The 89181-nt window shown below is 62.8% G+C and carries 79 protein-coding genes, 1 tRNA gene, 2 rRNA genes and 1 pseudogene (2 of these 83 running past the window's edge); 59 read left to right on the top strand and 24 right to left on the bottom strand.

Annotated elements, in window-relative coordinates; all coding sequences use genetic code 11:
• The 3 genes from OC537_RS17190 to OC537_RS17180 all read left to right on the top strand — a co-directional run.
• Positions 1-1513: ribosomal RNA gene (locus OC537_RS17190) — 23S ribosomal RNA — on the top strand; it begins 1377 nt to the left of the window's first position.
• A 124-nt stretch (positions 1514-1637) separates the two neighbouring features.
• Positions 1638-1752: ribosomal RNA gene (gene rrf / locus OC537_RS17185) — 5S ribosomal RNA — on the top strand.
• A 96-nt stretch (positions 1753-1848) separates the two neighbouring features.
• Positions 1849-1925, top strand: a tRNA-Asp gene (locus OC537_RS17180).
• 1269 nt (positions 1926-3194) lie between these two features.
• On the opposite strand, the gene OC537_RS17175 is transcribed toward OC537_RS17180, so the two are convergent.
• The 5 genes from OC537_RS17175 to OC537_RS17155 all read right to left on the bottom strand — a co-directional run bounded on the left by OC537_RS17175 (position 3195) and on the right by OC537_RS17155 (position 8299).
• Positions 3195-4181, bottom strand: a complete 987-nt coding sequence (locus OC537_RS17175) for a helix-turn-helix transcriptional regulator (RefSeq protein WP_025325391.1) — start codon at positions 4179-4181, stop codon at positions 3195-3197.
• Positions 4182-4485: 304 nt separating this feature from the next.
• On the bottom strand, positions 4486-4872 hold the full coding sequence (locus OC537_RS17170; protein ID WP_262113056.1) for a SirB2 family protein: 387 nt from the start codon (positions 4870-4872) through the stop codon (positions 4486-4488).
• The gene (kefC, locus tag OC537_RS17165; RefSeq protein WP_111910800.1) at positions 4869-6725 is read right to left on the bottom strand and encodes a glutathione-regulated potassium-efflux system protein KefC; all 1857 of its coding nucleotides are present in this window, start codon (positions 6723-6725) and stop codon (positions 4869-4871) included. The genes OC537_RS17170 and kefC overlap by 4 nt, the downstream gene beginning before the upstream one ends.
• 70 nt (positions 6726-6795) lie before the next feature.
• Complete coding sequence (locus OC537_RS17160) at positions 6796-7395, bottom strand: NAD(P)H-dependent oxidoreductase (protein ID WP_262113052.1); 600 nt, start codon at positions 7393-7395, stop codon at positions 6796-6798.
• 58 nt (positions 7396-7453) lie between these two features.
• Positions 7454-8299 carry a LysR family transcriptional regulator gene (locus tag OC537_RS17155; RefSeq protein WP_163155517.1) on the bottom strand — a complete coding sequence of 282 codons (846 nt, stop codon included), beginning with the start codon at positions 8297-8299 and terminating at the stop codon, positions 7454-7456.
• 142 nt (positions 8300-8441) lie between these two features.
• On the opposite strand from OC537_RS17155, the gene OC537_RS17150 reads away from it, so the two are divergent.
• From OC537_RS17150 to OC537_RS17125, 6 genes are all read left to right on the top strand, one after another.
• Positions 8442-9164, top strand: coding sequence for an SDR family oxidoreductase (locus OC537_RS17150; RefSeq protein WP_262113048.1), 723 nt, complete (start codon positions 8442-8444; stop codon positions 9162-9164).
• 81 nt (positions 9165-9245) lie between these two features.
• A complete protein-coding gene (locus tag OC537_RS17145; protein ID WP_139745802.1) occupies positions 9246-9569 on the top strand; it encodes a hypothetical protein in 324 nt (107 codons plus the stop codon).
• A 47-nt stretch (positions 9570-9616) separates the two neighbouring features.
• Positions 9617-10048, top strand: coding sequence for a DUF411 domain-containing protein (locus OC537_RS17140; RefSeq protein ID WP_262113046.1), 432 nt, complete (start codon positions 9617-9619; stop codon positions 10046-10048).
• A gap of 318 nt (positions 10049-10366) precedes the next feature.
• Positions 10367-12508, top strand: a complete 2142-nt coding sequence (locus tag OC537_RS17135; protein ID WP_262113044.1) for a S9 family peptidase — start codon at positions 10367-10369, stop codon at positions 12506-12508.
• A 779-nt stretch (positions 12509-13287) separates the two neighbouring features.
• A complete protein-coding gene (locus tag OC537_RS17130) occupies positions 13288-14259 on the top strand; it encodes a TAXI family TRAP transporter solute-binding subunit (RefSeq protein ID WP_106887813.1) in 972 nt (323 codons plus the stop codon).
• 98 nt (positions 14260-14357) lie between these two features.
• Positions 14358-16910 (top strand): TRAP transporter permease, encoded by a 2553-nt coding sequence (locus tag OC537_RS17125; protein WP_262113041.1) that lies wholly within the window; start codon positions 14358-14360, stop codon positions 16908-16910.
• Positions 16911-16963: 53 nt separating this feature from the next.
• On the opposite strand, the gene OC537_RS17120 is transcribed toward OC537_RS17125, so the two are convergent.
• Complete coding sequence (locus OC537_RS17120) at positions 16964-17122, bottom strand: hypothetical protein (protein WP_005332188.1); 159 nt, start codon at positions 17120-17122, stop codon at positions 16964-16966.
• Between the two features lie 173 nt (positions 17123-17295).
• Between OC537_RS17120 and OC537_RS17115 the strand changes: the two genes are divergently transcribed.
• The gene (locus OC537_RS17115; RefSeq protein ID WP_025325402.1) at positions 17296-17922 is read left to right on the top strand and encodes a lysoplasmalogenase; all 627 of its coding nucleotides are present in this window, start codon (positions 17296-17298) and stop codon (positions 17920-17922) included.
• Between the two features lie 57 nt (positions 17923-17979).
• Here OC537_RS17115 and OC537_RS17110 read toward each other — a convergent pair whose 3' ends face one another.
• Both OC537_RS17110 and OC537_RS17105 read right to left on the bottom strand, forming a co-directional pair.
• Positions 17980-19533, bottom strand: a complete 1554-nt coding sequence (locus OC537_RS17110) for a DHA2 family efflux MFS transporter permease subunit (protein ID WP_262113038.1) — start codon at positions 19531-19533, stop codon at positions 17980-17982.
• 98 nt (positions 19534-19631) lie between these two features.
• A pseudogene (locus tag OC537_RS17105) lies at positions 19632-20666 on the bottom strand (HlyD family secretion protein); the annotation flags it as partial.
• A 98-nt stretch (positions 20667-20764) separates the two neighbouring features.
• On the opposite strand from OC537_RS17105, the gene OC537_RS17100 reads away from it, so the two are divergent.
• Positions 20765-21667 (top strand): LysR family transcriptional regulator, encoded by a 903-nt coding sequence (locus OC537_RS17100; RefSeq protein ID WP_163137363.1) that lies wholly within the window; start codon positions 20765-20767, stop codon positions 21665-21667.
• A gap of 85 nt (positions 21668-21752) precedes the next feature.
• Complete coding sequence (locus OC537_RS17095; RefSeq protein WP_025325406.1) at positions 21753-22067, top strand: DUF2007 domain-containing protein; 315 nt, start codon at positions 21753-21755, stop codon at positions 22065-22067.
• Positions 22068-22088: 21 nt separating this feature from the next.
• Here OC537_RS17095 and OC537_RS17090 read toward each other — a convergent pair whose 3' ends face one another.
• Complete coding sequence (locus OC537_RS17090) at positions 22089-23372, bottom strand: dicarboxylate/amino acid:cation symporter (protein WP_167402186.1); 1284 nt, start codon at positions 23370-23372, stop codon at positions 22089-22091.
• A gap of 207 nt (positions 23373-23579) precedes the next feature.
• Between OC537_RS17090 and OC537_RS17085 the strand changes: the two genes are divergently transcribed.
• Together OC537_RS17085 and OC537_RS17080 are read left to right on the top strand one after the other, a co-directional pair.
• Positions 23580-23825, top strand: coding sequence for a YecH family metal-binding protein (locus tag OC537_RS17085; protein WP_262113031.1), 246 nt, complete (start codon positions 23580-23582; stop codon positions 23823-23825).
• A 109-nt stretch (positions 23826-23934) separates the two neighbouring features.
• Positions 23935-24534 (top strand): YhgN family NAAT transporter, encoded by a 600-nt coding sequence (locus OC537_RS17080; protein WP_042650554.1) that lies wholly within the window; start codon positions 23935-23937, stop codon positions 24532-24534.
• A gap of 30 nt (positions 24535-24564) precedes the next feature.
• Here the strand turns inward: OC537_RS17080 and OC537_RS17075 are convergent, their stop codons facing one another.
• Positions 24565-25557 carry a LysR substrate-binding domain-containing protein gene (locus OC537_RS17075; RefSeq protein ID WP_262113022.1) on the bottom strand — a complete coding sequence of 331 codons (993 nt, stop codon included), beginning with the start codon at positions 25555-25557 and terminating at the stop codon, positions 24565-24567.
• 281 nt (positions 25558-25838) lie between these two features.
• On the opposite strand from OC537_RS17075, the gene tatA reads away from it, so the two are divergent.
• The 3 genes from tatA to OC537_RS17060 all read left to right on the top strand — a co-directional run bounded on the left by tatA (position 25839) and on the right by OC537_RS17060 (position 28009).
• Positions 25839-26000: a twin-arginine translocase TatA/TatE family subunit gene (gene tatA, locus OC537_RS17070; RefSeq protein ID WP_005323446.1), complete on the top strand. Its 162-nt coding sequence runs from the start codon at positions 25839-25841 to the stop codon at positions 25998-26000.
• 14 nt (positions 26001-26014) lie between these two features.
• Complete coding sequence (locus tag OC537_RS17065) at positions 26015-26317, top strand: YfcZ/YiiS family protein (protein ID WP_113069474.1); 303 nt, start codon at positions 26015-26017, stop codon at positions 26315-26317.
• A 231-nt stretch (positions 26318-26548) separates the two neighbouring features.
• A complete protein-coding gene (locus tag OC537_RS17060) occupies positions 26549-28009 on the top strand; it encodes a lytic transglycosylase F (protein ID WP_163137361.1) in 1461 nt (486 codons plus the stop codon).
• Positions 28010-28013: 4 nt separating this feature from the next.
• On the opposite strand, the gene OC537_RS17055 is transcribed toward OC537_RS17060, so the two are convergent.
• Positions 28014-28175 (bottom strand): hypothetical protein, encoded by a 162-nt coding sequence (locus OC537_RS17055; RefSeq protein WP_162852243.1) that lies wholly within the window; start codon positions 28173-28175, stop codon positions 28014-28016.
• 75 nt (positions 28176-28250) lie between these two features.
• Between OC537_RS17055 and OC537_RS17050 the strand changes: the two genes are divergently transcribed.
• Complete coding sequence (locus tag OC537_RS17050) at positions 28251-29504, top strand: phospholipase D family protein (RefSeq protein WP_262113017.1); 1254 nt, start codon at positions 28251-28253, stop codon at positions 29502-29504.
• A gap of 476 nt (positions 29505-29980) precedes the next feature.
• Here OC537_RS17050 and OC537_RS17045 read toward each other — a convergent pair whose 3' ends face one another.
• Positions 29981-31099: a fatty acid desaturase gene (locus OC537_RS17045; protein WP_106885215.1), complete on the bottom strand. Its 1119-nt coding sequence runs from the start codon at positions 31097-31099 to the stop codon at positions 29981-29983.
• A gap of 149 nt (positions 31100-31248) precedes the next feature.
• On the opposite strand from OC537_RS17045, the gene fabR reads away from it, so the two are divergent.
• Both fabR and OC537_RS17035 read left to right on the top strand, forming a co-directional pair.
• Positions 31249-31869 carry an HTH-type transcriptional repressor FabR gene (gene fabR / locus OC537_RS17040; RefSeq protein WP_025325415.1) on the top strand — a complete coding sequence of 207 codons (621 nt, stop codon included), beginning with the start codon at positions 31249-31251 and terminating at the stop codon, positions 31867-31869.
• Positions 31870-31888: 19 nt separating this feature from the next.
• Positions 31889-32254 (top strand): YijD family membrane protein, encoded by a 366-nt coding sequence (locus OC537_RS17035; RefSeq protein WP_111910783.1) that lies wholly within the window; start codon positions 31889-31891, stop codon positions 32252-32254.
• Positions 32255-32291: 37 nt separating this feature from the next.
• Here the strand turns inward: OC537_RS17035 and OC537_RS17030 are convergent, their stop codons facing one another.
• Both OC537_RS17030 and rsmD read right to left on the bottom strand, forming a co-directional pair.
• Positions 32292-32606 carry a DUF1145 domain-containing protein gene (locus OC537_RS17030; protein ID WP_106885213.1) on the bottom strand — a complete coding sequence of 105 codons (315 nt, stop codon included), beginning with the start codon at positions 32604-32606 and terminating at the stop codon, positions 32292-32294.
• 120 nt (positions 32607-32726) lie between these two features.
• A complete protein-coding gene (rsmD, locus tag OC537_RS17025; protein WP_262113010.1) occupies positions 32727-33356 on the bottom strand; it encodes a 16S rRNA (guanine(966)-N(2))-methyltransferase RsmD in 630 nt (209 codons plus the stop codon).
• A 111-nt stretch (positions 33357-33467) separates the two neighbouring features.
• On the opposite strand from rsmD, the gene ftsY reads away from it, so the two are divergent.
• The 10 genes from ftsY to hutH all read left to right on the top strand — a co-directional run bounded on the left by ftsY (position 33468) and on the right by hutH (position 45820).
• Positions 33468-35246, top strand: coding sequence for a signal recognition particle-docking protein FtsY (gene ftsY / locus OC537_RS17020; RefSeq protein ID WP_262113006.1), 1779 nt, complete (start codon positions 33468-33470; stop codon positions 35244-35246).
• Positions 35247-35591: 345 nt separating this feature from the next.
• Positions 35592-36263 (top strand): cell division ATP-binding protein FtsE, encoded by a 672-nt coding sequence (gene ftsE, locus OC537_RS17015; protein WP_106885210.1) that lies wholly within the window; start codon positions 35592-35594, stop codon positions 36261-36263.
• Positions 36264-36360: 97 nt separating this feature from the next.
• On the top strand, positions 36361-37314 hold the full coding sequence (ftsX, locus tag OC537_RS17010; RefSeq protein WP_005323432.1) for a permease-like cell division protein FtsX: 954 nt from the start codon (positions 36361-36363) through the stop codon (positions 37312-37314).
• Between the two features lie 464 nt (positions 37315-37778).
• On the top strand, positions 37779-38633 hold the full coding sequence (gene rpoH / locus OC537_RS17005; RefSeq protein WP_025325421.1) for an RNA polymerase sigma factor RpoH: 855 nt from the start codon (positions 37779-37781) through the stop codon (positions 38631-38633).
• A 186-nt stretch (positions 38634-38819) separates the two neighbouring features.
• Entirely contained in the window at positions 38820-39479 is a 660-nt protein-coding gene (gene can, locus OC537_RS17000) for a carbonate dehydratase (RefSeq protein WP_025325422.1), read from the top strand.
• An 11-nt stretch (positions 39480-39490) separates the two neighbouring features.
• Complete coding sequence (hutC, locus tag OC537_RS16995; protein WP_106887812.1) at positions 39491-40195, top strand: histidine utilization repressor; 705 nt, start codon at positions 39491-39493, stop codon at positions 40193-40195.
• A gap of 155 nt (positions 40196-40350) precedes the next feature.
• The gene (hutI, locus tag OC537_RS16990) at positions 40351-41586 is read left to right on the top strand and encodes an imidazolonepropionase (RefSeq protein ID WP_262112994.1); all 1236 of its coding nucleotides are present in this window, start codon (positions 40351-40353) and stop codon (positions 41584-41586) included.
• Complete coding sequence (hutG, locus tag OC537_RS16985) at positions 41579-42517, top strand: formimidoylglutamase (protein ID WP_262112992.1); 939 nt, start codon at positions 41579-41581, stop codon at positions 42515-42517. Before hutI ends, hutG begins: the two co-directional genes overlap by 8 nt.
• A gap of 65 nt (positions 42518-42582) precedes the next feature.
• Positions 42583-44286 carry a urocanate hydratase gene (hutU, locus tag OC537_RS16980; protein ID WP_262112990.1) on the top strand — a complete coding sequence of 568 codons (1704 nt, stop codon included), beginning with the start codon at positions 42583-42585 and terminating at the stop codon, positions 44284-44286.
• Between the two features lies 1 nt (position 44287).
• Positions 44288-45820, top strand: a complete 1533-nt coding sequence (hutH, locus tag OC537_RS16975; protein WP_111910776.1) for a histidine ammonia-lyase — start codon at positions 44288-44290, stop codon at positions 45818-45820.
• Between the two features lie 69 nt (positions 45821-45889).
• On the opposite strand, the gene OC537_RS16970 is transcribed toward hutH, so the two are convergent.
• Positions 45890-46987, bottom strand: a complete 1098-nt coding sequence (locus tag OC537_RS16970; protein ID WP_163137290.1) for a calcium:proton antiporter — start codon at positions 46985-46987, stop codon at positions 45890-45892.
• A gap of 169 nt (positions 46988-47156) precedes the next feature.
• Positions 47157-48686, bottom strand: coding sequence for an EAL domain-containing protein (locus OC537_RS16965; protein ID WP_262112987.1), 1530 nt, complete (start codon positions 48684-48686; stop codon positions 47157-47159).
• Between the two features lie 509 nt (positions 48687-49195).
• Between OC537_RS16965 and OC537_RS16960 the strand changes: the two genes are divergently transcribed.
• On the top strand, positions 49196-51115 hold the full coding sequence (locus OC537_RS16960; RefSeq protein ID WP_262112985.1) for an EAL domain-containing protein: 1920 nt from the start codon (positions 49196-49198) through the stop codon (positions 51113-51115).
• An 80-nt stretch (positions 51116-51195) separates the two neighbouring features.
• Here the strand turns inward: OC537_RS16960 and OC537_RS16955 are convergent, their stop codons facing one another.
• On the bottom strand, positions 51196-52143 hold the full coding sequence (locus OC537_RS16955) for a 1-aminocyclopropane-1-carboxylate deaminase/D-cysteine desulfhydrase (protein WP_262112982.1): 948 nt from the start codon (positions 52141-52143) through the stop codon (positions 51196-51198).
• A gap of 69 nt (positions 52144-52212) precedes the next feature.
• Here OC537_RS16955 and OC537_RS16950 point away from each other — a divergent pair, with 69 nt between their 5' ends.
• From OC537_RS16950 to tldD, 25 genes are all read left to right on the top strand, one after another.
• Positions 52213-53079, top strand: a complete 867-nt coding sequence (locus tag OC537_RS16950; RefSeq protein ID WP_262112980.1) for an MSHA biogenesis protein MshI — start codon at positions 52213-52215, stop codon at positions 53077-53079.
• Entirely contained in the window at positions 53076-53669 is a 594-nt protein-coding gene (locus OC537_RS16945) for a PilN domain-containing protein (protein WP_106885200.1), read from the top strand. Before OC537_RS16950 ends, OC537_RS16945 begins: the two co-directional genes overlap by 4 nt.
• Positions 53669-54316: an MSHA biogenesis protein MshJ gene (locus OC537_RS16940; RefSeq protein ID WP_106887810.1), complete on the top strand. Its 648-nt coding sequence runs from the start codon at positions 53669-53671 to the stop codon at positions 54314-54316. The genes OC537_RS16945 and OC537_RS16940 overlap by 1 nt, the downstream gene beginning before the upstream one ends.
• Positions 54309-54623 carry an MSHA biogenesis protein MshK gene (locus OC537_RS16935; protein ID WP_043129479.1) on the top strand — a complete coding sequence of 105 codons (315 nt, stop codon included), beginning with the start codon at positions 54309-54311 and terminating at the stop codon, positions 54621-54623. Before OC537_RS16940 ends, OC537_RS16935 begins: the two co-directional genes overlap by 8 nt.
• Before the next feature lie 70 nt (positions 54624-54693).
• Positions 54694-56373, top strand: a complete 1680-nt coding sequence (mshL, locus tag OC537_RS16930) for a pilus (MSHA type) biogenesis protein MshL (RefSeq protein ID WP_106885199.1) — start codon at positions 54694-54696, stop codon at positions 56371-56373.
• A gap of 157 nt (positions 56374-56530) precedes the next feature.
• Positions 56531-57421, top strand: a complete 891-nt coding sequence (locus tag OC537_RS16925) for an ExeA family protein (RefSeq protein WP_106885198.1) — start codon at positions 56531-56533, stop codon at positions 57419-57421.
• Positions 57418-58584, top strand: coding sequence for a tetratricopeptide repeat protein (locus tag OC537_RS16920; protein ID WP_262112975.1), 1167 nt, complete (start codon positions 57418-57420; stop codon positions 58582-58584). Before OC537_RS16925 ends, OC537_RS16920 begins: the two co-directional genes overlap by 4 nt.
• Positions 58585-58715: 131 nt before the next feature.
• Positions 58716-60425 carry an MSHA fimbrial ATPase MshE gene (mshE, locus tag OC537_RS16915; protein WP_163148094.1) on the top strand — a complete coding sequence of 570 codons (1710 nt, stop codon included), beginning with the start codon at positions 58716-58718 and terminating at the stop codon, positions 60423-60425.
• A 3-nt stretch (positions 60426-60428) separates the two neighbouring features.
• A complete protein-coding gene (locus tag OC537_RS16910; protein WP_262112974.1) occupies positions 60429-61649 on the top strand; it encodes a type II secretion system F family protein in 1221 nt (406 codons plus the stop codon).
• Positions 61650-61850: 201 nt separating this feature from the next.
• Positions 61851-62312 (top strand): hypothetical protein, encoded by a 462-nt coding sequence (locus tag OC537_RS16905; protein ID WP_163148092.1) that lies wholly within the window; start codon positions 61851-61853, stop codon positions 62310-62312.
• Positions 62313-62388: 76 nt separating this feature from the next.
• Positions 62389-63048: a type II secretion system protein gene (locus OC537_RS16900; protein ID WP_262112973.1), complete on the top strand. Its 660-nt coding sequence runs from the start codon at positions 62389-62391 to the stop codon at positions 63046-63048.
• Positions 63049-63066: 18 nt separating this feature from the next.
• Positions 63067-63534 carry a prepilin-type N-terminal cleavage/methylation domain-containing protein gene (locus OC537_RS16895; protein ID WP_262112972.1) on the top strand — a complete coding sequence of 156 codons (468 nt, stop codon included), beginning with the start codon at positions 63067-63069 and terminating at the stop codon, positions 63532-63534.
• A 66-nt stretch (positions 63535-63600) separates the two neighbouring features.
• A complete protein-coding gene (locus OC537_RS16890) occupies positions 63601-64095 on the top strand; it encodes a Tfp pilus assembly protein FimT/FimU (RefSeq protein WP_262112971.1) in 495 nt (164 codons plus the stop codon).
• The gene (locus OC537_RS16885; protein WP_262112970.1) at positions 64082-64657 is read left to right on the top strand and encodes a prepilin-type N-terminal cleavage/methylation domain-containing protein; all 576 of its coding nucleotides are present in this window, start codon (positions 64082-64084) and stop codon (positions 64655-64657) included. The genes OC537_RS16890 and OC537_RS16885 overlap by 14 nt, the downstream gene beginning before the upstream one ends.
• Entirely contained in the window at positions 64657-65427 is a 771-nt protein-coding gene (locus tag OC537_RS16880; protein WP_262112969.1) for a PilW family protein, read from the top strand. Before OC537_RS16885 ends, OC537_RS16880 begins: the two co-directional genes overlap by 1 nt.
• A complete protein-coding gene (locus OC537_RS16875; protein WP_262112968.1) occupies positions 65417-65887 on the top strand; it encodes an MSHA biogenesis protein MshP in 471 nt (156 codons plus the stop codon). The genes OC537_RS16880 and OC537_RS16875 overlap by 11 nt, the downstream gene beginning before the upstream one ends.
• Positions 65884-68835, top strand: a complete 2952-nt coding sequence (locus OC537_RS16870; protein WP_262112967.1) for a DUF6701 domain-containing protein — start codon at positions 65884-65886, stop codon at positions 68833-68835. The genes OC537_RS16875 and OC537_RS16870 overlap by 4 nt, the downstream gene beginning before the upstream one ends.
• A gap of 216 nt (positions 68836-69051) precedes the next feature.
• Positions 69052-70092, top strand: a complete 1041-nt coding sequence (locus OC537_RS16865) for a rod shape-determining protein (RefSeq protein ID WP_005308111.1) — start codon at positions 69052-69054, stop codon at positions 70090-70092.
• A gap of 41 nt (positions 70093-70133) precedes the next feature.
• The gene (mreC, locus tag OC537_RS16860; protein ID WP_234569464.1) at positions 70134-71042 is read left to right on the top strand and encodes a rod shape-determining protein MreC; all 909 of its coding nucleotides are present in this window, start codon (positions 70134-70136) and stop codon (positions 71040-71042) included.
• Positions 71042-71527: a rod shape-determining protein MreD gene (mreD, locus tag OC537_RS16855; RefSeq protein WP_025325450.1), complete on the top strand. Its 486-nt coding sequence runs from the start codon at positions 71042-71044 to the stop codon at positions 71525-71527. Before mreC ends, mreD begins: the two co-directional genes overlap by 1 nt.
• A gap of 51 nt (positions 71528-71578) precedes the next feature.
• Positions 71579-72166, top strand: a complete 588-nt coding sequence (locus OC537_RS16850; RefSeq protein WP_106885186.1) for a Maf family protein — start codon at positions 71579-71581, stop codon at positions 72164-72166.
• 79 nt (positions 72167-72245) lie between these two features.
• A complete protein-coding gene (gene rng / locus OC537_RS16845) occupies positions 72246-73715 on the top strand; it encodes a ribonuclease G (RefSeq protein ID WP_025325452.1) in 1470 nt (489 codons plus the stop codon).
• A complete protein-coding gene (locus OC537_RS16840) occupies positions 73716-77618 on the top strand; it encodes a YhdP family protein (RefSeq protein WP_262112966.1) in 3903 nt (1300 codons plus the stop codon).
• Between the two features lie 120 nt (positions 77619-77738).
• Entirely contained in the window at positions 77739-78545 is an 807-nt protein-coding gene (locus OC537_RS16835; RefSeq protein ID WP_262112965.1) for a carbon-nitrogen hydrolase family protein, read from the top strand.
• 178 nt (positions 78546-78723) lie between these two features.
• Entirely contained in the window at positions 78724-80172 is a 1449-nt protein-coding gene (gene tldD, locus OC537_RS16830) for a metalloprotease TldD (RefSeq protein ID WP_168236258.1), read from the top strand.
• Between the two features lie 133 nt (positions 80173-80305).
• On the opposite strand, the gene OC537_RS16825 is transcribed toward tldD, so the two are convergent.
• From OC537_RS16825 to OC537_RS16815, 3 genes are all read right to left on the bottom strand, one after another.
• The gene (locus tag OC537_RS16825) at positions 80306-80509 is read right to left on the bottom strand and encodes a hypothetical protein (protein WP_025325456.1); all 204 of its coding nucleotides are present in this window, start codon (positions 80507-80509) and stop codon (positions 80306-80308) included.
• Between the two features lie 160 nt (positions 80510-80669).
• A complete protein-coding gene (locus OC537_RS16820; protein ID WP_262112960.1) occupies positions 80670-81386 on the bottom strand; it encodes a MarC family NAAT transporter in 717 nt (238 codons plus the stop codon).
• A 131-nt stretch (positions 81387-81517) separates the two neighbouring features.
• Positions 81518-82834: an MFS transporter gene (locus OC537_RS16815; RefSeq protein WP_106885180.1), complete on the bottom strand. Its 1317-nt coding sequence runs from the start codon at positions 82832-82834 to the stop codon at positions 81518-81520.
• 154 nt (positions 82835-82988) lie between these two features.
• On the opposite strand from OC537_RS16815, the gene OC537_RS16810 reads away from it, so the two are divergent.
• Entirely contained in the window at positions 82989-83672 is a 684-nt protein-coding gene (locus tag OC537_RS16810; protein WP_262112957.1) for an adenine nucleotide alpha hydrolase, read from the top strand.
• Positions 83673-83761: 89 nt separating this feature from the next.
• Here OC537_RS16810 and OC537_RS16805 read toward each other — a convergent pair whose 3' ends face one another.
• Positions 83762-84616 carry a neutral zinc metallopeptidase gene (locus OC537_RS16805; protein WP_262112955.1) on the bottom strand — a complete coding sequence of 285 codons (855 nt, stop codon included), beginning with the start codon at positions 84614-84616 and terminating at the stop codon, positions 83762-83764.
• 73 nt (positions 84617-84689) lie between these two features.
• Positions 84690-84953 (bottom strand): hypothetical protein, encoded by a 264-nt coding sequence (locus OC537_RS16800; RefSeq protein WP_106885177.1) that lies wholly within the window; start codon positions 84951-84953, stop codon positions 84690-84692.
• A 205-nt stretch (positions 84954-85158) separates the two neighbouring features.
• Between OC537_RS16800 and OC537_RS16795 the strand changes: the two genes are divergently transcribed.
• The gene (locus OC537_RS16795) at positions 85159-85680 is read left to right on the top strand and encodes a GNAT family N-acetyltransferase (RefSeq protein ID WP_106885176.1); all 522 of its coding nucleotides are present in this window, start codon (positions 85159-85161) and stop codon (positions 85678-85680) included.
• 113 nt (positions 85681-85793) lie between these two features.
• Here the strand turns inward: OC537_RS16795 and OC537_RS16790 are convergent, their stop codons facing one another.
• Positions 85794-85970: a hypothetical protein gene (locus tag OC537_RS16790; protein ID WP_005326732.1), complete on the bottom strand. Its 177-nt coding sequence runs from the start codon at positions 85968-85970 to the stop codon at positions 85794-85796.
• Positions 85971-86422: 452 nt separating this feature from the next.
• Entirely contained in the window at positions 86423-87700 is a 1278-nt protein-coding gene (locus tag OC537_RS16785) for a cation:proton antiporter (protein ID WP_106885175.1), read from the bottom strand.
• A gap of 202 nt (positions 87701-87902) precedes the next feature.
• Between OC537_RS16785 and metH the strand changes: the two genes are divergently transcribed.
• On the top strand, positions 87903-89181 hold the beginning of the coding sequence (gene metH / locus OC537_RS16780; protein ID WP_262112949.1) for a methionine synthase. Its footprint extends 2417 nt past the window's final position; 1279 of the gene's 3696 nt are visible here — the first part of the coding sequence; it begins with the start codon at positions 87903-87905; the stop codon falls past the right edge of the window.

Raw genomic sequence — 89181 nt, 5'->3', positions numbered from 1 at the left:
TAATATTCCTGCACGACTTGTAATTGCGATGGGGGGACGGAGAAGGCTAGGTGGGCCAGGCGACGGTTGTCCTGGTGAAAGTGCGTAGGTGGTGTTTCTAGGCAAATCCGGAGACACAACACTGAGACACGAGACGAAGCCACTACGGTGGTGAAGCCATTGATGCCCTGCTTCCAGGAAAAGCCTCTAAGCTTCAGATTACAAGTCATCGTACCCCAAACCGACACAGGTGGTCGGGTAGAGAATACCAAGGCGCTTGAGAGAACTCGGGTGAAGGAACTAGGCAAAATAGAACCGTAACTTCGGGAGAAGGTTCGCTCTTGACAGTGAAGTCCCTTGCGGATGGAGCAGTTGGGAGTCGCAGTGACCAGATGGCTGGGACTGTTTATCAAAAACACAGCACTCTGCAAACACGAAAGTGGACGTATAGGGTGTGACACCTGCCCGGTGCCGGAAGGTTAATTGATGGGGTTAGCGCAAGCGAAGCTCTTGATCGAAGCCCCGGTAAACGGCGGCCGTAACTATAACGGTCCTAAGGTAGCGAAATTCCTTGTCGGGTAAGTTCCGACCTGCACGAATGGTGTAACCATGGCCATGCTGTCTCCACCCGAGACTCAGTGAAATCGAATTCGCCGTGAAGATGCGGTGTACCCGCGGCTAGACGGAAAGACCCCGTGAACCTTTACTACAGCTTGGCACTGAACATTGAACCTACATGTGTAGGATAGGTGGGAGGCTTTGAAGGCGTGACGCCAGTTGCGCTGGAGCCGTCCTTGAAATACCACCCTTGTATGTTTGATGTTCTAACGCAGGGCCCTGAATCGGGCTCGCGGACAGTGCCTGGTGGGTAGTTTGACTGGGGCGGTCTCCTCCCAAAGAGTAACGGAGGAGCACGAAGGTTGGCTAATCCTGGTCGGACATCAGGAGGTTAGTGCAATGGCATAAGCCAGCTTAACTGCGAGACGGACAGGTCGAGCAGGTACGAAAGTAGGTCATAGTGATCCGGTGGTTCTGAATGGAAGGGCCATCGCTCAACGGATAAAAGGTACTCCGGGGATAACAGGCTGATACCGCCCAAGAGTTCATATCGACGGCGGTGTTTGGCACCTCGATGTCGGCTCATCACATCCTGGGGCTGAAGTCGGTCCCAAGGGTATGGCTGTTCGCCATTTAAAGTGGTACGCGAGCTGGGTTCAGAACGTCGTGAGACAGTTCGGTCCCTATCTGCCGTGGGCGTTGGATGATTGAAGGGAGTTGCTCCTAGTACGAGAGGACCGGAGTGAACGAACCTCTGGTGTTCGGGTTGTCACGCCAGTGGCACTGCCCGGTAGCTAAGTTCGGAATCGATAACCGCTGAAAGCATCTAAGCGGGAAGCGAGCCCTGAGATGAGTCATCCCTGACCCCTTGAGGGTCCTAAAGGGCCGTTGGAGACCACAACGTTGATAGGTGGGGTGTGTAAGCGCGGCGACGTGTTGAGCTAACCCATACTAATTACCCGTGAGGCTTAACCATACAACACCCAAGAAGTGTTTCTGGCCTTGTAGCAAGTGCGTGAACTACTAACTAATTCAGTGATAGCGACGAGCCATTAAGGCCAAGTCGTTATTCACGTCAGCTTTCCGGATGAAGTTTTTTGCCTGGCGGCCATAGCGCCGTGGAACCACCTGATCCCATGCCGAACTCAGAAGTGAAACGCGGTAGCGCCGATGGTAGTGTGGCATTCGCCATGCGAGAGTAGGACACTGCCAGGCACCCAATTAAACAGTTGTGCACACATTGCATGATTGGCCGAGAGGATGACACCTCGTTGAAACGGCAGACAATTTAGCAAAATGCTAACCGAATGCGGAGCGGTAGTTCAGTCGGTTAGAATACCGGCCTGTCACGCCGGGGGTCGCGGGTTCGAGTCCCGTCCGCTCCGCCACTATTTAGAAAGCCCAGTCGAAAGACTGGGCTTTTTTTCGTTTCAAGCCCCCCGAAACACCACCGTCACCACTAAAGGTGTGACTGCATCACCGACTTGCCACATGGCCTCTATTTGTCACCACGGCTCACACGGCTTCCCTGGACACTCCTCCACGTGCATACGAAGTAGAGGGAGGGGCAACTGTTCACTCAACAGACTTGGCTGCTCGATGAATGAAGAAGTGATGAAGTTGTGTCACTCTGGGGGGTTGAGGTGCTCTGCTTTCTGCCTGAGGCAATGGATGTTGGTTTCGGTCCTGGTGGCCAGGAGTCGCCCACGGGTGCATGCGAGGCTTCTTGTACCTGAGGGGGAGGCGATTCAGGCAGCAACTCAGGGGCATGGGGTAAGTGCGCGCCTGGGGTGAGCTGATTCGCTGGAGTACATATAAAGAAAAGGGGACGGCGTTTGCCGTCCCCTCAAGTCATCTCGTCCAGTCCCTGAACTGCCATGCTCCCTGCAATCCTTGACTCTATCCTTTCCTTTGGAATTTCCCCTTCCCATTCCATTGGGGTGTCCTGTGGCCATCCTAGCCTGGCAATCACTCCTGATTGCTTCACCGTCTCCATCCTGGAGGTGTCCATTACCACATCCCGTGGTGTTCCTTTCGTCATCCTGACAGATAACCATCCCGGTTATCTCGCTTCATCCTGAAGCTGTTCCTGCCGCTCCTGCGGGGTTCCTGTCATCCTTAAGAGTGACTATCCGTGCCACTCAGCCTCATCCCGAGGTGTCCTGCGACCGCATCCTACGGTTGTCCTGTCATTCCTTGTGATAACCATCCGGGTTATCAACCTCATCCTGAGGTGTCCTGCCACGTCCTGCGGCTTTTCCTATTCATGCGCTGTTCCTGCATCCTGCCGAACCAGCCGTCCTTGTGAGACCCATACTAAGGCAATCGTGGGCAGGAACAAGGCATGAGAGGCCATCAGATAGCGTCGGATGATGGATAGGCATCCACCTTCAATCTGAATTTATGTTATTTATCAGTATGTTATTTAGTTTCTCAGGAAAGCATGAGGCTCTCGGGATGGCTTCACGTACGGCTCGACACTGAGGGGTCTTACAGGAGGAATGGCGGATCTCTCACAACCAAAAACAGGGAGGAAAACGATGGTACAGAAGGTTCAATCCAGGATGTAAGAGTTAAAAATTAATTGAATAATTATGTGTTAAAAACAGACAGAAGCCGAGCTCATGCTCGGCTTCTTATCATTTATCCGATTGTGCTCAGCTGACCCGGGTACCCGGTGTCGGATATGCCTTGCGCAGGGACTCCGGGGCCAATACTTCCAGGTTGCCACTCATGTTGTTCAACCAGGAGCGGAACTCGGGCGTATCCTGGACCTCGGTCTCCACCACCACGCTGCGCTTGTCGTAGCGAGTCATGCGCGGGTTGTGGCCCGGGATCTGCCCATCGATCAGGGTGGGGCAGTTTGCATCGATGCGTCCGACGAAGCGGATCGGGCCGCTGACGTCCTGATAGCCCTGGTCGCGGATCAGCTTCTGGACGTTGAAATCCTTCGGCTGGGTGGCGCTGAAGTTGGTCAGTTCCACGTTCTTGATGTGATCGAACGGGATGCCATAGACCTTGGGATCCAGCTCGGACAGGGTGCAGAGCAGGATGGGGCCATCGGGCTGGTTCAGGATCCCGAGCGGATTGATGCGGTCATAGCAGAGCCACACTGTGCGCTCCTTGATGACACGCTGGATCTCGGCGCTGAACTTGCGACCACGCCAGAGGGCGTCGCGGATCAGGGTGCTGCGGCGGATCTCCGGGTTGCCGGCAAACGGACGCGGCGACTGATGCACGCTCTCGAGCCAGCGTTCCGCCAGTTCGCTTTGGCTGTCGCGGATCACCTGGCTGGCCTTGTCGACCAGGGGGTTCAATTCGGTCAATACACTCGCCGGTAGCAGTTGGCTCGCCTGATCACTCCAGGTTTTCAGGGCCACCGCCAGCGAGAGCGGCATGATGTTGGCAAAGTCGTTGAGACCGTGGCGCTCGAAGCACCAGCCATGTGGTTTGCTGCGCTCATCCGAGGTGAGGTCGAACAGTCCCATGCCGGACATCTCTTCCAGGTCCCGTTGCACGGTACGCAGACTGACGTGAATACCTTCCTCTTCCAGTTTTACCTGGAGTTGGCTGGCGGTCAGCTTGTAAGGGCGGTGCGGGATGCAACGCGCCAAGGTCAGTTGTCGTAACAGCTTCTTACTCATGGTGCATGCCTTCACTGGTTTAGCGTTGAGTGTATCCTAGCTATGGTGTGCGACAGTCTATGTCGCAAGTTTTGCTGCGACAACTGTCGCCATTTTCATACATGACAAGATAAGTAATTGATAAATATCGTTAAACAAAATATGAATGGAGCTTTTTGGAGCCTTATTTTGCCAAAATAAAGTGCTCTTCATATTTCCCGGTTGTCACGACAGGGGAGAAATGTGTAGGGAGCCAAGGGAGAGGGGGGGCGTTCGGCAGGGGGAAAGAGGTGAGGGGCTGGCCCCTCACCGGCAAAGAGGTCGTTCAGGCCAGCCAGGACCAGGCTGACTTGGTGATGGCGGCGCCAATCATGTAACCAAATACCGCGAGGGCGGCAACCCCGGCGACCAGCTTCTGGCCTTGGGCAGGGCGCTTGAGCGCCATGACGCCGAGGCCTATGTAAACCACCAGTGCGATCAGCTTGGCCATCAGCCAGGGTTGCTGGCCCGGGCTCATCTGCAACGTGACCGCCAGCAGCACGCCAAACAGCAGCAGCAAGGTGTCGTTGATATGGGGCAACACCTTGAGCCACTTCTGTTGCAAGCGCCCGCTGCAAGCTAGTGCCAGGCTCCAGCGGTAGATGAAGAGCAGCAGGCTGACCATGGCCAGGGTCATGTGCAGGTGTTTGAGCATGGGGTAATAGGCAATCATATTGCTTCCTTGTCGTTGTCGGGCAGACCGCTGTTCCAGTTGTGAGCGTGGGTACGCTCCTGTCCTTCCTCGTCGTCTTGCAGCAGATCGGAGAGGATCTCGCGGTATTGCAGGCTCTTGTTGATATAGGTGTGCTCGTCATCCAGGTAGTTGACCTGTTCCCGCAGCAGCCGGTTGTCATACTGCTTGAACACCTGACCCGCACGCCAGGCCTGGTTGGCCCGAAATCCGAGCTGGGTCAGAGCCTCTACCCCCAGATCCACGGCCGATCCCAGGGTTTCACGGTGCACGCTGTCGACTCCGTGCCGGAGGATTTCGTGGGCATGGGGCCTGTCCTGGGCGCGGGCCAGTATCTTGAGGTGCGGGAAGTGTTTCTTCACCATCTCGATCACCTCGAGGGAGGTCGCCGGATCGTTGATGGAGAGCACCAGCAGCTTGGCCTTGTGGGCCCCGGCGGCATGGAGCAGGTCGAGCCGGCTGGCATCGCCGTAGAATACCTGATAGCCGTACTTGCGCAGCATTTCTATCTGGCTGGCGTCCTGCTCGAGTATGGTGGTGCCTATGCCGTGGCCGTGCAGCAGGCGCCCCACTATCTGACCGAAGCGGCCGAAGCCGGCGATGATGACGGGGTGCTCGACCAGTTCGGGTTGCTCGTGTTCGGGCTGGTCGGCCTGGTTGCGGTAGTCGAACCAGGGCTGGATCACCCGATCGTTGAGGATCAGCAGGAGCGGCGTCAGCGCCATGGAGAGCGCCACCACCAGGGTCAACAGCGAGATGGTGTCACCGGGCAGCACCTTGTTCTGGGCGGCAAACGAGAACAGCACGAAGGCGAACTCCCCCCCTTGTGCCAGCGCCAGGGCGAAGGTCCAACGCTGGCTCGGCGAGATGCGAATGATCAGGCCGAGCACCATCAGCACCCCCCATTTCAGGAGCATCAGCCCTATCACCAGGGATGGAATGAGCAGGGGATGGGCGGCAAAGAGGCCAAAATCGATGCCAGCCCCCACCGACATGAAGAAGAGGCCGAGCAGCAGCCCCTTGAACGGCTCTATGTCCGCCTCCAGCTCGTGGCGATACTCGCTGTCGGCCAGCACCACGCCGGCGAGGAAGGAGCCAAGGGCGGGGGAGAGCCCCACCGACTCCATCAACACGGCGATGGCGATCACCAGCAACAGGGCGGCGGCGACGAAGATCTCCCGCATGTGGGACTGGGCTATGGCACGGAACACCGGCCGCATCAGGTAGTGGCCGCCCAGCACTATGCCGGCGATGGCGGCGACCACCAGCAGGCCGTGCTGCCAGCCCGCCAGATCCGGATTGCCGTTACTGGCGACCGGCGCTATGGCGAGCAGCGGCAGTATGGCCAGTATGGGAATGACGGCGATGTCCTGGAACAGCAGCACCGCGAAGGCGGAGCGCCCGCTCTCGCTCTGCATCAGTTTGCGCTCCTGCAGGCTCTGCAGCACTATGGCGGTGGAGGAGAGCGCGAGAATAAGGCCGATGGCGAGCCCCTGCTGCCAGGGCAGGCCAAGGAGATAGCCCACTCCGGTCAGGGCGGCGCTGGTGAGCAGCACCTGCAGGCCACCGGTGCCGAGGATGGGGCCCTTCAGCTGCCACAAGAGGGCCGGACGCAGCTCGAGGCCGACCAGGAACAGCATCAGCACCACCCCGAACTCGGCGAAGTGCATCACATCCTTCTGCTCCCCCACCAGCCCCAGCAGGAAGGGGCCTATGATGATGCCCGCCAGCAGGTAACCGAGCACTGAACCCAGCCCCCAGCGTTTGGCCAGCGGCACCGCTATCACCGCCGCCGAGAGATAGATCAAGGCGTCAAACAACAATCCGTGCCCCATCAGCCGGCCCTCCGTTCGTCTCTGTTCGTCAGGGCCGGCTGCGCAAGCCCGATGAAAATCCAGCCCGTCGTCATGACAACTCCCCCAGCAGATCCCGCAGATAGGTGCTGCCCGCGAGCTGGGCCGGGGTCAGCCGCTCATCGCGCAGGGCGCAGATCAGCTGGCGGTAATCCTGGCCACAGCGGCGCAGCGCCTCCGGATCCTTGAGCTTGTGGAAGGAGTGCAGCACGAAGGGGGGCAGCCACTGCATGCCGCACAGCTGCGCCGTCTGCTGGAACGGCAGCAGGAAGTCGAGCAGCGGGCGCTGGTTGTAGCCCTCGCTGCAATATGATTCGGGAGCGCCCCCCGTGGTGATGGCAGAGAGCCACTGCTTGCCGCTGAGGGCGTGGGCCTCTGGACCGTAGGCGTAGCCATACTCCAGCACCAGGTCCATCCACTCCTTCATGATGGCCGGGCAGGAGTACCAGTAGAAGGGGTGCTGGAAGACGATGATGTCGTGCTCCGACAGCAGGGCCTGCTCCCTCTTCACGTCGATGAACATGTCCGGGTAGTGGTGGTAGAGGTCGTGCAGGGTGATGCCATCCAGGCCGTCGAGTGCCTGCAGCAGCTGCCTGTTGGCCCTGGAACTCTGCAGGGCCGGGTGTGAAAAGATGATCAGAATGCGTTTCATGGGGTCCTAGCCTGAAGAGGGGCCTGGTGCCGATAAAAAAGGGCGGTGAGCTGCGACGTTACCAAGAAGCACCTCGGCTCGCCAGTTCCGGGATCAGGTCGCGCAGCGCCGGATTCAGGGTCTGGTGGGCGGGATAACAGAGCCCGATGCGGCGAAACATCCGGGGTCCGCTCACCGCCACTGTGCGCAGACCTGGCTCATCTTCCACCAGACCGTCGGGCAGGAAGCTGATGCCCACCCCCGCCAGCACCAGTGCCATCACCAGCCCCTTGCTCTCGGCCTTGGCCACCAGATTGAGAGTGAGCCGGTCACAGGCCAGCAGGCCTATGGTCTGCTGATGAGCCTCGCAGGGAGGGCATTCAATAAAATCATAATGTTGCAGTTCTGCCAGCGGGAGCCTCTCGCGACCGGCAAGGGGATGGCCGACCGGGACGCAGAGCACATAGTCCTCCTCCCAGAGCGGCAGGAAGATCTCGTCCTCCCGGCGCAGGGCATCCAGGGTCAGCCGGCAGTCGGCAGGGGTGCCGTAGTCGGAGAGGGTGAGATCCAGCTCCGGCAGCACGCCTTGCACCCGTTGCAGCAGCCCGGCCACCCGGCGGCGGCTCAAGTCCGGCATGATGGCGATGTTGAGCCTGGCGCGCGTCGCTTTCTGGCGAAACAGGGTCGGCAGGCGGCGCGCCTCCTCCACCAGCTTGACCGCGTGGGGATAGAGATAGTGGGCCGGGTCCTTGGCCTCCACCCCCTTCTTGCCTCTGATGAAGAGGCTGTCACCTAGGGCCTCCTCCAGCTGGCGCAGGCCCGCCGAGAGGGAGGGTTGACTGACGTGGCAGCGTGCCGCCGCCGCCGTGATGTTCTTCTCTTCATAGATGGCGATGAAGAAGCGCAGCAATCTCAGGTCCAGCATAAAACCAACCATAGTTTTTTCAGATGATAACCAGCGGAAAACAATATTTATCACCGATAGATGTGGCGACTATAGTGATTGAGTCCCGTGCTGGCCAGCCCTTGTTTGACTCAGTTCCTCAATGAATCAGAAGGAAATACCCATGTCCAAGTCCCTCGTCGTGATCACCGGTGCCTCCGCCGGTATAGGTGCCGCCATCGCCCGCGCCTTCTCTGCCGCCGGCCACCCTCTGTTGCTGCTGGCCCGTCGGGTCGAGCCCATGCAGGCGTTGAACCTGCCCGATGCGCTCTGTGTCGGGGTCGACGTCACCGACACCGCCGCCATGAAGGCCGCCGTCCAGCTGGCGGAAGCCAGATTCGGCCCTGTGGGCTGCCTGGTCAACAACGCGGGCGTCATGCTGCTGGGTCAGGCCGATGTGCAGGATCCCGCCGAGTGGCAGCAGATGCTCAACATCAATGTGATGGGGGTGCTGAACGGCGTGCATGCCGTGCTGGCCGGGATGAAGGCGCGCCGCAGCGGCACCATCATCAACATCAGCTCCATCGCCGGTCGCAAGACCTTCCCGAACCATGCCGCCTACTGCGCCACCAAGTTCGCTGTGCACGCCCTGACCGAGAACATCCGGGAAGAGGTGGCAGACATCGGCGTGCGCATGGTGACCATAGCCCCGGGGGCGGTGGAAACCGAGTTGCTCAGTCACACCACGGACGAGAGTATCAAGGCCGGCTACCACGGCTGGAAAGAGGAGATGGGTGGCGTCATCGCCCCCGAGGTGATCGCCGAGGCGGTGCTCTATGCCTGGAGCCAACCCGCCAACGTCTGCGTGCGCGAGATAGTGCTGGCAGCCACCCGCCAGCAACCCTGATGACCATGACGGCGGGGAGGGCTTGACCCTCCCCCTGGGCCAAGGGTTACCATAGGCCCTCTTCGATCACAGAGTCATCCCATGGTCCTGACCCGTCGCCAACTCGCTCGCGCCCGCCGCTGGCTCCCCCTGTGGAGCCTGCTGATGGTGCTGATGTCGTTTGGCAGCCGGGCGGCGACCGATCTCTGTACCCTGACTCCCCATTGCAGCCAGAGCGAACGCACCCTGGAAAAAGCCATGCCTTGCGGCAGCTTCACCTCGGCGCTCGCCATGACGGTGCTCACCGGCGACAGCCTGACGGTGGCCTGGCTTGAGCCCGACATGCCAGCGTTCATTTCCCCCTCCCTCTTCATGCCGGAGGCGCCGCTGGAGCGGCTCGAACGGCCCCCTCGCCAGACAGCTTGAGTCGAGTTACCCGTTTTTTGGGCATTTCTTCTTATCCGAGGTGAGTCATGTACAAGTCTCTGTTACTGGCCGTGCTGGCCGGTACCGTCAGTCTTTCTGCTCTGGCAACCGAGCAGATGACAGTCTACAAGTCCCAGTATTGCGGCTGCTGCAAGACCTGGATCAAGCACATGGAAGAGAACGGCTTTGCGGTCAAGGTCGTCGAAACCGAGCAGCTTGAACCCGTCAAGCAACAGTACGGCATCACCCCGCAGCTGGCCTCCTGCCACACCGGGGTGGTGAATGGCTATGTGGTGGAGGGACATGTGCCCGCCGCCGACGTGCAGAAGCTGCTCAAGGAAAAACCGGCGATCCGCGGCCTGACCATTCCGGGCATGCCCCAGAGTGCGCCGGGCATGGATATTCCGGGTCAGCCCTATCAGGTGCTGAGCATCAGCGAGGAGGGCGCGACCAAGGTCTGGTCGAGCTATCCCGGCTGACGAACACTGGTCATGAGCCGGCACCACTCCATCATGTGAGGCACACCTGAGCGAATCCGTGCCGCTCATGGCCAGAGCAGGAGGGCCACCCTTGTGAGAGGGGGGCCCTTTTTCATGGTTTGGGGTCGAATGTCCGGGGATCACTTGCAACCCAGGGCGACAAGGGGCAGATTGATCGCCAATTTATTTTCTCAGGGGCGATGTTCCGGTTTGCCAGCCTTGTTTCCGCACCGGCGGAGTGAGCGGCGGCGGCTTGATCGTCAATTCATGGCGCTCCCCGCGAGCCTGCCTGCCCTGTTACAGCGCAAAGGATGCGACATGTTCATCTTTCCCCGAGGGTTGCTGCTGCTGGCTTGTCTGGTCGCCGTGCCCTGTACCCATGCCAATGAAGAGCCCGTCATGCCGACAAGCGAAACCCCCATCCTGCCTCCTGTGGCCCCCAAGCACCCCCATACCCTGAAAAAGCACGGGGACGTCCGGATCGACAACTACTACTGGCTGCGTGACGACGAGCGGCAGAAGCCCGAGGTGCTGGATTATCTCAAGGCCGAAAACGCCTACACCGAGGCCATGCTCAAGCCAGTCCAGCCGCTGCGCGACCAGCTCTACAAGGAGATGGTGGCCCGCATCCCCCAGCAGGACGAGTCGGTGCCCTATGTGAAGAACGGCTACCGCTACCAGACCCGCTATGAGCCGGGCAAGGAGTACGCCATCTACTCCCGCACCAAGGTGGGGGAGAAGGACGCCAGCCTGATGCTGGACAGCAACCAGCGCGCCGAGGGCCACGAGTTCTATTCGCTGGGGGCCCTGGAGGTGAGCCGCAACAACCGCTGGCTGGCGGTGGCGGAAGACTTCCTCTCCCGCCGTCAGTACCAGATCCAGTTCCTCGATCTGGAGAGCGGCACCTGGGCCGCCGACAAGCTTGAGAACACCTCGGGCAACCTGGTGTGGGCCAACGACAGCAAGACGGTGTTCTATGTGCGCAAGCACCCCAAGACACTGCTGCCCTATCAGGTCTATCGCCACGAGCTGGGCAGCGACCCCGCCAAGGACAAGCTGGTCTACGAGGAGAAGGATGACAGCTTCTACGTCAGCCTCTATGCCACCACCTCGGAAGACTTCATCGTCATCGCCCTCTCCAGCACCACCACCAGCGAGGCGCGCCTCATCGACGCCAACACGCCGGTCCAGGCGTCGCGCCTGTTCCTGCCCCGTCAGGTGGATCACGAATACAGCCTGGATCACTACCGCGGCCGCTTCTATGTGCGCTCCAACAAGGACGGCAAGAACTTCGGCCTCTACGAGACCAGGGAGAGCCCGGTGGATCGCTGGAAGGCGGTGATAGCCCCCAATCCGGACGTGCTGCTGGAGAGCTATGCCCTGTTCAGGGACTGGCTGGTGCTGGAGGAGCGCAGCAAGGGACTGACCCGGCTGCGCCAGATCAACTGGCAGAGCGGCGAACAGAAAGAGATCGCCTTCGACGATCCCGCCTATGTCACCTGGCTCGCCTACAACCCGGAGCCTGACACCAGCGCCCTGCGCTACGGCTACTCCTCCATGACCACGCCGTCCTCCACCTATGAGCTGAACCTGGACAGTGGCAAGCGCACCCTGCTCAAGCAGCAGCCGGTGGCGGGTTTCAAGGCCGACAAGTATGCCAGCGAGCGGGTCTGGGTGACCGCCCGCGACGGGGTGGCGGTGCCTGTCTCCCTGGTCTATCGCAAGGATCTGTTCAAGAAGGAGGGCAAGAACCCCCTGCTGGTCTATGGCTACGGCTCCTACGGCGCCAGCATGGATCCCGACTTCAGCAGCTCGCGCCTGAGCCTGCTGGACAGGGGCTTCGTCTACGCCATCGCCCATGTCCGGGGCGGTGAGGAGCTGGGGCGCCCCTGGTATGAAGATGGCAAGCTGCTGAAAAAACAGAATACCTTCCACGACTTCATCGACGTGACCGAGGCGCTGGTGGCCCAGGGCTATGGCGCCAGGGACCAGGTCTACGCCATGGGGGGCAGTGCCGGCGGCCTGCTGATGGGGGCCGTCATCAACCAGGCGCCAGCGCTCTATCGCGGCGTGGTCGCCCAGGTGCCCTTCGTCGACGTGGTCACCACCATGCTGGACGAGTCCATCCCCCTCACCACAGGGGAGTACGACGAATGGGGCAACCCGAACCAGAAGCGCTACTACGACTACATGAAGAGCTACAGCCCCTACGATCAGGTCAAGGCGCAAGCCTACCCCAACCTGCTGGTCACCACGGGTCTGCACGACTCCCAGGTGCAATATTGGGAGCCCGCCAAGTGGGTCGCCAAGCTGCGGGAGCTGAAGACGGACGACAACCAGTTGCTGCTCAGCACCGACATGGATGCCGGTCACGGCGGCAAGTCGGGGCGTTTCAAGGCCTACGAAGACATAGCCCTGGAATTCGCCTTTATCCTAGAGCTGGCCAAGCCGAAGGCATGAGGCGGTGGATGAGCCGTTGTGACCGGCCGCAGGCAAGTCGGGCTGTTGCAAGGCCTACGAGGACATAGCCCTGGAGTTCGCCTTTATCCTGGAGCTGGCCAAGGCGAAGGCATGAGATGGTGGATGAGCCGTTGTGACCGGCCACAGGCAAGTCGGGCTGTGGCAAGGCCTACGAGGGCATAACTCTGGAGTTTGCCTTTATTCTGGAGCTGGCCAGGCCGAAGGCATGAGGCTGGGTTAACCGCTTGTTGCTGAACCGCGATCCGGGCGCCAGGGATGACGCCGATTCGCAGATGAGATCAGGCCGGCGAGGGCAACCCGCCGGCCTGTGTCTTGTTCCCTATCCTGACCCTGTCTCGGGCCGCCCTCAGCCAGATGGCAGCCCTTGCCAGTCAAGGGCTACAAAGGAATCCACTCCCTCCATTTCCCCGCTGCCTGCGCACACAAAACCAATTAATCCACGCCCGATGAATTGATGATCCAGTTCAAATTTCTCGCTATTTAAATCCACCGTTTTGCCATTTTGTTTGATTTATGTTGGCACTCTGTGCCTAATCAAGGGGTTACAACTTTTGATCCGGCTATTTTGTGGTCGAATCACCCTCAGTCGGCATGACGCTGATTATCTCACCGCAGGATGATGGTGGCTTCTGGAAGGGCGTTCGCCGCTCGACCATTTCCTCGTACGAGGCTGTATAGGCAGACCCAGTCTTGATGCGGGTCCGTCTCATATTCACCCGGGAATCGGGTGAGATAAATCAATGAAAAGGATGAAGAACATGAAAGGATTATCCTTGGCGTGCGCCCTGTCGGCGGCTCTGGTCGGTGCTACTTTCGGTGGTCCGGTGCAAGCGCAGGAGCGCTTCGTGACCATAGGCACCGGCGGTCAGACCGGCGTCTACTACGTGGCGGGCCAGTCCATCTGTCGTTTCCTCAATCGCGGCGCCGCCGATCACCAGATCAAGTGCAACGCGCCGGCCAGTGGCGGTGGCGTGGCCAACGTCAACGGCATCCGCAGCGGTGAGTTCAACTTCGGCATCATGCAGTCCGACCACCAGTACAAGGCGATGAAGGGGCTGCCCCCCTTCCAGGCCGAGGGGGCCATGGATGACATGCGCGCCGTCTTCTCCCTGCAGAGCGAGGTGTTCACCATTCTCGCCCGCCGCGACGCCAAGATCGCCAGCTTCGACGACCTGAAGGGCAAGCGCGTCAACATCGGCAACCCGGGCTCTGGCCAGCGCGACACCATGGAAGAGATCATGGCGGTCAAGGGCTGGAAGAAGGGCGACTTCGGCCTGGTCTCCGAGCTGAAACCGGCGGAGCAGGCCTCCGCCCTGGGTGACAACAACATAGACGCCATGAGCTACTTCGTCGGCCACCCGAACGGTGCCATCCAGGAAGCCTCCACCACCACGGACGCCGTGCTGGTGCCGGTGACCGGCGCCGACATCGACAAGCTGCTGGCCGAGAAGAGCTACTACACCAAGGCCGAGATCCCGGGCGGCATCTACAAGGGCAGCGACCAGCCGACCCCGTCCATCGGTGGCAAGGCGGTGCTCTCCACCAGTGCCAAGGCCGATCCTGAAGTGGTCTACCAGCTGGTGAAATCTGTGTTCGACAACCTGGATCGCTTCAAGCGTCTGCACCCGGCCTTCGCCGATCTGAAAGAGGCCGACATGATCAAGGTGGGTCTCTCCGCGCCCCTGCATGAAGGTGCCGCACGTTACTACAAAGAGCGTGGCTGGCTCTGATTGAAGGCCTGCCGGCCTTCCATCGTTCTCTTCGACACCCGCCCGCCACACCGGCAGCGGGTGTCGTGTCGTTGTACTCGCAGGCAAAAGTTAACCCTATGCAAGAAAAACAACTCTCTACCGAGGAACTGATCGCCCAGGACGTGGGCGCCCGGCTGCCGCTCGGCATCATGGGCTGGCTGATCACCGGGCTGGCGCTGGCCTGGTCCCTGTTCCAGCTCTGGATCGCCTCTCCGCTGCCCTTTATGCTGGGATTTGGCGTCCTCAATGACACCGAAACCCGTGCCATTCACCTCACCTTCGCCCTGCTGCTGGCCTATCTGGTGTTCCCGGCCTTCCGGCGCTCCCCCAGAGACAGGGTGCCGCTCGGCGATATCGCCCTCGGCCTGATCGCCGCCGGTGCCGCCGCCTATCTGTTCGTCATGTATGAGGCCCTTGCCCAGCGCCCCGGCAACCTCACCACCGCCGATCTGGTCACCGCCTGCATCGGCATACCGCTGCTGCTGGAGGCGACCCGCCGTGCCCTGGGCCCGGCCCTGGCGGTGATCGCCCTGGTGTTTCTCGCCTACAGCCTGGCCGGCCCCTGGATGCCGGGGCTGCTGGCGCACCGCGGGGTGAGTTTCACCGCCCTGGCGAACCACCAGTGGATCACCACTGAGGGGGTGTTCGGCATCGCCCTCGGGGTCTCCACCAGCTTCGTGTTCCTGTTCGTGCTGTTCGGCGCCCTGCTGGAGCGGGCCGGTGCCGGTCACTACTTCATCCAGCTTGCCTTCAGCCTGCTCGGCCACCTGCGCGGCGGCCCGGCCAAGGCGGCCGTGGTGGCCTCGGCCCTGACCGGGGTCATCTCCGGCTCCTCCATCGCCAACGTGGTGACCACGGGCACCTTCACCATCCCCATGATGAAGCGGGTCGGCTTCTCCAAGGAGAAGGCGGGGGCGGTCGAGGTGGCCTCCTCGGTCAACGGCCAGATCATGCCCCCCGTGATGGGGGCGGCGGCCTTCCTGATGGTGGAGTACGTGGGCATTCCCTACGTGGAGATCATCAAGCATGCCTTCCTGCCGGCGGCCATCTCCTACATAGCGCTGCTCTACATAGTCCACCTGGAAGCGCTGAAGCTCGGCATGCAGCCCATCGGCGGTCATCAACCCAAGCCCTGGCTGCGCCGTCTGACCGGCTTCGCCTTCGGTGCCACCCTCATCAGCGGCCTGTCGATGGCGGTCTACTATGGTCTGGGCTGGCTCAAGCCGGCGCTGGGGGACTACGCCCTGCCGGGGATCTCCCTGTTGCTGGCGGCCGTCTATCTGGGTCTGCTGAAGATAGCGGCCAGCAATGCGCCGCTGCCCGCCGAGGATCCGGATCAGCCCCTCACCGAGCTGCCCAACACCCGCGCCGTGCTGCTCTCCGGTCTGCACTTCCTGCTGCCCGTAGTGGTACTAGTGTGGTGCCTGATGGTGGAGCGCCTCTCGCCAGGGCTGTCGGCCTTCTGGGGCACCGTCATGCTGGTGATCATCCTGCTGACCCAGCGGCCGCTGCTCAACTGGCTGCGCACCGACGGCAAGCATGACTACGGCTCGGCCCGCGATGGTCTGGTGGACTTGAAGGAGGGCCTGGTGGCCGGTGCCCGCAACATGATCGGCATCGGCATCGCCACCGCCACCGCCGGCATCATAGTCGGTGCCGTCTCCCAGACCGGGGTCGGCCTGGTGCTGGCGGATCTGGTGGAGATGCTCTCCATGGGCAACCTGCTGCTGATGCTGTTCCTCACCGCCCTGCTGAGTCTGATCCTCGGCATGGGGCTGCCCACCACAGCCAACTACATAGTGGTCTCCAGCCTGCTGGCCCCCGTGGTGGTGACGCTGGGGCAGCAGAACGGCCTCATAGTGCCGCTCATCGCCGTGCACCTGTTCGTCTTCTATTTCGGCATCATGGCGGACGTGACCCCGCCGGTGGGGCTGGCCTCGTTCGCGGCGGCCGCCGTCTCCAAGGGGGATCCCATCAAGACCGGGATCACCGCCTTCTACTACAGCCTGCGCACCGCGGCGCTGCCCTTCCTGTTCATCTTCAACACGGATCTGCTGCTGATCGATGTGGACTTCGCCCACGGCGTGCTGATCTTCGTGGTGGCCACGGTCGCCATGCTGATCTTCGCCGCCGCCACCCAGGGCTGGTTCCTGGTGAAGAGCCGCTGGTACGAGAATGTGCTGCTGTTGCTGGTGGCCTTCACCCTGTTCCGTCCCGGTTTCTGGATGGACATGGTGCACGATCCCTATCGTGAGACGCCCCCCGCCCAGCTGGCCCAGACCCTGGGTGAGGTGGAAGCGGAGAGCACGCTGCGACTGCGGATCCAGGGGGAGGATGCGGTGGGCAAGCTGCGTCAATCCACAGTGCTGCTGGCGGTACCGGCCGGTGCCGATGGCGAAGAGCGATTGGCCAGCCTGGGGCTGGCCCTGTACGAGCAGGACGGCAAGACCCTGATCGACAACGTCACCTTCGGCAGTCCGGCGGCGGCGGCCGGTATGGAGTTTGACCAGGAGATCCTCTCCGTCAAGGCGCCGACCGAGCGCTGGCACAAGGAGCTGATGTGGATCCCGGGCTTCCTGCTGTTCGGGGCCGTGGTCTGGCTGCAACGGCGACGGGCCACCCGCTCATAGACACCACCAATAAAAACGGCGCCTCGATGGCGCCGTTTTCAATACCGGGCAGGTTAGTTTGACTGGGTCTGCTTCTGCTTTTGCAGCTGATCCAGGGTCTGTTGTTCCTGCGGGCTCAGGCCAAGCTGTTCGCACGCTTGTTCGAAGCTGATCCCCAGGTGGCACATCATGATGTCGATGGCAGGCAGGTAGTTGGTCATTGCGTCTTCCATGGTGATCTTCCAGAGCTGTCTCTTATGCCCGAGCCGCGAGCAGGGGGCAATTAGACTTTAGGTGTAGGGTGTCATCTGCTTCACACCCCTGCCACTGGGCGGGGGAATTTGCTACTCTTGCGGGCACTAAAGAGGTTGCCGTGTGACCGCGAGCAATCGGTGAGGAGCAGGGCATGTTATTGAGTTTCTTGATCATCGCATCTGGCTGGTGGCACATCCGCGCGGCTTATGGCTCAGACTCCCGTCAGTTCTACATCAGCAAACCGCTGACCATGCTGTTCATCATCGCCCTGGCCTTTGGCTATCAGAGCGATGACCATAACGGTTCCCACGCCTGGATCCTGCTCGGCCTCTGCCTGTCGCTGGCCGGGGACGTGCTGCTGATGCTGCCACGGGATCGCTTCATCCAGGGATTGGCGGCATTTTTTGTCGCGCACCTCTGCTACATAGTCGGTTTCGCCCAAGGGCCCCTGGTGCTGAAGCTGGTGGATGGCCTGCTGCTGTTGCTGGTGGCCGGCATGGTGTTCGGCCTGCTGTGGGGCAAGCTCGGGGAGATGAAGATCCCTGTGTTCTGCTACATGCTGGTGATCATCGCCATGGCCTGGGTCGCCGCCGGCGCCTGGCACGCCTCTCTTACCGCGGGCAGCGCCGCGGCCCTGGTGGGGGCGCTGATGTTCCTCTTCTCCGACAGCATGCTGGCGCTAGATCGCTTCCGCCGCCCCTTCCCCCATGCCACGGCCTGGATCATGAGCAGCTACTTCGCCGCCCAGTTCCTGATCGCCGCTTCTCTGGCGGGATAAGCAGGCTTCGTCGACCATAAAAAAACGGGCCATAGGGCCCGTTTTGTCATTCCGCTATCATGCCTCCAGCGGCTCGGCGTCCGCGGCCCTGAGGGCCGGTTGCCTGAGCAGCAGCATCAGGGCGCTGGCGATGAGCAGGAAGATGCCCATCACGTAGAACACCTGGTTGTAGGCCATGATGGCGGCCTCCCGGTTGATGGTATTGGACAGCATGGCCCTGGCCTGCTGCTGGGCGAGCGCGGGATCCGAGCCCTGGGCCATCATGGTCTGGGCCAGCTGCAGCAGGTAGCTTTGCCCCTCTATGCTGGTGGCGGCCAGGGTGCTGCCTATCTGGCTGGCATGGATGCGGGTGTCGTTGTCGATCAGGGTGGCTATGATGGCGATGCCGAAGGCCCCACCCAGGTTGCGCAGCACGTTGAGCAGGGTGGAGGAGGAGGGGATCTCCTCCGGGGTCAGGCTGGCGGTGGCTACCAGGGAGAGCGGCACCATGATGAAGGGCTGGCCCAGGGCCCGCACTATCAGCGACTGGATCAGCTGGGGGCCGGCGTAGTCGGCGCTCATGTTGACGTTCATGAAACAGCTGATGGCAAACACCAGGAAGCCGAAGCTCACCAGGTAGCGCGGATCTATCCGGGTGACCAGCCTGGGCACCAGCGGCAGCACCAGCAACTGGGGCAGCCCCATCCACATCAGCACCTCGCCAATCTCCAGGGCGTTGTAGTTGTGGATCTGCGCCATGTAGAGCGGCAGCACATAGATGGACCCCATCAGCGCCATGCCGAGCACCAGGTAGGCGAAGCAGGCCAGGGCGAAGCGCGGGCTGTGCAGCAGCCGCAGATTGACCAGAGGATGGCGGCGCAGCAGCTGGCTGATGACGAAGAACACCAGGGCCACCACAGAGATGACGGTGAGCCGCACTATGAAGCTGGAACCGAACCAGTCCTCTCTGTTGCCCTCCTCCAGCACCACCTCCAGCAGACCCAGCCCCACCGCCATGGTGAGGATGCCGACCAGATCCACCCGTTTTATCACCTCCCAGTCCACCGGCTTCCTGTCCAGCCCGTGGGCCAGCATGGCCATCACCAGCAGGCCGGGGGGCACGTTCAGGTAGAAGATGTAGTGCCAGGAGAGCTGCTCCGTCAGCCAGCCCCCGAGGGTCGGACCTATGGCGGGGGCGAAGGTGGCACAGAGGCCGAACAGCGCCATGCCGGTGGCTCGCTTGTGCAGCGGCAGCAGGCTGACGATGAGGGAGAAGGCCATGGGGATCAGGGCCCCGCCGGTGAAGCCCTGCAATGCCCGGAAGACGATCATGCTGGTGAGGTTCCAGCTAAACGAGCAGAGCACGGAGGCGACGATGAAGGCCCCCGTGGTCCACAGCAGGTAGCGGCGCACGCTCAGCCCCCGGCTCAGCCAGCCGCTCAGGGGGATGGCGATCATCTCCGCCACCAGGTAGGAGGTGGAGATCCAGGAGCTCTCGCTCAGGGTGGCCGAGAGGGCCCCCTGAATGTCCTTCAGGGAGGCGTTGGTGATCTGGATGTCGAGTATGGCCATGAAGGCGCCGATGAGGCCCCCCATGACAGCGATCCAGTTGCGACGTGGAATGGGTTCCATCAGTTGGCGGCGACCATGGGCTCAGGATTGCGGGTATCCACTATCACCTCGGTGGAGAGGGTAGATTGATCGGCACGCAGCTTGCCCGCCAGTGCGTCTGGCTCGGGATCACGGGTATCCACTATCACCTCGCTGGAGAGACCAGGACGCAACTTGCCTGCCAGTGCGCCCGGCTCTGGGATGCGGATCTTGACCGGCACCCGCTGCACTATCTTGGTGAAGTTACCGGTGGCGTTCTCCGGCGGCAGCAGGGCGAACTTGGCGCCGGTGGCGGGGGCCAGGCTGTCGATGATCCCCTCGACCGGCTGATCCGGATAGGCATCCAGGATCACCTCCACGCGCTGACCCGGTTGCATGTGCTGCAGCTGGGTCTCCTTGAAGTTCGCCTCGACCCACACCTGTTGCAGCGGTACCAGGCTGGCCACCTGCATGCCGGACTGCACATAGAGTCCTTCCCGCAGGCTGCGCTTGCCTATGATGCCGTCCGCCGGGGCCCGCAGCTCTGTGTAGCCGAGCTCCAGCCTGGCCTGTTCGAGCTGTGCTTCACTCAGTGCCAGCCTGGCCTGGTTCTGCTTGGCTTCGGCGTCCAGCACCAGCAGGCGCTCGCGAGCGGCCTGCAGGGCGGCTCTGGCCTCCTGCTCCTGGGCCTGATTGACCTGCAGACCGGCGCGCACCTCGTCCAGACTGTCCTGGGAGCTGTAGTTGCGCTGATTGAGCTGGCTGACCCGGCGCACCTGCTGCTGGGCCCGCACCTGCTCGGCATTGGCCGAGGCGACCCTGGCTTCGGCCTGACGGATCAGGCTCAGCTGCTGGGTACGGGTGGCGGCCAGGTTCTCCGCGGTCGCCTGATTGAGGTGCAGATCGGCCTCGGCCTCGAGCACCCGGGTTCTGTACTCCCTGTCGTCCAGTCTGGCGATGAGCTGGCCGGCCTTGACCTCCTGGTTGTCGGTCACCAGCACCTCGCTGATATAGCCGGGCAGCTTGGAGCCGATGCCGGTCACCTCGCTCTGCAGATAGGCGTTGTCGGTGCTCTCGAAATGGCGGCCGTGCAGATACCAGTAGGCGGCAAACAGCATGCCGAGCAGGGCCAGCAGCAGGGCTGCCAGCAGAGGGATCTTCTTGTGTTGACTCATGATTTTTGCTTTTCCTGAACTGTGGCGGGCAGGCTAACATCGGCAGACTGTTTCGATTAGTATCCATTCATGAGATATACAGTTTCACTGGTGAGACAATGGACTTGAACGCAGCCTTGATTCTGGTGCGCATCGTCGACAAGGGCTCCTTTACCGCCGCCGCCCAGGAGCTGGGCATGACCAAGGCGACGGTGAGCCGCCGCATCGCCGAACTGGAGCAGCACCTCGGCGTGCGGCTGCTCTATCGCTCCACCCGCCAGCTCACCCTGACCGAGGCCGGAGAGCAGTATTACCTGCGCTGCAGCAAGGCGGTGGAGGAGCTGGCCCAGGCCGAGCTGATGCTGAGTGCCAGCCAGCAGGAGGTGACTGGCACCCTCAAGCTGGCGGTCCCCATCGAGACGGGGCAGCTGGTGGTGGGTCGCCTGGTGGCTCACTTTCTGCAAGCCTATCCGGGGCTGCGGGTGGATCTGGAGCTGACCAACCGCATAGTGGACCCCATCAGCGAGGGGCTGGATGCCATAGTGCGGATCGGTGACATGAGCGACTCCAACCTGGCGGCACGGCGTCTGTGGAGCACGGAGCGGCTGCTGTGCGCCAGCCCGGCGTACCTGGCCCGCAGCCCGGCGATCACCCGACCCGAGGATCTGGTGCGCCATGAAAGGGTCGCGGTCAGCAGCGGTTTTCTCGCCTCCCACTGGTGTTTTGAACTGGATGGCCGGGAAGTGCTGGTGGATCCGCCGTCCCGTTTCCAGGTCAACAACATCACCTGTGCCAGAGAGGCGGCGAAGGCCGGGCTGGGGCTTGCCTCCCTGCCCGCCATGTTGTGCCATGATGAGCTGGCCGACGGCTCTCTGGTGGCCTTGCTGCCGGACTGGCAGCAGCCCAAGGTGCCCATCTATCTGCTGTTTCCCGAGCGTCGGCTGATGCCGCGCAAGTTGAGGGTGTTTATCGATTTTCTGGTGGCCAATGGCCCGACTTACGGCATCGACAACCTGCTGTGAGCGGCAAGGGGTCATGCGGAGGAAGTGTGATGGTCCGGGGCCGGTGTCGCCGGTGCATCGACTAGGGGTTGCGAGGAGAGGATATATGGAGCAGTGGATTAACTTGTATCGGGCCTCCCACTCGCTGGAGGCGCATGCCTTGAAAGGGGCGCTGGAAGTCGAAGGGGTGCGGGTGCGGCTCAGCGGGGAGGGACTCTCGGGGGCGTTGGGAGAGTTGCCCGTGGATCTGCTGCAGGTCACCCTGATGGTGTGCGAGCAGGATCGCCGGCGGGCAGGCAGGATCATAGAGCGCTACCAGCAGCGCCAGGGCAATGGCTGGCTGTGCGGTCAGTGCGGGGAGGAGAACGGCGCCAACTTCGATATCTGCTGGCGCTGCCATCACGATCCCCAGGATCACTGAGATCTTTCCCTCCCGTCACCCTCAGCGCAGGGTGAAGTCGATGTCCTCCCCCGCGCTGGCATCGTGATAGATCGCCAGATCCAGCTCCTTCTCGCTGCGGGCGATCAGCACCGACACCAGGATGTCGCCGGAGACGTTGACAGTGGTACGGGCCATGTCGAGGATCCTGTCTATCCCGGCGATCAGCGCCACCCCTTCCAGCGGCAATCCCACCGCGGTCAGCGTCAGGGTCAGCAGCATGAGCCCGGTGCCCGGCGTGCCGGCCGTGCCTATGCTGGCGAGGGTGGCGATGCTGATGATGGTCAGGTAATCCACCACGTGCAGATCCACCCCGAATGCCTGGGCCACGAACAGCGCCGTCACCCCCTGATAGAGGGCGGTGCCATCCATGTTGATGGTGGCGCCAATCGGCAGCACCTTGGCGGTGATGGCGGGGGAGACCCCCAGCCGGCGCTCGGCGCAGGCCAGGCTGATGGGCAGGGTGCTGCTGCTTGAGCTGCTGGTGAAGGCCACCGCCTGGGCGTCGACGATGCTCTTGAAGTAGTGCAGCGGATTGAGGCGGGCCAGCAGGATCAGCAGGCTGCTGTAGACCCCGAGCACGTGCAGCAGGCAGCCGAGGTAGACGGCGCCTATCACCTTGAGCAGGGGCAGCAGCAGGCTCACCCCGTATTTGCCCGTCATCCAGGCCATCAGGGCGCAGACGCCATAGGGGGCCAGCGCCATCACCATCTGGGTCAGCTTGAACATCCCCTCCGCCAGGGAGGTGAAGAACAGAATGGCAGGGCGACCGCGTCGGCCACTGGCATTGAGGGCCAGGGCGAGGGCCACCGCAAAGACGATCACCTGCAGTATCTTGCCATCCACCATGGCCTGTACCGGGTTGTGGGGCACCAGATGGCTCAGCACGCTGGCCAGGGTCGGCTGCACCATCACGCCGGACCGTTCGTAGGGTCCCATGTTGGCGCCCATGCCGGGTTCCAGCAGCCAGCCCATCACCAGGCCGATGCAGATGGCGACGGCGGTGGAGCAGAGGTAGAGACCTATGGCCTTGCTGCCGATCCTGTCCAGGGTCTTGCCCTTGAGCAGGGCGGTGAGGCCGGCGATGACGGAGCAGAAGATGAGGGGCACCATCAGCATCTGTATGGTGTTCACGAACAGGACGCCGATGGGCTTGAGCAGCATTGCCTGCTCGCTGAAGCAGAGTCCTAGCCCGATCCCGGTCAGCATGCCGAGCAGTGTCTTCAACCAGAGCGGGCGGCGGGTCCAGATCCGCCAGGGCTTGAAGACCAATCCATGGAACAGCATGACGCCAATGTCCTTATTTTCTGTCTGCGATGGCAAAGGGGGCGCTAGTGTAGCCATCCCCCGATCAGGTTGCCACATTATCGACAAAGCGACGCTCGCGGCCAGCCCGGGGGAGCTAAAAAAGGCGTTTTGTTGGCTTATATCAAGATCGGGGGCCGGGGTTCAGGCTCTAATGGACATCTGACATGATGATTAAAGAGGTTTGAGATGTCCCAGTCGATACACGGTCACGAAGTGATGGAGATGATGCTGGAAGAGGGTGGCCATTTTACCCGGGCCAGCCTCAGGGAGGCGATTGAGGCGCGCTTTGGCGCCGATGCCCGCTTCCATACCTGCAGCGCGAGCGAGATGGATGCAGAGGCGCTGATCAGCCTGCTGGCCAAACGCGGCAAGTTCATCGAGTCAGAGCAGGGCATCCAGACCCGGGCCGACAAGATCTGCAACCACGGCTGATCCCGCGGCGAGCGTACCGAGGCGCTCGCCGAATCCCGCCTCCTTTGTTATATTTCGCCCTCTCCCCCCTCTGTTAAAGGCTTGGCCTGGGCAACGCCCGGGAACCTGTATGGATACTTTCTCCGCTGCCGTCATGTTGTTTCTGATCATGGATCCGCTGGGCAACCTGCCGGTCTTCCTCTCCATACTGCGTCATGTCGATCCCAAGCGGCGCCGCAAGGTGATGATCCGCGAGCTGCTGTTCTCCTTAGGCATCATGCTGGGCTTCCTGTTTGCCGGTCAGCAGATCCTGAGCTTCCTGAACCTGCGCCAGGAGGCGGTCAGCATCGCCGGGGGCATCATATTGTTCCTCATCGCCATCAAGATGATCTTCCCGAGTCCGGGGGGCGTGACCGGGTTGGCGGCGGGGGAGGAGCCCTTCCTGGTGCCCATGGCCATCCCCATGATAGCGGGCCCCTCCATACTGGCCTCCCTGCTGCTGCTGGCGAACCAGGAGCCGACCCGGATGGCGGACTGGTCCCTGGCCCTGCTGATGGCCTGGGGCGCCAGCGCCGTGATCCTGATGTTCTACGAGCTGTTCAACAAGCTGCTGGGTGAGCGAGGACTCACCGCCGTGGAGCGGCTGATGGGCATGCTGCTGGTGATGATCTCGGTGCAGATGCTGCTGGATGGCGTGCACCACTATCTGGCGGTGACGGGCAAGGGGTAAAAAGAAAGGGGCTGCCAGGCAGCCCCTTTCTTATTGTGGGTCCATGACGGCCAGCGCCTCGTCCGGGCGGGACGGGGCCTCCAGCTTGCCCATGATGAGGGTGAGCAATGTCTCCCGCAGCCAGCGGTGTCCCGGATCCTCCTCGTGGCGCTGATGCCAGATGAGCAGGTGGGAGATGCTGTCCAGGGCGATGGGCAACGGCAGCGGCACCAGCGGATAGACCTGGGTCGCGTGGCGGGCATAGAGCCGTGACAGGGTCACTATCATGTCCGAGTGCATGCCCATGCGCAGTGCCGCCTCGAAGGAGGGCACAGTCGCCTCGATCCGGCGGTAGAGATCCTGCTCCGCCAGCTTGTGATCCAGCATCCAGCGATCTCGTCCCTCGCAATAGGTCTGCACATGGGGATGGGCCAGGTAGCGGGGAAGATCCCACTCGGGTTCGCGCAGGGCCGGGTGATCCCGCTGCACCAGGCAGGTGAGGTCATCGATGGCGAGCAGTCGCTGGCAGATGGCGTTGGGCAGGGTGTCCAGCCTGAAATCCGAGTTGATGCAGTTCTCCCGCACCGTGAAGGCGATGTCCACCTGACCCTGGCTCATCTCGGTCAGGCTGTGCTCTGTCCACTCCTCGTAGCGCAGCCGGATCCCCGGTGCCTGGCGCTTGAGCTCGCTCAGGTAGAGCGGCGCGAACAGGGTGAAGGCGCTGTCCATGCTGGCGATGACGAATTCCCGCTCTGTGTTGGCGGGATCGAAGGCGGGGGGCTGGATCAGGTTGTCCAGGGAGAGCAGTATGGGTTGCAACTGCTGCTGCAGATCGAGGGCGCGCGGGGTGGGATCCAGCCCGTAGGCGGAGCGGACGAACAGGGGATCGTCGAAGGTCTCCCGCAGGCGACCCAGGGCCTTGCTGACGGCCGACTGGCTCAGATGCAGACGGCGGGCGGCCCGGCTGCCATTGCGCTCTTCCAGCAAGACTTGCAGGATAATCAACAAATTAAGATCTATGCGCCCGAGCTGTTCCAGCAACATGATATGAATCCTCTTCAATTCTTAGATGAATTTATACCATTTGTTTTCATATCTTGGCGACCCTATGCTCGACCTGTCTCTCGCCTTCATGGCGACTGGTACAGGATGTAGCGGTTGAGGGGACAAGTAGCACCGACTCATACGGCGGCCAAAGGTCGCCGTATCTTTTTATGTTTTTTGACGATTTTCCTGCCAACTTGCGCCTGCCTTGATTTTGCCCAACAATCGTTGCGCCTTCTTTTGATACAAACAACGGGTATCTATCTGTCAGGAGTCGCCCTATGGGACTTGGTGGAATTCATATCTGGCATCTGTTGATCCTGCTGGTGGTCGTCGTCGTGGTGTTTGGCAGCAAACGCCTGGCCGGTGCCGGTGAGGATCTGGGCACCGCCATCAGGGATTTTCGTAAAGCCTTGCGTGACGATGAAGTACATCCGAAATGAGTAGGAGTGGAAGTATGTCTGTAGACGAAAAAGTGGAATTGAATGAAACCTGCGACAGCTGCGGCTGTTTCGCCGAGATCGGCACCATCATAGGTGAAGGCGACGATGTGATGGAGCTGGTGATCGAGGCCGCGGCAGAAGCCGACGCCCGCGCCAAACTCGCAGCCTATGAGGCGCTGGCCAAGCAGGTGACCGCCGAAGCCGTGATCGACAGCGAACTGACCCAGGGCGCCAACGGCGTTATCCTGAAGGCCCGCCTGCAATTCACCTGCACCGCCGAGAAGCTGATTTTCGAGATGCGTGCCCGCTCTATCTGAGCCCCCTGATGAGACGGCAGGCTTGCCTGCCGTATTGCTTTGCCCCTCGCCTTTTCCCTCTCTTTGCGTTGTATAGTGAGTTATCCCACGGACGATCCGGTTTCAGTCCGGTACCAATCGTTCCGCTGCAGGAAGGTGCCATGATGGCACCCCGTCATGAGTCCCGCGTGTCGGGCCTTGTCCTGCCGAGAATCTCAAGGCGCGAGTCGACCAACAGAAGGTGGCTACCTCATGATGCGATGGATTTGGGCCCTGCTGGTCCTCTGCTCTCTCCCTCTGCTGGCGGCGGATCTCGGTTCCCAGCCTGGTGATGCCCCTTCGCGCGCCGCGGACGTCAAGCCCAAGCTCCTGCCCCAACCCGGGGATCTCGAACACATACTGCAAAAGAAGGAGCTCAGGGCCCTGGTGGTCTATGAACGGGGCTTCTTCTTCTTCGACAAGGGGGCCCAGTACGGCATCCTGGTCAATCAACTGCAAGGCTTCGAGCGCTGGCTGAACCAGACCTATCTCCCCAAGGAGAAGCTCAAGCTCAAGATCATCTATATCCCGGTGCGTCAGGACAAGCTGCTGGACTACCTCACCGAGGGGCGGGGGGATCTGGTGGCGGCCAACCTGACGGTGACGCCGACCCGGCGCGAGCAGGTCACCTTCTCCCAGCCGCTCATCTCGCCCATCGAGGAGTGGGTGGTGAGCCAGCGGGAGCTGACGGGCTTCAACCGCATCACCCAGCTCTCCGGTCGGCGGATCTGGGTGCGGGCCAGCTCAAGCTATTACGAGAGCCTGCATCAGCTCAACTGGCTGTTCCGCGAGCTGGGGCTGCCCCCCGTCTACATAGAGACAGTGCCCGAGTACCTGCAGGACGGGGATCTGCTGGAGATGGTGGCCGCCGGCATCATACCGCTGACCGTCACCGACAGTTTCAAGGGGCGGATCTGGCTCGACATGATAGGGGGCCTCAAGGCCCACAAGCTTATCCCGCTGCGGGACAAGGGGCGCAGCGCCTGGGCACTGCGCAACAACAGCCCCGAGCTGCTCAAGGCGGTGAATGCCTATATCTCGGAGTCGAGCAAACGCACCCTCTACAGCGACATGACACTGCGTCGCCTGCTGGCCCAGAGTGACAAGATGAGCAACATACTGGCGCCGGATCCTCTGGGGCGGCTGTCGACCATCCGCAAAGTACTGGAAACCCAGGCCGACAAATATGAGCTCGACTGGCTGATGCTGGCGGCGCTGGCTTACAAGGAGTCGGGGCTCAATCCCAATGTCCGCTCCAACCGCGGGGCTGTCGGCATCATGCAGCTGCTGCCGAGCACGGGGGGCGAGGTGGGGATCCGCGGCGCCAGGCTCACCAGCCTGGAAGGCAGTGTGGAGGCGGCCTGCCGTTACATGCGGCTCATTCTTGATACCTACTTCAACGATCCCGGGATGGACAGGCTCAACCGTCACCTGTTCGCCCTGGCGGCCTACAATGCGGGCCCTAACCGGGTGCAGGCGCTGCAGGCCAAGGCCAGGGAGAGGGGGCTGGATCCGAACGTCTGGTTTGGCAACGTGGAGCAGCTGGTGGCCAACGAGGTCGGCCAGGGCCCCATCAACTACGTCGGCACCATCTACAAATACTACGTGGCCTACCGCTTCAGCCTGCCTCAGGTGGAGGGCAAGACAGAGGCCATGGAGGCGGTCCAGCCCTGAGTGCTCAGTGCCGGTCGGGCAGGCCATCCTCGGGGGTAAAGGGGAGGGCTTCCCAGCCCTGATCCCTGTGCTGCTGGTACCAGGGGGTCAGCAGCCTGGCGGGAGTGGGATCCGGCTGACTGGCCTGGGGTCTCTGGCTGAGGCAGGGGTGGTCGCGCACTTCCATCATCGGCTCCTTGACACGCCGCAATCGGGGCTGTTGTCTGGGTTATGCCACCGTCTCATGACAAGGAGATGACCCTTGATCCCCGCCGAATTTGCCCTGCTCGACGATCCCGGCGCCGCCCTCAAGGCCCGCTGCCAGCTGATCCGCGGTGCCCGCAGCCGGATCCAGGCCCAGTATTACAGCTGGGAGGAGGACAGCAGCGGCAAGCTGCTGCTGTCCGAGTTGCTCCATGCGGCGCGGCGCGGGGTCCGGGTCCAGCTGCTCATCGACGATCTCTATGCCGGCGACAACCGCTTCCTCGAGGTGGTGGCGGCAGAGCCCGGCATCGAGGTGCGGCTGTTCAATCCATTCTGGCTCAGGGGTTGGCGCCCCCTGACCCTGCTGCTGGAAGGCCTGCTCAGCTTCCGGCGCATCAACCACCGCATGCACAACAAGCTGCTGCTGGTGGATGGCCACGAGGCGGTGATCGGTGGCCGCAACATCGGCGATCCTTACTTCGGGCTGGGGGCGCCCCCTCACTTCGTCGATCTGGATCTGGTCTGCCGCGGCCCCCTCTGCCGCCAGGCCGAGCAGGGCTTCGAGCTGTTCTGGCGCAGCCGCTGGAGCCACCCCATCCGGCGCCTGTTGCGGCGCCCCCTGCTGCCCGCCGAGATCCGTGCGGTGAACGACTTCCTGCTGACCCTGACCGACCCGGCAGTGGCCATGGTCTACGATCTGCCCGCCAGCCTGTTTGATGACGCGCCTCTTCCCTTGCGTTGGCATCCTGGGGTCGGAGAGTGCTGGTTTGACAGGCCCGGCAAGGGGCTTATCTCCCGGCCGACCACGGCGCCCCGGCTGGGACGCAAGCTGGCTGGCAATCAGGGGACGCTGCGGTTGGTGAGTCCTTACCTGATCCTGACCCGAAGCCTGCGCCGCCATCTCAAACGGCTGCGCCAGACCGGGGTCGGCATCGAGATCCTGACCAACTCCCTGGCGAGTACAGACGTGCCCCTGGTGTATGGCGCCTACCGGCGCCACCGCCCCTGGCTGGAGCGGCAGGGCATAGTGCTGGCCGAGCTGTCGGATGAGGGGCGCAGCCTGCACGCCAAGCTGATCCTGATGGGGGAGGAGGAGGCGCTGCTCGGCAGCTTCAATCTGGATCCCCGCTCCCTGATGCTCAACACCGAGCTGATGCTGCACCTGAGCTGCCCGGCGCTCTGTGCCGAGCTGCGGCACTGGCTCTGCGGTTGGCAACGGGCGGCGGTCCATCCTGTGGTGGCGCCCCCCTCGAGGCTGCGGCGCCTGCTGGCGCGACTGAGCGACTGGCTGCCGCTGCGCCCCTGGCTGTGAGTGGAGTCCAGCTTGTGCGAGATCTCGCAAAGCCTTGTGCGCCTTCGAGGATAACGTTTGCCATCCAAAGCCGGATTGATATTTTATCGTATTGTTTTTAATCACTTTATGTCGATAGGCGATACCTGATGCAGCGCCCTCGCTTGCATACAGGGCCGCATATAACGGTTTTTTATTTTATTTAACTGCGTAGTATTTCGGTTGCAAGGACAAACACGGCGGCTGGTCTGCCGTGTGGGTGAGGGCAGCAAGGGAGTGGGTCGGCCGGCGTGTTCTGGCTGGCAGTGCGGATCGGGAGCGGAAACCCGTGACGCGCATCAGCCCCGTTATTGCCGGATCCCAATATGGAACATGCTATTTGCGAGGGGGTGACATGCGAATGTCGCCCCATTTTTTTATGCCAAAAGATCGCCAGACGCCCATGAAAAGACCGCCAGCGGGCGGTCTTGGGCAATCAGGTCTGTCGGTCAGCCGCCTCAGGCGATGCCGGCCAGCAGGCGACTCCAGTTGCGTTTGGCAACGAGGAAGCCATCCCTCAGGTTGCGATACTCCAGCTGCAGCTTGAGCCTGTCGTAGCGGGCCAGCGCCTTGCGTTTGCGCTGCTCCAGCAGCAGCTTGCGGCTGGCGTAGTAGTGCTGGATCTGCAGGCTCAGCTTGTCGTACTCCTCCTGCAGCAGCGCCTGCCACAGCTCCCTGTCCTCTGCCTTGCGCAGCCTGGCCTGGGCGCGTTTGAGCTGCATCTCCAGCCTGGCCTGCTCGATCCGCTCCTCAGGACAGGATCTGAGATCCCCGGCCAGCCCGCACCAGGCGGCGGTGCGGATCAGCCACTTGGTGGGGTCGAACTGCCACCAGTGGATGCCGTTGCGGTAGTCGTTCTCGAACAGGTGATGGAAGTTGTGATACCCCTCGCCGAAGGTGAAGAAGGCCAGGATGCCGTTGTCCCGCGCACTGTTGCGATCGGTGAAGGGCTGGCTGCCCCAGATGTGGGCCAGGGAGTTGATGAAGAAGGTGGTGTGGTGGGTCATCACCATGCGCAGCACCCCCGCCAGCAGCAGCATGCCGAGCAGATCCCCATGGATCAGGCCGAGCAGCAGCGGGATGCCGATGTTGGTGGCCAGGGTCAAGGCCAGATAGTGCCTGTGCTGGAAGGCGACCACGGCGTTGTTCTGCAGATCCCGCACATTGCTGTAGTCGTGGTAGATCTCGCGCTGGTATTCCCGCAGCATCCAGCCGATGTGGGAGTACCAGAAGCCGCGGCCCGCGCTGTAGGGATCCTTCTGGTTGTCATCCACGTGGCGGTGGTGACGGCGGTGATCGGACGACCAGTGGAGTGCCGAGTTTTGCAGGGCAAGGGCGCCGCCTATGGCGAAGATCCATTGCAGGGCTGGGTGCGCCTTGTAGGCCTTGTGGGACCAGAGTCGGTGATAACCGGCGGTGATGGAGATGCCGCAGTAGCAGAACAGCAGCAGGAAGCAGCCCCACTGCCAGAGGTCATAGCCATGGGTCAGGCCGTACCAGGGTACCGCAATCAGTGCCGTCAGCCCGGAGAGGGCGAACAGCAGGGTGTTGGTCATGATGATCGGGGGGCGGTCCATTTCACTCGGCTCCATTCAGCGAACAGCTGTCCACTATTCTCCATTGAGCCGGAATGCGGGTCAATGGTAAAAAAGTCGGAGACAAACCTGATCCAGGCCCCGCCTTCGGGTTATCATCTGGCCTCGCTAATCTCAAGGTGACTGTTTTCGTGGGTATTCGCGCGCAACAAAAAGAAAAGACCCGGCGTACGCTGATCGAAGCGGCGTTCAGTCAGCTCTGTGCCAACCGCAGCTTCTCCAACCTCAGTCTGCGGGAAGTGGCCAGGGAGGCGGGCATAGCGCCGACCTCCTTCTACCGTCATTTTCGCGACATGGAAGAGCTGGGGCTGACCCTGGTGGACGAGGGCGGCCTGACCCTGCGCCAGCTGATGCGCCAGGCGCGTCAGCGCATCGCCGGTGGTGGCAGCGTCATCAGCACCTCGGTGCAGACCTTCATGGAATTCGTCGAAAACAACCCGAACATCTTCCGGCTGCTGCTCCGTGAGCGCTCCGGCACCTCTGCGGCCTTCCGTCAGGCGGTGGCCCGCGAGATCCAGCACTTCATCGCCGAGCTGACCGATTATCTGGAGGCGACCACGCAGGCGCCACGGGAAGAGGCCTACATCCAGGCCGAAGCCATGGTCACCATAGTCTTCAGCGCCGGTGCCGACGCCCTCGACATGACCCCCGAGGAGTGCCGGGCCCTGTCGGAGCGTACCATCAGCCAGTTGCGGATGATCGCCATGGGCGCCGAGGTCCAGAACCGCAAGCGCCGCGAATCTCTCTCTTAAGTCAAGGATGGACAGTCCCATGCATGAATCGAACGCGATCCCGAAGAAGCCCCTGTTGCTGGCCCTGCTCATCGGCATCTGCGGTGATGCCTTCCTGTCGGTGTTGACCGAGTCGGTCGTGCCCTTCTCCTTCTTCCCCCTGATCGCCCTGCTGCTGGCGGCCTACCAGCTCTATCAGCACTATCGCCACGAGCCCATAGTCGGCAACACCCCCAGCTGCATCCTGCTCTGCTTCTTCATCGGGGCGTTCGGGCACACGGCGCTGCTCAAGGTGCAGTACCCCGAGCTTGGCAGCAACTTCTTCTCCCTGATCGCCATGCTGCTGCTGCTCGCCGTGCTCTCCATCAAGCTCGGCATCAGCCTGGGGAAAAAAGTGAAGGAGTGACATGTCACTCCTTCAGGTTCGATCTGGCGGTCTCGGGTCAGTCAGCCCGTGGCGGGGTTTCTCCCCTCTGCCTGGCGTCTATGATGGCCTGCAGCTTGGCGCGGATCTCCATCATGCCGAACACGCCGAAGATCAGCACCTGGGTGAATTCGAGGCGGCTGATGGCAAAGTAGGGCTTGCAGGCGGCCTTGATCATGCTGGCCTGTACCCAGTGCATCAGTATCACTATGACGCCGCAGACCGGCAGAAAACCGTTCAGTTTGCCCGGCAGTGTGCCGAGCAGGGCGAGCACCACGCCGAGCCAGAAGAACAGCAGCACGCCCATCGCCAATAGATTAAACACCCGCTTCATCGCTTATCTCCCGTACATAGAGTTGATAGCAGACCTGACCGGCCTGCTTGTCCTTGAGTTGTTGCTGTTGCCCAAGTTGACAGGGAGTGGTAATCGTTCATTTCCCCTCCCGCCTGGCATTCAAACCGCGGCGTCATCCTTGGCGTCCCGCAGATAGAGCTGGTAGCAGACCTGACCCGCTTGTTTGTCCTTGAGCTGTTGCCAGCTGGCTGGCAGGGGGAGATCGCTCATCTCCTTTTCCCGTTCAAGATAGATGAGGGCATCCGGCGCCAGCCAGCCGCGCTGCTCCAGCAGCTCGCACACCTGGGGCAGCAGTTCACGGCGAAACGGTGGATCCAGGAACACCAGATCGAAGGGGGTGGCCGGGCCTTGCAGCCAGCTCACCGCATCGGCCTGGATCACCTCGCCCTGCTGACTGCCGAGGGCGGCCAGGTTCTTCCTGAGCTGATCGGCGGCTCCCTTGTCCATCTCGACCAGAGTCACCTTTTCGGCGTAGCGCGACAGCGCCTCCAGCCCCAGGCCGCCGCTGCCGGCAAACAGGTCGAGGCAGCGGGCACCGCGGACATGGGGGGCCAGCCAGTTGAAGATGGTCTCCTTGACGCGATCCGTAGTGGGTCTGAGTCCGTCCACATCCCTGACCGGCAGTTTGCGGCCCTTCCACTGGCCGCTGATGATTCTTACCACGCCCGCTCGCCCCTGGGGGGCTGGGCTCTTGCTCGGGCTGTTACGGCTGGATTTCACTCTGGGCATCGCGTTTCGTCGTCAGAAAATAAAGTGGTAGTATAAGGCGGTTCATTTTTATGCCGACCCGCCGAGGGACGGCTATCTTAGCAGTCAGCCAACGAAGTGAGTATTTTTTAGATGGCAAAAGGTTTGTTTTCCTGGCTGGGTTTCGGCCGCAAGAAAGAAGAGGCTGAGGCCGTCCAATCACAGGCCCTTGACGCCACCCCGGCTGTCGCCGAGTCCGAGGCCACCGTTGCCCCCGCTCCCGTCGCTGATGTTTCCCTGACCGAGGCCCCTGCTGTACCGCACGAGGCGCCCCTGGCGACCCCTGACGAAGGCCCTCTGGTGGTGGAGGAACCCGCCTCCGAACTCGAGCCCGTCATCGTCAATGAGGCGCTGATCGCCGCCGAGGCCCAGGCTGCCGAAGCCGCCCGTGTTGCTGCCGAGGCCCAGGCTGCGGAAGCTGCCCGTGTTGCCGCCGAGGCACAAGCTGCCGAAGCAGCTCGTGTTGCCGCCGAGGCAGAGGCTGCCGAAGCCGCCCGTGTTGCCGCCGAGGCGCAAGCCGCCGAAGCCGCCCGCATTGCCGCCGAGGCAGAAGCTGCGGAAGCTGCCCGTATTGCCGCCGAGGCCCAGGCTGCCGAAGACGCCCGTGTTACCGCCGAGGCCCAGGCTGCGGAAGCCGCCCGCGTTGCTGCCGAAGTACAGGCTGCGGAAGCCGCCCGTGTTGCCGCCGAGGCAGAAGCTGCCGAAGCCGCCCGCATTGCTGCCGAGGCACAAGCTGCGGAAGCTGCCCGCATTGCCGCCGAGGCACAGGCTGCCGAAGCCGCTCGTGTTGCCGCCGAGGCACAGGCTTCCGAGGAAGCCCGTATCGCCAAAGAGGCCCAGCGAGCGGAAGATTTGCGGCTGGTAGCCGAGATGGAGGCAGATGCCGCCGCGCTGGCAGCCCTGCCCCTGGCCGCCGCCGTGGATGATGACACTCAGGACAAGCCGCAGCGGGAGGGCTTCTTTGCCCGCCTCAAGCGCAGCCTGGTGCGCACCAAGGAGAATATCGGCTCCGGCTTCTTCGGTCTGTTCCGTGGCAAGAAGATTGACGATGAGCTGTTCGAGGAGCTGGAGACCCAGCTGCTGACCGCCGATCTGGGCGTGGATACCACCACTCGCATCATCGAAGGCCTGGTGCAGCATGCGGATCGCAAGCAACTCAAGGATGCCGAGGCGCTATACGGTCTGCTCAAGCAAGACATGGGGGCCATGCTGACTCAGGTCGAGCAGCCGCTGGTGATCGACACCAGCAAGAAGCCTTACGTGATCCTGATGGTCGGCGTGAACGGTGTCGGCAAGACCACCACCATCGGCAAGCTGGCCAAGCAGTTCCAGGCCGACGGCAAGAGCGTCATGCTGGCGGCGGGGGATACCTTCCGTGCCGCCGCGGTCGAGCAGCTGCAGGTGTGGGGTCAGCGCAACAACATTCCGGTGATCGCCCAGCACACAGGTGCCGACTCCGCCTCCGTCATCTATGACGCCATCGAGGCCGCCCGCTCCCGTGGGGCTGACGTGCTGATCGCCGACACCGCCGGTCGCCTGCAGAACAAGAGCAACCTGATGGAAGAGCTCAAGAAGGTGGTGCGGGTGATGAAGAAGCTGGATGAAGAGGCGCCCCACGAGATCATGCTGACCCTGGATGCGGGCACAGGCCAGAACGCCCTGAGCCAGGCCAAGCTGTTCAGCGAGGCGGTGGGCCTGACCGGCATCACCCTCACCAAGCTGGATGGGACCGCCAAGGGCGGCGTCATCTTCGCGGTGGCCGACAAGTTCCAGATCCCGATCCGCTATATAGGGGTGGGCGAGGGGATCGACGATCTGCGTCCCTTCGTTGCCAACGACTTTATCGAGGCGCTCTTCAGCCGCGAGGAATGAGTCCGGCCGCGATGAGTCAGCTCAGCCGTGATGAGCAAGTGTTCCATGCCCCGACTCCGGTCGGGGCTTGTCACTGTCAGGGTATGATTCGTTTCGACCAGGCCGCCAAGGTGCGTGGCTGCGGATCGGTCATTTCATCAAGGGCTTATGTCGCCGCGAAGAGTCAGTGTGCCATGCTTCGATCCCGGCCGGAGCTTGTCACTGTCAGGGTATGATTTGTATCGACAAGACTGACAAGGTGTATTGCTGCGGATCAGCTATTTCATCAAGGCCTGGTGTCGCCGCGAGGAGCCAGCGTGCCATGCTTCGATCCCGGTCGGGGTTGGTCAATCTCAGGGAACCGTTATGATTCGTTTTGACAAGGTCAGCAAGGTATACAGCGGTGGCCATCAGGCGCTGCAGAAGGTCAGCTTCCACCTGCGCAAGGGGGAGATGGCCTTCCTGACCGGCCATTCGGGGGCGGGCAAGAGTACCCTCCTCAAACTCATCAGCGTGATGGAGCGGCCGACCGATGGTCGCGTCTTCTTCCATGGCGATGACGTCAGCCAGATCCAGCGCAGCCAGATCCCCTATGTGCGCCGCCAGATCGGGATGATCTTTCAGGATCACCGGTTGCTGATGGACCGCACTGTGTTCGACAACGTGGCCCTGCCCCTGGTGATCGATGGCTACAGCCATGCCGACATCAACAAGCGGGTGGCGGCGGCGCTGGACAAGGTAGGCCTGCTCGGCAAGGAGCGTTACCAGCCGCGAATGCTCTCCGGTGGTGAGCAGCAGCGGGTCGGCATCGCCCGCGCCATCGTCAACAAGCCGCCCCTGCTGCTGGCGGATGAGCCGACCGGTAACCTGGATCCCCAGCTCTCCATGGACATCATGCGGCTGTTCGAGGAGTTCAACCGCTTCGGGGTCTCGGTGCTGATTGCCACTCACGATCTGGGGCTCATCGCCCGCATGCGCTATCGCACCCTGACCCTGAAGGCAGGGCGCATGTATTCCCAAGAGCAGGAGGAGAGCTGATGGCCATAATTTGTCATAAACAGCCCCCTCTGTGCCCTCTGATGATGGTCACTCGGATGGATCAGGTCGCCGATATTCGACAGGGGAGGGAGTTCTGATGGCTATTGTTCGTCATAAACAGCCGCCGCTGCGCCGTCTGATGATGTACGGCGTGGACCACGTGCGTCAGGCCTTTGCCAGTCTGGGAGAGCTGTGGCGCAATCCGCTCGCCTCCCTGATGACGCTGGCGGTGCTCGGTGTCAGTCTGGCGCTCCCCTCCTGTTTCCACGTGCTGCTGAAAAACGCCGAAGTGGTGGAAGGGAGCTGGCAGACCAGCTCCCAGATCTCCCTCTACCTGCGCAAGGATCTGCCGGAGCAGAGCATCCTCGACATGAAGCAGCGGATCCTGCTCTATCCCGAGGTGGAGTCCGTCACCTACATGAACCGGGACGAGGCGCTCAAGGAGTTTCGCGAGATCTCCGGTTTCGGCGATGCCCTCGATTATCTCGACAGCAACCCGCTGCCGCCTGTGCTGAGCGTGATCCCGGATCCGCGCTGGCAGAATCCGGAAGGGGCCGCCGAGCTGCTCGCCAAGCTGGAAAATGAGCCTGGCATCGAGCAGGGCAAGCTGGATCTGCAGTGGCTGACCCGGCTGCAGGGGATCATGAACCTGCTTCGCCACACCATCACCGGCATCGCCGTGCTGCTGCTCTCCGCCGTGCTGCTGATCGTCGGCAACACCCTTCGCCTGAACATACTCAACCAGAGATCCGAGATCGAAGTGCTCAAGCTGGTGGGGGCGACCGACGCCTTCATTCACCGTCCTTTCCTCTACACCGGCATCTGGTTCGGGGTCATCGGCGGCATGCTGGCCTGGTGGCTGACCGAGGTGATGGTGATCTGGAGCGAGGGGGTGGTGAAGGAGCTGGCGGGGCTTTACAACAGCAACTTCCGGCTGGTAGGGATGGGGGCGTTCGACGGCTTCAATCTCATACTGTTGGGGGCCTTGCTGGGGCTGATTGCGTCCTGGTTCTCGGTTCACAGGCACATTCGCGACATAGAACCATCCTGATTAATTTGTCAGCATTTTAAAGCGCTGGATTTTGCGAACTGGATCAAGTAAAAGAGTGGCCCGTTTCTGGCACGGGCCACTTTCTCAGAGTAATCTGAATGAGGCCTGCACCAAGGATCATATTTGGATCCTGTGAACCTTTTGATTTATAAACAGTCTATCTAGTGCAACAGAATTTATACGGGTGTGGCCCCTCTGCCTTGCTCGTCTGACTTGGCAAGCATGTGAAGGTTGCGAGCTCCGCAACAATGGACTTAGCATGCTACTTTTCAGGGGTCCTTCACTGTGACCCCTTTTTTTTGACCGTTCATTTATGATTCATCCCGTCAGCCTAAGATAGCCCGGGTTCATGCTGGGGCCGATGTTTGACTTATGTTTGATGTGGGCCGCAGAATGACCCCCGGTCGGTAGACAGGCCCTCTCAGGGTGTTAGACTGATTCGATTGAAAAGTAAGAGGTAGAACATGGGAACTTCATTGCAACGCACTATGGCTCTGATTCCGCAAGGTAGTCTGGAAGGCTATATCCAAGCCGTCAACTCGATCCCCGTGCTGAGCGCGGAGGAAGAGCGTGAACTGGCGATGCGTTTGCAGCAGGGTGGCGATCTCGAGGCTGCCCGTCAGCTGGTCATGTCGCATCTGCGTTTTGTCGTTCACGTGGCCAAGAGCTACTCCGGCTATGGCCTGCCTCAGGCCGATCTGGTGCAGGAAGGCAACATAGGCCTGATGAAGGCGGTCAAGCGCTTCGACCCGAGCGTCGGGGTGCGTCTGGTCTCCTTCGCCGTGCACTGGATCAAGGCCGAGATCCACGAATATGTGCTGCGCAACTGGCGCATGGTCAAGGTGGCCACCACCAAGGCCCAGCGCAAGCTGTTCTTCAACCTGCGCAAGTCCAAGAAGCGTCTGGGCTGGCTGAATCACGAAGAGGTGCAGGCCGTTGCCGCGGATCTCGGGGTTTCTGCCGCGGACGTCACCGAGATGGAAGCGCGCATGAGCAACTACGATCAGGCCTTCGATCTGGTCGGTGACGATGAGGATGAAGGTGGCTTCGCCCCCGTCCATTATCTGGAAGACAAGTCTTCCGATCTGGCCGCCACCATAGAGAACGACAACTGGGACAGCCACGCCACCCGTCGCCTGAGTGCGGCCATGGCAACCCTGGACGAGCGCAGCCAGCACATCATCCGCGCCCGCTGGCTGGATGAGGAGAGCAAGACCACCTTGCAGGAGCTGGCCGACAACTACGGTGTGTCCGCCGAGCGTGTGCGTCAGCTTGAGAAGAACGCGCTCAAGAAGCTGAAGGATGCGATGGCCGCCTGAGGGCATTCGCCGAGCCTGTGAACCGCTCAAGAAACTGAAAGACGCCATGGATGCCTGAGGGCATTCTCTTGTAGAAAACAGGGCCTGATGGCCCTGTTTTTGTTTCACCGGGATCTGGTCGGCCTTGCCTTGGTTACCCTTGTGTATGGTATGTTGCCGCCACTGCCACAGTTAGGGAGAGCAGAAGTGAAACTGTTGAACGACCTGTTTACCAATAACCGCGAGTGGGCGGAACGGATCAAGGCCGAAGATCCCGATTTCTTCGCTACCCTCTCCGCCCAGCAGGCGCCCGAGTACCTCTGGATCGGCTGCTCCGACAGCCGGGTTCCCGCCAACCAGCTGATGGGCCTGCTGCCGGGGGATGTCTTCGTCCACCGCAACGTCGCCAATCTGGTGGTACACACCGATTTCAACTGCCTCTCGGTGCTGCAATACGCGGTGGAGGTGCTCAAGGTGAAGCACATCATCGTCTGCGGCCACTACGGTTGCGGCGGCGTCAAGGCGGCGATGCAGAACCAGGAGCTGGGCCTCATCGACAACTGGCTGCGCAACATCAAGGATGTCTATTTCAAGTACGGCGAACAGCTCGAAGCCATCGAGGATGAGCACGAGCGCTTCGACTATCTGTGCGAGCTGAACGTGGCCGAGCAGGTCGCCAACGTCTGCCACACCACCATCATCCAGAATGCCTGGCGCAAGGGGCAGGAGCTGGCGGTGCACGGCTGGATCTACGGCATCAAGGACGGTCTGCTGCACGATCTCGATCTCTGCATCAGCGGCCCGGATCAGATCCCGGACGTCTACCGTGCCTGGCCGGACATGCGTCCGCCTCACCGTCGTCGCTGAGGAACCCATTGGTGGCACCCGCCCTCTATCTGCAGATCAAACAGCATATCCTGGACGGGATCCGCGAACGCCACTATCAGGCAGGCGACAGGATCCCGACCGAGGCCGCCCTGTGCGAGCAGTTTGCCGTGAGCCGGATGACGGTCAACAAGGCGCTGCGTGAACTGGTGGCCGAGGGCTGGCTCAATCGCACCGCCGGCTCCGGCAGCTTCGTGGCGGACAGGCGTGCCGAGTCGCCGCTGCTGGCCATTCGCAACATAGCCGACGAGATCGCCGAGCGGGGCAGCCAGTACAGCGCCCGGGTGATCCGCCTGCAGCGCCAGGCTGCGGACGAGAAGGTGGCGGTGCGACTGGGTTTGCGGGTCGGGGCGCCCACCTTCCACAGCCTCATCGTCCATCAGGCCGATGGGGAGCCGCTGCAACTGGAGGAGCGTTTCGTCGATGCCGAACGCCTGCCCGGCTATGGCGAGCAGGACTTCACGAAACAGACGCCGAACAGCTATCTGATGGAAGTCTGCCCCCTCTCCGAGATGGAGCACGTGGTGGAGGCTGTGCTGCCGAGCGCCGGCGAGGCGGGCTTGCTGCAGGTGAGGGTCGATACCCCCTGCCTGCTGCTGCATCGGCGCACCTGGTCGGATGGCTTCCTGGTCTCCTACGCCAGGCTGCTCTCGCCAGGCTCCCGCTACAAGCTGAGCTCCAAGACCCGATTGACTTGATTGTATATACATATCTTGTTTTAAAAGCCCACCCATTGGTGGGCTTTTTTGTGCTTAAACTCTAATGAAACCGCTGTTATCAAGATGTGAACTTGATCCTTTCTTTCTCGTCAGAGATCGGCTATAAATTATTGTATATACATTTAGAGGTCGGTATGAACAAGGAACTGTTGAACTGCGAGCGGGTCTGGCTCAACGTGACACCCGCCACCCTGCGCTCCGATCTGGCGGACTACGGTCTGCTGGAACCCCATGCCCTCGGCGTGCATGAAGGCAGGATCCACGCCCTGGTCCCCATGCAGGACCTCAAGGGACCCCATCCCGCCCACTGGCGTGACATGAAGGGCAGGCTGGTGACTCCTGGCCTCATCGACTGCCACACCCACCTCATCTTTGCCGGCAGCCGGGCCGAGGAGTTCGAGCTGCGCCAGCAGGGCGTGCCCTACAGCGACATCGCCCGCAAGGGGGGTGGCATACTCTCCACCGTACGGGCCACCCGCGCGGCCAGCGAGGATCAGCTCTATGAGCTGGCGGTGCCGAGGATCAAGTCCCTGATCCGCGAAGGGGTCACCACTGTGGAGATCAAGTCCGGCTATGGCCTCACCCTGGCGGACGAGCTCAAGATGCTGCGGGTCGCCCGTCGGCTGGGGGAGGCGCTGTCCATCCGGGTCAAGACCACCTTGCTGGCCGCCCATGCGGTGCCGCCGGAGTACCGCGACGATCCCGACTCCTGGGTCGAGACCATCTGCCAGGAGATCATCCCGGCAGCCGCCGAGGCGGGTCTGGCGGATGCGGTGGATGTTTTCTGCGAGCACATCGGCTTCTCCCTGGCCCAGACAGAGCAGGTCTATCTGGCGGCGGATCAATACAATCTCGCGGTGAAGGGGCACATGGAGCAACTCTCCAACCTGGGGGGCAGCACGCTCGCCGCCAACTTCGGTGCCCTCTCGGTGGATCACCTGGAGTATCTGGATCAGGACGGGATCCAGGCGCTGGCCCACCGTGGCGTGGTCGCCACCCTGCTGCCCACCGCTTTCTACTTCCTCAAAGAGACCAAGCTGCCGCCGGTTGCCGCCCTGCGCAAGGCGGGCGTGCCCATGGCAGTCTCCTCCGACATCAACCCGGGCACGGCCCCCATCGTCTCCCTGCGCATGGCCATGAACATGGCCTGCACCCTGTTCGGCCTGACCCCGGTCGAGGCCATGGCCGGGGTGACCCGCCACGCCGCCCGGGCGCTCGGCGAGCAGGAGCGTCTGGGGCAGCTGAGAGTGGGCATGCAGGCCGATTTTCTGGTCTGGAATTGCGCCCACCCCTCGGAGATCAGCTACCTGATCGGGGTCGATCAACTGGTCAGCCGGGTTCTCAACGGGGAGGAGACGCTCCATGGATAAGTTCAACGTGGCCGACATGTCGGTCTGGCAGGGGCGCCAGGATCCGGAAGATGGTGAACTGGCCCTGCGCTGGCACAACAAGGTGCAACCCTGGCAAGCCGACAATGAGCCCGGCGTGGTGCTGCTCGGTTTTGCCTGTGACGAAGGGGTGCGCCGCAACAAGGGGCGGGTCGGCGCCGCCGCTGCCCCGCTGGCGGTGCGCAAGCTGCTCGCCAACACCGCCTGGCACCTGGGTCGGCCCGTCCATGACGGCGGCGACGTGCGCTGCGAGGACGGCGATCTCGATGCCGCCCACGACAGGCTGGCCGAGCGGGTCGCCCGTGCGCTGGATCTGGGTCACTTCCCGCTGGTGCTGGGAGGTGGCCACGAGGTGGCCTTCGGTAGCTGGAGCGGCCTCAATCGCCATCTGGGTGGCAAGGGCCGGGTCGGCATCATCAACTTCGATGCCCACTTCGATCTGCGCATGAAGCAGGAGCAGGCAAGCTCGGGCACCCCCTTCTTCCAGATAGCCGAGCAGTGCGCGGCACAGGGCACGCCCTTTACTTACGCCTGCCTCGGGGTGGCCGAGACCGCCAACACGGCGGCGCTCTTTGCCCGCGCCGAGACGCTGGGGGTCTGGCATGTGCTGGACGAGGAGATGACCCAGGCCGAGCTGCCGGTGTTGCTGGCGGGGCTGGACGCCTTTATCGCCCGCTGCGATCACCTCTACCTCACCATAGATTTGGATGTGCTGCCCGCAGCCGTGATGCCGGGGGTGAGCGCCCCCGCCGCCCGCGGCGTCGAGCTGGCCATCATCGAACCCCTGATCGCCCATATCCGGGCCAGCGGCAAGCTCAGGCTTGCCGATCTGGCCGAGTACAACCCGAGTCTGGATCTGGACAACCGCAGCGCCCGCGTGGCCGCCCGGCTGGTCCATCAACTAACCAAGTAGCCGGCCGACTCGCCAGGGGCACTGTGCCCCCGCATGGCGGCTGCATTGATAAACAAGGAGTGTCTATGTCTGTGCAACACCAGGATCCCCGTCACGACCCGAGCCGGGTAATCCGTGCCCCCCGCGGTACCGAGCTGACCGCCAAGAGCTGGCTGACCGAGGCGCCCCTGCGGATGCTGATGAACAACCTGGATCCGGAAGTGGCCGAGCATCCCCAGTCCCTGGTGGTCTATGGCGGTATAGGCCGCGCCGCCCGCAACTGGGCCTGCTACGACAAGATAGTCGAGGTGCTGACCCGTCTCGAGGACGACCAGACCCTGCTGGTGCAATCCGGCAAGCCGGTCGGGGTGTTCCAGACCCACAAGGACGCGCCCCGGGTGCTGATCGCCAACTCCAACCTGGTGCCCCACTGGGCCAACTGGGAGCACTTCAACGAGCTGGATAAGAAGGGCCTGATGATGTACGGCCAGATGACGGCCGGATCCTGGATCTACATAGGTACCCAGGGGATAGTGCAGGGCACCTACGAGACCTTCTTCGCGGTGGCGAACCAGCACTTCAACGGGGAACCAAAAGGACGCTGGATCCTCACCGGCGGTCTGGGTGGCATGGGCGGCGCCCAGCCCCTGGCCGCCACCATGGCTGGCTTCTCCATGATTGCCGTGGAGTGCGACGAGACCCGCATCGATTTCCGCTTGAAGACCCGCTACGTCGACAAGAAGGCCCACAGCCTGGATGAGGCGCTGGCCATGGTCGAGGAAGCCAAACGCAACGGCACTGCCGTCTCCGTCGGCCTGCTCGGCAACGCCGCCGACGTCTTCGCCGAGCTGGTGGCCCGTGGCATCACCCCGGACGTGGTGACCGACCAGACCTCGGCCCACGATCCCATCCACGGCTACCTGCCGCAGGGCTGGAGCTTGCCTAAGTGGCGTGAGCTGCAAAAATCCGCCCCCCAGGAGGTGAACCAGGCGGCTCGTCACTCCATGGCGCGTCAGGTGGAAGCCATGCTGACTCTGCAAGCCCGTGGTGCGGCCACGCTCGATTACGGCAACAACATCCGCCAGATGGCGCTGGAAGAAGGGGTGAAAAATGCCTTCGACTTCCCGGGCTTCGTACCGGCCTATATACGCCCGCTGTTCTGCGAGGGGATAGGTCCCTTCCGCTGGGTGGCCCTGTCCGGGGATCCGGAAGACATCTACAAGACGGATCAGAAGGTCAAAGAGTTGATCCCGGACGATCCACACCTGCACAACTGGCTCGACATGGCCCGCGAGCGCATCGCCTTCCAGGGCCTGCCGGCGCGGATCTGCTGGGTCGGGGTCAAGGATCGGGTGCGCCTGGGCCTGGCCTTCAACGAGATGGTGAAGAATGGCGAGCTGAAAGCGCCCGTGGTCATCGGCCGCGACCACCTGGACTCCGGCTCGGTGGCGAGCCCGAACCGGGAGACCGAATCCATGATGGATGGCTCCGATGCCGTCTCCGACTGGCCGCTGCTCAACGCCTTGCTGAACACCGCAGGTGGCGCGACCTGGGTCTCCCTGCACCACGGTGGTGGGGTCGGCATGGGCTTCTCCCAACACTCCGGGGTGGTGATCGTCTGTGACGGCAGCGACGACGCCGCCAAGCGGGTCGGCCGCGTGCTGCGCAACGACCCGGCCACCGGTGTGATGCGCCACGCGGACGCGGGCTACGAGATTGCCATCAACTGTGCCCAAGAGGCGAAACTGGATCTGCCGATGCTGAACACAGCTGGCAAAGGGGTGAAATAAGATGTTTGAACTCAATCTGCAACCGGGCAAGCTCTGCCTCGCCACCCTGCGCCGCGTCAGCCGCGAGCCTGTCCATGTCAGCCTGGACTCGTCCGCCCTGCCTGGGATCCACGCCTCCGCAGCCGTGGTCACCAAGGTGATCGAGCAAAACCGCGTGGTGTATGGCATCAACACCGGCTTTGGCCTGCTGGCCAACACCCGCATCCCGGTGGAGCAGCTGGATGAACTGCAGCGCTCCATAGTGCTCTCCCACGCCGCCGGGATTGGCGAGTACATGGATGACGCCACCGTGCGGCTGATGATGGTGCTCAAGGTCAACTCGCTGGCGCGGGGCTTCTCCGGCATCCGCCTGACAGTGCTCGAGGCCCTGATGACCCTCATCAACGCCGAAGTCTATCCTGTGGTGCCGAAGAAGGGCTCCGTCGGCGCCTCCGGCGACCTGGCGCCCCTGGCCCACATGAGCTGCCTGTTGATCGGGGAGGGCAAGGCCCGCCACAAGGGCGAGCTGATCGACGCCGCCACTGCACTCAAGATTGCGGGCCTGGAGCCCATCGCCCTGGCACCCAAGGAGGGGCTGGCGCTGCTCAATGGCACCCAGGCCAGCACGGCGTTCGCGCTGGAGGGGCTGTTCCACGCCGAAGATCTGTTCGCCGGCGCCATCACCATAGGTGCCATGAGTGTGGAGGCGGCTCTGGGCAGTCGCCGTCCGTTCGATGCCCGCATCCATGAGGTGCGCGGTCAGCGCGGCCAGATCGAGGCCGCCGCCTGCTACCGCCACCTGCTGGTGGATGGCAGCGAGATCGGCATGTCCCATCACAACTGCGAGAAGGTGCAGGATCCCTACTCGTTGCGCTGCCAACCCCAGGTGATGGGGGCCTGTCTGGCCCAGATCCGCCACGCCGCCGAGGTGCTGGTGTGCGAGGCCAATGCGGTCTCCGACAACCCCCTGGTGTTTGCCGAGGATGAGGAGATCCTCTCCGGCGGCAACTTCCACGCCGAGCCGGTGGCCTTCGCCGCCGACAACCTGGCCCTGGCCATCGCGGAAATCGGGTCGCTGTCCGAACGTCGCATGGCGCTGCTGATCGATTCCCGGATGTCAGGCCTGCCCGCCTTCCTGGTCAACAACGGCGGTGTGAATTCCGGCTTCATGATCGCCCAGGTCACCTCGGCGGCGCTGGCCTCCGAGAACAAGACGCTGGCCCACCCGGCCTCGGTGGACAGCCTGCCCACCTCCGCCAACCAGGAGGATCACGTCTCCATGGCCACCTTCGCCGGTCGCCGTCTGGCCGACATGGCGGAGAACACCCGCGGCATACTGGCGGTGGAACTGCTCGCCGCCGCCCAGGGGCTGGACTTCCGCGCCCCCCTGCGCAGCACAGAGCTCATCGAGCTGGCCAAGGGACGACTGCGTGAAGAGGTCAGCTTCTATGACAAGGACAGATACTTCTCGCCGGACATCGAGGCCGCCGCCGCCCTGCTGGGGCGAGCCAGCTACAACGATCTGATCCCGGCCGGGGTGCTGCCGAGCCTCTAAGCGGCTATCCGCCCATAACAAAAGACCGCCCGATGGGCGGTCTTTTCGTTGCTGCGGTAGCTTGATCCGTTATTCGTGCTCAAACATCAGGAACAGATAAACGACAAACAGCACCAGATGGGTGGCGCCATGGAGCACATTGGTGCGGCCACTGCTGAAGGTCACTTTACAGACCATGAGAGTGGTGATGAGCAGCACCATGTCGGCGGCGGAGAGGCCGAGGCGCACCTCCTGCCCGAGCAGGGAGCCGATGAACAGCACAGAGGGGACCGTCAGGGCTATGGTGGCCAGCACGGAACCGAAGTAGAGGTTCATGGCGCGCTGCAACTGGTTGTTGAAGGCGGCCTTGATGGCGCCGACAGCCTCAGGCGCGAGCACTATACAGGCCACGATGAAGCCGCCCAGCGCCGCCGGGGCCTCCAGCACATGGACCCCGTAGTTGATGGGGATCGCCAGCGTCTTGGCCAGCAGGATCACCACCACCAGGTAGGCGAGCAGCAGCAGGGTGTGATAGACGTTGCTGCGTAGTATGCCGTGGTGTTCCTCGTGGTCCTCGTGGTCGCTGTCGACGAAGAAGTGGCTGTGGCTGCGGGTCTGGATCAGCAGGAAGACGCCGTAGAGCAGCACCGAGATGATGATCAGCATCCAGGACATGGCGCTGGACATGCTGCCCAGGGTGCCGCCTCGGGTGAAGTTTGGCAGCACCAGGCAGAGCAGGGCCAGGGGAATGATGGCGACCAGGTAGGATTTGACCCCGTCCAGATTGAAGTTCTGGGTGTGATAGCGCCAGCCGCCAAACAGCAGGGTGAAGCCCACCAGGCCGTTGGTCACCAGCATCACCACGGCGAACATGGTGTCGCGGGCCATGGTGGGGTTGGGGTCGCCGGTCAGCATCACGGAGGAGATCATCACCACCTCGAGGGAGATGACCGACAGGGTGAGGATCAGGGTGCCGAAAGGTTCACCCAGCTTGATGGCCAGGGCGTCGGAGTGACGCACGACGGAGAAGATGGCCCAGGTGACGATGGCGAGCAGGGCCAGTGACACCGGCAGGTAAACCGCAAGGGGGGTTGCTTCTGTCAGCAGGTCGCTGCCCAGGGTCTTAAAGAAGAGCAGGGTCAGCAGGCCAACGGGCAGGGCAATCTCTTGCCGGATAAAGGACTTCATAGGCAGTGGTTCTCATCTCGGGGCGGCCGTGGCCGACGGGTAGGGAGACAACAGGTCGCGCCACAGGGGTGGCGCGCCAGTCCATGATAAAGGGAGTTGTCCCGTCAGAGGAGAATCATTTTGTTGCAAGAGATGAGGATCCCCGGGCGGGGACCCTGATGTTTCTCTCTCACTGCCCGCCGGGCTGGCTCTGCCGCCATGCCAGCAGCCAGATCTTCAACTTGGTCAGGGCCATGGGTTTGGCATAGACATAGCCCTGGATCAGGTGGACTCCATGGCGGTGCAGGTAGTCGACCTGCTCCAGAGTCTCGACCCCCTCGGCTATCATCTCCATGTCGGATTCGTGGCCGAAGGCGATGATGGAGTCCAGCAGGGTGCGCTTGAGATCGTCTGTGCCTATGGTGTCGACGAACATCTTGTCGATCTTGATCTGGCGGATGCCGAGGCGCTGCAGGTAGGCGAAACCGCCATAACCTGTGCCGAAGTCATCCAGCTTGAAGTGATATCCCTTCTCCTGGAGCTGCGCTATCTCCCCCATGGCAGCCTTGATATCGGTGATCGGCTTGCGCTCGGTCAGCTCGAAGGTGAGTCTGGCCGGGGAGGGCCAGTCGTGGCGCTGCAACAGGGGCCGCAGATTGGGTTGCTCCAGGTGGGCGGCCACTATGTTGACGCTGACCCACTGGGTCGGCTCCAGCCAGGGCAGGTCCGCGATGACCCGCTCCAGCAGTTGCTCCGTCATGGGCAGGATCAGCCCCTGCTCCTCCGCATAGTCGATGAAGGTGCCTGGGGGCACCAGCTCCCGACCCCGCTGCCAGCGCAGCAGCGCCTCGAAACCGACCACCTTTTTGCTGCGACTGTCCACTATGGGTTGATAGAAGGGGACGAACTCGCGCCGCACCAGGGCTGCCTGCAGCAGCCCCTTGAGGGAGCGGCGGTAGTTGCGCAGCACCCAGTAGGCGGCGACCAGCAGGAGTCCCAGCGCGCCGCCATACAAGAGACCATAGTGGCGGGCCTGCCGCTTCGCATACTCCTCCAGCGCCTTGCCCGCCCACAGGGTCTGCCTGATCTGGGGATCCGGATCGAAGAAGCTCAGGCTCTGGTTGCCAGGCTCCTGCTTGATGGACTTGTCGCCACGGGGGAAGAAGGTGGTGACCTTGCCCGGACTCTGCTGGCCAAACTCGAGATAGAAGCAGCCCGGGCAGGGGGATTGCAGCTGATCGTGGCTCCAGCTGTTGTTCAGCACCCAATAGGCGACATTGCCACCCTTCCTGTAATAGGCGACGACCTCCTGCTCGGTGTTGAAGCGGGCCTGGGTGGCCGCGAGACCAAACTGCTCCTGTTCGGGATAGGGGGGCAGCTCGACAGTGGCAAGGGGGAAATCCTCCCCCAGACTGGAACAACCGCCGCCGGAGGCGAGCTTGAGTCCCTGCAGCCGGATGTGGCGGCTGTAGAAACGGGGATCCCGCAGCAGGGCCATGTCTGCGGGGCCGCAATCGAAGGCGAACCTGGAGAGCTGGGAGCGAATGCTCTGATCCAGCGCCTCGTGGCGCTCCGCCAGCGCGGCCTCTATCTGCGCCTTCTTCTCTTGCAGCAGCTGGTGGGCCAGGGGATTGCCCAGCAGCTGGCTGAGGGGCAGGCTCGCCAGCACGGGCAGGCAGAGCAGCAACAGACTGATCCAGAAGGGAGAGGCTCGTCGCAAGGGGTACCTGCCTGATGGGTGCATGGGATACAAATGGATGGCAACATCATAGCATTAGCTGCATCAATTTGAGTTGTATCGGTCACACTTGGAACAACATTCATAATTCATTGATAAACAACAATATGACAAAACGAGTGGTGAAGATTCAATCGCTGACCTGTCATAAATGACAATTGTCCAGCTTATCTGAAATGGCTAGAGTAGCGGTGCGGTTTGACTCACCGTGTGTTCAATACTCCTGTATCTATTTTTGTCAGTAGCACAGAGTGTTAGTTTTGATATGAGTGTTTCTTTTGGTCCCCGCAGTGGGACCATTTTTCTGTCCGCTGCCCAGCTGGCGGCCCGATTTTCCCCTCCCCCGAGTCTTTTCCCTCACAAGCGGCCCGCCCCCGGGCATGAAGGGCCCTGACGCTTATTTGCTGAAGCGGGATCTTCAACCGTAGGCGGGGTTTGGCCAAGGCTGATACCATGAGGCCTTATGGATGCTGTCGGCTACGGAAAGGCACATGAAACTGACCACTCAACTCGTCTCTTTTATTACGCTGTGCGTGATCTCGGCCATGGCCGTGGTGATGCTCGGCGGGGTATTCAGTTTCCGCCAGATGGGGATGGAGCTGCAGCAAAACCGGGTCGACTCCCTGGTGGAGATCATCGACAAGCAGCTGGGGGTGACCGACGATCAGCAGGCCCTTGCCCGCTGGCTGCCCTCCCTGCTGCGGGCCTCCCACGTGGTCGAGCTGGAGATCCGCCAGGACAGTCAGCGGGTCTACTGGTTTCGCGATGTGCAGCAGCAGACGGACGAGAGTCTGCTGATCCCCTACAGCAAAGCCATTCCCAATCAGGCCGGCATGCAGGCCGAGTTCAAGCTGGACAGGCCCTTCAAGGAGTTCGAGTACTCCATGCAGGCCATGTTCGGCATCTCCCTCGGGGTCTTCATAGTGGTGTTCGGCCTCTGGTACTCCATCCGCTGGCTGCGCCAGCAGCTGCGCGGTGCCGAGCTGCTGGCGGAGCGGGCCCAGCTGATCCTGGATGGCAAGCTGACCAAGCTGGCCCATGATCCCGCCGACGAATGGCCCCTCTCCGCCAGCCAGGCCCTCACCCATCTGCTGGCCGAACTGGCCGATGCCCGCAAGGAGCGCAGCCGGTTCGACAACTTCATCCGCAGCAACGCCTTCGTCGACAAGACGACCGGCATAGGCAACCGCCTCTTCTTCGACAACCGGCTGGAAAACGCCATCATGGAGGCGAGCGTGATCAGCGGCGGTGTCCTGCTGATCGAGCTGGCGGGGCTGGAGGAGCTGGATCCCGAGCTGAACGGACGCCCGAGCCAGGATCTGCTGATGGAGGCGAGTGCCTCCATCGGTACCTTCGTGCGCAAGCACAGCGGCGCCCTGCAGGCCCGCTACGCCGGCCAGGTCTTTGCCGTGCTGCTGCCCAACATGTCAGAGAGCGAGATGGTGGACGGCGCCAGCCAGCTGCTCAAGAGTCTGCAGCGGCTGCACTGGCCCGAGTCGGTCAATCTGGAGACGGCCGTCTACCTCGGCGCCGTCTGTTATCAGGCAGAAGACTCCCTGCTCAAGGTGCAGGAAGAGGCCGAGCTGGCCCTCAAGAGCGCGCGGCTGCAGGGCCACAGCGGCTGGTTCCTCTACGAGAAGTCCCTGGACGAGGAGGCGAGCAACAAGGGGACTGTGCGCTGGCGCACCCTGATCAACCGCCGCATCGAGGAGCAGGGGATCTCCTTCTATCTGCAATCTGTGCAGCAGGAGCGGGATCAGGTGGTGCTGCAACAGGAGCTGCTGATCCGCCTCCATGACGAGCAGGGGCGGGAGTTGCAGGCGGGGGTCTTCATGCCCATGGCGGAGAAGGCCGGCCTGCTGTTGCCGCTGGACCGGCTGGTGGTCACCCAGACCCTTCGCCTGCTGCGCCAGCGACCTGAGTCGAGCTGCCCCGTCAGCCTCTCCCTCAGCGCCCAGAACCTGCTCACCCGGGAGTTCCAGCGGGAGCTCTTCTTCGAGCTGTTCCAGTTGCCGCGCAGCATCAATGAGGGGTTGATACTGCAACTGTCCGAGTCCCAGGTGACCCGTCACTACGAGGCGCTCAAGCGGCCACTGCGGGCGCTGCGCATGCTGGGGTGCCGACTGGCCATAGATCATGCCGGCCAGGATGTGGTGAGCACCCAGTACATCAAGGAGTTCGAGATCCACTTCCTCAAGCTGCACCCCAGCCTGGTGCGGGAGATCCACCTTCGTCAGGTGAACCAGATGGCGGTGCGCAGCCTGGTGGGGGGCTGTGCCAATACCCAGGCTCGGGTGATTGCGGTGGGGGTGGAGAGCGGCGACGAGTGGAAGATGCTGCGCCACCTCGGCGTGCACGCGGGCCAGGGGCCCTGGTTCGCCGAACCAGAGCGGCTGCTGATGCCCACATGACGGAACCTGTCCGCCGCTAGGGGCCTGACTTCCTGCCTGCGGGGCAGCCCCGGCCCCAAGGGCGACCGAATGGCCCTGGCTTACAGCCTGCCCTGCTCCCTGAGACCCGCCAGCCCCTGCAGGCCGCCGGTGTGGATGAAGACCACCTGGCTGCCGCGGGGGATCCGGCCCGCGGCCAGCTCCCGAAACAGTCCCCACATCGCCTTGCCACTGTAGATGGGCTCCAGCGGCAGGCCTGTGTGGGCGCTGAATGCCTGCACCCACTGCCACAGGGCCGGGCTGAACCTGGCGTAGCCGCCGTCGTGGTGATCCTGGGCTATCCGCCAGCCGCCGGTGGTGGCCGCCGCCGGATTAAGCCGGCACACCTCATCGTGGAGGAAGGCGCCCCCCTTGAGCACGGCGATGGCGAGGATCTGCTCTCTTTCCCGCTTGCCCGCGATGAGCCCCGCCAGGGTGCCGCCGCTGGCGCAGGGCAGCACCCAGAGATCCGGCGAGAAGGGCACCTCGGCCACCAGCTCGGCCACCCCGGGGATGGCGAGCGGGCTGCTGCCCCCTTCCGGCACTATCAGGATGTCCGGTGCCTCGAACTGGGCCAGCCAGTCCGGATCCTGGCGCCGCCGATAGCTCTGGCGGTCCACAAAAACGAGATCCATTCCCCAGCCTTTGGCCGCACTCAGGGTTGCGTTGCTGACGGTGTCGGCTTCACCGCGTATGATGCCCGTGGTGCGCAGCCCGGACCTGAGTCCGGCCGCCGCCAGGGCGTGGATGTGATTGGAGTAGGCCCCCCCAAACGACAGCAGGTGGGTCTTGCCCTGCGCCTGCGCCTGTTGCAGGTGGTACTTGAGCTTGCGCCACTTGTTGCCGGAGAGGGTCGGGTGGATCAGATCATCCCGCTTGCACCAGAGCCGCACGCCCTGGGCATCCAGCAGAGGGTGGTGGACGGGGTGCAGGGGGGAGGGGAGCCGAGCGGGGGCCAGGATGGCATCCCCTAAGGGCGCCCTCTTGGCGGTCAATGCATCGTTTGTCATAAATATGGAGGCTAATGGCCTGTTTATGTTAAGGTTTAGTCCGTTTCATGCGGTCAGGTCCAGGTCTCGATGAAGTCACTTTTCCGACGTTCGCCCCCCAGCCATCAGGTGGGACTCCTGCTGGCCAGCGATCGCATCCTGCTGGCTTGTGTGGAACCCGTCCCCATCTTTACCAGTCGCGCCATCAATGGCCCTAACGACTGGCCCAAGGCCATGGGGGAGCTGTTTGCCCAGCATGGCCTGGCCAAGTCTAAGGTGCGGGTGGCCCTGGCCGCCAGCCTTTATCAGCAGATCCAGATCGACAAGCCCGCCGTGCCCGACGCCGAGATGGCGGGGGCCCTGCCCTGGGCCATCAAGGATTTCGTCAACGAACCCGTGTTGCAGCTCGCCATGGACTATGTGGATCTGCCGACTCCCCCTGCGGGCCGGCCGAGGATCAATGTGATCTGCGTTTCCAAGAGCCGGGTGCAGCAGCTGGCGGACGCGGTCAACGGCGTGGCGACCCTGGAGGCCATCGTCAGCGACGAGCTGGCCATGACGGCCCTCTACGAGGCGGACCAGACGGTGCGCATGCTGCTCTGGCAGCCCAGGGGGCAGGAGTTGCAACTGCTGGTCTTTTATCGGGGAGGTCTCTGCTTCTCGCGCCCGCTGCGCGGCTTTGTCGGCCTCACCGGGGCCCATGAGCCCGATCAGGGGATGCTTGACGGGCTGACGCTGGAGATCCAGCGCTCCCTCGACTACCTGGCGGGTCAGCTCAAGCTGCCTGAGCCGGGCCAGATGCAGCTCGCCATCGGCTCCCCCTTCATCGGCACCCTGGTGCGCCACCTGGAGCAGGCGTTCGGCTTCCCTGTGTCCGCCATGGCTAACAAAGCGGTGCTCGCCGGCGTCGAGTATCTCTCCGCTTACGGCGCCGCCCTTGGCAGGAGCGAAGGATGAAACACCATATCAACCTCTATGGCGCCGAATTCAGGCCAAGGCGGCTGTGGGCCAGCCTCAATCAGATGGCCCTGGTCTGGGGCGGCTGCCTGCTGCTGCTGATTGCGGCCACCTTTTTCTATGGTTGGCAACAGAAGGGCGTCGACCGTGAGCTGGCCCAGGTACGTGCGCTGCTCGATGTGCAGCGCAGTGAGGCATCACGGCTCGATGCTGCCCTGGCGCGCCATCAGGCGGACGGTCAGCTGCAACAGCAGCTGGTCAACCAGCGGGAGGAGCTGGCCGCCAAGCAGGCGTTGATACGCCAGCTCGGCAGCCTCTCCCTGCAAAAATCCCAGGGCTACGCCAGCGTGATGGCGGATCTGGCCCGTTTGCGGGATGCCCGCCTCTCCCTGCAACGGATCGAGATAAGTGACGGGCACATCAACCTCTCCGGGGTGGCCGAGCGCAGTCAGGATGTGCCTGCCTGGGTGAACCGCTTCAAGCAGACCCCGTCCCTGGCGGGCAAGCAGTTTGGCGAGCTGACCCTGAGCCGGGACAAGGCAGGCCAGCTGGCCTTCCAGCTCAGCGGCATAGCACGGGAGACCCCATGATGGAGATGACGGCACAGTGGCGGGCCTGGGCACAGCGCGTGGCGGCCCTCAGCCTGCGGGAGCGGGTCTTGATCCTGCTGACGGGCACCATACTGCTGGGGGCGGCCGGGATCTACGGCTGGCTGGATGCCGCCGATACCCGGCTGAGCCAGGAGCGGCAGGCGCTGACGGCGGCGCAGCGGGATCTGGAGATCCTGACCCTAGAGAATCAGGGCAAGCAGGCCCGGCTGGGGCGGGATCCCAACGCCCAGGTGCGCCAGCAGCTGGCCGGCGTGGAGGCTTCCCTCGGTCGGCTGGACGCCGAGCTCAAGGCCCAGACGGTGGATCTGATCCCGGCCCACGAGATGCCGGCCGTGCTGGAAGCCTTGTTGTCTCGCTCCGCCAACCTGCATATGCTGGCGCTCACCTCCCTCAAGCCCGAGCCGCTGATGGCCGGCGAGCAGAAGGCCAACCTGTTCAAGCACGGGATCCGGCTCCAGCTGGAGGGGGGCTATTTCGATGTCTACCAGTACCTGAAGGCGCTGGAAGCACTGCCCCGCCACTTCTACTGGAAAGGGTTCGACTACAGGGTGGTCGAGCACCCCAAGGCGGCGGTGGAGATGGAGATCTACACCCTGAGCACCAGCAAGGAGTTTATTCGTGGCTAAGTGGCTGACATTGTTGTGCTGCCTGCTGGGCCCGCTGGCCCAGGCGGAGGTGTTGCAGGATCCGACCGCCCCTCTGGCCGGCAGTGGCGCGGCGGCGAGCCCCAGCAAGGGGGCCGGTCTGCCCAGGTTGCAGAGCGTCATCCTGGGTAACGGCCCGGCGCTGGCGGTGCTCAACGGTCAGAGCTATCGGGTGGGCCAGCGGATAGATGGTTTCCTGCTGGTGGGCATCAGCGCCGATGCCGTGGTACTGGAGAAGGCGGGCAAGCGTCAGACACTGACCCTGTTTGGCAGCAAGATCCGGATGTGAAGTCGGTTCCGCGCGGGATGCTGCGGGCCAGGTTTGTCGAGTTTCATTGCGAGTCAGGTGCACCAATAACATGAAAAAACACCATTTCTGTCTGCTTCCCCTCGCATTGGCGGTGGCGGCTTGTACCAGCTATCAGCACCCCGAACCGGTGCAGGCCAAAGACGCCCTCAAGCAGGCCATGAAGGAGCAGACCCCGACCGCGCCGCTGACCACTTTGCCTCCCTCGGTGCAGAGCGAACTGCTGCAGCTCAATCGTCCCCAGCAGCCCCTGGCTGTTCCGGAGAAACGGCTGCGCATCGCGGCCCATGATGTCGATGCCGTGGAGTTCTTCGGCTCCCTGTTCAAGGGCTCCCGCTACAGCGTCGCCGTCCATCCCGGGGTGGCCGGTGCCATCTCGGTGGAATTGAAAGACGTGACCCTGCAGGAGGCGCTGGCCACGGTCGGCGACATGTACGGCTTCGACGTGCAACGCAAGGGCAATGTGTTTCATGTCTATCCGGCGGGCCTTCGCACCGAGACAATCCCGGTCAACTACCTGATGATGGCCCGCCGCGGCCTCTCCCGTACCTCGGTCAGTACCGGCGGGGTGACGGCCAACGACAACAACAATAACGGCAACAACAACTTCGACAGCAGCGGCAACAATAACAACGGCAACAACAACCTCGGCTCCTCCAACGGGGACAACGGCAACAGCAACAACAGCAACGGCACCCGGATCGAGACGGACAGCAACAACGACTACTGGAGCGATCTGCGGGACGCCCTGCAGACCCTGATAGGCACAGGCGAAGGCCGGGCCGTCATCACCAGCCCCCAGGCGGGTCTGGTCACTGTGCGTGCCTATCCGAAGGAGCTGAAAGCGGTGCGCGAGTTCCTGGATCAGTCCGGTGAACACCTCAAGCGCCAGGTGGTGCTGGAGGCGCGGATCCTGGAAGTGGCCCTCAACGAGGGGTATGAACAGGGGGTGGACTGGAGCGGTCTCTCCGCCAGCTGGGACGGCAACAAGGGCATCACGGGGGGCGGCTCCCTGCTCGACAGCCCCATCGCCTCGACCCCCAACCAGATCTTCAGGGCCCTGGGGGGCGGCGCCGGTTTCACCATCTCGGATGGCAACTTCAACGTGGCGGTCAGCCTGCTCAAGACCCAGGGGGACGTGAACACCCTCTCGAGCCCGCGCGTCACCGCCACCAACAACCAGAAGGCGGTGATCAAGGTGGGGACGGACGAATACTTCGTCACCAACGCCTCGACCACCACCACCACCTCGGGCAACTCGGCGCCCATAGTGACGCCGAACGTGGAGCTGACCCCCTTCTTCTCCGGCATAGCCCTGGACGTGACCCCGCAGATCGACGAGGCCGGCCGGGTGCTGCTGCACATCCACCCCTCCGTCATCGACACCGAGGAGCAGAGCAAGACCATCAACGTCGGCACTGCGGATCCCCTGGTGCTGCCACTCGCCAAGAGTTCCATTCGTGAATCGGATACCGTGGTGCAGGCCAACAACGGCGACATCATTGTCATCGGCGGCCTGATGAAGACCGACAAGCAGGAGATCGTCAGCAAGGTGCCGCTGCTGGGGGACATTCCCTGGGTCGGCGAGGCCTTTACCAACCGCCGGGAGAGCACCAAGAAGGTCGAGCTGGTGATCCTGCTCAAGCCGACAGTGGTGGAGAAAGACACCTGGCAGAAGGAGCTGCAACGCTCCTCCGAGCTGCTCGACAAATGGTATCCGCCCAAGGGCTAAGCCATGATGCTGAATCGGTCTATTCCCGGTGTTTCCCTGCCGCGAGTCTCTGAGCTCTGCCTGGGGGGGACGTCCTCATGTACCTGAACCATGTTGTTTTGCAGGTGTTCTCCTTCGACCTGATCGGCGTTGGCCGTGACGGGGACTGGGAGGGGATATGTACCTGAACCATTTCGGTTTGCAGGAGGCGCCCTTTGGCCTGACCCCGAATACCGGCTTCTACTACGGCCTGCCTCCCCACGAGGAGGCCATGCAGGTACTGAACTGGGCGCTGGCCCAGGGGGAGGGCTTCATCAAGGTGACCGGCGAGGTGGGCACCGGCAAGACACTGCTCTGCCGCAAGCTGCTGAGCGAGCTCGGCTCCGAGGCGTGCCCGGTGCGCCTGGCCTGGCTGCCCAATCCCCACCTCTCCCCGGGTGAGCTGCGCACCGCCCTGGCCCTGGAGCTGGGGCTGGCGGTGCAGGGGGACAGCGAGCTGGATCTCACGGATCGCATCCATCGCCACCTCATCGCCCTGCACCAGCAGGGGAGCCGAGTGGTGGTGCTGATCGACGAGGCGCAGGCCCTGCCGGACGAGACCCTGGAGGCCATCCGGCTGTTCGGCAACCTAGAGACCGAGTCCAGCAAGCTGCTGCAAATAGTGCTGTTCGGCCAACCCGAGCTGGATGTCCGGCTGGCCAGACCCCACCTGCGCCAGCTGCGCCAGCGCATCGGCTTCTCCTACTGCCTGCGCCCCTTGCGGTGCGATGAAACCCGGGCCTATCTGGAGCACAGGCTGCACGTCTCGGGTTATCGCGGGGCGACGCTGTTTGGCGGCCTGGCCCTGCGCCTGCTGTGGCGGGCGTCCCGCGGCATTCCAAGGCTCATCAACGTGCTGGCCCAGAAGTGCCTGATGCTGGCCTACGGCCGCGGGACGCGGCGGATCGACAGCGCCCTGGTGCGCCTCGCCATTCGCGATACCGATGACGCCCGTGGTGGCTCATTCGTGCGCTGGTGGCCCCTGTTGTTGCTGCTGGGCACTGCCCTGGCCTATGGAGTCTGGTCATGAGCGTGATCAATCAGATGCTCAAAGATCTGGAGCAGCGCCAGCCAGGATCCGATGGCGCCGCCGTCTATGTGGCGCCGACGCGTCAGCAGGGGTGGTGGATGCTGGTGCTGACCCTGCTGTGCACCCTGGCGCTGGCCATCCTCGGCTGGCGCACCTGGATCTACTGGCAGCAGAGCCAGCGCACGGCGCAGCCGACAGTTCAGTTGACGACCCAGCTCGCCCCGGCGAGTCAGGCGCAGACGCAGCCTGCCTCCTCTGCCACTGAGGTGGTCGCCGTGCCCCCCGAGCCCCAGGGGGCCGCCTCCGGGGCGGTCGCTCTGGATGTCGCCTCTGTGGCCGCAATGGCAAGGGCCAGCGCGCCTGCCGGGGGGGCAGAGGGATCTTCCGCGACCGAGGCGTTCGCCGACCAGGCCCCGGCGTCAGAATCCCAGGCCGAGACGCCGCCGGAGGATGAGCTCACCCCGAGCGACGAAGAGTTGCAGCCGGATCTTTATGCCGAGCTGGCCGCAGAGCAGGAGGCGGCCCCCCAGGAGGTGGCCGCCCCGCCCCGCAAACCCGGCGTGCTGAAGATAGAGACGGTGGATCTCTCCGAGCCCGAGCTGGCGGCCCTGGCCGAGCGCAAGGCGACTACCGCCATGGCCAAGGGCCAGATGCGGGAGGCCCAGGACAACTATTACCAGGTGCTGGTCCATGATCCGCACAATCAGGGGGCGCGCGAGCAGCTCGCGGGCCTGCTCTACGGCGAGGGTCGGCTGACCGAGGCCAGCCAGGTGCTGGAAGAGGGGCTGAGGCTGGATCCGGCGCAGGCCGACTTGCGGCTGCTGCTGGCCCGGGTGGCCATCAGCGGTGGCGATCGCCAGAAGGCGCTGGACTGGCTCACCGGCTATCAGCCGGACCTGGCCGCCAATCTGGACTATTACGCCACCTGGGCGGGGCTAGCCCAGGAGCTGGGCCAGCCTGCCCAGGCGTCCGAGCTCTACGTCAAGCTGCTGCGCCAGCAGCCGGATCAGGGGCGCTGGTGGCTGGGGCTGGGGGGGGCCGAGGATGGTCAGGGCCACCGCCAGCGGGCGCTGGACGCCTATGGCAATGCCCAGTTGCACGGGAACCTCGGCGAGGCATCGACCCGCTGGCTGGAACAGCGGATCGCCGAGCTGACGCCTTGACACAACAACCCCTGGGTTCGATTAGCCGCGCAGCGGCGTAATCGGACGAGGTGACGGATTCTGGTACCCAATTCGCCATCGAATGTGGCAACAGGTTTGAATGACGTGCAATCACAGGAATCGGAGTAACAATGGCACAACCCAGACTGAAAATGCGCCTCGGCGACCTGCTGGTACAGGAGCAGATCATCTCGGATGATCAGTTGCAGCTCGCCCTGCAGCAGCAGCGTCAGACCGGGCGCAAGCTGGGGACCACCCTCATCGATCTCGGCTTCATCAGCGAGGTGCAGCTGCTGCAGTTCCTCGCCCGCCAGCTGGACGTGCCCTTCTTCGATCTCAACAACCTCACCATAGACGCCTCGGCAGTGACGCTATTGCCCGAGGTGCAGGCCCGCCGTTATCGTGCACTGGCGGTCAACCTCAGCGACGACAAGGTGACAGTGGCCATGTCGGATCCTGCCGACTTGAGCGCCCTGGATGCCATAGCTGCCTTGCTCAGCCCCCGCGAAATGGTGCTGGCGGTGGCGCGGGAAGGGCAACTGCTGGAGTATTTCGACCGCCTCTATCGCCGCACCCGGGAGATAGAGAGCTTCGCCGAGCAGCTGCACGAAGAGTATCAGGACGCCGGCTTCGAGCTGGGCTCCAGCAATCTCGGGGCCGGTGACGAGGGGGAGGCGACGGTGGCCAAGCTGCTGCGCTCCCTGTTCGAGGACGCGGTGCAGGTGGGGGCCTCCGACATCCACATAGAGCCGGACGAGAAGGTGCTGCGCATTCGCCAGCGCATCGACGGCGTGCTGCACGAAAACATACTGAACGAGGTGCGCATCGCCCAGGCGCTGGTGCTGCGCCTCAAGCTGGTGGCCGGGCTCGACATCTCCGAGAAGCGGCTGCCCCAGGATGGCCGCTTCGCCATGAAGGTGCGCGGCCGGGACGTGGATGTGCGTATGTCCACCATGCCGGTGCAGTACGGGGAATCCGTGGTGATGCGACTGCTGGATCAATCCTCCGGCATCTTGTCGCTGGCGGAAACCGGCATGCCACCGGCCATCCTGTCCCGCTTCCGGCGCCAGCTCAAGCGCCCCCACGGCATGATTTTGGTGACGGGCCCCACCGGCAGCGGCAAGACCACGACGCTCTATGGCGCCCTCTCCGAACTCAACCAGGCCAGCCACAAGATCATCACGGTGGAAGATCCGGTGGAATACCGGCTGCCGCGGGTCAACCAGGTGCAGGTCAACCCCAAGATAGGCCTCACCTTCTCCCAGGTGCTGCGTTCCACCCTGCGTCAGGATCCCGACATCCTGCTGGTGGGGGAGATGCGGGACAACGAGACGGTGGAGATAGGCCTGCGTGGCGCCATCACCGGCCACCTGGTGCTGACCACCTTGCACACCAACGATGCGGTAACCAGCGCCCTGCGCCTCATCGACATGGGGGCCCCCGGCTATCTGGTGGCGAGCGCCCTGCGGGCCGTGGTGGCCCAGCGTCTGGTGCGACGGGTGTGTGAACACTGCGCCTGCGAGACGGCGCCGGACCAGGGGCAGGCCACCTGGCTCACCATGCTCTCCGGCGAGGCACCCGGCCAGCACCTCTATCGCAAGGGGCGTGGCTGCCAGAGCTGCAACTTCACCGGTTATGCGGGCCGGATCGGGGTCTACGAGCTGCTGGAGCTGGATCAACCCATGATGGATGCCCTGCGCCGCAACGATGCGGAGGGCTTTGCCCGGGCGGCGCGCGAGCACGAGCACTACAGGCCCCTGGCCCTGACGGCACTCGACTATGCCCGGGAGGGGATCACCTCGGTGGATGAGGTGCTCAGGCTGGCCGAGGATCTGGGATAAGCCATGGGCAGCTTCAACTACAAGGGGCGCGACAGTCAGGGCCAGGCCGTCAGCGGCATGGTGGAGGCCGCCAGCGAGCTGGCCGCCGCCGAGCAGCTGATGCGCCGTGGCGTGATGCCCACCGAGCTCAAAGCGGGCAAGGCGAAAGCGGCCGGCATCGACTGGTCGCTGCTGCTGGAGGGGAGCGTCAAGCTGGAGGAGCTGGTGGTGTTCAGCCGCCAGATGTATGCCCTGACCCGGGCGGGCATTCCCATACTGCGCGCCATCGCCGGGCTGGAGGAGAGCGCCCACAGCAAGCCCCTCAAGCGGGCACTCCATACCCTGGGGGAGGATTTGGGCAACGGGCGGCCGCTGTCGAGCTCGATGCAGGCGCACCCCAAGGTGTTCAACAGCCTGTTCGTCGCCATCATCCACGTCGGCGAGAACACAGGCCAGCTGGAGGAGGCCTTCCTGCAGCTCGCCAACTATTTCGATCTGGAGCTGGAGACCCGCAAGCGGATCAAGACAGCCATGCGCTACCCCAGCTTCGTGATGATTGCCATCGGCATCGCCATGGTGATCCTCAACATCATGGTGATCCCTGTCTTCGCCGGCATGTTTGCCAAGTTCGGGGTCGAGCTGCCGCTGGCGACCCGGATCCTGCTCGCCACCTCCCACTTCTTCGTCCACTACTGGTGGCTGCTGCTGGCCATCCTGGCGGGCATGGTGTTTGGCTGGCGCCGCTGGGTCGCCAGCCCCCAGGGCAAGCTGACCTGGCATCGCTGGCAGCTCAGGCTGCCCATAGTCGGCACCATCATAGAGCGCTCCCTGCTGGCCAGATTTGCCCGCAGCTTCTCCATGATGCTCAAGGCCGGGGTGCCGCTCAACCAGGCGCTGACCCTGGTGGCCGATGCGGTGGACAACGCCTATATGGCGGGACAGATCCGCGACATGCGGGCGGGCATAGAGCGAGGCGAGAGCCTGCTGCGCACCGCCGGTGCCAGCGGCCTGTTCACCCCCCTGGTGATGCAGATGATTGCTGTGGGGGAAGAGACGGGCCAGGTGGACGAGCTGCTGCACGAGGCGGCCGAATACTACGAGCGGGAGGTGGATTATGACCTCAAGAGCCTCACCGCCCGCATCGAGCCCATCCTGATCGGCATAGTGGCCGTCATGGTGCTGGTGCTGGCGCTCGGTATCTTTACGCCCATGTGGGACATGATGCGTGCCGTTCGCGGCCAGTGATGTGGTTCAGCATCTTTACTCCTCCTGGTGGGGGACATGATGAGGGCCGTGCGTGGTCAATAGACGGTATCTTCACTCCACCTGGTGGGGGATATGATGCGTGCGGTTCGCGGTCAGTGATGGGGTTCAGCATCTTCACTCCTCCTGATGGGGGCATGATGAGGGCCGTGCGGTTTGCGGTAGACAAGGGGCCGGAGAGGCATGAGCAGACAGTCCGAGCAGGATGAGCGCTGGCTGGGAGGCTACAGGCGGATGGTCGCCTGTCTCCTGCTGCTGGTCATCCTTGCCACCCTGGCCCTGAGCTATCGCAGCCACAGGGAAGAGGCGCTGGCGGTCAGCCTGAGCCTGCTGGGGGAGCAATTTGCCGAGCGGGCCCAGCGACTGCACGGGCGCTGGCTCGATGAGCGGCGCCCCGAGGTGCTGCATGCGGAGGGGGCGGCCTGGCAGTTCGATGGGCGGGGCTGGCCGCTGGCGGTGCTGCCGCTGCAGTCACCCTCCGCCAACTGCCGCCAGCTCTGGCTGACGCTGATAGGCCCCGAAGATCCGGGGTTGCCGTCCTGGCAGGCACTCGCCAGCCAGCATGGGGACGGCTGCGAGTTTGGTTGGGAAGGGCACTGGCTGTTCTACCGTTTCAGCGATGGCAGGGTACTGGCGAAGCCTTGAGTCGATCTCTCAAGTGCTTCAGCGACATGATTTTTTTCTATCTGCATGAAATAATGCGGAACATTACGGAGGCAGCATGGCAGCAAAGAGAGTGAGCGCCGGCCAGGGACCGGGTCAGATGACCGGTTTTTCCCTGATAGAGCTGGTGATCGTCATCGTGATTCTGGGGATCCTGGCCGTCACCGCCTTGCCCCGTTTTCTCGACGTGACCGACGAGGCGAAGAAGGCCAGCGTGGAAGGGGTATCGGGCGGCTTCGCCACAGCGGTCTCCCTGGTGCGGGCCCAGTGGGAAGCCGAGGGGCGTGCCAAGCAGGACAGCCTCAACACTGTGCTGTACGACGGTTCCCGTTTCTATCTGACCACGCCGACCGACAGCCAGGTCAGCAATGGCGAGCTCTCCCCCGGTTATCCCATGGATACGGCGGCGAGCGGCGCTCCCGATGTGGATCCGGCCAATCTGACGGCGGCCCGCTGTCTCAATATTTGGGAGGGCTTGTTGCAGAATCCTCCCAAGGCTACTGCCAACTTTGACGAGGTGCGCGGTAGCGGCAATGACCTGAAGTTCTATGCCACGGTGAGCAACAATGGACTGGATTCGGTCTGCCGTTACTATCTGGTCAACAGCCTGAGCAAGGGAAGTGATGGGCGCTATCAGGACCCGCAAGGGAGCACCGATGCCTACATGAGTTTCAGTTACCGCCCGGCCTCCGGCCAGGTGACTACCAATATCAATTGATAAACAGAGGAAAATGTAATGAAAAAGCAGGCGGGTTTTACCCTGATCGAACTGGTGATCGTGATCATCATCCTGGGCATTCTGGCGGTCACCGCCGCGCCCAAGTTCCTGAATCTGCAGGATGATGCGCGTACTTCCACCCTGAAAGGGGTTGAGGGTTCGCTGAATTCTGCTGGGGCTATGGTTTACAGCAAGGCGGTGCTCAAAGGAAAAGATAAAGAAAGTACTGCATACGATTTGGATTTGGGTAACGGCAAACAGGTTTCGACTTTGTTTGGCTACCCGGTTGCGACCTCTGCAGCCTTGACCGCTGTGGTTGAGCTGAATGCAAATGATTGGGTGTTTGCAGCACCGAAAGGCACCAACCCGGCATCCATTCAGATCTTCCCAAATGGTGTATCTACCGGCTCGGAAACTTGCAATGTAACCTATACCGAAGCCACTTCTACCGCTGTTCCAGTAGTAGAAACCAAAGCTTGTAATTAATATTTTTATCTAAAGAAGCAGGGAGATTTTCTCTCTGCTTCTTTTTTAAAAATGGGTAGATATGGCATGCGAAAAGAACGAATTAGCAGACATGGCTTTACCCTGATTGAACTGGTGATCGTAATCCTGTTGCTCGGGATTCTGGCCGCCTTTGCCGTGCCCAAGTGGCTGGGCAAAGGCGGCTTTGAAACCCATACCCTGCGTGACGAGCTGGTGACCCGGTTGCGGCTGGTGCAGACCATGAACATGCATGAAGGGGAGGCGCGCTGCACCCAGCTGGTGCTGGAGCAGAGTCGCTTCGCTCACCTGACCCAGACGGGCAGCTGTGCGCCCGGGTCCATCATAGATAAATGGAGTGCAGACGAGCGGAGCCGGGGGCGCGTTGTCACGGTCTCCGGCGACATCTCCCTGCCGCAAGGCAGCTTCTCTTTCGACAAGCGCAGCGGCCGTCCGCTCTCACCCTCCACCTGCGTCAATGGCTGCAACCTGGTGGTGAGCAGCGGGCAGGAGAGCGCCCGACTGCGTATCGAGCCGGAAGGTTATATCCATGCCCTCCCTTAAGGCCCGTCGCGGCTTCACCCTGATCGAATTCGTGGTCGGCATTGTGCTGCTGGCCATCGCCCTGACCGGCATTCTGGGGCTTCTCATCAATCAGGCCCCCCAGGGGGTGGATCCGGTGCAGCAGGTGCGGGGCGCCCAGCTGGCCCAGCGGATCCTCGGCGAGGTGCTGCAAAAATCCTTCGATGAACACTCGGATCACAATGGCGGCCGTTTTCGCTGCGGCGAGAGAGTCGGCACCCCTGCGGTGACCTATCCCGCCTGCACCCCGGTCGCCGATTACGGCCCGGATGGCGGCGAGACGCGCCCCTACGAGTTCAACGACGTGGATGACTTCGATACCGCGGGCAACTGGGTGGACGCCAACCAGTTTACCCAGACGGATGCCGAGGGCGTCAGCGACGAGGAGTATCGCCACTATCAGGTCAGGATCGCCGTCACCCCGGATACCCTGTTCGGGAGCTCAGGCCTGGGGGCCGAGTCCATCGGCAAGCGCGTCGCCCTGACAGTGCGCCTGCCGGACCAGAGCGAGCTGGCTTTCACCCTCTACCGGGGGAATTACTGATGCGCGCGACAAAAGGTTTCACCCTGGTGGAACTGGTGATGGTGATACTGCTGCTCGGGGTCATGGCCACCTTTAGCAGCCAGTTTATCGGCATCGGCACCCAGATTTACGGGGATGCCAGCCGCCACGAGCAGCTGATGAGCGATGCCCGCTTCGCCCTGGAGCGGCTCAACCGCGAGCTGCGCGATGCGGTGCCGGGCTCGGTGCGCATCGAGGATGAGGCGGGCAACCCTCTGGATCAGGGGGCCTGTCTGCGCTTCTGGCCCATTGCCACCGCCAGCCGTTATCTGGGCTCAGCGGCCAGCGGCGGGCTCACCATAGTGGAGCCCGAGGTGCTGCCCCGGGAAGAGGACGAGGCCATCATCTACCCCCTTGCCGATCCTGCACTCAACCTGGAGCAGGGATGCCTCCATGGCAACTGCGTGGCCAGGGTTATTTCGGTGGGCAGCCCGGTCTCGGGAGCCTTGCCGCTGACGGTGGATGGCGCCTTCACCAAGGAGTCGCCGGGGCAGCGCATCTATTTTTCCCGCCAACAGGTGCGCTACTGCGTGATGAATGCCGCCCTGACCCGGGCCAGCGCCGCCATAGGCACTGACTTTCACGGGAGCACGCCGGCCCTGATGGCCGAGCATGTCCGCCCTGCGCCCTATTACTTCTATCGGGAACCCGCCGCCTTCAGCCAGAGCGAGGTGGGACTGCGGATGGAGCTTGAGCAGCGGGGCGAGCGCGTTCTCTTCAACCACAAGCTGGAGACGCTCAATGTTCCCTAGGCCTCCCCGCAGGTTGGCGCCCCAGCGTGGCAGCGCCATCATGGTCGCCCTCTTCGTCATCGTCATCATGGCCCTGCTGGCGGCGGCCATGGGCCGCTTCCTGGTGGACAGCGGCGAGAAGAACACGGTGGAAGTGCGCGGGGTGCGTGCCCTGATGGCGGCCCAGAGCGGGCTGGAAATCGCCCTCTATCAGCTGTTTCCCAATCGCAGTGGCGCCGAGTTGCCCGCCGCCTGCACCAAGGTGGCGGCGTCCCGTACCTTTGACAAGGATCCCGGCCTGAGCGGGTGTCGGGTCTCGGTGAGCTGCAACGAGATCCTGGCCAGTCAGGGGGGAGAGACCAGCACCACCTACCGACTCACCAGCCTGGGCACCTGTGGTACAGAGGCAGCGGGCGCCAACCCGGGCTTTGCCGTCAGCCGCACCCTGGTGGCGGAAGCCTTTGATGGAGTGATGCCATGAGACTCTGGTTGCTGGTCTTAACAATGTTGTCTGGTATGGCTTGTGGGTTCGAAACCGTCGACACTGACACCTATTTCCCGGCTGTGGTTCAGGGCCACCGCGGTAATAACAACGCGGTCTGTACTGGTCAGGATGCTGCCAAGCTGACCCAGAACAACCAGGCGAAAATAACGGGCACTGCAGGTGCTGCATTGAATTTCTGCGACTCGAATCAGGGTTCCGGCATGCCATTGGATGGCTGTGACAACGCCAATGGTTCTCGCCGGCTCTGCTCTATCAGCGACCGTTCCATCCGAGGGATGTCTACATCGGGTGGTAACAGCTTCCTGAGCAGTTCGGGCAGTGATGGTGACATCGGTCACTGTAATAGTGGGCAGCAATTGACGCTTGGCAGTGCCAGCCAATACCAGTTCGGGACTATCAGCCTCTACAGTGCCTGCACCCTGACCTTCTCCAGCACCCGTCAAGAGTACAGAATCCAGGCTCTCGCTTTGGGGGGAGCAAAAGTGGTGCTGCCCGCCGGGGATTATTGGATAGACAGACTCGTCGTCAATCAGGGCGGGGAGATTGAAACCCGTGGCAATGTGCGTATCTTCGTCAACGCGGTGGAGTTTAATGGCGGGCGTCTCAACGCGGCCAAGACGGGATCTGTGCTGCTGTTTGGATACCAGAATGTCAACTTGAATGGTGAAAGCCTAGTCAACGGCCTGGTATATGCCGATCAGGCATTAAATATGAATAACGCTAGCGTTATCAACGGTAGAACGACCAGTCGCTCTCTGTTTATGTCTGGCACCACCGCCATCAATGACAAGATGCCCCCCCCTGTCACTGCGGCGATAGATCACTTCGAGTTCGATCACTCCGGCCAGGCCCTGACCTGCAACCCGGAAACCCTCATCATCCGGGCCTGCGCCAACGCCAGTTGCAGCCAGCTGTTCACCGACCCCGTGAGCGCCGTCCTGACGCCGCTTAAAAATGGCAGCAATGGCTGGATAGCCGACAGCCGGGTGAGTTACAGCGGCAACACAGCCACAGTGAATTTCAGCGGCGGCACCACCAAATTGCAGCTGCGCAACAATCTGGCGAGCGCCATGAGGGTGGGGGTGAGCGGTTCGACGCCGTCCATCAAACCCCTGAGCACCACACTATGCCGGGCGGGCAGCGGCGCCTTGAGCACCGCCGCCTGTACCCTCAGCTTTGCCGACAGCGGCTTCCTGTTCAACGTGCTGGATACCTATGCCAACAAGCCACAGGATGTGGTGATCAGCGCCGTCAAGAAAGACTATGTGACCCAACAGTGTGTGCCCGGTTTTACCGGCACTCGCTCGGTGGGCTTCTGGGGGACTTATGTCACTCCGAATGCCAATGCATTTGGCAGCCAGGTCACGATAGATGGCAATCCTATTTCCACTAACGCAGCCGATGTGGCTTCGCCAGCGAGCACGATCATCAACTTGAACTTTGATAGTCAGGGCAAGGCGACGCTGAAGAAAGTGAATTACCCGGATGCGGGCCAGATGCGGCTCAATGCCCGCCACGATGGCAGCGGCGACACGGCAGGTCTGGTGATGACGGGCTCGGATCTGTTCGTCAGTCGCCCGGTGGGGCTCTGTATCACGCCTGCCCAGGGGACCTGCGCGGCAGGGGATGCCAGTTGCCCGGTGTTCAAGAAGACCGGCGAAGCGTTCCAGCTGAATATCAAAGGGGTGGCCTGGCAAGCAGACGATGACAAGGACCTGTGCAGCGGCAATCTGGCAACCCCCAACTTCGCGCTGGCCAATATTGCGCTGGGCAGCCAGCTGGTGGTGCCCAAACCCGGGGAGGAGGCGGTGGTCGGCACACCCCGCTATGACCATTCCAACCAGAAGGGCAGCAACAACCTCAACGGCGTCGGTCAGTCGGTCAACGAGGTCGGGGTGTTCCGGATGACGGCGACGCCACCGACAGCAGGTTATTTCAACTACACCATACCCCCCGCTACCAGCGTGCCGATGGGGCGCTTTATTCCGGTGGACTTCAATCTGGTGAGCGGTGACATAGTGCCCGCCTGCAGTGAGTGGTCCTATATGGGTCAACCCTTCCTGGCGGAGTTGAATATTCAGGCCCGCAATCAGTTTGGCGAGACAACCCAAAACTATCGAGGGGATTTCGCCAAGGGGGATGCCTACCTGAGTGCGGCCAACAACAGAGACGGAATATCGCTCTCCGCCCGGTTACGCAGTCTGGGGGATCTGCCCTGGAAGGCAGGAGAGGCTGATTTCAACGGGCCGACCGAGTTTGCCCGCCGCACCGATGGTCAGCCAGACGGCCCCTATCGCGAGCTTCTGTTTGGTCTTTATATGCGGGACAACGATGGGGAACAGACCCTGATCGCCAATCCCGACTTCAACGACGGACAGCCTGGGTCATGCAGTGGCGCCAGTTGCAATGCCAGGCTCATCGACGAGGTGCCCATGGAGGCGTACTTCGGTCGGGTGCAGGCGGGCACCCGCCAAGGGGTGGCCACGGCCGGGCTGGCGGTGCCGCTGCAACTGCAATATCACGAGGCAGGCGCCTGGCATGCCATGAAGGCGGACCAATGTACCCGGCTCTCCCTGCAAGATGGGGGTGTCGAGTTCACCGATGGCAGCCAGAGTTTCGATGGGGGAAGCGGCGATCTGGCGCTGGATGGCAACACCCGGATCCGGCTCGGCCTTGGCCCGATCGCCCCCGGCGCCATGATCCAGAGGGCGAAGGATGGGGTCATCACCTTGCAGTTTGCTGCCCCGGACAGGGCGGTACGCATTCCTTTCCGAATCGATCTGGCCAGGCAGCCGGAGTCAGAACAACAACTCGGGCGGCGACCGCTCTGGCTTTCCGACCCTGACAGTCTGGATGGCATGGCGATTTTCGGCCTGGGCCGGGGCAACGATCGCATTATTTATCGCCGCGAAGTGATGCCCTGAAAATGATATGGGGACAAGGAGAGGGGCGCTTTGGGGTGGGCCTGCGTCTTATCTCCTTGTTTCGTAGTGTTTGTCGGCCTGAGCGGGTGAGTGATGACTCGCATTTTTGTCGCGCCTGATTGACTGGCGACAGTTTGAGCGCTTGCCCATTGGGGTGGGCATTGGTAAAGTTAGCCGGTTTTCTGCACCTCCAAATTCTTAGGATTTCCCGTAGCCATGTTCAAAAAGCTCAGAGGCGTCTTTTCCAACGATCTGTCGATCGATTTGGGAACTGCCAACACCCTGATCTACGTAAAAGATCAAGGGATCGTCCTTAACGAACCCTCAGTTGTCGCCATTCGCCAAGAGCGCGGGAACGCCAAATCGGTCGCTGCCGTCGGTCATGCCGCCAAGCAGATGCTGGGTCGTACCCCTGGTAACATCTCCGCCATTCGTCCGATGAAGGACGGCGTGATCGCCGACTTCTACGTGACCGAGAAGATGCTGCAGCACTTCATCAAGCAGGTTCACGACAACAACTATTTCCGCCCCAGCCCCCGTGTGCTGGTGTGTGTGCCGTGCGGCTCCACTCAGGTCGAGCGCCGTGCCATCAAGGAATCCGCGCTGGGCGCCGGTGCCCGCGAGGTTTACCTGATCGACGAACCCATGGCTGCCGCCATCGGTGCCGGCTTGCCGGTCTCCGAAGCGACCGGCTCCATGGTGGTCGATATCGGTGGTGGTACCACTGAAGTGGCCATCATCTCCCTGAACGGCGTGGTCTACTCCCAGTCCGTGCGTATCGGTGGCGACAAGTTTGATGAAGCCATCATCAGCTACGTGCGCCGCAACTACGGCAGCCTGATCGGGGAAGCCACCGCCGAGCGCATCAAGCACGAGATCGGCTCCGCCTACCCGGGCGAAGAGGTGCGCGAGATCGAAGTTCGTGGTCGTAACCTGGCCGAGGGTGTGCCCCGCAGCTTCACCCTGAACTCCAACGAGATCCTGGAAGCGCTGCAAGAGCCGCTGTCCGGCATCGTATCCGCCGTCATGGTCGCCCTGGAGCAGTCCCCGCCCGAGCTGGCGTCCGACATCTCCGAGCGCGGCATGGTGCTGACCGGTGGCGGCGCCCTGCTCAAAGACATCGACCGTCTGCTGATGGAAGAGACCGGCATCCCGGTCGTCGTGGCTGAAGATCCCCTCACCTGTGTCGCCCGTGGCGGTGGCAAGGCGCTGGAGCTGATCGATATGCACGGTGGCGATCTGTTCCACTACGAATAAGACCCAAAGCCGGCCGAGCGCCGGCTCTTTTTTGACGACTCATGAAACCCATCTTTGGTAGAGGCCCTTCGCTTCAGTTACGGTTGTTTCTCGCCGTCATCATCTCTGTCGCTGCCATCGTCGCGGATTCCCGCTTCGGTGTGTTTACGCACGTCCGCGTCTATCTGAGTTCCCTCGTCAGCCCGCTGCAATACATCGCCAATGCGCCAGGTACCCTGCTCGACACCATGTCGACCCAGGTGCAGACCCGATCCAGCCTGATCGAGCAGACCAAGCAGCAGGAGCAGCAGCTGTTCACCCTGCGCTCCCGCCTGCTCAAGCTGGATCAGCTGGAGCACGAGAACCAGCGGCTGCGCGAGCTGCTCGGGTCGCCGGTGCACAAGGAGTCCCGCAAGATGGTGGCCGAGCTGCTGTCGGTGGATTCCGACCCCTTCAGCCATCAGGTGCTGATCAACAAGGGGGCGCTGGACGGCGTCTATAACGGCCAGCCGGTGATCAACGATCAGGGGGTGGTCGGCCAGGTGCTCCACGTGGGCTCCACCACCAGCCGCGTCCTGCTCATCACCGACTCCAGCCACGGCATTCCGGTGCGGGTGCTGCGCAACGATCTGCGCGCCATCGCCTCCGGCAGCGGCGAGCTGGACAAGCTGGAGCTGCGCAACCTGCCGCGCAACACCGACGTCCAGGTCGGCGATCTGCTGGTCACCTCGGGCCTTGGCGGCCGCTTCCCGGAAGGTTATCCGGTGGCGACCGTGACCCGATCCGATTACGTGGAGGGCAAGCCCTTCGCCCAGATCGAGGCCAGGCCCCTGGTGGCGCTGGACAGGCTGCGCTACCTGCTGCTGCTGTGGACCGACAAGAAGCCGGAAGTGCATGACGACGAGGCCATGACGCCGGCGGCGGCACCCTCTGCGGCGACGGCCACCTCGGCGGCGGAGGCGACGCGCTGATGCTGCAACCCGCCAGCGGCAGGATCTGGATCTGGATCTCGATCCTGCTGGCCCTGTGCCTCTCGATCCTGCCGCTTCCCTTTCAATTCGAACCCTTCCGGCCGGACTGGCTCGCCATGGTGCTCATCTACTGGGCGCTGGCGTTGCCGCACCGCACCAACGTCGGCACCGCCTGGGTTGCGGGCCTGCTGCTGGATGTGCTGCTCGGCAGCACCCTCGGCGTGCGGGCCATGGCCATGGCCATCACCACCTATCTGGCGGCCTTCCAGTTCCAGAAGATCCGCAATTTCTCCCTCTGGCAGCAGGCGCTGATCATCGGTCTGCTCTCCCTGGTGGGCAAGATCACCGTGTTCTGGGCCGAGCATCTGTTCAGCCGTGCCAGCCTCAACCTGGCCTATTTTTGGTCGACGTTGACAACGATGTTAATATGGCCCTGGATTTTTATGGTCTTGCGCAAGGTACGCCGTCGCTTCAATATCAAGTGAACATGAGCAAAAACAACGGATTGTAACTGCGTCTCATCTCATTGAGTGAATATGAACAAGCACAACGAACTGCAACTCTATCTCGCCTCGGGCTCGCCCCGCCGGCATGAACTGCTGACCCAGCTGGGCTACCGTTTCGAGGTGCTCAGGCTGGATGTGCCCGAGCAGCGGGAAGCGGGCGAAAAGCCCCAGGATTACGTCTGCCGGCTCGCCCGTGACAAGGCGATGGCCGGTGTGGCCGCGGCCCCGACCGCATTGCCTGTGCTGGGCGCCGACACCATAGTGGTGCTGGGGGACAGGGTGCTGGAGAAACCCTCAGACCTGCTCGATGCCAAAGACATGCTGGAGGCACTCTCCGGCAAGGTCCATCAGGTGATGACGGCGGTGGCACTGGCCACCCCGGAGCGCTGCGACGTGCGGCTGGTGACCACCAATGTGGCATTCCGCAAGCTGGACGAGGCCGAGATCGAGGCCTACTGGCGCACCGGTGAACCCTGCGACAAGGCCGGTGCCTATGCCATCCAGGGAATAGCCGGCAAGTTCGTCAGCCGCATCGAGGGGAGCTACAGCGCCGTGGTCGGCCTGCCCCTGCTGGAGACGGATCTGTTGATCAAGCAGCACCTCGAGCAGACTCGGTAATCCCCTCGTCAGCAGTTCGCTGCTGAGTTACCCATTGTTCGTCGTGCCAGAATTCAAAACTAGAAAGGCAAGGTAACTTATGTCAGTAGAACTGCTGGTGAACGTCACCCCCTCAGAGACCCGGGTCGCCCTGGTCGAGAACGGGCTGCTGCAGGAAGTGCATGTAGAACGTCAGGCCAAGCGCGGCATCGTAGGCAACATCTACAAGGGCAAGATCAGCCGGGTGCTGCCCGGCATGCAGGCCGCCTTCGTCGACATCGGCATGGACAAGGCCGCCTTCCTGCACGCCTCCGACATAGTGCCGCACACCGAGTGCGTGGCGATCAAGGAGAAGGAGCAGTTCCAGGCGGGCAACATCGCCGAGCTGGTACGCCAGGGCCAGGACATCATGGTGCAGGTGGTGAAAGACCCGCTGGGCACCAAGGGGGCCCGCCTCACCACCGACATCACCCTGCCGTCCCGCTACCTGGTCTTCATGCCGGGCAGCGCCCACGTCGGCGTCTCCCAGCGTATCGAGTCCGAAGCTGAGCGGGAACGCCTCAAGCGCACCGTGGCGGGCTATGTGGACGAGCTGGGTGGCTACATCATCCGCACCGCCGCCGAAGGGGTGGGGGAGCAGGAGCTGGAGCAGGACGCCGCCTTCCTGAAACGGCTGTGGCGCAAGATCCTGGAGCGCAAGCAGAAGTACCCGCCCTGCAAGATCCTCTACGAGGATCCCAGCCTGGCCTTCCGGGTGGTGCGTGACTTCGTCGGCGCCGAGCTCGACAAGATCCGGGTCGATTCCCGCCAGAGCTTCGAGCTGCTCTCGCACTTCACCGGGGAGTATGTGCCCGAGCTCGCGAACAAGCTGGAGTACTACTCCGGCGAGTCGCCCATCTTCGATCTCTACGACGTGGAGAACGAGATCCAGCGCGCCCTTGAGCGCAAGGTGGAGCTGAAATCCGGCGGCTACCTCATCATCGACCAGACCGAAGCCATGACCACGGTGGACATCAACACCGGTGCCTTCGTGGGCCACCGCAATCTGGAAGAGACCATCTTCAACACCAACGTCGAGGCCACCGCCGCCATCGCCCGCCACCTGCGGTTGCGCAACCTCGGCGGCATCATCATCATCGACTTCATCGACATGCAGTCCGAAGATCACCGCCGCCGGGTGCTGCACAGCCTGGAGCTGGCGCTGGCGAAAGACCGCGCCAAGACCAACGTCAACGGCTTCTCCCAGCTCGGGCTGGTGGAGATGACCCGCAAGCGCACCCGGGAGAGCCTGGAGCACGTGCTCTGCTCCGAATGCCCCGAGTGCAAGGGGCGCGGCCGGGTCAAGACGGTGGAGTCGGTCTGCTTCGAGATCCTGCGGGAGATCATCCGGGTCAACCGTGCCTACGATGCGGATCAGTTCACCGTCTATGCGGCCCCCTCGGTGGCCGACTACCTGCGGGGTGAGGAGTCCCACAGTCTGGCCGAGCTGGAAGTCTTCATCGGCAAGCAGGTCAGGGTGGTGACGGAGCCGCTCTGTGGGCAGGAACAATTCGATGTGGTGATGATGTAATTGATCTACCGCTGGCTGAGTCGGGGCTGGTTAGCCCTCGGGGTCTTCTTCGTGCTGCTGGCCATCCTGGTCAGCGTGGTACGCCTTGGCGGCCCCCTGCTCAACCAGCACAGGCAGGCGCTGATCGCCACCCTGCTTGGCGACAGCCAGCTGGAGGTGAGCGTCGAGCACGTCGGGTTGAGCTGGACCCAGCGCGGCCCGGCCCTCGAGCTGCAAGGGCTGGCCATCGCCCCCGATTCGGGGCGCTTCTCCCTGCGCCTTGGCAAGGTGTGGGCCCACCTCGACTTCTGGCGCTCCCTCAACGACTGGAAACCGGTGTTCGGCCAGCTGTTGCTGAGCGACGGCGACATAGCGCTGGATCTGGCGCAGCCAGCCGCCCCGACCGGCGAGAAGAGCCCGGATCAGCAACGGGCCCTGCTGCGCTTCCTGCTGACCCAGCTCTCCACCTTCGACATTCATGACAGCCGCCTGAGCGTGACCACGGCGCTCGGAGAGGTGCGCGCCCTCAACATCGCCCAGCTGCGCTGGCAGAATCGCGGCAAGCGCCATCAGGGGGTGGGCAAGGCCTACCTCATCAACGGGGTGGGCGAGAGCGCCATCGATCTCATCATCGACGTGGATGCCCCGCAAGTGCGCCTCGACAGGCTCAAGGGCCAGCTCTACCTGGGGGCCAGCGAGCTGGACATCAGCCCCATGCTGGCGCGGATCCATGCCGGTGAACCCAAGGTGACCGGCCAGCTCGACTTCCAGCTGTGGAGCGAGTTCGAGGGGGGCAGGCTCGGCAACTCCCTGCTGGCCTTTGGCAACAACCACCTGATCTGGAAGGACGAGGTCAAGGGCGAGCCGCACCGGCTCGATCTACAGGGGGGCAAGATCCAGCTGCGGCGCGACGGTGAGGAGTGGCAGCTCGCCAGCCATGACGTGACCTTCAAGCTCGATGGGGCGACCTGGCTGCAGAGCCGGTTGCAGCTCGAGCGGGTCGGCTCCCGCATCCAGGGCTATGTGCCCGCCATCGATCTCAACCAGATGGCCAACCTGAGCCAGCTGGTCTCGGGCCTCTATCCCAGCCTGACCAACACCCTCAAGCACACCCAGCCCAAGGGCAAGGTGCAGGAGCTGGTGCTGCAGGCCGATGGCGACTGGCAGGGGCTCTCCCTGAGCGGGCAGCTCAGGGGCTTCGAGACCAAGGCCTGGCAGGATGTGCCCGGGCTGCAGAAACTGGACGGCGACTTCTGGCTGACCCCGGCCGGGGGCAGCGCCCGCCTGACCCTGGGCAAGGGCAAGGTGGATCCCGCCCGTCACTTCAAGGTGCCTATCCCGGTCGACAGCCTCTTTGCGCGCCTCGACTGGTGGCGCGAGACGCAAGGCTGGGTGCTCTACGGCCAGGATATAGCGCTGGATAACGAGGACTTGACCCTCGCCAGCCGCTTCCGCCTCGAGCTGTTCGAGCACCCCTTCCTCGCCCTGACCGGCCGCATCGACGTGAAGAATGCGGCCCATGCGGATCGCTACTATCCGCTGGCCGTGATGAGCGACGGCCTGGTGGACTACCTGAGCGGCGCCATCAAGGGGGGCAAGGCCAAGGGGGCAGACTTGCTCTGGTACGGCGAGTTCCGCGACTTCCCCTACGACAACGGCAAGGGGGTCTTCCAGGTCGCCGTGCCGCTGGAGCAGGCCACCTACGAGTTCTTCCCCGGTTGGCTGCCGCTGACCGAGCTGCAGATAGATCTCCTGTTCCAGAACGCGGGTCTGGACATGCGCAGCAGCGCCACCCGGCTCGGCAAGGCCAGATCCGACGCTGTGCATGCCTGGATCCCGGATCTCTCCCCCGGGGCGCACCTCTACGTGGATGCCAAGGTCCAGGGGGAAGGGCAGGCCATCAGCGGTTACCTGCAGGAGTCTCCCCTCGCGGGCTCCGTGGGTCAGGCGCTGCGGGAGATCGAGATCCGCGGCCCCATGGATGGCACTGTCAAGCTGGACATACCGCTGGGTGGCAAGGGCGAGGTCAAGGCCAGCGGAGAGGCGAACTTCCATGACAACAGCGTCAGGATCGCCACCCTGGATCTGCCCCTGGAGAAGGTGCAGGGACGGCTCGAATATGACAACGAACACACGCACTTCAGCAACCTCAAGGCCAGCCTGTGGAACCAGCCGCTGACCCTGGATTATCGGGGCAAGCAGTTGCCCCACGGCTATCAGGCGGATCTCAAGTTCAAGGGACTCTGGGACAGCAGCCGCCAGCGCCAGGACATTCCCGCCCTCGAGATGCTCAAGGGGCGCAGCAACTGGACGGGGACCCTGGGGCTGACCCTGCCCGAGAACAAGGCCTTCAGCTTCCAGCTGGCGCTGGACTCCAACCTGCAGGGTATGGGGCTGGATCTGCCGGTGCCGCTGACCAAGGCGCCCGGGAGCCGGCTCCCCCTCAAGGTCACGGCACGGGGCCGCGACGGCAGCGCCGACATTCGCGCCGTGCTGGGGGCCGATGTGGATATGCAGAGCCGGCTGGTGTACGGCGAGGGGGCTCCCTACCTCAGCCGGGTGCGGGTCAACGTCGGTCAGCCCGGGGCCCGGGTGCTGCAAGACAAGCCCATGCTGCTCGCCATCAATCAGCCCCAGGCCGACGTGGCCGGCTGGCTGGCACGGCTCACGCGCTGGTTGCCGGGCAAGGGGGCGGGGAGCAGCGGCAATGCGGTGGTCGGCCCCGCCTTCCTGCCTCAGGAGTGGTGGGTCGATGGTCTGCTCGCCCGGGCCGATATCGGCAGCGCCAACCTCAAGGCGGTGCACTTCACTGTGGGGCCGGTGAACCTGGCCACCGAGGTGATGATCGACAGCCCCGAGGTGATGGGGGTAGTGCGCATTCCCGTGACGGACAGGCAGCCCATAGACGCCAAGTTCGCCCGTATTCACTGGTCAGGCAAGGGATCCGATCTCAGCCCCGAGCCCGATGCGAGGCAGGACAAGGCCATCATGGATGCCATTCCCTGGCTCACCTTCAGCTGCGTGGATTGCCGCTTCGGCGCCCTGCCCCTCGGGGAGCTCAAGGGGGAACTGGTGCCAGGCGCCAACCGGCTCGCTCTCAAGGAGCTGGAGATGCGGCTCGCCGGCAGCACCCTGAGCGGCAGCGCCGAGTGGCTGGCGCAGCCCGGCCAGATGCAGACCCGGGCCCGCGCCCACCTCAGCACCCAGAACAGCGAGTTGCTGCTCAAGCGGCTCGGCTTCACCTCGCCCATAGGCGACGCGCCTGGCAAGCTGGCACTGGATCTGAGCTGGCGTGACGTGCCCTACCGGCTGGACTTGCCGACCCTGGCAGGCAGTGCAGATTACCAGCTGGAGGGGGGCACACTGCGGGAGGTCAACGACAAGGGCGCGCGCCTGCTCTCCCTGCTGAGCCTCGACTCCCTGATGCGCAAGCTGCGCCTCGATTTTCGCGATGTGTTCGACAAGGGCTTCTACTTCGAGTCCATGTCGGCCTCCGCCAAGATCAAGCAGGGGGTGGTGGAGAACAACGATTTCTACATGAAGGGGGCCGCGGGCAACCTGCGTGGCGAGGGCATCGCCGATCTGGTGCGCTGGCGTCTCGATTACGATCTGAGCTTCTCCCCGAACCTGGGCGGCACACTGCCGGTGGTGGCTGCGTTCTCGCTGACCCCGATCACCGGGCTCTATGTGCTGGCGCTCTCCAAGCTGCTGGAGCCTGTGGTGGATGTGGTGACCCGCATCGACTTCCGGGTCTCGGGCCCGCTGGACTCCCCCAAGCTGATCGAGGCCGGCCGGGATCGCGCCCGCATCAAGCTCAACCAGCAGCAGAAGCAGGCGGTGGATGCGGTGGCGCCCAACCTGCCCGCCGAGGAGGTCAGCCCCTTCCTGCTGACCCCCAAGCACGGCGGGCCAGCCCAGCGCTGAGGAGCGGCGTCCGGTGCCAAATTCCTTTCGTCCCGGGCCCGAACCCCTCATAGTGCTGGGAGTCCCCCGCGAGCCGAGGATGCAGAGTCCGGCGGCTTGCCCCATCACAAGGAGCGCGTCATGTGGCTAGCCGCCATACAGTTGATCTCGGGTCGTCACTGGCAGGATAACAAGGCACAGATTGCCGCCGAGCTGGCGGCGCTGCCCAAGGAGCGGCCATTGCTGGTGCTGCTGCCGGAAAACTTCGCCCTGTTCGGCGAGCGCCAGGGTTATCTGGATGGGGCCGAACCCCTGGGAGATGGCCCAATCCAGCAGCAACTGGCCGATTGGGCCAAAACCCACGGCATCTGGCTGGTAGCCGGGGCCATGCCCACCACCATCGCCGGTTCCGACCATATCCACACCAGCTCCCTGGTGTTCGATCCCGACGGGGAGCTCAAGGGCCACTACCACAAGATCCACCTGTTCGACGTGGACGTGGCCGACAACCACGGCCGCTACCGGGAGTCCGAGACATTCAGCCCCGGCCAGGAGTGCGTGGTGGTGGACTCTCCCTTTGGTCCCCTCGGCCTCTCTATCTGTTATGATCTGCGCTTCCCCGAGCTCTATCGCCGGCTGGCTCGTGCCGGTGCCCGGGTGCTGCTGGTGCCTGCCGCCTTCACCGCCGTGACCGGCGAGGCGCACTGGGAGCCGCTGCTGCGGGCCCGCGCCATCGAGAACCAGTGCTATGTGGTGGCCGCCAATCAGGGGGGCAACCACGAGACGGGGCGTCAGACCTGGGGCCACAGCATGGTGATCGATCCCTGGGGCCGGGTGCTGGCCTGCCAGGATTCGGGCACAGCCACTGTGCTGGTGAAGATGGAGCCCGGCCTTGTCGACGAATTGAAACGCACCATGCCCGTGCTGCAACACGCCCGTTTGCTCTGATGGTGTGGTGTTGATTGACCTAGGGTGCAACAAGCGAAGCGCATTGCACCTGTGTCTGTCTTTGGGTTGGCGATGCAATTCACTTTGTTCATTGCACCCGACGAATACGAACTTGTCACCGGGCCACACCGGATGAATTCACCGTTACGACGTCTCGCATCGAGAGTGGAGAGAAAGATTGAGTCTATTGAGCCAGGTTAGTGCCTCCTTGTTGGCCCCGAACGATCTCGACGAAGGACGCCTGCAGCAGTTGCTCGGCAGCCTGATGAGCCATCAGGTGGAGTTCGGCGACCTCTATTTCCAGCGCAGCTGGCACGAGTCCTGGATGCTGGAAGACGGCATCGTCAAGGACGGCAGCTACAACATCGACCAAGGGGTCGGGGTACGCGCCGTCAGCGGCGAGAAGACCGGCTTCGCCTACTCGGACGAGCTGAGCCTGCTGGCGCTGCAACAGTCGGTGACCGCCGCCCGCGGCATAGCCGCCGCCGGCGCCCAGGGCAAGGTGAAGGCCTGGGCCCGCACCGAGGCGAACCTGCTCTATCCCGCCATGGACCCGCTACAGACCCTCGACAAGCAGCAGAAGATTGCCCTGCTGGAGCAGATGGACAAGTTCGCCAGAAGCCTGGATCCCGCCATCAATCAGGTGATGGCCTCCATCAGCGGCGTCTATGAAGAGATACTGGTGGCCGCCACCGATGGCACCCTGGCCGCCGACGTGCGCCCCCTGGTGCGCCTGTCGGTGACCGTCATCGCCGAGAAGGGGGATCGCCGGGAGCGCGGCAGCGCCGGCGGCGGTGGCCGCTTCGGTTACGACTATTTCCTGGAGCTGGACGGGCTGGAGAGCCGGGCGTTTGGCTATGTGCGCGAGGCGGTGCGCCAGGCGCTGGTCAACCTCGAGGCCATAGACGCGCCGGCCGGCACCATGCCGGTGGTGCTCGGGGCCGGCTGGCCCGGTGTGCTGCTGCACGAGGCGGTGGGCCACGGTCTGGAGGGGGACTTCAACCGCAAGGGCTCGTCCGCCTTCGCCGGTCGCATCGGCGAGCAGGTCGCCTCCAGGCACTGCACCATAGTCGATGACGGTACCCTGGTGGGCCGACGCGGCTCCGTCTCCATCGACGACGAGGGCACCCCGGGGGGCTACAACGTGCTGATCGAGAACGGCATCCTTAAGGGCTATCTGCAGGACAAGCAGAACGCCCGTCTGATGGGGGTACCACTCACCGGCAACGGCCGCCGCGAATCCTACGCCGCCCTGCCGATGCCGCGCATGACCAACACCTACATGCTGGCGGGTCAGCACGATCCGGCGGAGATCATCGCCTCGGTGAAGAAGGGCATCTATGCCCCCAACTTCGGTGGCGGTCAGGTGGACATCACCTCCGGCAAGTTCGTCTTCTCCGCCTCCGAGGCCTACCTCATCGAGGATGGCAAGATCACCGCCCCCATCAAGGGCGCAACGCTTATCGGCAACGGCCCAGAGGCCATGAGCCAGGTCTCCATGGTGGGCAGCGATCTTGCGCTGGATCGCGGGGTCGGGGTCTGTGGCAAGGAGGGGCAGAGCGTGCCGGTCGGCGTCGGTCAGCCCACGCTCAAGCTGGATCAGCTCACAGTGGGCGGCACTTCCTAGGTTGGTTTGGCCGCGCAGCGGCATGACCCGACACCACCAAACCCCGGCCGCAGCCGGGGTTTTGTTTTCTCTGGGGCGCACAAATAAAAACCCCGGTCAGTGGACCGGGGTGGGTGAAGGGGGTTGATGGGGCTCAGTTGGCCGATATGGCACGGGCGTCGATATAGAATCGCGCGTTGCCCTGGGGATCTATCCTGATCTGGGCGACCAGCCGATCGCTTCGCTTGTATTCCCACCTGCTCTTGATCCGGGTCAGGGCGGGGCTGACGGCCCCGACCACGTTCAGATATTCGTGGAACAGGCTGTAGCTTCCAATCTCGGTCAGCATCTTTTCCATTTGCATGTCTCCTCAAGTGATTGGGTCTGCGCGGGTCACGTTAGCAGCGACCCTCTGAACCTTGCCTGTACAAAAAACACACTACTCCGTCCGTGGGCAGGCAAGATGATCAGGCGCAAGTTCGGCGACGATTCCCGATCCGAGATGACAACGCTTTCAGTCAGGGCTGGCGCGCGGCGGGCAGATGATTGAGGGCGGCGGATGCGTGTGACTGCGCCGGGGCCGTCTGCACGGCGGGCGCGCCGTGGAACACGGGATCCTGCGCTACCTCCTTGATGCCGTTGATGCAGAACTGCATGCCCATGCACACCAGCAGGAAGCCCATGATGCGGGTCATGGCGTCTATGCCGGTGGCGCCAAGGATCTTGCAGACAGGATCCGCCAGCTTGAGCACTCCCCAGCTGAGCAGGCTCATCAGGGCGAAGGCGGTCACCATGGCGGCATAGATGACGAAACGGTTGTACTCGTCGGGCAGCTCGGCAATCTGGGCGGCGCCGCTGATCACCAGGGCCATGGTGCCCGGCCCGCACATGCTGGGCATGGTGAGCGGCACGAAGGCGATGCTCTGGTTGATGTCGACTCCGGCGGACTGGCTGGGGGCGGGGAACAGCATGCGAAAACCGATGAAGGCGATGATGAGGCCCCCTGCCAGCCGCAGGCCGGGAATGGAGATCCCGAACAGATCCAGGATGGAGGAACCGATGAAGAAGCTGACGCAGAGGGTGGCGAACAGATAGATGGCGGCCAGGTTGATCTGGCGGCGTACGTGCTCACGGGACATGCCCTTGCTCAATCCCAGCAGCAGGGTAGCCGTGGTGGGGGGATTGACCATGGGCAGCAGCGCGAGCAAGGCGATGAATACGACCTGGAAAAACATCTTGCACCTCGGGGTGGTTGGAAAACAACAGGGCCAGACGCGGGTCTGGCCTTAAGGGGGGGCTACTCTACGGCAGCCAGGCTGAATATAGCCGGAACGAAGGGGCCCCGACAGTCCGGGGCCCGCATCTGTCAGGCGGTTTGTGGCGTGACCTGACGCTGAGTGCGCTGGCGCAGCCAGAGCCAGAGACCCAGCACGAAGCCGAGGGCCGCCAGACTGACCACATAGTGGGAGGGCGCCAGCACGTCGTTCTTCATCCACAGCGTCACCAGCATGGGAGTGAGCCCGCCGAAGATGGCGTAGGCCACGTTGTAGGAGAACGACAGCCCGGAGAAGCGCACCACGGGCGGGAAGGCGTTGACCATGACATAGGGCACGGCGCCGACTATCCCCACCGCAAAGCCTGCCAGCATGTAGAGCGGCACCAGCTGATCCATGCCCGCCGCCAGGCCGTGGTAGAAGGCATAGGTGGCACCGGCCAGCAGCAATGAGCCCAGGACGAAGGTGGGGCCGCTGCCGAGGCTGTCTATCAGGCGGCCGTAGAAGATGCAGCCCAGGGTGAGGGCGACTATGGCCAAGGAGTTGGCGGTCAGGGCATCGGCCGGGCTGATGCCGTGGACCTTCTGCAGATAGGTCGGGGTCATCAGGATCACCACCACTATGCCGGCGGAGAGCAGCCAGGTCAGCAGCATGGAGACGATGACGCTGCCCTTGTGTTCACGGAGCACCGTCTTGAGGGGCAGCTCCTCGGCCAGGGCCTTGTTGGCCTGCATCTCGGCGAAGACAGGGGTCTCGTGCAGCCAGCGGCGCAGGTACATGGCGACTATGCCGAACACACCGCCGAGCACGAAGGCCAGACGCCAGCCCCACTCGCTCACCTCCACCGGGCTCATGCCGCGGTTGATGGCGGTGGCCACCAGGGAGCCGAGCAGTATGCCGGCGGTCAGCCCTGCGGTGAGGGTGCCGCAGGCGACGCCGACCCGGCGGGCGGGCACGTGTTCGGCCACGAAGACCCAGGCCCCCGGGACCTCACCCCCGATGGCGGCCCCTTGCAGGATCCGCAGCAGCAGCAACAGCAGCGGGGCGGCGATGCCGAGGGTGGCATAGGTGGGCAGCAGGCCGATCAGCAGGGTCGGCAGCGCCATCAAGATGATGCTGAGGGTGAACATCCGCTTGCGGCCGATGAGATCGCCGAAGTGGGCCATGATGATGCCCCCCAGGGGGCGGGCCAGGTAACCGGCGGCGAAGATGCCGAAGGTCTGGAACTGGCGCAGCCACTCGGGAATGTCGGCCGGGAAGAAGAGCTCGCCTATCACCACGGCGAAGAAGACGAAGATGATGAAGTCGTAGAATTCGAGGGCGCCGCCCAGTGCCGCCAGGCTTAAGGTCTTGTAATCCTGTCGGTTGAGGGGGCGATTGTGGTCATGATGTGTGCTGACTTTAGTCATATCCTTATGTTTCCCATCGTTTTTTTAGTTATTCTCCCCCATGCTCTGCGGGGATACGCTCACCCACGAGGGTATGCTTTTGTATCCCAGGAAGTAAATCGCACAATTCGCAACACTGTCTTGCAGCACCTTGCGGCAAGGGATTGGAGAGGTCATGACGAAGAAAAAGGTACTGCTCTCCTGGAGCAGCGGAAAAGACAGCGCCTGGGCCCTGCATCGCTTGCGCCAGGATCCGGCGATCGAGGTGGTGGGGCTCTTCACCACCCTGAATCAGGCGTTCGAGCGGGTGGCCATGCACGGGGTGCGCAAGCAGTTGCTGATGGAGCAGGCCGCGTGCGTGGGTCTGCCACTGCACTGCATCGATCTGCCCTGGCCCTGCAGCAACGAGGACTATGGCCGGGTCATGACCGGCTTCATCGAGGATGTGCTGGCCATGGGGATCCGCCACATGGCATTCGGGGATCTCTTCCTCGAGGATGTGCGCGCCTACAGGGAGAAACAGCTGGCGGGCACGGGCATAGCGCCGCTGTTCCCGCTCTGGGGCAGCGACACGAGCGAGCTGGCGCAGCAGATGATGGCCGCCGGCCTCAAGGCCAGGGTCTGCACCCTGGATCCCGGCAAGCTGGATGCCAGCCTGGGTGGGCACGAGTTCGATCCGACCCTGCTGGCGGCCCTGCCCGCCGGGGTGGATCCCTGCGGCGAGAACGGCGAGTTCCACACCCTGGCCTTTGATGGCCCCATGTTCCAGCGACCCCTGGCCATCCGGGTGGGGGAGACAGTGGTGCGGGACGGCTTCGTCTTTACCGATCTGCTGCCGGATGAGACCCCTGAGGGCTAGTTGCCCGGGAGAGCGGCAGGCCCATCTCCCGTCTGCTGAATGCAACAAGGCCGGATCCCTGGGGATCCGGCCTTGTCGTCTGGCCCGGCTCAGCGGGCGGCGAAGGTGTCGCAGCTGGCGGGCTTGCCGCTGTCAAAGCCCCGCTTGAACCAGGCGAGGCGCTGGGCCGAGCTGCCGTGGGTGAAGCTGTCCGGCACCACCCGGCCCTGACCCCGCTGCTGCAGGCGGTCGTCACCTATGGCCTGGGCGGCGTTGAGCGCCTCCTCCAGATCGCCGTGCTCCAGCACCTGCTCCCGCTCCATATGGTAGCCCCAGACCCCGGCGAAGCAGTCGGCCTGCAGCTCGAGTTTGACCGACAGCTTGTTCTGCGCGGCCTGGCTCAACCCTTGCTGTTGCTGGCGCACCTTGGTGGAGATGCCGAGCAGGTGCTGCACGTGGTGACCCACCTCGTGGGCGACCACATAGCCCTGGGCGAAGTCGCCATCGGCCCCCAGCTTGTCGCGCATGTCCTGATAGAAGGAGAGATCTATATAAACTGTGCTGTCCGCCGGGCAGTAGAAGGGGCCCATGACAGACTGGCCCTGGCCGCAGCCGGTCTGGGTGGCGCCGCGATAGAGCACCAGCCTGGGGGGCTGATACTGGCTGCCGCTCTGGGAGAAGATCGCGCCCCAGGTATCTTCGGTGGAGGCGAGCATCACTGAGGTGAATCTGGCCAGGGGATCGCTGGCCGGCTCTGACACACTCTGGCGCGGCGCCTGGCTCTGTTGGGACGGCTCGTCGAGCAGGGGGCTGAGATCCACGCCGTAGTAACCCGCCACCATGACCACCACGATCAGGATGAGGCGCCCCTTGCCACCTATGGGCAGGCCGCCGCCCCCGCTGCCACCGCCTTCCTGGCGCCTGTCCTCCACATTGTTGCTCTCACGGCGATTTTGCCAGCGCATATCTGCCTACTCCCGTCATTGGTGGTGGCAGTAATGATAATGGCTGGTCGTCCGCCTTGCCTGATGAGGGGCGTTATTCGGCCCAGGGCATCTCGGGCAGGCTGTCGAGAAACTCGGCGTAGCGGGTCAGGTTGAAGGGGCCCTGATCCGCCTCCATGGCCATCAGCTCGGCACCCAGGGCGCAGGCGATGTATTGCAGCGCCTCGTCCCGTGGGGTGCCCTTCATCACCAGCCGCATCAGGGTGGCTTTCACCTGCAGGGGATGGCCGTCGGCGAGCTGGTTTTCAACCATTTCCAGCAGCGTCTGTTCGTCAAAGAATTCGGTGTCGTCTGTCATGGGGAATGTCCTGCTTGTTGTTCTGTGGGATAGGGCGGGCAGTATAGCCGGAACCGCCGCGCGACTCATGTGGCAGGGGCTAAATGTCGTCTGCGGTCGGCCGGCTAGCGGTCCATGACGGCCTCCTTTTGGCCGGGGATCTTGCCAAGCGCCCGTCATGGGGGCAGTCTTGAGGGCTGTTGTTCCCATCACACGAGCCTTTGCCATGATCCTCTCCGAGCGCCTCGCCCTGCGCGAATTAACCACTGCTGATGCCCCCTTTATTCTCGAGTTGCTCAACGATGGCGACTTCCACCGCTACATAGGCGATCGCGGGGTGCGCACCCTGAGTGACGCCGAAGAGTACATACAACAGGGGCCGGCGGTCAGCTATGCCCGTCATGGGCATGGTCTCTATCTGGTGATGCGACGGGAAGACGAGGCCAGGATCGGCATCTGCGGGCTCATCAAGCGCGATACCCTGCCGTGCGAAGACATAGGCTACGCCTTCCTGCCTGCCTATCGCGGTCAGGGTTACGGCATAGAGGCGGCACGAGCGGCGTTGCAGGATGGGCGGGAGCGGCTCGGCATCGAGCGGGTCATCGCCATCGTCACCCCGGGCAACGAGCGATCTGTGGCGCTGCTGGGCAAGCTGGGTCTGGTGCGCAGCCGTCTGGTCAGGTTGAGCGAGGATGCCGACGAGTGTCTGTTGCTGGAAGCGGCCGATACCCAGGCCTGCACTGTCTGAGGGATGGCAGGGCCGTCAATCAGAAGAGGGGATGACAAGGCTGGAGGCGAGGGAGACAAGGGGGCCGCCGTGAGTTGCGGCCTGTCTGCATCTGAGGCTGCCGGTGGGCAGGATCAGTTGAGCTCTTCGATGGAGAACTCGCCAGGGATACCATCACAGGAGATGGCGAAGCCACCGCTGGAGCGGGTGCTGAACTGGATCAGAAACGCATCATAGTCATGCTCTTGCACGGGCAGGTTGATGGGTTTGCTGCGACGCAGGGGTTTGTGTGTCTGTACTGCTTTCATCATGGTATTTCTCTATATAAATTAAATAGTTGCTCCTTGTTTGGCAAATGTTAGGTCAATAGCCGCGGTCAGAATCCGCGCAGGAATACCCAGCCCGAGTCACGGGCGTCTGCACTATCAAGGAATATGCGGATGCATAGTTCAAATTGGGTGGGCAGATCGGGTCTGCACCGTGAGAGCCGGGCAACGCAGGCAGACAGCCTGACGGTTCTCAAGGCGAGTAAATCAGAGGAAGGTTATGTGGGTACTGGCAGGATTCATCTAACGTTGAAGCATTGCGAACATAAACAGGGCTGATTAACTAGCCGGCGCGCATTCTCTCCTCGAAATGAATAAAAAGCAAACACTAATTGTGAGGTGTAGTGACGGTGGCACATTTTTCACTGCTACGCCGCCAACGAAAAGGGCTCCCGAGGGAGCCCTTCTGCTGTTGCCAGTCACTGCCTGCGACTGACTCAGTAGTCGCCGCTGGCCTTCTTGGCGGCGGTGATCATGGGGGTGATGGTCATGCCCTGCACCACTATGGAGAACATCACCACAGAGTAGGTCATCACCAGGATCACCTCCCGCAGATCGACGCCGTGCTCCGGCAGCACCATGACGCCCGAGGGTAGCGCCAGTGCCATGGCCATGGCCAGTCCGCCGCGCAGGCCGCCCCAGGTGAGGATGCGCACCGAGAAGCGGTTGTAGCTGCGGAACTTGCGGAAGGCCACATAGGGCAGGGAGACGCTGATGAAGCGGGCGGCCAGGCAGAGCGGCACTGCTATGACCAGCAGGATCCAGTCTTGCCAGGCGAGATCCAGCAGCACCAGGGCCAGGCCGATCAGCAGGAACAGCAGGGCGTTGAGGAACTGATCCATCAACTCCCAGAAGTGATCCAGATGGTGGCGGCTCTGCTCGGAGAAGCCGGACTGGCGGGTCCAGTTGCCTATCATGATGCCGGTGACCACCATGGCCAGGGCGCCGGAGACGCCTATCATGTTGGCAAAGGCGAAGCCCGCGGTCGGGATGCAGAGGGTCAGCAGCAGCTCCAGGGAACCGTCGTCTGTGGCGCTGATCATCACGTGGGCGATGAGGCCCAGCACGGCGCCGAACAGTATGCCGCCGAGGGCTTCATGCAGGAACAGGCCGGCCACGCTGGTGAAGGTGGGCTCGACACCGCCGAAGGCCACGGCGAAGACGGTGGCGAAGATCACCAGGCCGACCCCGTCGTTGAACAGAGACTCCCCTTCGATCTGGATGGCGATCTGGGGCGGCGCCTTCATCTTCTTGACGATGGCGAGCACGGCAATGGGGTCGGTGGGGGAGATCAGGGCACCGAACAGCATGCAATAGACCAGCGGCAGCTCCCAGCCCAGCAGCTTGGCGATGAACCAGAAGCCGTAGCCGATGATGAAGGTGGAGAGCAGGGTCGCCGCTATGGAGAGAATGGTGATCTCCCACTTCTGGCTGCGCAATGCCTTCAGATTGATGCCGAGACCGCCGGCAAATAGCAGGAATCCGAGGATCCCCTTCAGCAGGAAGTTCTGGAAGTCGATGCTTTCCATGGTCTCGACGGCCAGAGGTTCCAGATTGAACCAACCCAACTTACCAAACAGCACCATCAGGGCGGAGATCAGCATGGATCCGGCTGTGATGGCGATGGTGGTCTGGATCTTCACGACATACTGGTTGGCAAAGGCGATGAAGATCGCCAAGGCTGCCAAGAAACAGAGTGTGTAGTAGACGCTCATAGTTATTTTTCTCTTTAGTAAACAGCAAGCACGTATCCCCGTTGAGGACGGGCATAGGGTACTCTCGGGCCACATCTTACTCATTACCCATTTGTGAGTATATGCTCGAGATTTCGGACAGATAGACGGCTAGATTTCCATTTGATTTTTTTGCTGCTAGGATGGAGCTCACGCAGTTGCATGGATGTAAGGGGTAGAAGCGGTGTCGAGCATAGAGTCGAGCAAGAAGTCGGACGTAACAAAGAAACTGGAAGCCTGTCTCAAGGAGCGGATCCTGATCATCGACGGTGCCATGGGCACCATGATCCAGGGTTACAGGCTCGGTGAATCGGATTACCGCGGCGAGCGCTTCGCCGACTGGCATACCGACATCAAGGGCAACAACGATCTGCTGGTGCTGACCCGGCCGGCGGTGATCCGCGAGATCCACGATCAATATTGTGCCGCCGGGGCCGACATCCTCGAGACCAACACCTTCAACGCCACTCGTATCGCCATGGCCGATTACGAGATGGAAGATATTTCGGCCGAAATTAACCGCGAGGCGGCCCGTCTGGCCCGCGCCGTGGCGGATGAATGGACGGCAAGAGATCCCGCCAGGCCGCGTTTCGTGGCAGGCGTGCTGGGCCCCACCAACCGCACCTGCTCCATCTCGCCTGATGTGAACGATCCCGGCAAGCGCAACGTCACCTATGACCAGCTGGTGGCCGCCTACACCGAATCGACCCACGCTCTCATCGAGGGGGGCGCCGACCTCATCCTCATCGAGACCATCTTCGATACCCTCAACGCCAAGGCGGCCGCCTTCGCGGTGGATCTGGTGTTCGAGGAGCTGGGCTACAGCCTGCCGGTGATGATCTCCGGCACCATCACGGATGCCTCGGGCCGCACCCTCTCCGGCCAGACCACGGAAGCCTTCTATCACTCCCTGCGTCACGTCAAACCCGTGTCGTTCGGCCTCAACTGTGCGCTCGGCCCGGACGAGCTGCGCCAGTACGTGGAGGAGCTGTCGCGCATCAGCGAGACCTTTGTGAGCGCCCACCCCAACGCCGGCCTGCCCAACGCCTTCGGCGAGTACGATCTCGATGCGGGTGAGATGGCAGAGCATATCCGCGAGTGGGCCCAAAGCGGCTTCCTCAACCTGGTGGGGGGCTGCTGCGGCACCACCCCGACCCATATTCGCGCCATGGCGGACGCCGTCGCAGGTATCAAGCCCCGTGCCCTGCCCGAGCTGCCGGTGGCCTGCCGGCTGTCCGGCCTCGAGCCCCTCATCATCACGGCGGAGTCCATGTTCGTGAACGTGGGGGAGCGCACCAACGTCACAGGTTCCGCCAAGTTCAAGCGCCTCATCAAGGAGGGGCTCTACGACGAGGCCCTGGATGTGGCCAAGCAGCAGGTGGAGAGCGGCGCCCAGATCATCGACATCAACATGGACGAGGGGATGCTGGACGCCGAGGCGGCCATGGTGCGCTTCTTGAACC

This window comes from Aeromonas sp. Marseille-Q5825, from assembly GCF_946892685.1.
Taxonomy (GTDB): domain Bacteria; phylum Pseudomonadota; class Gammaproteobacteria; order Enterobacterales; family Aeromonadaceae; genus Aeromonas; species Aeromonas rivipollensis.
Note: the sequence above shows the minus strand (reverse complement) of the source record. Positions and strands in the feature narration are given on the sequence as shown.

Coding starts and splice junctions, on each gene's coding strand:
- OC537_RS17175 (WP_025325391.1), bottom strand. CDS start 4,181: ATGAGTAAGAAGCTGTTACGACAACTGACCTTGGCGCGTTGCATCCCG.
- OC537_RS17170 (WP_262113056.1), bottom strand. CDS start 4,872: ATGATTGCCTATTACCCCATGCTCAAACACCTGCACATGACCCTGGCC.
- kefC (WP_111910800.1), bottom strand. CDS start 6,725: ATGGGGCACGGATTGTTGTTTGACGCCTTGATCTATCTCTCGGCGGCG.
- OC537_RS17160 (WP_262113052.1), bottom strand. CDS start 7,395: ATGAAACGCATTCTGATCATCTTTTCACACCCGGCCCTGCAGAGTTCC.
- OC537_RS17155 (WP_163155517.1), bottom strand. CDS start 8,299: ATGCTGGACCTGAGATTGCTGCGCTTCTTCATCGCCATCTATGAAGAG.
- OC537_RS17150 (WP_262113048.1), top strand. CDS start 8,442: ATGTCCAAGTCCCTCGTCGTGATCACCGGTGCCTCCGCCGGTATAGGT.
- OC537_RS17145 (WP_139745802.1), top strand. CDS start 9,246: ATGGTCCTGACCCGTCGCCAACTCGCTCGCGCCCGCCGCTGGCTCCCC.
- OC537_RS17140 (WP_262113046.1), top strand. CDS start 9,617: ATGTACAAGTCTCTGTTACTGGCCGTGCTGGCCGGTACCGTCAGTCTT.
- OC537_RS17135 (WP_262113044.1), top strand. CDS start 10,367: ATGTTCATCTTTCCCCGAGGGTTGCTGCTGCTGGCTTGTCTGGTCGCC.
- OC537_RS17130 (WP_106887813.1), top strand. CDS start 13,288: ATGAAAGGATTATCCTTGGCGTGCGCCCTGTCGGCGGCTCTGGTCGGT.
- OC537_RS17125 (WP_262113041.1), top strand. CDS start 14,358: ATGCAAGAAAAACAACTCTCTACCGAGGAACTGATCGCCCAGGACGTG.
- OC537_RS17120 (WP_005332188.1), bottom strand. CDS start 17,122: ATGGAAGACGCAATGACCAACTACCTGCCTGCCATCGACATCATGATG.
- OC537_RS17115 (WP_025325402.1), top strand. CDS start 17,296: ATGTTATTGAGTTTCTTGATCATCGCATCTGGCTGGTGGCACATCCGC.
- OC537_RS17110 (WP_262113038.1), bottom strand. CDS start 19,533: ATGGAACCCATTCCACGTCGCAACTGGATCGCTGTCATGGGGGGCCTC.
- OC537_RS17100 (WP_163137363.1), top strand. CDS start 20,765: ATGGACTTGAACGCAGCCTTGATTCTGGTGCGCATCGTCGACAAGGGC.
- OC537_RS17095 (WP_025325406.1), top strand. CDS start 21,753: ATGGAGCAGTGGATTAACTTGTATCGGGCCTCCCACTCGCTGGAGGCG.
- OC537_RS17090 (WP_167402186.1), bottom strand. CDS start 23,372: ATGCTGTTCCATGGATTGGTCTTCAAGCCCTGGCGGATCTGGACCCGC.
- OC537_RS17085 (WP_262113031.1), top strand. CDS start 23,580: ATGTCCCAGTCGATACACGGTCACGAAGTGATGGAGATGATGCTGGAA.
- OC537_RS17080 (WP_042650554.1), top strand. CDS start 23,935: ATGGATACTTTCTCCGCTGCCGTCATGTTGTTTCTGATCATGGATCCG.
- OC537_RS17075 (WP_262113022.1), bottom strand. CDS start 25,557: ATGTTGCTGGAACAGCTCGGGCGCATAGATCTTAATTTGTTGATTATC.
- tatA (WP_005323446.1), top strand. CDS start 25,839: ATGGGACTTGGTGGAATTCATATCTGGCATCTGTTGATCCTGCTGGTG.
- OC537_RS17065 (WP_113069474.1), top strand. CDS start 26,015: ATGTCTGTAGACGAAAAAGTGGAATTGAATGAAACCTGCGACAGCTGC.
- OC537_RS17060 (WP_163137361.1), top strand. CDS start 26,549: ATGATGCGATGGATTTGGGCCCTGCTGGTCCTCTGCTCTCTCCCTCTG.
- OC537_RS17055 (WP_162852243.1), bottom strand. CDS start 28,175: ATGGAAGTGCGCGACCACCCCTGCCTCAGCCAGAGACCCCAGGCCAGT.
- OC537_RS17045 (WP_106885215.1), bottom strand. CDS start 31,099: ATGGACCGCCCCCCGATCATCATGACCAACACCCTGCTGTTCGCCCTC.
- OC537_RS17035 (WP_111910783.1), top strand. CDS start 31,889: ATGCATGAATCGAACGCGATCCCGAAGAAGCCCCTGTTGCTGGCCCTG.
- OC537_RS17030 (WP_106885213.1), bottom strand. CDS start 32,606: ATGAAGCGGGTGTTTAATCTATTGGCGATGGGCGTGCTGCTGTTCTTC.
- rsmD (WP_262113010.1), bottom strand. CDS start 33,356: ATGCCCAGAGTGAAATCCAGCCGTAACAGCCCGAGCAAGAGCCCAGCC.
- ftsY (WP_262113006.1), top strand. CDS start 33,468: ATGGCAAAAGGTTTGTTTTCCTGGCTGGGTTTCGGCCGCAAGAAAGAA.
- ftsE (WP_106885210.1), top strand. CDS start 35,592: ATGATTCGTTTTGACAAGGTCAGCAAGGTATACAGCGGTGGCCATCAG.
- ftsX (WP_005323432.1), top strand. CDS start 36,361: ATGGCTATTGTTCGTCATAAACAGCCGCCGCTGCGCCGTCTGATGATG.
- rpoH (WP_025325421.1), top strand. CDS start 37,779: ATGGGAACTTCATTGCAACGCACTATGGCTCTGATTCCGCAAGGTAGT.
- hutI (WP_262112994.1), top strand. CDS start 40,351: ATGAACAAGGAACTGTTGAACTGCGAGCGGGTCTGGCTCAACGTGACA.
- hutG (WP_262112992.1), top strand. CDS start 41,579: ATGGATAAGTTCAACGTGGCCGACATGTCGGTCTGGCAGGGGCGCCAG.
- hutU (WP_262112990.1), top strand. CDS start 42,583: ATGTCTGTGCAACACCAGGATCCCCGTCACGACCCGAGCCGGGTAATC.
- hutH (WP_111910776.1), top strand. CDS start 44,288: ATGTTTGAACTCAATCTGCAACCGGGCAAGCTCTGCCTCGCCACCCTG.
- OC537_RS16970 (WP_163137290.1), bottom strand. CDS start 46,987: ATGAAGTCCTTTATCCGGCAAGAGATTGCCCTGCCCGTTGGCCTGCTG.
- OC537_RS16960 (WP_262112985.1), top strand. CDS start 49,196: ATGAAACTGACCACTCAACTCGTCTCTTTTATTACGCTGTGCGTGATC.
- OC537_RS16955 (WP_262112982.1), bottom strand. CDS start 52,143: ATGACAAACGATGCATTGACCGCCAAGAGGGCGCCCTTAGGGGATGCC.
- OC537_RS16950 (WP_262112980.1), top strand. CDS start 52,213: ATGAAGTCACTTTTCCGACGTTCGCCCCCCAGCCATCAGGTGGGACTC.
- OC537_RS16945 (WP_106885200.1), top strand. CDS start 53,076: ATGAAACACCATATCAACCTCTATGGCGCCGAATTCAGGCCAAGGCGG.
- OC537_RS16940 (WP_106887810.1), top strand. CDS start 53,669: ATGGAGATGACGGCACAGTGGCGGGCCTGGGCACAGCGCGTGGCGGCC.
- mshL (WP_106885199.1), top strand. CDS start 54,694: ATGAAAAAACACCATTTCTGTCTGCTTCCCCTCGCATTGGCGGTGGCG.
- OC537_RS16925 (WP_106885198.1), top strand. CDS start 56,531: ATGTACCTGAACCATTTCGGTTTGCAGGAGGCGCCCTTTGGCCTGACC.
- OC537_RS16920 (WP_262112975.1), top strand. CDS start 57,418: ATGAGCGTGATCAATCAGATGCTCAAAGATCTGGAGCAGCGCCAGCCA.
- mshE (WP_163148094.1), top strand. CDS start 58,716: ATGGCACAACCCAGACTGAAAATGCGCCTCGGCGACCTGCTGGTACAG.
- OC537_RS16910 (WP_262112974.1), top strand. CDS start 60,429: ATGGGCAGCTTCAACTACAAGGGGCGCGACAGTCAGGGCCAGGCCGTC.
- OC537_RS16905 (WP_163148092.1), top strand. CDS start 61,851: ATGAGCAGACAGTCCGAGCAGGATGAGCGCTGGCTGGGAGGCTACAGG.
- OC537_RS16900 (WP_262112973.1), top strand. CDS start 62,389: ATGGCAGCAAAGAGAGTGAGCGCCGGCCAGGGACCGGGTCAGATGACC.
- OC537_RS16895 (WP_262112972.1), top strand. CDS start 63,067: ATGAAAAAGCAGGCGGGTTTTACCCTGATCGAACTGGTGATCGTGATC.
- OC537_RS16890 (WP_262112971.1), top strand. CDS start 63,601: ATGCGAAAAGAACGAATTAGCAGACATGGCTTTACCCTGATTGAACTG.
- OC537_RS16885 (WP_262112970.1), top strand. CDS start 64,082: ATGCCCTCCCTTAAGGCCCGTCGCGGCTTCACCCTGATCGAATTCGTG.
- OC537_RS16880 (WP_262112969.1), top strand. CDS start 64,657: ATGCGCGCGACAAAAGGTTTCACCCTGGTGGAACTGGTGATGGTGATA.
- OC537_RS16875 (WP_262112968.1), top strand. CDS start 65,417: ATGTTCCCTAGGCCTCCCCGCAGGTTGGCGCCCCAGCGTGGCAGCGCC.
- OC537_RS16870 (WP_262112967.1), top strand. CDS start 65,884: ATGAGACTCTGGTTGCTGGTCTTAACAATGTTGTCTGGTATGGCTTGT.
- OC537_RS16865 (WP_005308111.1), top strand. CDS start 69,052: ATGTTCAAAAAGCTCAGAGGCGTCTTTTCCAACGATCTGTCGATCGAT.
- mreC (WP_234569464.1), top strand. CDS start 70,134: ATGAAACCCATCTTTGGTAGAGGCCCTTCGCTTCAGTTACGGTTGTTT.
- mreD (WP_025325450.1), top strand. CDS start 71,042: ATGCTGCAACCCGCCAGCGGCAGGATCTGGATCTGGATCTCGATCCTG.
- OC537_RS16850 (WP_106885186.1), top strand. CDS start 71,579: ATGAACAAGCACAACGAACTGCAACTCTATCTCGCCTCGGGCTCGCCC.
- rng (WP_025325452.1), top strand. CDS start 72,246: ATGTCAGTAGAACTGCTGGTGAACGTCACCCCCTCAGAGACCCGGGTC.
- OC537_RS16835 (WP_262112965.1), top strand. CDS start 77,739: ATGTGGCTAGCCGCCATACAGTTGATCTCGGGTCGTCACTGGCAGGAT.
- OC537_RS16825 (WP_025325456.1), bottom strand. CDS start 80,509: ATGGAAAAGATGCTGACCGAGATTGGAAGCTACAGCCTGTTCCACGAA.
- OC537_RS16820 (WP_262112960.1), bottom strand. CDS start 81,386: ATGTTTTTCCAGGTCGTATTCATCGCCTTGCTCGCGCTGCTGCCCATG.
- OC537_RS16815 (WP_106885180.1), bottom strand. CDS start 82,834: ATGACTAAAGTCAGCACACATCATGACCACAATCGCCCCCTCAACCGA.
- OC537_RS16810 (WP_262112957.1), top strand. CDS start 82,989: ATGACGAAGAAAAAGGTACTGCTCTCCTGGAGCAGCGGAAAAGACAGC.
- OC537_RS16805 (WP_262112955.1), bottom strand. CDS start 84,616: ATGCGCTGGCAAAATCGCCGTGAGAGCAACAATGTGGAGGACAGGCGC.
- OC537_RS16800 (WP_106885177.1), bottom strand. CDS start 84,953: ATGACAGACGACACCGAATTCTTTGACGAACAGACGCTGCTGGAAATG.
- OC537_RS16795 (WP_106885176.1), top strand. CDS start 85,159: ATGATCCTCTCCGAGCGCCTCGCCCTGCGCGAATTAACCACTGCTGAT.
- OC537_RS16790 (WP_005326732.1), bottom strand. CDS start 85,970: ATGATGAAAGCAGTACAGACACACAAACCCCTGCGTCGCAGCAAACCC.
- OC537_RS16785 (WP_106885175.1), bottom strand. CDS start 87,700: ATGAGCGTCTACTACACACTCTGTTTCTTGGCAGCCTTGGCGATCTTC.